Source organism: Methanoregula sp. (assembly GCF_028679125.1).
Taxonomy (GTDB): Archaea; Halobacteriota; Methanomicrobia; order Methanomicrobiales; family Methanospirillaceae; genus Methanoregula.
On record NZ_JAJRCG010000001.1, the window covers coordinates 1 to 111,866 of the forward strand.

Consider the following 111,866-nt stretch of genomic DNA (forward strand, 5'->3'; position numbering starts at 1 on the left):
AAACCAAACCACTAATTCTTGATTGTTAGTTCTCGCGCTGGATCCTCGGGCGTTTCCTTAGCTTGCTGCATCCTCAATTTCTATCCTGTAGCCATAGGTAGGCTGACTTATCCATAGCAGCGTTTGAACTCTGCTGATTTTCAATAAAGGCATCAATATTGTTTCCTACCAGTGCCAATCCGCACCGAATTGCCTGAATCTTACTTTTATCCATGCATTTGCCCCGGATTAACACCCCTGGAATTATCCGTTATATCCCCGCTGCCAATGCTGTAATGTCAAAGGGCGCCCCGAGACATAAGGAAAACCAGAACAGCAAAGGAGGAATTGAGAAATGGCAGATTTCGCACAGAACACCAATGTGAAGAGCGCGGTTCGCAAACTGGCGAACCCGATTGCAGGCGTGGACGCATTCAACACGATCGTCCAGAACGTCATCACCAGCAACCCGTTCGGGTGTGTATCGTATATGAGCTCGGGCGCAAACCACCCGCCCGTAGAGAAGACCAGGGAGTCCTACACGGCACGGTTCGTGTACCAGGACACCGATGCAAAGACCGTGGGAAAAGGTGCCGAGAGTTACAACACGATGGCCGGCTTCACTGCCGGGATCTCCGCTGTACTCGCCAACACCGCCAACAACACGGCCCATGCCGGCACACCGGTCCACGATGCTGCATCGGACAGCTTCTCGGCAACCCTGAAGTGCCATGATCCCAACGGGGAGATCTATCTCGTGAACTTCTCCCGGCAGCAGGTGACGATCTCGTCCTACGAGGACGACTCGATCCGGACGAAGCTTGAGACCTGGGCCGACGGGGTAACCGCCCTGGCATAAGCCCGCAGGGATGATGGCCCGGGGGAGGATCCCCCGGATCTCTCCCTCATCCGGCCATCCCCTGGTGGAGGATGGTTATGGAAACAACCCTCAGGTACCCGCTCCGCACCTTCTGCTGGGGTGTGCTCCACGCGATCGGCATGTTCGATCCCGTGGAACTGACGAACCCTGAAAAGGACGAAGACCCTGCAGAGTACCGGACCTGGTTCGGGCTCGGCGAGGTCGTGATGGCCGGTCTCCTTGCGGGGATCATCGCAATCCCCGCCGGAGTCTGGTTTGCCGGGCGGACGGAACTGTCGCTTGCCGTTATCGGCACAGCGATCCTGTTCCTGCCGCTCTTCGTCTTCGTGCCCCGGCTCATCCGCTATGCCATGAAAGCGGACACCGATGCGGTGCTGGAGGCATTCGGCAAGAACGATCAGACAAAGAAGGTCTTCTGGACCCTCTTCATCGCCACCGTCGGCCTCGTGCTGGCGCAGGTGGTGGACCCGGCAACGGCACAGAAGATGGCAGAGATGCTTGTGGGACTTATCCCATAAACGTACAGGCAGGGGCTTACCACCCCTGCTATTTCTTTATGCTATCCGCCGGAACATTCCCGTGTGCATTTGCCCGTTGAAATTGCAGACCCTATTTTATGAGGATTACTCTTACGTTCACTCTGTGTATGAATCATTCTTATAGAAATACCGGGTGATAGTAGGGTGGATACCCATGAACATTCAATACCCGGAAATAGCCATCTGCGGTCTCTCCTGCAGGCTTTGCCCTCATTACCACACGGATGGTCCAAGCAGGTGCGGCGGTTGTAAAACCGAATCCAGAACCTGTGCCGGGTGCCCTTTTATTACCTGTGCCCTGAAGAAAAAAGGAGTTGAATTCTGCTGGGATTGCGAAGACCATAAAACCTGCGTAACATGGGCGAAACACCGTAAAGCCGGGGAGAAAGCCGATTCATTCAAGTGTTACCAGACACTTGAGGCTGATATCGCATTCATCCAGAACCATGGGATAAAGGAATTTGAAAAGACGCAAAAAACAAGAGAACGCCTCTTACAAGAGATGCTGGGGGAGTTTAATGAAGGGCGTTCAAAAAGGTACTATTGCATTGCCGCGACCGTTATGGAAATACCTGAATTGGAAGAAACTCTGACGGAAGCGAAAAAGAGATCCGAGGGGTTGGATAGTAAAGGGAAATCACGGGTTCTTCATGCACTGCTGGATGAAGTTGCCCAGCAAAGGAACTACTACCTGAAGTTGAGAAAATAACAAGAACGTTTTTTTTATCACATTTCCTCTCATCAGGGTCAAATGGTCTTCTCGCAATCGAAACATTTTGGGAAGAACCGGCAGGTAAAAGTCTTCTGGCCCCTCTTCATCGTCACGGCCGGTCTCATGCTTACGCAGGGGGTGGACCCGGCAACGGCTGAACAGATCATCAGGATGATGGCCATGATCGATCCATGAATAACCGGCAGGGGATGCCTCCTGCCGTTGTTTTTCGGTTATTTCCCGCAGCCCTTTATAGCCGGTTTCGATCCGCATCCCCCGGCACAACCCCCGTTTTTCTCCGGTGAACCGCTTCCGGTGGTGTTTACATAATCCCTGACTACCTGCTCGGCGACCTTGTACGCGTACACCGTGAACATCTCATCCGGCACCTCATCGATCCCGAATGGCAGGTCGAGATTGTAGATCAGGTCCGCCCGCACGATCACCGGCTTCAGGTCCGGGATCACGCCTTCCATCATCCGCGACGAGCAGTTGATAAAACAGCCCTCGATTGCGATCACCTTCTCTGCCCGGCGTACGAGGTTCCGCTGGCCGGTGTCCTTCGTGAACGCACCGCCAAGACAGATCCGCACCGTCTCATCGCGGGCCAGCCGGTGGGCGACCAGGTTCGCTGCCCGGCGGGCAACCTCTCCCCGGGCACATGCACCCTCGCAGGCCATCACCGCGATCTTCGGCGGTGTGGTGGAATTTGTATCCGCATAGTCCTCGCAGGCCGGGCATTTCCCGGTCACTTTGGTAATCTGTATCGTTTCGTAATCCATGGTTTCTCACCCGGCAAGCCCTCATGCTGGGAGGAAGAGAAGAATGCGTTGTGCGTTCTTCGATCTCCTGCATACTGCATGGGAAGCGTCGCAATATATATCCCGGAACCGGATTTCAAAAAAGCTTGAAATCCGACCGTCTTTTCGCGGGTTTACCTATCAGGAGGCGTGGAACGTGAAGATTCCCCGGTGCCTGCCGGTGATCACAATGAAGATACTCCAGATGAGCATGATGGCGAGCGGGTACAGGACCGCCCACCCGACAAAGAGGAAAACCGCGCTGGTAAGGATGAGGGAGATGACGCTGAAAAGGACGCCCCACCGGCTGCCCTTCAGGAGAACGATCCCGGCAGCACAACCGCCGATATAGGTCAGGATGAAAGTCCCGCTCGGGATCTGGATCAGCGTGGAAATGGAAACAATACGGGTACTGAACACGAAAAGCAGGATAAAAAAACATCCCGCGAGGAACAGGAGACCCCCGAGAGGGGTGTGGAACTTTTTTGACTTTCTGGCCATCTGGCGTGGCGCAAATCCGCTGGTGGCCAGCGAACATGCGAGACGGGAGGCGGCACCGATGTAAGCAAGAGCCGGCGCTATGCAGATGAAGAGGGCTGCGATACCGGCAACGACCGCGCCCGCCGGACCAAACGATGTCCTGATGATGTGGACCAGAGACACATCGGAAAGTGACGGACCATAACTGTGGGTTCCGACCACAACGAACGCGGTGAGGAAGTAGAGGAGACTGATGATCAGAGAAGCGATCAGGGTGCCCCGGATCGCGTCCCGCTGCGGGTTTTCGAATTCCCCGGAGATATGCGATATGGCTTCCCACCCGATAAAGCACCAGAACAACAGAGCAGATGCGTGACCGATACTCTCCCAGCCGGAGGGCATGAAAGGGGTGAAGTTCGAGGGTTCAATGGAAGAAATACTTCCCATAACCGTGACAATGATGACGATGATGATGGTCAAAACGACTGCCACCTGGACCTGGCCGGTAATTTTCATGCCGGTATAATTCAGGAGAATGCCGGCAGACAGGATTGCCAGTGCGATCAGGAGCCGGAACGTGTCCCCGAGACCGGCTGCTGCGCAGATATACCCTGCTCCCGTAAGGGCGAGGACCGGTGCCCCGACAACCACCGAGAGAAGAAAGAACCATCCGATCAATGAACCGATTTGGGGATTGAAGGCTTTTGAAACAAATGAGGAGACTCCCCCGGCATCGGGATACTTAGCAGACAGCAGCCCCATGGTCAGGGCCATGGGTACTACGAGGAGTGCCATCAGGCCCCATGCAACAAGGGACGCCGGCCCCGCGAGTTCGGCTGCCAGACCGGGGAGGATCAGGATGCCCGAGCCAAGGACTGCTCCGGTATAGAGGGCTACAACCTGCGGCAGCCTGAGGACACCTCTGGTTTTCAGGGAGTCCTGCATGTCCCACTTCCCAGAACAGGAAAAAAAATCTGCATTGTCCAGTGCTCACGTTCCCTGTTTTCATGTTAAAAACAGCGTCTTTCCCTATATATCCTGAAACCGGATTTCAATAAAAATGGAAACCGGACGCTTCTCTCTTCATTTGAGGACGGCCCGGCACATACTTGTGGGATCGTATTATGTCCCGCAATGTCCATGGTGTACGCATGGCAACTGCCCGCTGCTGTCCCGCCGACTGCGCTCTCCGGAGCGACTGGGAAGATGAACTGCGTGCCGAAAAGGCGATGCTCTCTGAAGAGCCGGTGAGAGAATTCCACCGGCTCCTCAAACTGCTTGGCCACCCGCTCCGGCTCAATATCATCCTGATGCTCCTGAAACGGGATCACTGCGTCTGCGAATTCTTCTATGTCTTTGAAGAGCCGCAGAATCTCATCTCCTATAACCTGAAAAAACTCAAGGACGGCGGGCTTATCGAATCGTACTACCGGTCGAACCACAAGATCTACACCCTGAACGGGACGATGATGCCGGTGCTCCGGCGGATCATGGGGGCCGCGATCAGCTGATTCCGGGAACTGATCCTCTCACCTTAAGTCCGTTGTAGCGGGCACAATTCTTATCTCTCTCAATCATATTATTCTGCATTTTTTGCCGCTAAATTATGCCTTATATGCATACAAGGAGACTCTTATACACAATCATGCAGGCAACAGCAGAGCGGGAAAAACGCCGGGAATACCGGCAGAAGATTCTCGCAAACCTATCCGAAATCGTCACCGCAATCGACGATCTTGACAGGGTGGCTGCGGAAGCACGGGACCATCTGCACAAGCACGATCGGTTCTTCTTCCAGCAGGGAACCAGCCTTCAGGAGGATGAAACGTACGGCACAGAGAACGATCTGGTGGAGTTCTACCTGGACACCGCCCAGATGTTAAGCCGGCTCGCACGGGCCCGGAGCCACATGAACACTGCCTGCACCCTCATGCACTACTATGATTATGCATCGAACCCCGTATTCGCGGAATACGCACGGGTGGAGGCGGAGAACCTGTGACCTACGGAACCGTGGGATTCGGATTCTTCCAGGACTCTGAAGATTTCAGGAGGAAAGTCCACTACTGGCACATCATACCGGCATGCTCGGAACTGGGAATCCCCAGCCCCTCCCTGCCATTGCAGGAATCGATGGCCTCCTTTGCACAAGGACTCGATATCCAGAACCAGATCGCTCTCGTGAGTTCGGCAGCGCTGACGGTGCAGGACAAGTCCTCGTAACCCCCCGGCGTTACGACAATGCCGGGGAGATCCGTACAGGATTGCGGCAATAGTTGCCGCAATTACCCGGAATTTGAGCAAATATGACCAAAATTTCCGCAATCTGAACGTATTTATGAATACGGGCAGAACATAGTAATCACCCTTACATCAGGTAATAACAGCACAGGAAATTCACTCACAAGGAAGGATGAAAAATGAACCAGGTTTCCAGGAACACGAATGCATGGCCTATGCGGCAGTTCGCAGGCGTACGCCAGCAGTCGTTACTCAGCCTTCCCTATTTTGATATGATCTTCTTCCCGTGTTGTCGCTGATGCGCATACGATAGCGCCTTTGTGACGGTCCCCGTTTGCGGGGCCATCCACACCAGTTTCCGTCCTGCCATGAGAATACGCCCCGCGTGGCATCGATCTCCCACAGGAATACTCCATGAAATATTACAACAACATCACCGAATTCATCGGCAACACCCCCCTCGTGCGGCTCGACCGCACTCTCCATCCCGGGACAGCACCGCTCGTGCTCGCCAAGATGGAGAGCCTCAATCCCGGCGGGAGCATCAAGGACCGGACGGCAAAGTCCATGCTTGTCCGGGCCGAACAGGCCGGAAAGATCGCCGCAGGAGGCACGGTTGTCGAGCCAACGTCCGGCAACACCGGCGCAGGGATTGCCCAGTTCGCGGCTTCACGGGGGTACAAGACGGTCTTCACCCTACCGGAGAAGATGAGCAGAGAGAAGGAGATCCTCCTTCGGGCCTATGGCGCGGATGTGATCCGGACCCCCACCAACGTGCCGCCGGAAGATGAGCGGAGCTACTACAAAGTGGCCGACCGGGTGGCACGCGAGACGCCCGGATCGTTTGTCCCCAACCAGTTCAAGAACCCCGACAACCCGGCTGCCCACTACACGACAACCGGCCCGGAGATCTGGCGCGATACCGATGGCAGAGTCACGCACTTTGTCGCAGGTATCGGGACCGGGGGAACGATCTCGGGCACCGGGCGGTACCTCAAGGAGAAGAATCCCGATATCAAAATCATCGGGGTCGATCCGGAGGGCTCGATCTACCACCACACATTCTATGGTACGGAGCCCGAGACCGGGCCGTACAAAGTCGAAGGGACCGGTGAGGATTTCATCCCGGATACCGTGGACCTCAGCGTTGTGGACGATATCATCGTTGTCGGAGATGCGGATGCGTTCCGGATGACCCGCAGGCTTGCACGGGAAGAGGGTCTTCTCGTTGGCGGGACCGCGGGGGCGTCAGCCTTCGCGGCAGTCGGCCTGGCCCGCACGCTGAAAAAGGACGACGTTGTCGTCGTCCTCTTCCCGGATACGGGCAGGAATTACCTCTCCACGATCTTCAATGACGAGTGGATGAAGACGAACGGATTCGGGGACGTGATCTGAGATGGCCTTTGCAACCAATGCAGTACACGCGGGTGAGGAACCGGTCTACACCGGGGGAGCAAGCGGCGACGTTGTCGTCCCCATCCACCTTTCGTCAACGTTCGCCCGGAAGGAGGTCGATGCACCCACCGGCGGGTTCGAGTACTCCCGGAGCGGGAACCCGACACGGTTCGCGCTGGAGAAGAAACTCGCGGCTATCGAAGGTGCGGCCCACGGGCTTGCTTTCTCATCGGGGCTTGCAGCGGAGACAACCGTCGGCCTGTCCCTCTTGAAGAAGGACGATCATGTCGTAGCCTTCGATGACCTCTACGGGGGAACGCGCCGGCTCTTCAACCATGTCTTTCACGATAGTTTCGGGATCGGGTTCTCCTACGTGGATGCCCGGAACCCTGAGAACGTCAAGGCGGCGATACAGAAGAACACCCGGTTCATCTGGCTCGAATCCCCGACCAACCCCCTGATCCGGCTCTGCGATATCCGGGAGATCGCGGGTATCGCCCACGACGCGGGGGTCAGGGTTATCGTTGACAACACCTTCGCGAGCCCGTACTTCCAGCAGCCGATCGCCCTCGGTGCAGACATCGTTGTCCACAGCACCACCAAGTACATCAACGGGCATTCCGATTCGGTGGGCGGGGCGGTCGTGCTCTCGGACGAGGAGCTGTTCCAGAAGATCCGGTACAACCAGAACGCTGCGGGAGCGATCCTCTCGCCCTTCGACAGTTTCCTCATTGCCCGGGGCATCAAGACGCTTGCGTTGAGAATGGAGCGCCACGAGAAGAATGCGCTGGAGATTGCACGGTACCTTGCCGGCCACGAAAAGGTCCGGGAGGTCTACTACCCGGGACTCCCCTCCCATCCGCAGCATGCCCTGGCAAAGAAGCAGATGAGCGGTTTCTCCGGCATGCTCTCGTTCGAACTGAAGGGAGGGGAGGCTGAGGCACGGCGTTTCCTCGCGAACCTGCATCTCTTTGCCCTTGCCGAGAGCCTCGGGGGGGTCGAGTCCCTCATCGAGCACCCGGCAACGATGACCCATGCCTCGATCCCGAAGAAGGATCGCGAGAAGGTCGGCGTGAAGGACTCGCTCGTCCGTGTATCAGTGGGTATTGAGAATGCCGAAGACCTTGTTCAGGATCTCGGGCAGGCCCTTGACGCGATCTGAATTCAGGAGATGTGAATGAAGGTGTGATTAATATGCAAGTACCGTGGAAGTTCAATCATACCCGGGAAGGGTATTCCTGAACTTCCGGAACCGTGATATGAACAATGCATCGGTCCTGAACCGGTAATCCGGAACAGGGCGGTTGAAACAGACACATGGAGCCGGTGTGGCAGAACGGTTAATGCCTTCGCCTGCAAAGCGGATGTTTGGGGGTCCGACTCCCTCCGCCGGCGTCATACAAAGGAGAACAGAAGAATGGATCTGTACAGTACGCTCACACGAACCGTTGAACCGCTTGTGACCCTTCATCCGGATAAGGTTTACCTGTTTGTCTGCGGTCCCACGGTGTACGATTACTCCCACCTCGGGCATGCCCGGACCTATACGGTCTTCGACGTACTGGCGAGATACCTCCGGTGGACCGGCAAGGAGGTCTTCTATCTCCAGAATATCACGGACGTGGATGACAAGATCATCAACCGGGCAAAAGAAGAGAACGTCTCCCAGCCGGCGCTCGCCCGGAAGTTCGAGCGCGAGTACCTGCGGGACATGCACACCCTCGGGATCAACGCAGTCAGTTACTATGCCCGCGCCACCACCCATATCCCCGAGATCATCGACCAGGTGGAGCGCCTGATAGCAAAGAACGTGGCCTATGTCACGGAGAACGGCGTGTATTTCGATCTGGACACGTTCGATGGCAACGGGGAACTCTCCGGCCAGGAACGGGCAAAACGGGTGAGCCGTGTGACGGATGCCTCGAAACACAACCCGAACGACTTTGCGCTCTGGAAAACCGGCGAGTACGGCGAGTATACCTGGGACTCCCCGTGGGGCCGGGGCCGGCCCGGCTGGCACATCGAGGATACTGCCATCTCGGAGAAGTACTTCGGCCAGCAGTACGATATCCACGGCGGGGGCCTGGACCTGATCTTCCCCCACCACGAGGCGGAGATCGCCCAGATGGAGTCGCTCGAAGGCAGGCACCCGATGGTGAAGTACTGGATGCATACGGGATTTTTAACCGTCAAGGGCGAGAAGATGTCCAAGTCGCTCGGGAACTTCATCACCATCCGCGACGCCCTGAAGACCTGGAACCCGGATGTCCTGCGGTACTTCATCCTCCTCTCCCACTACCGCTCGCCTCTCCAGGCAACCGACGAGGGGCTGGCCAATGCGGCAAAGGGGCTCGATCACATCCGCGCCGTGGCAAAGAAGGACAACGGGGCGAACCCGGAGGGAAGAAAAGCCTTCACCGATGCGATGGATGCCGACCTCAACACGCCGATGGCACTTGCAGCGATCCAGAGCCTTGCCGCGAGCGGGGATATCGAGGCCCTGCGGGAGTACGGGGCAATCCTCGGGATCAACTTCCTCCGCGAGACGAGTGCTCCGTTGAGCGTCCTGCATGAGATCCGGAACGAGCTCCGGGCAAGGAAGCAGTTCGAGGTCGCGGACCTGATCCGCGAACGTATGGTGGCAGCCGGTATCAGTATCACCGATGCACCGCTCTGATCGTTCCCATAATGTCCTTGTCGGATATCCCGGCAGGACCGGTCCGATACCATGACCAGACCTTCACAACCCCCCCGCGGGATCCGCACGGACGCGATCCATGCCGGGGAATCCCCCGATCCCGTGACCGGCGCGTCCGCACCATCGATTGTCATGTCGACTACGTTCATCGCCGACGCGGAGGCTTCGTTCTCCGCGGAAGATTTCGGCGAGAACACCCCGTACCTCTACACCCGGTGGAAGAACCCCACGGTCGACCAGCTGGAGCAGAAGCTTGCCGCTCTCGAGGGCGCGGAGGCAGCCATTGCATTCGCGAGCGGGATGGCAGCAGTCACCGCCACGCTCCTGTACACCCTTTCTGCGGGAGACCATCTCGTCATCAGCGATGTCTCCTACGCGGCAACGGCCGAGATGACCAATGAGCTTCTCCCCCGGCTCGGCATTGCGGTGACAAAGGTTGACATGTCCGACCCGGAGAATGTCCGGGTTGCCCTGCGGCCCAACACCCGCCTCATCTATGCCGAGACCCCTGCGAACCCGATCCTCCGCCTCACCGATATCGCAGCACTTGCGGCAATCGCCCGGGAGCACGGTGCACGTCTCGCGGTAGATGCGACCTTCTCCTCACCCATCGGTATCCGGCCGCTCGGGCTCGGGGCGGATTTCGTGATCCACTCCCTGAGCAAGTACATCTGCGGCCACGGGGATGCAATCGGCGGGGCCGTGCTGGGGCAGAAGGAGGACATAACAAGGATCAGAAAAGAGGTCGCTATCCGGACCGGCGGGATTATCAGCCCGTTCAATGCCTGGCTGATCCAGCGCGGTGCGGCAACACTCCCCCTCCGTATGAAGGCCCACGAGGAGGGAGCCCTTGCTGTTGCCCGCTTCCTTGAAGCCCACCCGAAGGTGATACGGGTCATCTATCCCGGGCTCCCATCCCACCCGCAGCACGAGCTTGCAAAGAGGCAGCTTTCAAATTTCTCCGGCATGGTCACGTTCCAGGTCCGGGACGGTGCCCGTGCAGCAACGATCCTTGCGGACCGGCTCTCCGTCATTCACTATGCAGTCTCGCTCGGCCACCACCGGAGCCTCATCTTCTATCTCCCTACATCGGAAATGCTCCGGACCTCCTTCCGGATGACCCCGGCACAGGAGCAGTCCTACCGGGCCTTTGCAGGGGATGGAATATTCCGTCTCTCGGTGGGCCTTGAAGACCCGGCCGACCTCATCGCGGACCTCGCGTACGCCCTTGACGGCATCTGATCGTGCAGGTCTCCCTCTTTTTAATAATCCGTAACAGGCATCTGCTGTCAGTCAAAAAAATCGTTCCCGTAGTCTCCTGACTAGTGCAAAACGAAAGAAGAGTTGTCCGGGTAACCGGGAAAGACTGGCCCGGGACGGGAATGTACCATCTCTCTTGCCCGCCCGGGGCCGGTTCGCGGATCTGCTGTTCTTAGTTTGCCGGCATCTTCTTTACGGAGCATCCGGCGTTCGTGCACTGGGACATGCACTGGGGGAGCATCATCTGGATCTCGCAGAGTGCTTTCTTCATGCGGGACTCCGAGCATTTGGACGCCATAGCCGGCATCTTCATGCATTCAGTTTCCATGCACTGGGACATGCACTTCGTGATCATCATCTGCATCCCGCTCATGGATTTCATCAGGGAGGAGCCCATGCACATCGAGTCCATGCGCTTGGCATCCATGCATCCTGCATCCATGCACATGGCGTCCATATGACGGGAGATCATCATCTGCATCTCGCTCATGCACGCCATGGTGGGGGCGTCCATGCACCTGTTGTCCATGCACGTCTTCATCATCATGGTGAGGCCCTTCATGGACTTCATCATGGATGCGTCCATGCTCGCGGTGTTCATGCAGTCTGTCATCATCATGGAAAGATCCTTCATGGACTTCATCATGGTGGCGTTCATCTGCATAGGTTCCATTGATCGGGCGGTCATGCACTGCGCCATGCACTGGGACATGACAGCCTGGAAATCACAGACCGCCTTCTCCATACGCATGTCCATACACTTTGCTGCAGTCATCATGGCCGTCTCGCTACAACCATCGCTGTGTTTAGCACCTGCTGACTTCATCATGGTCAATCGTATCCTGCGGGCAGGAACTCCTGCCGCAACAGGCATATTCACGATATAATTGCTAAATAGGTCTCATTTCAGCAATTTTTGTCGGGATGATCACAATCCGGGGAAATAGCGGAAAGAATCATGCACTATTGTACTGTCTTCCGTCAGGGTAACGGAATGGTTTTAGGGATTTTCCCCAAAAAAGAGATCAGATGAGCGGATCCGGCTGGCTGGCATCGAGGGATGGGAGACGGGCAGGCTTGATGAGCACCTGCTCATTGCTCTGCCGGATCTTCTCGATGATGATCTCTTTGCCCCGGTTCGTGAGGGCGAATATGGGCACTGAGACCCCGGCCTGGACAAGGGCTTTAGCACCGGCGACTTCCCGCACGGTCTTCGAGGCGCACGCGGTCATCAGGTCGGCTGTCGCAACCATCTCTTCTGCCTCCCCGCGGGTGAGCCCGGTTACGTGGACCCCGAAGATGAGTGTGTCCGGGTAAGCATCCCGGATTTTACGGGCAACCTCAGGCCGGGCAACGCTGACCGCAACCTTCCGGTATCCCGCCTCGTGCGCACGTTTCACCCCGCTGAACTGGTCGAGCGAGACATGAACCTTGTCCACGACAATGCCCCCGTTTTCTTCGATACGCCGGATAACGTCCGGGATCGGGCTGGTCGAGAAGAGCCCCGACATCCTGCCGCCAACCCCCTGTATCAGGGCAGGCTTCTTCACGATGACCGTCCCGGCACCGTCGCATGCCAGCACCGCGGCATCGATCAATCCCACCTGGGATGCAAAACCGAGCAGTTCGGTTGCACCGAATCCCACGAACTCCTTCGTGTCGAGCACGTCCCGGCGGGGCGTGCACATGCCAAAGGCCTTCATCCGGTGCTCGATGTTGGCCCGGACCGCGTCTTTGGTGATTATGGGGACCGGGTGGGCGAACCGCTTTGCCAGCGGGCACTCCTTTATCCGGGCATCCCCGATCTCTACGATGACCCCATCCCGGATCACGATCCGGGACCTGCCGATTGCCTCGATGATATGCTCATCCGGTTGCGATGGCGTCATGATCCTTCACTCCTTTCAGCATCAGGCCGGAGAAGCCCGGCTCTATCAGAAGTGATCAGTATGTCTGCCTGCGCCAGTATCCATGTGGGGATTGCGGCAATTGTTGCCTCTTGTTCGGGGGTGAGGGAGATTCAGTCTGCATTCTTGATCTGCGACGTACGGTCATCGTCTTCTGGGTAACTCTTACCGTTTTCTGCTCCTTTTTATGGGTACGGGAACAAGTGATCCTGTATGACAACTCAAAACTGCTGGGAATTCAAGAACTGCGGCCGCCAGCCCGGAGGGGCAAAAGCAGCAGAACTGGGGATCTGCCCGGCATCAACAGAGGCACGGACGGATGGTGTCAACCATGGAACAAACGGTGGCCGGGCCTGCTGGGCCATCAGCGGCACCATGTGCGGCGGCAGGGTCCAGGGAACCTATGCTGCAAAGATCGGCAACTGTCTTAACTGCGAGTTTTACCAGCGGGTACAGCGTGAGGAGAAACCACGGTTCGAGACATCGGCAAAGATCCTGGAACGGCTCGGGAAGGACCAGTTTCCCCTTGAATAACGGTCTCGCCCGTGACGGATCGCATCAGAATCCGGTTCATGTGCAGGGTTTTTTTAATATTTTTTATTATGGTATCGCAAGTTCAATCGCAACCCTGAGATCCTGGTCGTCAAACGGTTTCACCAGGTAGCCTTTCGGGCCGGTTGCTTTGGCACGTGCAATCGTCTCCTTGTCCATGTTGGCGGTCATGAAGATGACGGGAATATCAAACTGCGTCCTGATAAGTTCCGCTACTTCGATCCCGTCCAGTTCCCCGCGGATGTTGATATCCATCAGGATAACATCCGGGTGTTCTCTCATAATGAGTCCGATTGCCTCTTTCCCGCTCGCAGCCCGGCCGGAGAACCCGTATCCCAGTTTCCGTACCCTCCACTCCGTGGTTTTTGCCAGTATATCATCATCTTCAACGATAACTATCCGTGGTTGTCCCATTCTGTATCACCTCATGATCACTGCATGGTCCGATCCTGTTCCTGTGGGGAGGGCTACCTCCTCGTTGCTGCGGATGGTCATCCGGCTCCCGTTCCGGGGGACGACCATCTCGAATCGTGCTCCTTTTCCCGGAGAACCGTTCTCAGAAATGGAGATGCCGGTGATGGAAAGGATCTCCCGCACGAGGAACAGGCCCTGCCCGGTGTGCTTTCCATACCCCTGCTCGAAGATCCGCTCCTTCAGGTGATCCGCCACACCAATCCCGTCATCCTCGCAGATGAGGATATGGCCATCAGGAATATCCTGCGTGTGGAACCGGATCGTGCTGATGGTTTCCCCGTACCGTATCGCATTGTCGAGAAGGTTATACACGGCCTTCTCAAACAGGGGATCGGCATAGATCTCCGTATCCGGGACATTTATGACGATGGCGATATCCCGGTGATCAACCTGTGCACCGGCACGCTCCACGACTTCCACGACATTCTGCCACTGGGGTGACTGAACCCCTATGGTCTGGTATTCCCGGGTAAAGGTGATCTGCTCCTGGATCTTCCGGGTCGAACCCTTGATCTCGCTGAGCAGCTCCCTTGCCTCCCGGTTGTCTATGATGTCGAGTGCCATGTCCTCCAGACCGAGCAGCCCGGCTACGGTGTTGAGAATGTCGTGCCGGATGATATTGTTCAGCAGGTTCAGTTTGTTGTTCGCCGAGCGGAGTGCATTACCCATCTGTTTGAGTTCAGTGATATCCTGCTCCCGCTCCATGAGTTCGAGTGCAATAGAAATATTGTCGGTCAGCTCAAGGAGCAGCTGCACCTCTTCCTCATCGAAGAACCGAGGTTCCCTGGCATAAAACGTCATGGCGCCGATCACCCGTTCCCCGACGCGGAGCGGAAACGCTGCGCTCGACCGGAACCCGGATACCGACACCCGGTCCTTCCAGGGTGCGAACTGCGGATCTTCGCGGGTATCCGCGATGACATTATACCGTCCCTCGGTTATGGCAACACGGGTGGGTGGGGCATCCAGCGGCAATATCTCGCCCGGTTCCGAAGGTGGCAGGGAAGGATCGCCCACGCTGCTGCAATGGGCAACAGCCTCGAACGAATCCGGCTCAGACCCGATCAGTCCCGCCCAGACCATGAGAAATCCCCCGTCCCTGACAGCAATCTGGCAGACTTCCGCGAGCAGGGCAGTCCGGTCACGGATATATGCCGCAGCCTCGTTGGTCCGGGAGAGGACCGCATAAAGGCGGGCGAGGTGCTTGATCTGTTCAGCGGACTGCCGGCGCTGGACTGCAGCCCGGAGTTTGTGGGAGAGTTCGGCAAACTGGGATTTGGGCTCCCCGCCTTTCTGGAGGTAAAAGTCCACGCCGTTGTTCAGGGCCTCGACGACGACATCCTCCCGGCCCCTGCCGGTAAAGATGATAAACGGGAGGGTCGGGTAGCGTGAACGCACTTCCTTGAGGAACTGGATGCCGTTCATCTCCGGCATGTCATAATCCGAGAGGACTGCGTGGTACGATACCTGTTCAAGGCGCTCCAGCGCCTCCGGGCCCGAGTTGCAGGTCTCAACGGAGAAATTCCCTATCTTTTCCAGAAAGATCTTCCCGAGATCCCGCAGGGCAGGATCGTCGTCAACGTAAAGGACGGATATCATGGTGGTCACGTGTGGTGGTGGTATGTCTGGTGTGTGCTGGTCGTGCTGGTGGATGACGCGCTGACGGGAGCGGGGCCATCTGTACGGATTGTTACGTCCCCGGGACCCCCGGAAGATGAATTGATGGATGAAACCGGGTGATCATAAGATCCCCTGCTGGAAAGGAACCCTGAATTTTTCGTTTGGTATGATGATCTCGAATCGTGCACCGGTCCCGGATATCCCGGTCTCCCGGATAAGAATCCCGGTTATTGCGAGGATCTCGCGGGAGAGGAAGAGGCCAAAACCGGTATTTTTGAAGAATTTCCGGTTGAAAATATTCTCTTTTTCTGCATCCGGTATCCCGCCCCCGTTATCCTCGCAGGTGATGATGAGCCCGCTGTCTGATTCCCGTGCAGAGAAGTGGATCCGGGAGACATTCATCCCGTGGTTCCTGGCGTTCTCGAGCAGGTTGAAGAATACCTTTTCCAGCAGGGGATCGGCAAATATCTCGATGGATTGCAGATCCGACCGGATCTTCACCTGTCCCATGCTGGCCGTGCGAGAAGCCCGTTCAACAATATCCTGAACATTCTGCCAGAGGGGGGCATGGACGCCGATATTCTGGTATTCCCGGGTGAAACTGATCTGCTGGCGGATGCTCTCAAGAGCCCTTTCTTCTTTCTGGATATATTCGAGTACGTCCGGGTCGGTTGTCTGCATCCGTGCGAGTTCGATATATCCCCCGAGGGCCGTGAGCTGGTTCAGGGTGTCGTGCCTTGTTATGTTGGAGAGCAGGTTGAGTTTCTTGTTTGCCAGCTGGAGAGCATCGCTCAGCTGGATCAGCTTGGTGATCAGGTACTCTTTTTCCATCAGTTCCAGGGCGAGCGACAGGGTGTCGGTCAGTTCAACGAGCAGCTGTACCTCCTCCTCGCTGAAGAATCCGGTTTCCTGGGCGTTGAATATCATCACCCCGATCACCTGGTCGCCGACCCGGAGGGGGAATGCTGCGCTGGATCCGATGCCATGCGCAGCGAGACTTCCCGCCCAGGGTGCCAGGAGCGGATCGTGGCGGTTGTCGGTGCTGGCGTAATAAATGCCCTTGCCGATGACAATCTCCTTGAGGGCAGATCCAAGCGCCAGAAGGTCCTCTGCGCTGACGGGAGGGTACCCGGTATCATCGGTCCTGCAGTACCAGGCCTCCGGTTCAAAGCAGCCGTTGTCATAGCGGAAAAGCCCGATCCATGCACTCAGGAAACTCCCGTCAGCAACGACAATGCGGCAGACCTCTTCAAGCAGCGCCTTCCTGTTACGGAGACTGGCTGATGCCGCATTGGTCTGCGAAATGATCCGGTAGAGGCGTGCGAGATGTGCGGTCCTGCGGGCAGACATGCGGCGTTCGACAGCGGCCCGTATCTGGTGTGCCAGTTCCCCGTACTGTGTTGTTGGATCCCTGCCTTTTTGCCGGTAATGATCCGCCCCGCCGTTCAGTGCATCGATGACGGCATCCCCCGAATACGTCCTGGCAAAGAACAGGACCGGAAGCAGGGGCGATATTCTCCTGACCTCCCGGAGAAGCCGGGAACCGTCAATGTCCGGCGGGCAGTTCTCAGACAGTATTGCATCATAGGTTGTATGCCGGAGCCGTTCGCGTGCTTCTGTATCCGAGCGGCAGGTCTCTACCGAGAGAAACCCGGATTCTTCGAGCAGGGTTCTGCCTGCCTGGAGAAGTTCCGGGTCATCGTCGATATAGAGTACTGATATCATGTTTTTTCCTCCTGTGAATGGTAATCAGAGGGAAAACTCTGCCGGAACAACAACCCTTGCGGGTATCCGGGTCAGGCCCGGGGGATTCTCTTGAAAAAAGGGGAATGGATCCGGGATATTATTCCCAGACATTCGCCCGTTTGTCAATGATCCTCTTCGCCTTGTGAGTCTCCCGTGGCAGGGTTCCCGGCGGGTGCACGATCACCTGTGCCGTCACGCCGAGCCGTGCCTTAATTGCAGTTGCAAGCTGAGCCTGTACTTCTGCCGGTTTCTTCTTCGTGTTCTCCACCTCGATGGTCAGTACGTCGAGATGTTTTGCCCGGTCCACGATGAGACGGTACTCGCCGGTCAGGTAATCCGCACCGCGGACCACGGCTTCGACGTCGCTCGGGAAGACGTTGACACCCTTGACAATGAGCATGTCGTCTGTCCTCCCGTGGATGCCGTGCAGGCGCTTGTGCGTCCGGCCGCAGTCGCATTTCTCGTCGGTGTAGGTGACGATATCCCCGGTCCGGAAGCGGATGAGGGGGCGTGCACGCTTCTTTAAGGTGGTCAGGACCATCTCCCCGCGTTCACCCTCGCCGACCGGCTCCCCGGTCTTGGGGTCGAGGACTTCCACGATCATGTGGTCCTCCTCGATGTGGATGCCCGACTTCTCGGTACAGGACCCTGCACAGGCCCCGAAGATGTCGGAGAGTCCGTAATATTCGTACAGGTTCGCGTTCCAGAGGTCCTCGATGTTCTCCCGGGTCTCCTTGATCGCCCCGCCGGGTTCCCCCGAGCAGATGATATTCCGGATACTGAGGTCTTTTGCCGGATCGATCCCCAGTTTCTTTGCGGTCTCGCCCAGGTACCAGGCAAAGGACGGTGTGGTCCAGGTCCAGCCGGGCTGGAACTGTTTGACGAAGTTCAGCAGCCGTTCGGAGGGGATGGACCCGGCATGGATGCTGAGCGCCCCGAGTTTCTGGGCGCCCAGGACACAGGGACCCCCGATGAAGAGCGAGAAGTTCAGCGCATGGATATACCGGTCGGTATTCCGCATACCGCTCCGCCAGAAGAGGCGGGCCTGGCAGTCGATGAAGTCCTCGAAATCCTGTGCCGTGAAGGGCGATGCTGTCGGGACTCCCGTGGAACCGCTCGATGCGGAGATGTACACGATCTCGTTCTCGGGCACGGCCACGAGATCCCCGAACGGTTCGCTGGCCTGCTGGCGTTCCCGGATGGTCTGCTTGGTGAGGAACGGCAGGTTCCGGATATCGTCAACGGAACTGAGTTTCTTTGCTGGGAGTATCTTCTTGTAATACGGGGACCCCTTGCGGGCGAACGCGATCTCGTTGTTTAAGAGTTTCAGCTGGTATTTCTCCAGATCCTTCCGTGGCATGGTCTCGATGGTCTTGTCCCAGTATTTCTTATCGGTCATGGTACACCTTATTCATGGTATCGGGCACGGCACGGGAAGTCTGCCCGGCAAGTACCTGTTATCTCACATCAAATTGTCCCGAATCGAAATATACCCGGATATAGGAGACATTTTTGCCGCAATTCTCACTTTGCGGATACAGGTGTAATGCCGTTTGGGACTCTGCATGAAAAACGAAGACCGGACGAACCGGAAGTAAATGATGGATAGTGAACCCCTTTACGGGGCTGCATGAGTGAAAAGGATGGTATACATGGGGGGCCGCATCATACAGCGCTCACCTCGGATGTTGGCTTGTTCAGCCCATAGAGGCTCTGGCGGGCGTCAATGAAATAATGGCGCTCGATGAGGAACTGCTCTTCCTTAAGCCTGTTCAATGCGTACCGGACAGTCCTTGACGGGAGAGAGGTCTCGCGGATGAGATCCTTCTGGGTAAGCTGTCCGCCCGATTCCAGCACTTTGAATACGAGCTTTGCCGATGGCGGCAGGTGCCCGATCTGTGCGATTCTGCTGTTATTGGTGTTGGTGTTTACAACAAAAACGATCCCTCATAGTGGATCACCATAACAACTTCTGGGTTCACAATTGTTAAGTATTTCGGTTTCGCGGGACCGGGAATTCTGGTAAATTCTCATGATGAAAAGGTTGAATATCGTTCTGTTTTAAAAATAAACGCCTATCCTCGTGATATTCCCTCTCCATGACATGCATGATAAATATGCTTGTGGTGCATATGGCATACAAGCTCCATTCCTGCCGCGCATTTTTGGATACGGTCCGGGCGGATGGTTCCCGGTTCAGTAACCCTCTGAATCACGGCGGGGCCCAGCGTTCGTACTCCCGAATAGTGAACCCGTGCTGTTCAGGGAGTAGATGACGGGAGGCTGGCGTTCATCGAATCGCAGGTGGAGACGATCCCGTCGACGATACCTGCGGGAAATGGATCTCAGTGACATAGAAATACCTGCGCCGCGGGCTGCTATATAGTCCGGTACAGAGGCAAAAATCTCCTGTTCCTCTGAAATACGGTATCCGTTGGCAGGATCAGCCGGTGCTTCACGCTCCGGTATATCCTGCTGTCTGGTCCCTGTAGCCTGACATGCCAGAGTATCCGCTGAGGGATCTGTTGGTATGCTGAGACGAGACCTGTCTATCCCTCTGCGGATCCCGGATGTCGGTAGTACCCTGGAGATCGGGTATCAGAAAAAATGCGAAAAATAGGGTTTGGATAGCCCTTATTCATTCAGGGTTACGTAGACCGTCTGCTGGTCCTTGTAGAACTGATCGTTCGGGTTTGCCTGGGTGAGTTCATCCAGCGCCTGTTTGTAGACAGTCCTGTCAATATGATCGTCGATATTGACCGTGGTATTGATGTAGTTCATGTTCTTCATCATCGTGTAGATCTTGTCAATACCCTTGGTATTCGGATCCGGGGAATTGTAGGTCTTCCCGTTGGTCATCGCCTCTTTCAGGACGCTCTTGTCGACACTCACATATTTTCCCACAACATCCACGGACGCATCAGGATTTTCTGACAGCCACTTGTAGGACTCGATTAACGCTTTATCGAAGCGGACGTAGGTATCACGGTTCGCGGTGAGTTCATCGGTCAGGACTGCAATCCTGCAGCAGGGGTGTCTGGGATAGAAATCACCGGTATAGAGCACGACACGAAGGCCCTGACTCTCTGCCAGTTCCATGTAGGGCGTCCAGACCAGTCCGGCATCGACCTTGCCGGCCTTGACCGCTTCAAGTACCGCTGAAGGAGACGCGAGTTCCTGGATCGTAATATCCTTCTTTAAGTCAAGGCCTGCCTTGGTGAGAGCATCACGGAAGTGAATATCCCCGGTAGATGCCCTGACCGTGGCGATGGTCTTTCCCTTGAAGATCACCAGATCGGCAGTGGTGTTCAGGTTCTTGTACTGGTCCGCCTTGTCAGCCGTGACAACGAGACCGGCAGCATCCCCGTCAAGGCCTCCGATGATGGTCTCATTGGCGCCTTTCGAGATGAAGACCAGCGGGGTTAAGCCAAAACCACCGACATCGACTTTCTTTGCGAGGATGGCATTGGTGCCTTCGGCACTGTTCTGGAACTGGAAGAGCGTGACGTCCAGGCCCTCTTTCTCAAAGTATCCCTGCTCCTTTGCAATAAAGATGAGCGCATGCCCGTTGTTGGGGAGATACCCGACATTCAGGGGGGTTAACTGTGCTGCGGATGGTGTGGCTGGTACCTGCGTTGAAGAGGATGTGGTTGTTGCGGGTTTATTCGATCCCGTGCATCCAGCAATGACTGCCATGCCAATGACGAGAAGGGCCAGTACGATGAGTAAGTACGAACTGCTTTTTTTCATGAATTTTGCTCCTGTTAACGGCGTATCACGCATGCATCCCGGGAATCCCCGGAGGGGGTGGAGGGTGTATTCTGGATCCGTGTTAACGCACGATCCGGCAAAAACAACCAACCGGGATAGGAGATCCTGACTGCGGATTGCCTGTATACCATGTGGAAAAATAAATTAAATACGTGGACTTGTGAGCAAAAAAGCGTTGGAAATCCAGTAATCCGGGAAAAAGCGGCAAAAACTGCATGAAAAATTATTCGACGATCCGCAGCTCGAATGTGCCTTCAAGGCAGGAACCCGTAAAATCAAGAAAATTCGTGAGATTATCTGACATCTCTGTCGAGAGCGACCTGGAGAGGTAAATGATGATATGGGGTTTTGTAGCAGGATTTTTCTTCAGTTCTAAATAGACTTCCTTGAAGACAAGGAGGAGGGTCCGGAAATTGACCCGCCGGATGATCCTGATGTGGCTGGTGCCGTCAGGATCGATCAGGACCCGGTAACTCGCGGTCTTTCTGAAACAGGGATTGGCAGGCTCCATACTCTATCCGGGTGGGTGTGTTCATGTCCTGTCAGTGATCAGGATCGCCACATCTGTTATCCAATCCGTTTGGCCTGTCAGGTATATGTATTCTTATTTACTGGCAGGAACTGCCTCTACTCTGCCTGCTGCCACCGCAGGCAATGGCGCTGGATCCGGTCAAAGATGAACATGACCCCGATAACGACAAGGGCGATCAGGATCATCCCGGCGATGACCTTGTCATAGTTGGCGAACTGGTGGTTATACTCGATATACCATCCAAGGCCCGAGGTGGCGGCGATCATCTCGGCCACGGTGATACTGATAAAGGCCATGATCAGGGAGATCATTGCCCCGGAGAAGATCGATGGCATGGCGCCGGGCAGGAGGATGCGGCGGACCATCTGGTGATCGGAAAGCCCGAGGGTCCGGGCGGAGTTGATGATCCGGTGGTCCACGGCAAACACCCCGTAAATGGTCCCCACCAGGATCGGCCAGAATGCCCCGATGAAGATCAGGAAGACCGATGAGGCCGCAAAGGTCGGGAGGAGAACGATCGCGTAGGGCAGGTACACGGTGGGCGGGATGGGGGATACCGCTTTTGCGATCGGGTACGCGACATCATAGAGACGACGCCTCCACCCGATGTAGAGGCCCAGGGGAATCGCAAGGGCAAGAGCAAGAATATACCCCGTGGCCATGATGCCCAGCGATCCCACTGCACCGTACAGCATCAGCTGCCAGTCGGATACAAATACCTGGAAGACCTGTGCCGGGCCGGGAAAGAGGAGCGGGTCGAGCAGGGATAACTTCCCCAGGAGAATTTCCCAGAGTACCAGGATTACGGCGATGACGGTAACAATATCCGTTACTGCACGGGCATCCTTTTTCTGAAAAACCAGTCCCGCTGTGAAGAGGATCGCGAGCAAAACCAGTACGCCGAGGAATGCGCCGGCATCCGCTGCTGCCTGCCGCTGGGCATCGGGAACCAGGACCTGCACTGCCAGTGCCAGTGCAAGGAGCAGATATACCGCTATGGCCGCCCGCGGGATCTTTTCCGTCATGCCAGTCCCCGGAAATTCTGCGCCTGCTGTTCGATCTCACCCAGCATCTCGCAGTAGAGGACCGAGAGAAGATGCGATTTGAGGGTGAGATATTCCGCCGTTGCACCAAGGCTCTTGCGGCACCGGGGGCGCGAGAACGGTACATCGATCACTTCCTTGATCTTACCCGGTGACGGGGTCATGACTGCTATCTTGTCCGACAGCAGGAGCGCTTCATCCACATCGTGGGTCACAAAAAGGACGGTTTTGTGCCGCTCCCCCTCGGTCCAGAGATTCAGCAGGAGGTCCTGCATGTAAATCCGGTTGAGGGAGTCCAGTGCGCCAAAGGGTTCGTCCATCAAGAATACTTTCGGGTTCATGGAGAACATGCGGGCAATGGAGACCCGCTGCCTCATCCCGCCCGAGAGTGTGTTGGGATAGGCGTTTCGGAATTTTTTCAGGCCAACCAGGTTGAGATACTCCTCAGCCTGTTTCTCGATCTCCGTCTTTGTATGGCTGCCACCGGTATGCTCGATGGCAAAGCAGATGTTCTCAAATGCCGTCATCCAGGGAAAGAGGGAGTAATCCTGGAATACCGTTCCGCGGTCTGTCCCGGGTCCGGATACCGGTTCCTTATCGATAAGGACGGAACCGGTGGTCGGGGTTTTCAGTCCCGAAACAATATCGATGATCGTACTCTTGCCGCACCCGGACGGGCCGATGAGGGAGATGAAATTCCCCTCGCTGATAGTAAGATTCACGTTTGACAGTGCGGTGTACCGGGAGCCGTTGTTGCCGTACTGCATGCTCAGGTTGTCGAGTGTTATGGTTGCCAGAATGGTCACCTCCCGGAAAGGGAGCTCCGGGCATATCGCCCGGATATAGTTTGGTGATTGTAATTGGGGGAAAATTGACTTATAGTGTAATAATTGAGCAATTCTTGACAACAGTGTCCCGGAATCATCCATTTTGCGGCAAAACACGCTTGAAAATTATCCTTGAAATATCTCCGTGGTTTACAGGAATAGTGCACCACAGAGAGTGCGCCTGCCAAGGTGGCGGAGTGGCCACGCGGCTGACTGCAGATCAGCTACATCCCGGTTCAAATCCGGGCCTTGGCTTTTGAAAAAGAACTATCAACATACACCCGGAAGGGAGTCATTTTTGGAGGCACAGATGGATCACGGCCTGACTGCGGAAACAAAAGCTCTCCTGATCAATATCGGCAGTGCAGAGATTGATCCATCGCTGCTTCCGCCACACTTCAGGACAACCGCAACCGCGGGTCCAGGAGCCGGGGGATCATCATTCTTTATCCGGTCCGGCGATCATCGCGTACGTCTTTCGATCAAACCGGATTCAATGCTGAAAGTGATCCCGTGGAACGAGTGTGTTGCGGTCCAGAAAGAGGGCCATATCATCGCGTACGGCCAGCTCGAACTGCCGCTGTGCCATTGCCCGGAGCAGGCGTATATCACGGTGAGCGAGCGTTGCACATTTGACTGCAAATTCTGCCCGGTACCCCGCCTGCATGGCAGGGTGAAGACGATTGAGGAGATCACATCCCTCGTTGAAGCAGCACAGAACCAGGGGAATGTCCGTGCCATTTCCCTGACGAGCGGGGTGGCAGAATCCCCGGAGAAGGAGGCGGAATACCTGGTCCGCATTGTCCGGCACCTTGCTTCCCGGTTCGATGTGCCGATCGGTGTCTCGATCTATCCCACGAAAACCTCTTCGCAGGATCTTCGTGCCGCTGGTGCCAGTGAGATCAAATACAATGTGGAGACCATGGACAAGGAGATCTTCCAGCGCGTCTGTCCGGGACTCTCGCTGGATGCGATCCTTGTGTCCCTTGAGGAGGCCGTCGGGATCTATGGAAAAAATCACGTGTCATCCAATTTCATTCTTGGGCTTGGTGAGACGGATGCCTGTGTGGAAGAAGGGGTAGAAACGCTCGCGTCCATGGGTGTGATCCCCAACCTGCGCCCGATCTCGCCACACCCGCTCCGGAAAGGGGAGATCGTGGTGGAACGCCCGTCAGCATACCGGCTCCTGATCCTGGCCCGGATCAACAAAGCGGCCATCGAGCGCCACGGGCTTGATGTGCGGGCTGTAAAGACCATGTGCCTGCCCTGTACCGGTTGTGACCTGACCCCGCAGCGGGATCTCTGAAGAATTTTCCCTGTCCCTTTGACATGGGTATCCGCTTTTTGTAAGCAAGGTCCGGTCACTGTTTTTCCAACAGGTCTCACTAAAAAATTCCTTTTTAACCCCGGCCCGGCACGTTGTACCCATGCGACCCCCCCTCAACCAAAATGCCTGCACGATCCCCATCTTATGACGTGAAATGAACCATTTTTTTGGCAAAATCCGGAACGGGCAAGGGGGGGTCGCGTGGGTACAGTTTTTATTTTTTGGCCCGAACTGCAAGGCCGGCACCGGATAATTATGACGGAGAACTCCGATATCCTCACGGATCCGCAGGGAAGGTTTGTACCCATGCGACCCCCCCTTTCATCCCAACAAATCCGGCGCGTGGACTCAGGCAACCTCCCGGGCCCCTTGCGCATCAGAATGTTATTTTTCCTCGCGGATCATGGCAATGGCTTTCTTCGGGCACTCATGTGCGCAGATACCACAACCCTTGCAGTACGCGAGATCGATGATACGATCACGGCTGATAACGGCATCCGGGCAATAGAGCGAGCATATCCCGCACCGGTTGCACTTCTCGTTGTCAACGACCGGCACAAAGACCCTCCAGGAGCCGGTCAGGCCGGCAGAACCCTCGACCGGCCTGCTCATGGCAGCCTGGTCGTGTTTTTGGATCCCGGTCATGCACCCGCCTCCGCATATGCAGCCTCGGCAGCCCGGATATTGCGTTCATCCGCGAACATGCCCCGGATCGCGGATTTAGCCGAATCTGCCGAGATGATGCCGGTTTTCGCAAGTGCCCCGATTACCGGGGTATTGAGGATCGGGCTGCCGGCAACCACGAGATTTTCCCGAAGGGCAATACCGGTGAGATCGACATTGTTTGTAATATACCCGGCAAACTCTTTTTTATGGGTGCTGTTGATGAGGATCCGCCCTCCTGTCTTAAGGCCGTGCACTACATCGACGGTCAGCATGACACTCTTGTCAAGGACAATGATCATATCCGGGCTCCGGATCTGGCTGTAGATCCTGATGGGGCGATCATCGATCCGGACAAAGGAGACGACCGGAGCCCCCCGGCGTTCAGCGCCATAGAACGGGCAGGCTGTTGCATAGTTCCCGTCATGGAGCGCTGCCATGGCAAGGAGCCGGGCTGCGGTAACGCCACCCTGTCCTCCCCGGGAGTGAATGCGAATCTCATACATGATCGTTCACCCCGAACCAGGACTCCCCGCCGATCCGCCGGTTTCGTATGAAGCCGGCAATATCGTCATAGGTTACTTCCTGCCCGCCAAGGCCGGCAATCACGCTGTAGACCTTCACCAGGTTCTTTGACCGGATAGAGTGCGCAAGCACGCCTCCGAAACCGAACGAGTAGTCGCGGTCGATCACGACCACTTCCTTTCCCGCCAGGTCGAGTTCCGGGAACGGGCGGAACCAGCGCAGGCGCAGCGATCCCGCTTTAATACCCTCATCCCGCAGGATATCGATAGCGACTTCCGCCTCTTTTCCCAGCGTGCCCAGCGAGACGACAACCACATCCGCATCGCTGCACCGGTATTCTTCGGTCAGGCCGTACGTACGGCCAAACCGCTTTGCGAACTCCGATTGGGTCTCTTCAATCACGCTCACGGATTCACGCATCGAGTGTGCGAGTTCCCACCGGAACCGGAAATAATCGCCTGGTCCCGTAATCGTTCCATATCCCTTTGGATTTTTGGGATCGACACTATCCGGCAGGTGAATTGGCGGGATGAAATCCCCGGGTTCGATCGTATCAACGGGTTGCATGATGTGGGAGAGGGTGAATCCGTCCAGGTTTACCATCACCGGTAACAGTACCTTGTTATGTTCGGCTATCCGGAATGCCATGAAGATGGTATCGTAAGCCTCCTGGACCGTTGAGACAAAGACCTGGAGCCAGCCGGTATCGCGTTCCTGCATTGCATCGGTATGTTCCGCCCAGATATTCCAGCCGGGAGCCAGTGTCCGGTTCACGTTTGCCATCACGATGGGAAGGCGGGCCCCTGCTGCCCAGTTGGTCATCTCGTGCATGTAGAGAAGGCCCTGGGAACTGGTTGCAGTGAATGTCCGGCCGCCGGCGGTGCTTGCCCCGATGCAGGCCGCCATCGCGGAATGCTCGCTTTCAACCGCTATGTACTGGCTGGCCAGCTGGCCGCTTGATACGTACTCCGCAAGGGTCTCCACGATCTCGGTCTGCGGGGTAATCGGATAGGCGGCAACCACATCGGGTTTTGCATCCCGGACTGCTTCGGCAATTGCCTTGTTGCCGGTCACGATCTTTTTCATGGCCGGTCCTCCTCTTCCCTAAACCTGTGGAACGTTTCCCGGATCTGTTCTTTGAGCTGCTCCACGGTTGTTCCATCAATACCCTTAAACCGGCCCTGTACCGAAAGGTACTCTTCAAGCGGAACCGGTTTTTTCATCGCCGCTTTTGTGGGGGCACTTATCGCCAGGTTTCCGTGCTCGCGCTCCCAGAGCGCCCACATCCCGGACTTCACTGCAAGCCTGCCGACTTCGATGGTTTTTTCAGATGAATATCGCCACCCGGGCGGACAGGGTGAGAGTACGTGGATAAATGTCGGGCCGCGGAACGTGAGAGCCTTCCGGACTTTCCGGAACAGGTCCTGGGGATACGAAGCGCACGCGGTTGCCTGGTAGGGAGGGTTGTGGGCGGCGATGATCGCATCGATGTCTTTCTTTACCTCGGCTTTCCCGGCAGGGGTCGTGGTGGTCTTTGCACCCAGCGGTGTTGCGCCGGATCTCTGCATGCCGGTATTGCCATACGCCTCGTTGTCGTAGCAGATGTACAGGAAATCAGTTCGCCGTTCAAAAGCCCCGGACAGTGCCTGCAGGCCGATATCGAGGGTTCCCCCGTCGCCGGCATAGACAATCACCTTTGTCGTTCTGCCGGTTGCGAGAAACATCCTGCTGATGCCCGATGCACATGCGGCTGCTGCACCAAAGGCGATGTTGACCACGGGCACCGTGAATGCGGTTTTCGGGTAGATGCCCTGGAAGGCTGCCGTGCACCCGGCGGGCATGACCAGCACGATATCCGGACCCGCGGCCTTGAGCACGTATCGCAGGGTAAGCGAGTCCCCGCACCCGGCACATGCCGAGGTGCATTTCAGGATATATTCATCATCCGGAATTTCAGTGATGGTATCCATCTCCATTCGGGACGAAACGTGTACCAACGAACGGGATGGCCGGTTGCGAGATGATCCCTGTCATATCAGATGTGGTTGCCCTGACATGATATAATCCAGAAGATTGGAGTGATTTTTGCCGACAGATTATTGTATAAATAATCCCTGGACAAAGAACAGTATAACAAGGTCACAATGGTGAACCCTGTGCCAATGTGGCGGAGTGGTTACGCGGCTGATTGCAGATCAGCTCAATCCCGGTTCGATTCCGGGCGTTGGCTTTTCCCTTCGTTTCTCGTGTTTTTACCTCCTTAAGGAGGATCAGGATCCGGTTTGTCAGGATCCAGGACAGCGACCTGCCGATCGCACGGCAGATCTATGATTATCACTCGCTCCATTCAACCGCGACATTCCGCCAGGAACCGGTTCCGCCGGAAGAATTCCGGCAATCCCTCGACACAACCTCTTCAAGATACCCTTCGTTTCTCATCAGGGAAGACGCGGATAGTATGGGGTATTGTGGTCTCAACCGGTACCATTATCGTAATGCCTGTGACCGGAGTGCGAAAGTCACCGTGTACCTGAAACCGGAATATACCGGGAAGGCCATCGGGAAGATTGCGCTCGGTTATCTGGAAGCGCAGGCACGACAATCCGGTATTCGTGTCCTCATTGCGATTATTACCGGTGAAAATGTCGTAAGCAGGAAGTAGTCTGAGAGCCAGGTGTATGTCCGGTGCGGGCAGATCAGGAACGCTGGTGAGTTGTCCGAACGGCTCATGGATGTGGTTTTTTACCAGAAAGAACTGTGAGCGATTCGCCCCCATGGGTGAGATTTCCGACAGAATGCAGCAATAATTGTCCGGATTGCGGCATTGATATAATAATGCGCCATAAAATGGGTGTTCACACCAGTGAACAAGAAATACCGTATGGCACAAAAGCACAAGAACCTTGCAGCCTTCACCGCAATCATCGGGGTACTGACACTGATACTGTCGGTATCCGCATTAGCGGAGAAAGCGCATGGCGACCACCTGCCGGAACGAAACGGGCGGGGCACCTGCGAGGCGGTCATCCCGCTGGGTGTCCCTGTGGGAATCCTCATCCTCGTATCTGCCGTTTCAGGTTTCGTCAGAAGACAGAACCGATACCAGAATAGCACCGGCAATGCAGCAGGCATTGCCCAATCAGGCTGTATGACAACGGCCGATCCGCTCCCGATGGAATGGCCGATGCGATTGTCGTACTTCCCCCTGCCGGCACATTCCTGACCGGTAGTGCGGCAAGTACGCCTGTTTTACAAAGGAGTGCTCTCCATCTCTCATGATGGACAGTGATTCAGCCTGGGATACAGCATCCTCATGAACCATTCCCGGTACATGGGGGTGCACCTCCTTTTGTTATACCATCAGAACGGGTGCCGGTGTGTTATCCAGTCCGTATCATTACCTGCGCGGATTTTTCCCGCGCGTGCAATATATCCATGAATCATACAAATATCATGGAAAAATTGCCTGTTCCGACGGAGACCAGGATCAGGAAAATCCTGCCGATGACCGAATCTATAAATATTCACAATTGTTATTTAGTATAGTCAGATTCACAATCGTGAATCGCATGCCAGTGTGGCGGAGTGGTCACGCGGCTGATTGCAGATCAGCTACATCCCGGTTCGATTCCGGGCGCTGGCTTTCAGAGGAAAGTACATATATCCTGACTGAAATGGGAGAATTACCATGAGTATCAGAATCCAGAAGACATTCGAAGCACTCTTCACGCTCGAAGAGATCCGGGGACTCTTCCGGGAGTCGTTACCCACCGGCTTCGATCCCGCGGAGGAGGCAGCATTCCGGCAGAAGATTGCTGATGTGCGGGCAATCCTTGCGGACCTCGAAGCGGGCACCGGCACACCGAAGGTGACAAAGATCGCCGGTTCCATCGACCTGCGGACCCGGGAAGAGGAGGCCATCAACATCCAGCCGATCCAGGCAGCAGGAAGGCTGACAACCGAGGCGAGGAAGGCCCTCATCTCCTATGGTGACGGGTACTCAACGTGCGACGCCTGCCGGAAACCGTTCCGGCTCGACAAGATCTCGAAGCCCGGCATCGCGGAGTTCCATGCTGATCTCGCAAAGTTCGTGAACATGGACCATGCCCGGGTTGTCCCAGGGGCACGCCGCGGGTTCCAGGCAGTCACCGGAACGCTCGTCAACAAGGGCGACTCCGTGATCGTCTCTGCTCTCGCCCACTACACCGAGTTCCTGTCCGTGGAAAATGCAGGCGGGGTTGTCAGGGAAGTGCCGCTCAACGACAAGAACATCGTTACCGGCGAAGCAACGGCAACGAAGATCGAGGAGGTCAAGGCAGAGACCGGAAAACTCCCCGTGCTCGTGATGATCGACCACTACGATTACCAGTTCGCCAACGAGCACGAGATCAAGGAGATCGGGAAGGTCGCCCACCAGTACGACATCCCGTTCCTCTACAACGGGGCCTACACGGTCGGCGTGATGCCGGTCGACGGCAAGGCAATCGGGGCTGACTTCGTTGTCGGCTCCGGACACAAGAGTATGGCATCGGTCGCGCCGTCCGGGGTACTTGCGATGACCGATGAATGGTTACCAAAAGCCCTCCGCACCACGTCGATGGTCGGAGATCTCACCAAACGTAAATTCGGTATCAAGGAAGTCGAGATGCTCGGCTGCACGCTGATGGGCGGGACGCTGCTGTCCATGATGGCATCGTTCCCCACGGTCAAAGCCCGGACCCTGAAGTGGGAGGATGAAGTGAAGAGATCCAATTACTTCATCGGCCGGCTCCTGAAGATCAACGGCAGCAACGTGCTGTCCGAGTACCCGAGGAAACACACGCTCACGAAAGTCGACACCACGGGAAGCTTCGACACGATCGCCCAGACGCACAAGCGCCGCGGGTTCTACCTCAGTGACGAACTCTCGTCCCGGGGGATCGTCGGCGAATTCGCCGGTGCAACCCGGACCTGGAAACTGAACACCTACGGCCTCTCGGACAAGAAAGTCCGCTATCTTGCGGATGCCTTTACCGAGGTTGCAGAAAAATACGAACTGAAGGTTTCCCCATGAGCGCACCTGGTAACCGGGATTACGATAATTACCATCTCTCGGATGATACGAATCATGACCCGAAATGTCTTCGGTTTCCTTGTAAGGGCGAATCCCTTTGCACGTAACCCTGTAAAAACCGCTGAACAAAAAACAGAATTTAAAACCAACGAGGAATCAATCATGACTGACAAGAAATTCCACCTGGGAACCACCTCCCTCCATGCAGGGCAGGTACCCGACCCGACCACCGGGTCAAGAACTGTACCGCTTTACCAGACCTCATCGTACGTGTTCAAGAACACGGAGCACGCGGCCAACCTCTTCGGCCTCCGCGAGTTGGGGAACATCTATACCCGGCTCATGAACCCGACCACGGACGTCTTCGAGAAGCGGGTCGCCGCAATCGAGGGCGGTACCGGCGCCATCGCCACCGCATCGGGAGCGGCCGCCATCACGTACGCGATCCTGAACATCACCCGTCCCGGTGACGAGATCGTATCTGCGGACAACCTGTACGGGGGCACGTACGAGTTCTTCCACTACACTCTCCCGAAGTTCGGGCGGCATGTCGTGTTCGTGGACTCCACAAATCCCGAGGCGTTCAGGAAAGCGATCACGCCAAAGACCCGTGCGCTCTATGCGGAGACCGTCGGAAACCCGAAACTGGACACCCCCGACTTCGAAGCGATCGCAAAGATCGCCCACGACAACGGCATTCCGGTCATCGTCGACAACACCACCGGTGTCGGCCTCGTCCGCCCGATCGACTATGGTGTCGATATCGTGGTTCATTCTGCAACCAAGTACATCGGCGGCCACGGAAACTCCATTGGCGGCGTTATCGTTGATTCCGGCAAGTTCGCCTGGAACAACGGCAAGTTCCCCGAGTTCACCGAACCCGACCCGGGCTACCACGGCCTGAAGTACTGGGACACGTTCGGGAACTTCCCGGGACTCGGGAATGTCGCGTTCGTCTTCAAGATCCGTGTCTCACTCATGAGAGATACCGGCGCCGTTATCAGCCCGTTCAATTCCTGGCTCTTCCTCATCGGCCTCGAGACCCTCCACCTGCGGGTTCCCCGCCACTCGGAGAATGCCCTGGCGGTAGCACAGTTCCTCAAAGGGCACCCGAAGGTAGCGTGGGTGAACTATCCCGGTCTTCCCGAGCACCAGAGCCACAACCTCACTAAGAAATACCTCCACGGTGGCTTTGGGCCACTCGTAGGTGTCGGCATCAAGGGCGGGGAAGTGGCATCCAGGAAGTTCATCGACAGCCTCAAGCTCTTCAGCAACCTCGCGAACATCGGTGACTCCAAGAGCCTGGTCATCCACCCGGCATCCACGACCCACCAGCAACTCACTGTTGAAGAACAGGCAAAGACCGGTGTGACCCCGGATGGTGTCCGTCTCTCTGTCGGGACCGAGGATATCGAGGATATCATCGCTGACCTGAAGCAGGCCCTGGACGCGACACCGTGAAGAATTCGGAACCTGCCGATATCCTCATGTTCATTGAGGATATTCAGGATATAATAGCAGAACTCTCCCAGATCCGTAAAGGCGCTTGTCGATGATCAAAGGATCCGCTGGAATTACAGAAACACAATATTATCGCCATCCCTCCCCGCTCGTACTGGAAAGCGGGGAGTCCCTCCCTTCTATCACTCTTGCTTTCGAGACCTATGGCCGGCTCAACCGCGAGAAGAGCAATGCCATTCTTGTCTGCCACGCCCTCTCCGGCGACGCCCATGTGGCAGGATTCCACGAGGGCGATGACAAACCCGGCTGGTGGGATGCGGTCATCGGCCCCGGCAAGGCGCTGGATACCGACCGCTACTTCGTGATCTGCTCGAACGTGATCGGGGGATGCAAGGGCTCCACCGGCCCGGCGTCCACCAACCCGGCTACCGGGAAACCCTATGGGGCAAAGTTCCCGGTCATCACGATCCGCGACATGGTGAACGCCCAGAAACTGCTCATCGACCACCTGAGTATCAGCCAGCTCTATGCGGTTGTTGGCGGATCCATGGGCGGCATGCAGGTGCTGCAGTGGTCAGTCGATTTCCCCGACCTCATGAAGAAGGTCGTGGTGATAGCGGCAACCGGCTATTCGACCCCCCAGCAGATCGCGTTCAACGAGGTCGGCAGGAAGGCGATCATCTCCGACCCCGACTGGAACAGTGGCGATTACTATGGGAAGGAGCTCCCGATCCACGGTCTCGCGCTCGCCCGGATGGTGGGACATATCACCTACCTCTCGAACGAGTCCATGCACGAGAAGTTCGGCAGGGCATTGCAGGGAAAGGACAGGATCGGGTTTGACTTCTCCACCGATTTCAAAGTAGAGAGTTACCTCCACCACCAGGGCGACACCTTCACCAAACGGTTCGATGCGAACTCCTACCTGTACATCACCAAGGCGATCGACTACTTCGACCTGACCCGTGATGGTTCGCTCACTACCGGACTCTCCGGTGTGAAAGCGGCATTCCTCGTCATCTCGGTCTCGTCCGACTGGCTCTACCCGCCCTACCAGTCGCAGGAGATCGTATCAGCCCTGACTGCGAACGAAGCAGAGATCCATTACTGCGAGATCCGTTCCAATTACGGCCACGATGCCTTCCTCCTCGAATCCGGCCAGCTGAACTATATTGTGGGGAAGTTCCTTTCCCATACCGTTGTCGGCGATGTTATGGTACGGGACGTCGAGACCATCGAGGAGGGAACGACCATTGCCGTGACCGCACGGAGGATGATCAAGGCCGGTGTCAATCACCTGCCGGTCCTCTCCACCGGGGGGCAGCTCGTGGGCATCGTCACCTCGTGGGACATAGCGAAGGCAGTGGCATCCAACTTCCTCTGGCTGGACGAGATCATGTCCCGGGATGTGGTCACGACCACGCCCGATGAGCCGATCGAGTCTGCGGCAAAGAAGATGGAGGAGCACCAGATCTCTGCCCTGCCGGTCATCGACGGGGAGCAGCACGTGACAGGTCTCATCACGGTGGATGCGATCAGCGTCCTTGTCGGGAGAGGTAACCCATGACACCATCCTCCCCGGTTCCCGCAAAAGCCCTGATCGTTCTCGGCTGTCCGGAAGTTCCATCGCAGCAGGCGCTTGCTCTCTTTATCGCATGGAATCTGCGGTTACAGGGAACATCAGTCCATGCTGCCGGTAACCCGGCGGTCCTGAACCTGCTGAAGGTATCAGACCCGGAAAAACGGTACCTCCCGGAGATGCAGGTTCTTGAAAAATGCATTGAAGAGATTGTGGAGAAGAAACGGGATGCCGATCTCTGCATTGTCTTTGCCCACAACGATGCCGGGATCTCGTATGCTGCAACCATGCGCCACCTCCTGCCGGCATCCCGGCTTGTAGTTATCATCTTCGGGAAGGAGCCGGAAGCACTGGCTGCACTGGTTGATTTTCCCTGCGAGACGATCGTCGAAAAAGCAGTGCACAATCCGATGCAGCTGAAACGGAAGATCAACGGGGTGTTCGGATGGGCTGCATAGAGAACCTGGCGTATGAGAAGATCCTGCCGCTCGGTGCTTCGTTCAAGGAGTGCCGGGAGTACGTGGAGAAGAATTTTCAAGAGTTCTGGTACGTTGATCCCGGCTACAAGCTCTTTGACGAATATATCATCGGGCTGCCCCCGATTGCGCTCGGTATCGATGACGCACGGGTGATCTTCCCGTACACCAAGCCCTGCCACGGGACGTATCTCCTCGCGGTGGAAGATGCGGATGAAGCCGCACGTGTCCGGAAAACCGCGCGAAAGAAGAAGTGAACGGAGATATGGCGATATGAAACAACAATGGCTTATACGATATTCGGAGATATTCCTCAAATCCGACCCGGTGCGGCGCCAGTGGGAGAATACCCTGATCGCCAATATCCTTGAAGTGATGCAGGGCGTCCATGTCCGGAACGAGCGGGGCCGTATCTGGCTGGACGGGGACGTGAAACCCGACCGGTTGAAGACCATCTTCGGGATCGTCTCGTTCTCGGAAGTCGAACACATAAAACTTGACGAGATCGAGACCGCCCTCCCCGACTACTGCCGCCGCCATGGGATCGATAAGGCAAAAACCTTTGCCATCAGGATGAAGCGGGTCGGGAAACACGAATTCACCTCGAATGACAAGGCAATCGAGTACGGCACTCTCCTGCGGAGTGAGTTCCCGCACCTCAAGGTGAACCTCGCAACGCCGGACAAGGAGATCCATATCGAGATCCGTGCAGACGAGGTCTATCTCTACGACAGCGTGATAAAAGGGGTCGGGGGGCTCCCGCTCGGGGTAGAAGGCACCCTTGTGGCACTGGTCTCGGGAGGCATCGACTCCCCGGTCGCCGCGTGGATGATGATGAAGCGGGGCTGCCGAATCCTGCCGGTCTTTGTTGCGCTGGACTCGTTCCTTGACGAGACCACGATCGCCCGGGCAGAGCGGGTGGTGGAGACCCTCGCCCGGTACCAGCCCGGTATCCGGCTGACCGTGATCAACGATGCCTATCTCGCTGCGGCAAAGAAGGAACTCCTCAGTAAACACCTTGAGAAATATACCTGCATCTTCTGCAAACGCCGGATGTACCGCGTGGCAACCGCGTTTGCCCATGCGTCCGGTGCAAAGGGTATTGTCACCGGCGAGTCGCTCGGGCAGGTGGCGAGCCAGACCCTTGACAACCTCGTTGTCCTCACCGATGCCGCGTCCGATATGCCGATCCACCGGCCGCTGATCGGGTTCGACAAGGAGGAGACGATACGCATTGCACGCGAGATTGGAACGTTCCCGGAGTCCATATCCCCGGCGTCCGGCTGCAAGGCAGTACCCTCAGGGCCATCCACCCGGGCAAAGCTCGAAACAATCCATGAGATCGAAGAGGATCTCGAAGCAACAAAGATGCCGCTGCCGGTCTGATCTGCGTCCCTCACGTCTCTTTTATCCTGAATGGGAACGTGGAGACCCGTGACAACGCTTTTTCGTGCCCCGGTTTACCGATAACGATCCCGGTATTTACCAAAAAAGAGGGACTCTTCATTCCCCGGTTGCATTGACCGGGAAGAAGAGTATTGTCTGGTTCTCCGGGGAATGCGGAACCTTGAAGAAATCAACCGGGAGGCGGGCGCTGTCGATGAAGAGCATGGCCCGGCCAAAGTGTTCGGCAACACCCGGGTCGGCAAACCCCTCGTATGCCTTCAGCCCCTCGCCCTGGTAATCCGGAACAACGCTTGCGGTATATACGAGCGTGGCATTCTTCCGGTCGTACCGGGGATCGGAGAGCGTGACGATCACGGTGTCATTTGCCGGCGGTTCATCCGGGAGCATGAGCGCGGCATTCGGGTTATTTCCCTCATTCCACATCGAGCCTTCTTCAAAGAGTCCGGTATCGACTGCCCCGGAGACCCGTGCCGGCCGGTCGGAGAAGTATACCGTATCTGCCCGTGTCCCCTGCAGCGTGAGGGTCAGCGTACCGTTCTTTCCTTTCACCAGCGAACCCTGTTGTGCTTCCTGCACAAAGAGGAAACTGATAAAATCGGATGTGGGTGCGACCTGCGTCTCCGCTGCGATTGCCGGCAGTGCCGTGGAATTCCCGCCCGCATTGGCCTGCCCATCCTGCGGCCGGAAAATGCAGTATACCCCGGTGATACTGCCCAGGAGAAAGCCGATGACAAGGGCTGCTGCGATGATGAAGATCGTGTTGCGCTCTATAGAAAATCCCCCATGTGACTACCGGAACCACTTGTCCGGGAAATGCAATAAATGAGTAGTATGTATCCGGCAGCGCCAGCTGTCCTGAACATGAACGGGTATCCTGTATTCACCGATTAACGGCTCATAAGAACTCTCTAAAAGTATAAACAGGGGCCAGAACAACATTTTGGAGCTGACCCCCCATGGATGTCGTTCCCGTCCTCGTCTCGATCCTCACCCTCTTTCTCATGATCGGGGCAGGCTTCCTTGCCCGGAAGCGGGGGCATCTGAAGGAACCGGTGGTCCATACAATCTCGCATATCCTTGTCAATATCGCGCTGCCGGCACTCACGATCAGCAGCATGCAGGTTGCGCACAGCGAGCACTCGTTTGATCTTGTCAGTACCACGCTCTTCATAGCATGTGCCTATTATCTCGGGGCATTCATCATCAGCATCCTTGTCTGCCGTTTCCTGTTCGCAACTCCGACGGAGAAGGGCGTCTTCCAGTTCATGCTGGTCTTCCCCAACGTGGGTTTCATGGGAATCCCGATCTCGGAAGCGATCCTCGGGCCGGATGCCCTCATCTATGTCATCCTCTTCAACCTGCCTTTCAACCTGCTGGTCTTCACCATGGGCATCTGGCTCCTTGCCCACGAGCGGCGGGGAAGCCTCGACCCGCTCCTGCTGCTCACGCCCGGCTTTGTCGCCTCGCTCGTGGGCCTGGCCCTCTTCCTTACCGGGTATGACATCCCGTTCCCGGTAGATGCGGCGCTTCACTGGATTGGGATGGCAACCACGCCGCTGGCCATGATCGTTGTCGGTGCCCTGCTCGCGACCCTGCCGTTCTCCCGGCTTGCCGGTGACTGGCGGATCCTCGTGATCACGGCACTGCGCCTGATCATCTTCCCGGTGCTGGCATACCTCCTGCTTGCCCCCATCCTCTCCGACCGGCTCCTCCTGGCAAGCACGGTGCTTCTCATTGCTATGCCGGTAGCTGCCAACACCGTGCTTCTCTCTGAAGAGTATGATGTGGATGCAACGCTTGCCTCCCAAGGTGTGTTCCTCTCAACCCTGCTCAGTTGTGCAACGATCCCGCTGATAGACTTCATTCTCTTCTGAACAGCGGAACGTTGGTGCGGGAGAGACGCCGTAGGATGATTTCCTGTGTATCCCGGTTCATCGGGAATAAAAAAGGGAGATTATTCAGTTATCGCTGCGCTGACTGCCGGTGTGGCACTGTCGTAAACCCGTGTCCAGAACCGGCCCTGGAATGCCATGAAGAGCGGGATAAGGACCAGGAGAAGCAGCACGAAGACTGCGATAACGCCAAGGATCGCAGGTACACTGAAACTCGTGATGGCAGCAATGCCGATGCCCAGGACCACAAAGACAAAGATCAGGACCATAATCGGCACCGCAACGATAATGGCGACAAGGAAGATCGCGATAACATAGTTGATCCACCCGATCTTTGCGATATGATCGCAGATTGCCCGGAAATTGAACGCCTCAGAAAAAGTTCCCATCCGTGCAAACCGGATCGAGACAACCGGGAGCACGAGGGCAACGGCGAACTCTATGATGTACATAAGCACGACAAGGACGAGGTTCGGTTGCCATGCAGCTATTGCAGCAGCGTCTGCCTTTCCGGAAATGACCTGGATCATCCAGGCACCATAGGTTGCAATCCAGACCAGCCAGATGGGAATCGAGTACACGAACGAAACAACTATCAGTTTCAGGCCGTCGATGAAAAGCGTTCCCCACTGGTCAACATCCGGCGCGGACTCTGCACCCCGGTAGATCCGCATCATATACCCGTTCAGCGGGATCGTGAGAAGGATGGTTGCAAGGACCAGCTTTATCCATCGTCCTGCGTTCCCAAGAACACCCTGCCGCATAAATGCGAAGGCGTCGCTTAACATCTCTGTATAATCCATGTGTTCACCAAAAATTGTATCCGGGGAATATTTCCCCGTTCGCGTATGCGCACATGTATATGAGATAGTGGGGAAAAAAATGTATCTGCCTCAGCCTGTTATCCGGGAAGAATAAATCCCCGGAATGCCCGATCCGCGGCAGATCCCTGCCCGGTCCGGGTCATCACGATCGCGAATGAAACGGTGCCATATCACTATGTTTATGTGGTGGGCACGATATGGTGTAACTACCGATATTCGTCGGGATGGATGGTGTTCATGAGTATGACATCTGGTGTGAAGATCCCAGTCAACTATACAGAAGCCGCAGAGAACCTGAAGAAACTCCTGAAACTCTCGGGTTCCCCGGTTGCATTCCGGTTTGCAACAAAGAAAGAGGAGATCCCTGAAGGTATGCAGAAACTCGACAAGACGATCCGCCACTGTACGATGATCGGACTTGCCAGGAAAGAAGGAAAGATCTTTTACTCCCTTTCTGATAACCACGAGTGCAACGGGGGTGCCTGGTCGCTGGGCCTGAGGGAGATCACCGAGACGCTGAAGAACGGCGACTTCTACTTCAAGCTCGGCAAGTTTGACAGTTCCGCAGCATGTAAGCGGACCATCGACCGGGTTGCCCATCTCAACCCCGGCGAGACCTATGCGACCCTGTATGCCCCGCTCGAAAAGGCCCCCTTCGACCCGCAGGTCGTGGTCATTGTCGCAAGCCCCTGGGCGATGCTCAAACTTTCCCAGAGCACCCTCTTCCGTGTCGGCGGGCGAATCAACGCGGAGTTCTCCGGCATCCAGTCCGTCTGCGCCGATGCCTGCGCCCAGACCTACCTCAACGGCAAGGTCAACTTCTCGCTCGGGTGCGACGGCTCACGGAAGTTCTCCGGCATCGAGGATGGCGAGATGGTCATGGGGATCCCTGCTGAGATCCTGCCGGAACTTATCGCGGCACTGAATGTTGTAGCGGCAGCACCAGGGTCCAAACCCGGGGCGAAATAACCTCCCTGAATCCTGCAGGGAGGTTCTCCCTTTTTTTATTGTGGTATCCGTTGCCGGCTGCACTGGTACTGGTCAGTCACCGCTGCCCGTATACTTGTGTGATCCCAAAGGCATAAAGTAAAAAGGCAGCCGGGAGATTTGCGAGGAAAATAGCGAGAAATAAAAATGAGCTTCCCTGTGAGTGGCGGGGAAAAAGATCCGGTCTCTGAATAAAAAGTTATATGAGTTTCATACCGGCAGTCGGTCCGGGTTTGCACTCGAAGACTTCCGTGATCTTCACGATGATGAGCGACCGTGCGGGGAGTTCCGGCCTCTTCCTGTTGACCGCTGCCTTCATCTCCTCGTATTCCGTGCCGCTGTTCTTGATCGATGTCACGCCCTTGATCTGGAAGCAGCCCTTGATCTCCGGGCCCCAGATGTAGATCGCAATCTTCGGGTTTGTCCGGAGGTTGGAGATGGTCTTGTTCATGAAATTATCCGTGATCCAGATCGTCTCGTCATTGTGGAGTTCGACCATCCCGAGAGGGATCACGTTCGGAGTCCCATCCTTGGATGCCGTGGCAACCGGGAAGATCTTCATCTTCGCGAAGGCTTCCTTCATGTCTGCATTCAGCTTCACCATGGTAACATCACCAATTCTCCCCATGGATTCCTTAACACCATATACTTTATGCAATAAAAGTGGCCGATAGTCAGGTTCACCCGCCTCGCCACAGGTTCATATAATGGAGGGAAGAACCGGTTGGTGGTTATCATGCACACAAATCCCATGGAAGTGTTCCAGCACGAAGCGCCCGAAGTTGCAGAAGCGTTCAACGGCCTGATCCAGTCGCTTGTCAAATCGAAGGGGCTCGACCCGAAGACCAAGCAGCTGATCTATATCGCGATGAAGGCATCGATGGGAGACCCAATGGCCGTGAAGGCCCATGTGCCGATGGCGAAGGCTGCGGGGGCGACAAAAGAGGAAGTCGTGGATGCCATCCTCATGACCCTCACCGTTTCCGGTATCCGAGGGGTTGTGACGTGTCTCCCCGATGCGATCCAGCAGTTTGAATAATCATTTTTTCTGATGGCAGGCATACGCCCTGCATCGCTTCTCTTATCTCCTGAAGCGTTCCATCTGTCAGTATGATGCGCGAACCGCCGGTCAAGAAGGTACTGTACTGGTGCGATGAGTGCAACGTGCCGCTGCTCGCGAAGAGCTGCGCGTGCGGCCGTGAAGGAAGGGTGATCGAACTCCTCCAGCCCTACGAGCTCCGCCCCGCCCTGTCTGCCGACCGGGCACTGATCCGGCGGCTCATCCAGGAGCGGTACGGCGATGTCCCCCTTGCGCAGATCCTCCTCCTGAACAAGACCGGGGGTGTCGACCGTGCGGATCTCGTGATCATGAACGGCGAGCGTTTCGGCTGGCTCACCTTCGACCCGGTCAACCGGAAGTTCGCGCTCGATATAACCCCCGAAGCCCTGCCGTTCATCGTCCGCCATGCAACAAAAGGGGTGGTGGACCTTGACACCCACACGAATGCCCGCAGCGAACAGGGGCGGATCGGCGGGAAACGGCTTCTTCTTACGCAACCCGTCCCTGACGGCACCGTGATCGTGAAATACAAGGCCCGGTACGGGACGGGTGCGGTAAAGGACGGGTCGATCAAGGTAAAGGAACTCATCGCGGTGGAACCCCGCACCCTTCCTGATCCCGGCTGGGATGTGGCAATCGAAAAGAACCGGTACCACCTGAAGAACCTGGAGCGGCATGCGATCCGGGCGATCAAGCACCACATGTCCGACCGGCCGACCGCAAACGTCTCGTTCTCCGGGGGAAAGGACAGCACGGTGGTGCTCCATCTTGCCCGGAAGGCCGGTGTCACGAAGGCCTTCTTCATCGACACCGGGCTTGAATTCCCTGAAACCATTGCGTTTGTCAAATCGCAGGGCGTCGAGATGTTCGGCGGTGCCGGGGATTTCTGGCAGGCCGTGGAGAAGGCAGGGCCGCCGGGCAAGGACAACCGCTGGTGCTGCAAGTTCCAGAAACTGCGTCCCCTCAAGCTCTTCCTGGCGCAGGAGGGCCCCTGCGTCACGATCCAGGGCAACCGGTGGTACGAGTCCTGGAACCGGGCGAGCCTCGACGAGACGAGCCAGAACCCCGACAACCCGCTCCAGCTCAATGTCTCGCCCATCAGGAACTGGCGGGCACTCGAAGTATTCCTCTATCTCTGGTGGCAGAAAGCCGCAATGAACCCGCTCTACGAGCAGGGCATCGAGCGGATCGGGTGCTACCTCTGCCCGGCAATGCTGGAGAGCGAGTACGAGCAGATTCGCATAACCCACCCGGAATATACCCGGCGCTGGGACGAATTCGTGGAGCGCTGGGCCCAGAAGAAAGGCCTGCCGGATGCCTATTGCCGCTGGGGACTCTGGCGTTGGAAGGCGCTGCCGAAGAAGATGCAGGAGATCTGCCGGGCAAAAGGGATTGCCGTTAACGAGGATTTCACGCTGAAGGCAACTCCCCCGGCAAAACCCCCGGCTGAAAAGAGCCATGAAACAGTTGATGATGCGGGAGGAAAAACCATGAAGACAGAAATGTTGGAACCGGCTGGCGAAAGGTTTGACGTGACGGGAATCCGGAAGGATTTCCCGCTCCTTGCTGAAGTTGTCTACTTCGACAATGCAGCAACGAGCCTCTCTCCCGAACCAGTCATCCAGTCGATGGTGGAGTTCGAGCGCAATTACCGTGCCAATGTCGGGCGGGGTGTCCACCGGCTCACCCAGATCGCATCCCAGCGCTACTGGCACGCCCACGAGAAGGTGGCAGGCTTCATTGGTGCAAAGGAGGGTCTCACGGTCTTCACGAAGAGCACCACGGAATCGATCAACATGGTGGCGCAGGGCTTCCCGTGGAAGACCGGCGACCGCGTGCTGACAACTATCCTCGAGCACCACTCCAACCTCCTGCCTTGGTACCACCTGAAGAACCGTGGCGTATCGGTCGATGTTGCCGGTATCCGCGATGATTATTCCTTTGATCTGGCCGCATTCGAATCCGCGATCACCGACCATACGCGCCTTGTCGCGGTCACCCATGCCTCCAATGTGCTGGGCGTGATCACTCCGGTGAGAGAGATCGCGAAGATCTGCCACGATCACGGCGCCCTCCTGCTGGTGGACATGGCCCAGACCGCTCCCCACCTGCCCGTTGATGTTGCAGCCCTTGGCTGCGATTTCTGTGCGTTCTCCGGCCACAAGATGCTCGGTCCCACCGGTACCGGGGTGCTCTGGATGAAGGAGCCGGTCATCGAGCCGCTCCTGCTGGGAGGGGGTGCTGTCGAATCTGTGAAGGGATCCGACTATGTCCTGTCAGAAGGATACCAGCGCTATGAAGCCGGGACCGGCAATATTGCCGGAGGAATCGGCCTTGGTGTTGCCGTGGATTACCTCGCCCGGATCGGGATGGACACGGTCCGCCGGCACGAACAGGCTCTCACCACCCGGATCATTGACGGGCTCCGGAAGAACCCCCGTGTAACCCTCTATGTCCCGGAGACTCCCGAGCGGCGGGTGGGCGTGGTCTCGTTTACTGTCGAGGGCCTGCACCCGCACGAGGTTGCCCAGCGCCTCGACGAGATGGCAGACATCATGGTCAGGTCCGGCCACCACTGCTGCATGCCGCTCATGGACCGGCTGGGACTGCCCGATGGGACGGTGCGTGCAAGTCTCGGGCTGTACAATACGCAGGACGAAGTGGATATCTTCCTTGCAACAATGGAAGAGATCACCCGGTAACATCGGTCTTGTGCTTCCTGATGTGGCTTACCGATTTATCACGATTTATTATGTAAGAATCCATAACTATTGATCACACAACCGGGCTACCTGCCCTGCTCTCGAGTGATCTTTCATGAAGAAACAACCGATCTCTGACCTGTTCTCCCGTGTCCGGGAGAAACGCCCGCTCGTCCACCATATCACGAATTACGTCACGGTCAATGACTGCGCCAACATCACGATCTGCGCCGGTGGTGCACCCGTGATGGCCGATGCGGCCGAGGAAGTCGCGGAAATGGCTGCCATTGCCAGCGCCCTGGTCCTCAATATCGGGACCCTCAACCGGGTCCAGATCGAGTCCATGATACTGGCCGGAACGATGGCAAACGACCGGAAGATCCCGGTGATTCTCGACCCGGTGGGTGTCGGCGCAACGCAGTACCGGACGAAGACCGCCCAGCGACTGCTGGATACCCTCGATATCGCGATCATCAAGGGGAATGCGGGCGAGATCGGGGTGCTTGCCGGGGCAGAAGCGGAAGTGCGGGGGGTTGACTCCCACGGGCTTGCCGGCAACCCCGTCACGATAGCACAGGACTTTGCCCAGGTGGCCGGCCTGACCGTTGTCGTCAGCGGGGCCACCGATATCATCACGGACGGGAAGACCACGAACCTTGTCGAGAATGGCCACCCGATGATGGGCAGTATCTCTGGCACCGGGTGCATGGCAGCATCCGTGACCGGCGTCTTTGCGGCAGAATCAAAGGACCGGGTTCAGGCAGCGACCGCCGCGTTCGCCGCATTCGGTATTGCCGGTGAACGTGCCGCTGCCTCTGCCCGGGGACCGTTCAGTTTCAAGACCGCGTTGTTTGACGAGATGGCTTCCCTCAAACCTGACGACCTTGCACGCGAAGCCCGTATCCGGACCGGATGAGTCCCGCCACTCCTATGGACCTGAGCCTGTACATTGTCACGGATGAGGTGCTCTCGGGAGGTCTCCCCCATTCCGTTATCGCACGGCGGGCAGTGGACGGGGGCGCAACGGCGATCCAGCTCCGGGACAAGACTCTCTCCTCCCGAGAACTTGTCCGGACAGGAAAAGAGATCTGTTCCATTACCCGGAGAGCGGGGATCACATTCATCGTGAACGACCGGCTGGATGTTGCGCTTGCCTGTGGGGCTGATGGCGTGCATCTCGGGCAGGGCGACCTGCGGTGCGACACGGCCCGCCAGCTTGCGCCGCCGGGATTTGTTATCGGTGTCTCGACAGGCACCCTGGAGGAGGCCGTGGAGGCCGAACATGCCGGGGCAGATTATGTCGCGGTCAGCCCGGTCTTCTCAACGGGTTCCAAGAGCAATGCCGGGCCAGGCCAGGGCCTTGCCCTTGTGACGAAGATCCGCTTCGCTGTCCGCATTCCTGTCATCGCCATTGGCGGGATCGGGCCAGGGAATGCCGGGCAGGTGATCGATGCAGGGGCAGATGGCATATCCGTGATCTCGGCGGTAGTCTCGCAGCCGGATATCGCGGCAGCAGCCCGGCGCCTTGCAGGGATCGTGGCAGTCCGGAAATCTGCCCGGGGAGATCGTTCATGAGCCCGGAGGGAAAACCACGCTTCGTAGTGCACGAACACTTTTCCAAACACCATCACTTCGACTTCCGACTTGAACATGACGGAGTGCTCGCAAGCTGGGCAGTACCGAAAGGACTTCCCAAAAAAGCAGGCGAACGAAGGCTCGCAATTGCGGTGGAGGATCACCGTCCTGACTATATCAGCTTTGAAGGGACGATCCCCGAAGGGGAATATGGTGCAGGGGAGGTGAAGATTGTCGATACCGGCACCTACGAACCGGTTGCCTGGAAAGAGGATAGTATCGAGGTGCGACTCACCGGTACACAGTTCATCGGCACGTATCACCTCATCCGGTTCAAAAAGGCCGGAGAAAAGGAATGGCTGGTATTTCGGTCAGATGACTGATCCCTGCATCCGGCAACAGACTGGTGCCTGATCAGGGTGCATGGGGTGGAATTCTTCCAGATGGTAATAACAACTTATAAGAAAGACCTAAAACCATGTTCAACCTGGTACATTGTGCAGGTCTGATCGCGACATGAGAACCATTTCACCACAAAATACGCTCTGGCTTTCGATCACGGGACTGCTCACCGTCGGGATTGTTCTTGTCTCTATCTATTCCCTGAAAAACAATTACTATGACATCTTCCCGTATTTCTATATCCTGCCCATCCTCCTGGTTGCGTACGTTTCTCCCCGGTATGCGGTTTATTTCACGGTAATCCTCGGGTGGATATTCCTCGGGCTTGTGTACCTGTACGGTCCGGCCAGTATCCAGCTGTATGCATCGAGCATGGCCTTTTTCTACATCTTCGTCTCGCTTGGCATCATTCTCTCGGCATTCTCCGGCCAGGCTTCCCAGGAGCGCAAATACCGCGAGATCTTTGAGACCTCGCAGGCCGGGTTTATCACGTTCGATCTTGAGACCCGGCGGATCCAGACCATCAACCGCCAGGGTGAAGAAATTCTCGGGTATGCTCCCGGGGAACTTGCAAGCCAGGACTTCGCTGAACTCTGGTTTGACATCCAGCATGAGATCAGTTTTGTAAAGAAGCTCCGGCTGGATGAGAAGATTACCGGGATGGAGATCGCCCTGCGGAAGAAGGATCGCACCGTGATCTGGGTACATGCTACAGCGGCTCTTACGAAAGAGGGTCTGATTGTCTGCTCGATCATGGACATCACTGAAGGCAAGCGCATGAAGGACGAACTCATCGAGTCCGAACTCCGTTACCGGACGCTCTTTGACGGTGCAAGCGACGCCATCATCCTCCACGATATTGACGGGAAGATCTATGAGTCCAATGTCATTGCGAGCCGGTATCTTGGCTATACCAAGAAGGAACTCATGAACATGACGCTGTTCGATCTCGCCGTCTCCCCGGATCGGATGTTCCCTTCGGATCAGGTAAAGGAGTTCACTGCCCGGGGGCACCTCCTGTTCGAGAGCGAGTTAAAGAAGAAGGAGGGAGGTACCCTGCCCGTTGAGATCAGCAGCCGGCTCACGGAATATTTCGGTATGCCCGCGGTGATGAGCACCATACGCGACACCTCTGAGCGAGTGAACTCGTAATTCCTTTCTCTGGATGGTGGAATATCTCATTCCAGCATTTACCCACACAGTAATTGCAGAGAATCTTGCCGTGGATGCGATGCCATAGTGTTACCCTTCCCCATATAATCCCGGCGTGTCACTTCCAACCCGCTGACACCGTATCTAAAAAAGATTAATGTCCGGCTGCAACTTTCTGGGATACGGTCACCGATGCATAGTTCACGACAGGCATGGACCGGTGGCGGATATGGGTAACGATCTCATCCCCCAGTGTGAGGACCGCCACCTTATGGGCGTTCTTGTCCTTGTGGATATGGACCGGGGAAATTTCCAGGGAATTGTAGCGTTCTGTTCTGATCTCTTCGCCGGTGGCGCACTCATAGTACTTCTTGATGTGGATCATCAGCATGTGCAGATGTAACAGTTCTTCTTTTTGCAGAGTATCACCTTCCCAGACTGATCCTTCCTTTATGGTACCCTAAATCTTACTGGTGAACTTTATTAGAGGAACAATGCGGCACGCGGGACCGCAGTTCCGGCTCACCATTGGAGATGATTGGATGCGCTTCCGGAAGGATCCTGCCACCCGGCAGGGGGAAAAGAAACGATCTAGACTCCGGGCTCCGGGAAATGAGAACGGCAGAGAATCCACGTTTAAGAGTATTACCCGGGTGGTGAGAATTGTTTTATGGTACTTATGCCGTCGGAGTGACGTGAAGTCCAGAGTTCAATGAACGCAAACTTGGTTTTCCTTAAAACAGATTTTTTCAAAAATGAATTGAACGTTACCTGCTTAAGCCGCCGGAGGGACTTGAACCCTCGACCTGCTGATTACGAATCAGCCGCTATACCGCTAAGCCACGGCGGCGTAATACCTCACAATATCGGCTTATGCAGTTATAAAATATGTGGCTGCGGGCTTACGAGTACCCGCTGAGCGCAGTTACATTCCCTTTATCCTGGTTCTCCTTGGGTGCGATCGTCCCGAACTTGGCCTCGTAGTCCGCAACGGTCTTGGTCAGTACTCCGAGAAGGTTCTTTGCGTGCGACGGGGTGATAGAGACGATAGCCTTGGCCCGCGCCTGGTTCACCTGCGGGAGCTGGTGGAGGAACATGAAGGTGAACTCATCATCCTTGTAGGCGATCTGGATCATGTTGCTGTATACGGGGTCAAGGGTGGGGGGGATATTGACCGAGATTTCCTGTGATGACATATTGAACAGGTACTCCCTGCTGGTATGAATAGGTTTCAGGGTTCAGGATTATGACCGCAATTCAATACCTTTAATCTGCTTGATCTCCCACCTTTTCCTGAGGAGCACCCTGGTGACGCCTGTGAAATATGTGACAATCTCTGAGCTGGTACGGGTGCATGCCTGCCCGGTCCGCTTTTTCTATGAGAAGAACGAACCCGTCACCGAGTCCCACCGGTATACAGTCTGCAAGCAGCTCTCCTACCATCTCGGGAAACCGCTTGATGCTGAAGCGATCTGGGATGAGATTACCGCAGTCCACCCGTTGGTTGACCCCGCGCACAAGGAGTTCCTGGGTATCTGTATCACCGCATGCAACAAGACCTCGTGGAAGCCTGCAGCCCAGACGGATGTGCGGGTCGCATCGGACAAATATGGCATGGCGGGCATGATCGATCGCGTCGATGCTGATGGTGCATTTTCCCTTGTCCGGGCATCGGGTGCGATGCCGTTTGGGACCTATGTGGCCGACAGGATCAGGATTGCAGCTATCGTGTTCTGCCTGGAGGAGATGACCGGCAGGGAGGTGACCGGCGGGACAGTGGAGTATATCCCGGATGGGGTTTCGCGGTATCACGAGGTTCAGCCCCGAGACCGCAGGCAGGTAATTGCCGCACTGCACAGACTCCGTGAGATCCGTGATGGAGCAATGCCCCAGCACCCCCTCAATGCGCCCTGCCACCGGTGCAAGTACCGGGAGAAATGCGAGAGCAGTGTCGGCAGGAGGCTCTCCGAGCTGCTCTGATCGGAGTTGCCAGCGCGATGATCCCCCCTCGTTTTTTCCTGATCTGATCCCGCTCTCCGGGTTAGTACGCGATAAAGAGCACGTTCGGGCAGATCCATCTTTCCTGCATGCGGGAATCCGTATCCCGGAATTTTTTGTACCCATGCGACCCCCCCAACCGAAAAAAACCCAGTTGCCCTGTTTCACGTCGTAAAAACAGGGAAAATTGTGATAAAATGCAAAAGAGGGTGGGGGGGTCGCATGGGTACAATATATTTTGCAGGCTGTGATCCCTTGCGGGACATTTTGTTCCCGTAATGTCCATGTCCCGTCAGAACAATGAGGAGTTGATCCCGAGATCAGGGATCTTTTTTCAGGGTTCATTGAGCTCCCGGAACCCCTTTTGTACCCGTGCGACCCCCCCTCTCCCCCGTATACGTACGCAGGGATGGGTGAGATTATCACTTTCACCCCGCCCAATCTCCTCCCTTTTATCCCTCCATCCGCAACCGTCATGATATCCAATCAAAAGGAAGTGACCCATGATGGCAGCAACACGTATCGAGACCGGAACGCCCGAAGGCAATGCACTGGGATTTTCTGAAGATCTCTTCTCAGGCTGGCTGGAGAGGGAGGCCGGCAACCGTCTCATCCTCCATTACATCATATCCCGGCACAAGAACGAGGGCAATACCCAGGCCCTGATCCGGCAATGGCTCATTGAAGGCTACGATGTCAGGGTTGTGATGCCCCGCCCCGTGATGCAGCACATCCTGAAAAAATTCCGGTTTGTCCCGGGAAGCGGAGTGTTCCCGGACCAGTACGCGGACCAGGTGGAGGTCTGGTATGGGCCGGAACACGCGTATGATCACGCACATGTCCCGTATCCGGATCACGCTGGTGCAACAACCTGATCCATGTTTAATTATCGGACTTCGTAAGCCCGGGTATATTCAGCGGCTTTATGTGATACTGCGGATAAATGTACGTACTGTCTGTTTACAAAACGGAGTAAATTTTCAGATCAATTCGTGGTGGCGTCATGGTTCAGATCGATTTTAAGGATTATCAGAAGTACCTCATAGCGGTTCTTGTCGGGCTGTTTGCACTCTATGCCTTCTGGATTCGTATTATTCCCATGCTCATGATGGGACAACAGACCGACATCCTCAGTATGGTGGCGATGGATGATCCGCTCTATAACCTCCGCCAGGTCGAGGTGATGCTCTCACAGTTCCCCGGCTATGCCTGGTTTGACCCGATGACCCTCTACCCCGGCGGGAGCACGATCTACTGGGGCCCGGTCATGCCCACCATTATTGCGATCTGCTGTCTTCTCGCAGGAGCCACCACCCGTCCTGAGATCATCTCTGTTGCACTCCTCGTCCCGCCGCTCCTGGCCGCTGCCACGGTGGTTGCAATGTATTATGCCGGCAGGGTCTTTGGCAACTGGAAGACCGGGCTCCTTGCTTCCGGGTTTACCGCGGTCGTATTCGGCCAGTTTTTCACGGTATCGTATTACGGGTACATCGATCACCATATTGCAGAAGTGCTCTTTTCCACTATTTTCTGCCTTACGTACGGTTATGCCCTCGTCGTGGGAAAGAACAGCCCGGTTGATCTGAGCGATCGCAGCAGTTACCGGAATCTTCTCATAGTCTCTGTTTTTTCTGGCATTGCCTACCTCCTCGGCCTGTTTGTCATGCCGACAATGATCCTGTTTGCGATGATCGTTGCCCTCTTTACGCTTATCCAGTTCATTATCGATTTTTACCGGCGCCGGTCCAGCGACTACCTCGTCCTCATCAACGGCGTCACCTTCGGCATAGCGATCCCCGGTCTCCTTTTGTTTGGTTTGAAAAGCCCAGGCATTGACCTGTCCACGTATTCCATCGGCCATATCATCGCGTACCTGGGGCTCATAGCCGGGACCTGCCTGCTCTGGTACCTTGCCCGATTCCTCCGGGAAAAACCGCGTTATACTTATCCCGGTATCTTGGCCGGGTGTGCGATTCTTTCTACCTCCCTCCTCTACATTTTTATCCCGGCGCTCTACGGGCTCTTCATTTCGAGCCTCTTCTCGTTCTTCGGACAGTACGCAGTAACCAACACCGTGCTGGAGGCCATGGGATGGTCATACGATCATGCGTGGGGCTCCTTCAACTATGGACTCCTTCTGTTCGCTGGCGGAGTACTGGTCATTCTCTACCGCAATATCCGGAACGAACACCCCCATCATATCTTTTCCCTTGTCTGGTCGCTGGTTATCCTCCTGTCAACATGCCAGCATATCCGGTACGAGTACTATCTTGCCATTAACATCGCGCTCCTCTCTGCAATTTGTGTAACGTTTGTCGTGGAGGTATCCGGGCACGACCTTTCCCGAATTGCCTCCCGTATCTCAGAAACCTCGCATAACCCCGGATCCGCGGAACCGGCAAAGGAGGATTCGCTCAAGAAGAAGCCGGGTAAACAAGGAAAGAAACCAGTGGATCTCTCCCATAGCCCGGATTACCTACGGCTGGCCCTCCTGCTCATTGTCTCTCTGGTTGCCCTGCTCTTTGTGTATACCTCGGCTACCCTTGCCTATACCATGGTTTCGGCTGCCGGGACCAACATGAATTCTGACTGGAAGGAATCCCTCGAATGGCTGGGGAACAACACGCCAGAGACCGGAGTAGATTACCTGGCGATCTATGACCAGAAGACCTACCAGTCTCCCAATTCAGCATATGGGGTCATGTCGTGGTGGGATTATGGCCACATGATCTCGTTCATAGCAAAACGCATCCCGAATGCCAACCCGTTCCAGCAGGGAGTTGCCGGCCCCAATGGTTCGGCCACCTATTTTGTGGCAACTTCGGAAGAGGAAGCGAACCGGATCCTTGATAATGACGGCACCCGGTACGTGATCACGGACATCATGATGGACGATGTCATCAATGGGAAATTTCACGCTATGGCCACCTGGCACAACAGCACTGCAGGCCTTTCTCCCTTTATCCAGGTATTCCTCATGCCGAATCAGGAGAATACCTCGCAGTTGGATCCCACCGGATTCGTTCAGCCGGCATATTACCACACGATGATATCGCGGCTGCATACGTTCGACGGTTCTATGACCAATGCATCAGCCGCTTATTACATCGAATATGCCGATCCATCGGTAACCGGCCTGTCACAACCGGTGATTGTCAGTGGCGGGCTGCTGAACGCGACTGAAGCAGAACGGATGCTAACCCAGTTCAATACCAGCGGTGCTGTCGGGTACCGTGCAGGATTGTACAGCTACAACATCCTGAAACCGGCAGACACGGTTCCCGCGCTGCGTCATTACCGGCTGATCCACGAATCGCCGACAAATGTCTATGACTCGGAGTCTGTTGATGTCAGGTTTGTCAAGGTCTTCGAATATGTCCCCGGGGCGCACATCCGGGGAGAGGGGATCATCAGCGTGCCGGTGGTAACCAATACCGGCCGCACCTTCACCTACCGGCAGGAGAGCATCAACGGGGAATTTGTTGTCCCGTATGCGACAAGTGGCAATTCCGGGGACGTGAAAACGAATGGTGTATACACCATCGAAGGGACAGGGAAGACATATACTGTTCCTGAATCCGCCGTGACGGGCGGCCTGTATATAACCTGATCTGTTCTCTCTTTTTTTGGTTTTCCTGCAGGGTTACTGCCCGAGCAATGTCTTTGAGATGATGTATTCTCCGCGGGCTTCGCGGGTAGTCCCGACGATCAGCCACTGCTCGCTGCCATGCTGTTCCAGCACCCCGCAGGCTTCGATGTTCTCTCCTGCAAGTGCCTGCCCGCTGTAGGTATGGGTGAAGGAGAGCACCCGGCATACCTCCTCGTGTTCCACTTCGTATACAGCGGGGTTGTCGAACGCGAGCGAGGCATTCGTCACCTTCGCCTCGATTGTCTGTTTTCCGAGCACCGTGCCCCTGCCGGATGGTGCGCTCCGGATCCCTTCATAGGACCGCGTGTACAGGATATCGAAGTACGTTCCCTCGATCTGCCCCCGGTTCCACTTCCGCTGCTCGTGGAGTACAAAGGAGTCATACGAGATTTCCGGTTTGCGCTTCTCGTACACCTTCCGCCACATTGCGTCCGAGAGCCCCTCGATCTTCCCGTCATGGATGCTCTGCCGGACAAGTGCCTGTGCGGTAAACCAGTGCTTCCCGTACACCACCATGTCGATGTCAGAACCCCCGTTCTCCAGCCCACAGAGAAGCGAACCGGTACAGCCCACGGCCCCGTCCGGGAGAGAAAAGAGGTTCACCAGTTTTTCCACTCGCGGGTGGGTAGCGGCGATATGGCCGATCTCAAGATCCGGTTTCAGCACCCGTTTCACGTCTTCTTTCGGGATGCGGTGGAGAAGGCCGGCATACTGCGGCTTGTACCGGGCAATATGGGCATATGCCTCCTCGAAATCGTACTTGGTAAAGCGTTGGCCGGATGCATTGGCCCGTGTCCCGTTCTCGTCGGGCACGTACCGGAGCACGCAGCCAATCCTGTCGTCATTGTCATATGTGGAGACGGCATAGAGCCAGCCATCGTTATCCTCAATGAAATCACGCAGGCGAAGAGGGGGCATCATGGTAAGGGAACCTCAGAGGGTGAGCAGGAACCGTGCGATCCGGTCAATATCGGCGCCGCTCCGGATGATCTGCTTTCCCTGCAGGTCAACCACCGTGCTCGGGATGCCGGACAGCCGTCCACCGTCAATGATCAGTTCGCGCGGAACCGTGCACTCCTCCGGTGTCTGCGGATCCTTTGATCCATGGAGGTTGGCACTTGTTGCCGTTATGGGAGCATCGAACCGGGTGATGAGTCTGATTGCGAGCGGATGGGATGGCATCCGGATGCCAATCATTCCGGTACCCCCGGTAAGGATTGCCGGAACGCACTTCCGGGCAGGGAGAATAACCGTCACCGGCCCGGGAAGGAATGTGTCTAAGAATTTCTGCATCCAGGTCTCGGTCCGGGCAACCGCGTTGAGCATATCCATATCGGATACCGCAATGGAGATGGGCATGGAGAGCGGGCGGCTCTTTGCCTCGTAGACTTTCGCGATCGCCTCATCTGAGAATGCATCCGCACCAAGGCCATAGACGGTCTCGGTCGGGTAGACGACCGTGCCATCGTGCATCAGTACCGAGACAGCCTTTTCGATGATATCCATGTCAGAATTCCCGCCCGCGGACGCGGTTGATATCGAAGACCGCCTTGCTGCTGACATGCATGACGGCAAAGACCCCGGCCTGGATCGGGTCGGTGACCACGAGATCGGCATGCTGGGGGACCGTGCCTGCCATGTTGAGGGCAATGACCGGGATCCCTGCATCCCTCACGCGGTCCACTGCTTTCGATATGTCGCCGCCCATGATCGAACCGGCCAGCACGAGAATGGATGCCCGGGGCAGCCGGGCAACCGCATCCACTGCAAGGGCCAGCGAACGCTCGCCGACAAGCGGGATCGTATCAACGGAGATCCGTTCGCCACGGATATTGTGCCGGTCCGCCTCGTTCACCGCGCCGAGAGCAACCTGCGCAACCTGTGCCCCGCCCCCGATGATGATCACACGCGACCCGAATATGTTGCCGAACGGCTGGTAGGCCTTCACTTCCTTTACGGAAGGAATGTCATTGAGATCCTTGACAAGGCTGTCGTGATCGCTCGCATCTGCGCAGTCATACTCAAAATAGAGTTCGGCCATACCGCAGTACGGGCCGGAATCAAAGACCTCCTGGTTGATCATGACAATGTTAGCGTCATGGTTGGCAACCACCGTTGCTATGTCCCGCAGGACTCCCCTGCGGTTCTCGGCGATAATCCGGATTGCCAGGTGTTCAGGTTCAGACTCCATAGAACTGATGCGATAACCGGGGATCGAACCCGGGTTAGAAGCTTGGGAAGCTCCTGTCCTACCGCTAGACTATTATCGCACGCATGCGTTGCTGCTCTCAAATATTACGCGAGTTTAACATAAATATATCCCGGTTCACCCGATTGTTTCGATATCATTAAGAATCGGGGACAAAGTAAGTATACGATAATAAACTTTAATATATGGCATATTCCCTGTACAGATCCTGTCCGGGAAATCCCCTTCAATAAAATCCAGGAAGTTATCTCATGAAATTGCGAACCCTCACGTTCTCTCTCGTTATTACAGCCCTCCTGCTGGTAGTGGTCTGTCCCACGGTCACCGCGGTAACATCGGGCAAAGCATTATACCAGAATTCGTTCTCAAGCGATCCCAAATGGGTGACGAATTGTGGCAGTTATTTTTACTGGGATCCCGGCCTCCAGATGTATCATTTTTCGATTGAACCGGCTACCGGGTGTTATGCCTATACACCGGTGGACAATTATGATGGTGAAGCGTTCACGTTAGAATACGATCTGGTCCTCAACCATGTTGACGAAGGAACCACCTTCCGTCTCGGGTTTTCCGGAGATGCAATGAATCCCGAGATGGGGCCGAATGTGCTGACGGAATTTACCAATGCCAAGTTCGGGCAGATCATGTGGCTTCACCTGGTCACTCCCGGGAACAAGATGACTGAAGTCAACAGCCAGAAAGGAGATACCGTGTCCAGCGGCACTTCGGCATATGATGGTTCGACCGTGAAGTACGAACTCAACAAGACATATCATATTACCGTTGATTATAACAAGGCCCAGCGTGTGGTAAGCATGAAGGTCAACGAGAAGACCAGTGGCGGCGAGATCTGGGGGTATTATATAACCTCCGCTGAGGATCTCCATGGAATGAAACGTATTTACATGGGATCTATCGGGGACTACAGCATGACAAACCGGTATGCCACGGGAACCATTGATAACGTCCGTCTCACTATCCCTGCAGTGGATACGGTGACAACGGCTGTTACCGTCAGCACGACTGCAGCGGCAACAACGAGGCCCACTGCCAAGCCCACTGCCAAAACCACCGTAGAGGTAACAACAGCAGTTCTCCCGGCAGCCACGCCGGAATCGCCACTATCGGGTATGACGGCGGTTGCAGCACTCGGTATCACCGGTCTCTGCTGCGGACTGTTCCTGAAGAGAAAGAACTAGGAATCAAATAAGAATCCTTTTTCGGTGCCTGGTGATGCACAGTTCCGTTCATTAGCCTGCTCGCGCTTTTCCTGACTGCGTGACCTACGTACATATCCTCATGCAGATCGCGCCGTGCCAAAGGTCGGTGCGGGATTTATGAGATGTCCAAACGTGAAACGTAAACGGATGCGCTGCCGGGAAAAAAAGAGATAGGGAATGATGTATGATCCCGGGGGCATGGCAGCCTCCGGGTCTCTGGAGACTAAGTATGAAGATTCACCGACAGGTCTGACGGTGATATGGGGCGTGTTCTTGCATATAAGGGCATATTCCCGATCCGTGTGCGGCGAATCCGGAATATACGTGGTTATCCGGGTGTTCATCATCGGTGCGTGGCATGAGGGAGGAATTCGCATGAAGTCCGGCAACACGTGTCATGGTTGAGCGATCTGACTGGTTGCAGCACGGACGGGAGTGGCGGTCTCTTCAGCATGTAGTCCTATACCGGCTACTCCCCCTGGTGTGCTGGTATCCTGAAAGATGTCTGTGCACCCGCAGATGGTGCTGCAGGGTATGTCCGCGACGTTCGCGGCGGACGGGGTTACCATCAGTCCGACCGAGAGCAGGACAAGTGCAAATCCAATCATCACGATACCGCTGTTCATAGTGCGTTTTCTCCTCATATTGATGGGTCGGGTGACACGCCGAATCTGTCTGGTGTATCACCTTGTATCATACTATACCCGCAACAGTTCTTAAATAAGGAGAATTGCCCTGGTTGATGTGTGTAACCCCGGAGTTCAACAGGCAAACCTGGCGGGTGTATTTATGCGTGAATGTATAAGGAGAAAATATAAACCGTCATGCCCTTATCTTCCAGTAACCAATATATTCTGTATATATCCCGTGGTGGAGCGCTATGGATCCTGCTGATAAATCTCCTACAATCATTGTTCACGATGAATCCGATTCCCTGGAGGAACTATCGGAGTATCTCGATGTCCTTTCGAGCAGCGCACGGCTCCGGATACTGAAGTTCCTGGAGAAGAAACCGCGTGATGCCCGTGCGATCTCAAAGGAGATCGAGACCAGTTACGAGAATACAAAAAAACATCTCGACCGGCTCCTGAGTATCGGTGTCATCAAGAAAGAGGCCGGGCTTGGCGCTCCCACCTCCAAGGGTATTCATCCGGTATGGGAATATTCTCTTGTCCCCGGGGGACTCGAAGCGATCATCCGGAATCTCGGGCTCTTTTCCAATACCCGGGTGCAGGTTCTTGGCAGCGAGATCTCGCGCAGACTTGATGAAGTGAAAGGTACGCTCTCCAAAGAAGTGCTGGGCAATATCCCTGCTGCGATTGCGCTTGGCGGCCCGGATGACGGCAAGGTCTTCCTGCTCAAGCATGACACGGTGGCAATTGGCAGGAATGATCCGGAGAATCCCGGATCCTTCCGGGTGGAGGGCGACCTCGTGCTTTCTGACGGGTATACTGCGGTGACCCGGGTCTCCCGCCCTCACGGGAAATTCACCCTTGATAAGGGAATCTGGTATATCGAGGATTCCGGGAGTACCGGCGGTACCCAGCTGAACAATCACAAACTGGAGAAGAATACCCCGGCTCCCCTGCATGATGGCGACCTGATTGAACTCGCAAAAGGAATATCCGGTGTGAAACTGCTCGTTATCCTTCCCGGGAACACATGAGGCAGACTGATCGTTTGGTGAAGACGAACATATGCCTATTAATCATCCAAACTCATTACCGGATCATACGAATTTATCCAAAGGACATATCATGAACCCGCAGTACCGCAGTATACGCGTACTTGCCATTATCGCACTCGCCTGTCTCCTCATCTGCCTGCCCGTAGCGGCAGGTGACCATACGGTCGCGCCGACCGGTGCAGAATTCAGCAGTATCAAGGATGCCATTGACTGGTCAATCGGTGGCGATACGATCCGGGTGGAGAGCGGGACCTATACGGAAAATCTCCGACTTGATAAGAAACTGACCCTGATCGGTGTTGATACCGGCAGCGGTGCACCGGTCATAGCGCCCTCAAAGGCCGGGAATGTCGTCGAGATCCTGGCGGACGGATGCTCGATCCAGGGCTTTACCATCCAGAACAGCGTATCAGGGAGCGGCGTAAAGCTCACCTCGGGCAGTAATTCCCTCCGGCATAATACCATCCGGAACAATGCTGAAGGGATCACGATTGTGTCCTCGGATAAGAATACTGTTCTCAACAACGTGATTACAGGCAACAACCGGGTCGGTATCAGCCTTGAATCAGCCAGCGGTAACCAGATCGACGAAAACACCGTCAAGGATAATGCGATTGGGATCACGCTGGATGAAACCTCGCGCTCCAACATAATCTCGCGCAACCAGTTCTCCAACACGCAGAACGTAGTCTCAAAAAGCCCGAGTACCACCTGGAGCACGGCGCTCACGTACGCTTACACCTATCTCGGGAAAACGGGACAGAACCGGATGGGTAATTACTGGAACGATTACCGCGGAAAGGATAAAAATGGCGATGGTATCGGGGATTCGGCGTACGTGACCGGCATCGACAGCGGAAAGATCGCTGACGGCACCAACCCCTTCACGAGCGATGCCTTTCCCCTGATGGACCCGCTGGAGTACTACTCCGGGATCAGTGCAGTCAGTTCCGTGGAGACCGTAAGCCCGGCCGGTTCGCAGGTGCCGGTTGCATCATCCACGGAAAAACCCGCGGATTCGTTAAGTCCGTTCCCGACCAGGACGCCCCAGCTCGTTTCCACCTCCCCCCTGGGGCCGGCCTCCGAGCCTCCCGGCAGCGCTGCCCCGATTTCACGGTTCTGGCAGGATATTCCCCTGACCGGTGTTGCACTGATCGTTATCGGTGTTGCGCTTGCGGGTATTGGCGGCTGGCTCTTCCTCTCGCGGGATAAGGACGGGCTGGCGATCCCCTCACCGGTACCTGCGGTCTCCAAAGCGGCTCTTGTCCTGAAGACTGCGGTTGAACGGACCTGGGCACTCGTCACGATGCCATCCGGCGGAACCTCACGGGGATCCGCAGAAGCGACGATGGCCAGCCCCATGCCATCAGCGACCGACCAGAAGAACTATTTCCCCCGCGAACTGGAGAACAAGTACCGCGAGATCAACTTCATTGGCCGGGGAGGTATCGCGTGGGTCTTCTCCGCGTACCGCAAGACCGACGGTATGTTTGTTGCGGTCAAGATCCCGATCAGTTTTGACGAGGTTACCGGAAAGTGTTTCCTCAATGAGATCGCCGCGTGGGAGACGCTGCGCCACCCCAATATCGTCGAGGTCTGTGCGGTCAATATCCTGCCGGTTCCCTACGTGGAGATGGAGTTTGTCCCAAGCTCCCTCGAAGCCCTTGAAAAACCCATGCCGGTCTGGAAAGCCGTCCGTCTTATATCCGGGGTTGCAGAAGGTCTCCGGTATGCCCATGAGCATGGGTTCATCCACCGGGATATAAAACCCCACAACATCCTGCTGACAAAGGATCTCGTGCCGAAGATCACGGACTGGGGGATGAGCAAGGTGCTTGCTGCCGATGTGAAAAAGTCGAGCGTAGCAGGATTCTCTCTTTCATATGCGGCACCGGAACAGGTCTCTCCCTCGGAGTTCGGGAGGACGGACGAACGGACGGATATCTACCAGCTCGGGGTGGTCTTCTACGAACTTGTGACCGGATCAATTCCGTTCGGCGGCGAGAGCATCGTCGAGGTGGGCAATGCGATCCTACGGGAGCAGCCGGTTGCACCCTCGGAGTACAACCCGGATGCGGAAGCTGTGGAGAAGATCATCATGAAATGCATGGAGAAGGATCCGGCGCAGCGCTACCAGTCAGCCACCGAACTTATCGATGCCCTGCAGGGATATCTTGATGAGGATGAGGACTGATTTTTTTAAAGAATGGTGTGTGAAATGACTGAACCTGCCAAGACGTTTGAACCCGCGACCTGCCAGCACTGTGAGGGTATCGGTTGCACGTATTGCAACAAGACCGGGACGGTGCTTGTAACGGCTCCGAAGACCCTCTGCAAACATTGCGAGGGTGTCGGCTGTATCTACTGCGGGTTCACCGGCTGGACCGGGCCAAAGTCAAAATGCGATTAGCCCCGTCTGGATTCATCTGAATTTTCCCTCAACCCGACGGGGGATGACGCACTCCTCGTACTGTTTTGCAAAATAGCGATCGGTCATACCGGCAATAAAGTCCCGGACCTGTTCCTCCGGGGTTGCAGTGTCCAGGTAACGCTGGTTGGTCCATCCGGTTCTGATGAAGTCTGTATAGATCTTTGATGTCGTATCCTCTTTTTCAAGGGCTGCGAGGTAGGAGGAGAAGAGGGTGGCATACATCTGTTCGATCTTCCCGCGCTCCGAGGTCAGTTTCGGATTATTATAGATATTCTGCCGCGAAAAGGTGCGCAGGCAGATCAGTGCGTCTTCGACCGTGGGACTGTACGAGATGAACCCGTCATCTTCGGTATCGCTGTTCTCCAGCAGGTCGTAGATAAGGGTATTGATGATCTCCCGGTTCGTGCTCCCGAGAACCTCCCGGGATTTTACCGGGATCTGTGTGGTATCGCTGATGAGCCCCACGTCCCGGGCATCCTGCAGATCCCTGCCGATATAGGCGATGGTGTCGGCGAACTTGACCACGCACCCTTCGAGGGTCATGGGTGAATGGGAACGCCTGCCGTCGGCATTGTCCTGGACTTTCTTGTCAAACACAGTCCAGCCCGCGAGCGGTTCAGGAGCAATCCGGACATCATCCCCCTCCCCATTGTGGCAGAGAATACCGTCCAGTACCTGCATGGTCAGGTCGCAGTCCTCGATCTGGTCAAGGAACCGCACGCTCTGGACATTGTGGGAGAACGTGCCGATCCCGTGCTGTTCGCAGAGGGTGGAAAGGCAGGTCTCACCGAAGTGGCCGTAAGGGATATGGCCGATATCGTGCCCAAGGGCGATTGCCTCGATCAGATCCTCGTTGAGCCGGAGACAGCGCCCGATTGTCCGGGCGATCTTCGAGACCAGCTGGACATGAATGACACGGTGGGTGATATGATCGTTCTCGACAAGGTAGAATACCTGGGTCTTGTCGATGTAACGCGTGTATGCCCGGGTGTGGATGATCCGGTCGGCATCGCGGGAGTAGGGCGTCCGGATATCTTCCGGGACCCGGTCAAGACGCCGCACGGCATCGGCGCTGGTGGTGGCGAGGGGTGACAAGAGCGCCTCGCGCTTTCCGGTCATTGCGCGGATAGCGGACGAAAGTCCTGCGCCAGGATCCGGGTTTCCCGCCGGTTTCTTCATGGAAGGTCGGTTGGAGCCCGAAGATGTTAAGCATGACGAATGAACGGATCACCCTGCGGGGGCTGCCGGCCTCAGGGGTTGTATGTCTTGCCATATTGGGCCGTGTGCATTGCGGCCTCCTCTGGTTTTCAGGAATTCCACCGGTTACCGGGAGCAGATCGCGACCGTCTCGCCATACTGGAGAACATGTCCTTTCATCGCTGCAATGAGGGCATGCTTGTCTGCGCCGGCCGGAAGCCCGAGCATGGCATCCAGTCCGTACACCCGGAACTGGTACCGGATCATCGCACCGGGCGGTGGGCAGGGTCCGGTATACCCGGTCGTACCGTAATCTGTGATTCCCTGGATCGCGGGCACCGGTTCCATGACCGTACCTTTTTTGGGGATGCCGGGCGGGATGACCGGGATCGGAGGGAGGTTCCAGCATATCCACGGGGTAAAAGAACAGCAGGACTTTTCAAACGGGTTGAAGACCATCACCGCTACCGACTTCGCGGCAAGGCCCTTCAGCCGGATTCGTGGCGAGATGTTTTCGCCATCGCAGGTATGAGCCGGGGGGAACTCGAGGAAGTCGAGAGAGATTATTAGGGGTTCCATACAAGGGACTGGGTGCGTGACTGGTTTGAATGTTTTTGTGGCGTGGATTTCGGCACGCATTTAATACCGGAAGCACGATGCATCAGTGCATGGATATGATGCACGAGTCCGGCAATTCCCTGGATCTGAAGCCCATTGGCGTGATCCATTCCCCGTATCTCAAACGCGAAGACGCCCCCCGCCAGGGCCGGCTCTCGGACCGGGAATCGGTGATCGAGATCTTTTTCGAATATGCAGATGGATTGCAGGACATCGAGCATCACCCCCACCTGATTGTGCTGTACTGGCTTGACCGGTCATCCCGGATGACCCTGAAAGCCACCCCGCCCGGCTCCGGGACAGAGCATGGGGTTTTTGCCACCCGTTCTCCTGACCGGCCAAACCCGATCGGGTTTGCCGTTGCAGACCTTATCAGGCGGGATGGTTCACGACTCGTGGTCCGGGGACTCGATGCGCTGGACAGTACACCCCTGCTCGACCTCAAACCGTATTCTTCCGGTACTGACTGTATAAAGGAATGACGGGCTGTCCTCATCATGATACGCGCCCTGTCACAAACTCACCATCTTTATTGTCTTGTGCGCATAATGGATACGATTACATACTGATTACAGGAGTCATTTCATGGTGAAGAAAAATATCCCGAAGACCCCGGAGAAACCGGCAGATGAAGAGTGCAAGAACGAGTGCGGGAGCTGCCCGACCGCAAGCACCTGCGCATCGGCAAAAGGCGGTGCCAAAGGCCTTCCCCCCAAGGCAGACATGGATGTCAAGCACGTGATCCTTGTTCTCTCCGGCAAGGGCGGCGTAGGCAAGTCCACGGTCTCAGTCAACCTTGCGTACGCCCTTTCCAACCACGGCAAGAGGGTCGGTCTCCTCGACCTCGATATGCACGGTCCCAACATTCCCAAGATGCTCGGGATCGAACAGCACAAGCTCGCGATGATGGACGACAAGATCGAGCCCGTCCATGTCACCGGCATGCTCTCAGTCATCTCAATGGCCTTCCTGCTTCCCGACACGAGCACGCCGATCATCTGGCGCGGCCCCATGAAGATGGCAGCAATCCAGCAGTTCCTCTCCGAGGTTAACTGGGGATCGCTTGACTACCTTGTCGTTGACCTCCCCCCGGGCACCGGTGACGAAGCGCTGACGATTGCCCAGCTTGCCCCCAATGTCCGCGGTGCCGTGATCGTCACCACACCCCAGGATGTCGCAACCCTGGATGCCATGAAGTCCGCGAAGTTCATAGAAAAGCTCAGCCTGCCCGTTATCGGCATTGTTGAGAACATGAGCGGCATGATCTGCCCCCACTGCGGAGAAGAGATCGATCTCTTCGGCAAGGGTGGAGGAAAGAAGATCGCAGAGGAGCTGAAGGTTCCCTTCCTCGGGTCCATCCCGCTCGACATCGAGATGCGCAAGGCCGGTGACGAGGGCCGCCCGTTCATCATCCGCCGTGCCGACAGCCCCACGTGGAAGAGCGTGGACGCGGTCATGGAATCGCTCATCAAAGTCGTTGAGGGATAAGCAATGGACTACCTGCGGATTCTCTCCGGTAAGGAAACCCCCCTCCCGATCTACACGGCAATTGTTGCCGCCCTTGAGAATCCGCGTGCATTTCCCGACCTGCTGGAACCGATCTACCGGGAGGCCATGCAGCTCGATGACGAAACACTCGACCGGTTCCGGTTCTCCTTGATGCGACTCCAGCTCTATGCCGATATCCATCGCAATGAGGATCTGGAACAGGCCATGCAGATCAAGTACGTGGCGCAGGTGCTGGAAAAAGTGGTGTACGGCTCACTGGTCATGGAGCCGGCCGAGCCCTCTGCGGACTGATATTTTTTCATCCCTTTTTCCCCGACCACTATGTTTTTATCGGAGTAAACATGCACTGGTGATACCCTTATGTGCAGACCCGGTAAATACTAAGTAATCAAAAATCTGCACAAGCCCCATCCCGGGCATCGCACGAATACCCAATACCCAGACACCATATATGGAGAAATAATGACATCACGCATGCAGTCCCCGCACACCACCTGTCCGGGGTGCCAGGAAGAGGTCTTCCTCGATGAACTCGTCGGCGGCAAATGCCCCTTGTGCGGCTGCACGCTCGAGGACTTCGAGGAGTCGTTTGGGGAGTATGAGGGAATCCTCGACCGCTCCGATCTCTCTTGGCTGATCTTCAACTACTTCGTGTTCAAGAAGTTCGTTGACCTCGGCGTGCCCCCGCACCAGATCATGGACCTTGTGGCTGCGTACGGACAGAACTCAGAGAAGCCGCCTGAAGAATGGGACCGGACCACCTTTGTCCTTGAGATCCCGATGAGAGTCTTGGACCGGATCCGGCCGAAATACTGTGCAAAATGCCACCACTGGTTCTTCCGCGGCGGGAAGAAGCAGATCCGTGGCGATATGCGCAAGACCGATCTCCTGATTGAGTTCGTCTGCGACCGGTGTTAATTCCCCTTTTTTCCAACACCCATTTTTTAGTGACGGTAATGCATTTCCGTTACGTTCCCCATCTGGATATCGACCCATCCAGTCCCGATCGGGAGCGAAGAATCCGCCCGGATTACTGCATCGTCGAACACGATCTTCCATTCCAGCGGGACGGTGCCCGACAGCTGGCTGGTGGCAGGATCATGGTTGTTGTTCCAGCGCAGTTCTGCTGACAGGACCCGGATACTCTCGACGGAGTCGGGATACCGCTTCTTTGCCTCCTGCATCACGGCAAATGTTGCATCCCGCTGGATTATTGTCTGGTCCACGGACCGGGAGAACGCGAAATCCGGCGTTGACCATTGTTTGTCATACCCGATTACCTCGCCGGACTCCGCGTCTACTGTAACAGATATCCCATCGGTGTCAACTGGGTGATCGAGGTAGAGGCGCTCCCAGGAAAAGAGATACTGGCCAGCGGAGGGAGCCGATGGTGTCCCCCATGCTTCATAGCGGGATGAGGTCAGGTTGAGCGGGAGAGTTCCCCCATTCTTCTCGCTGATATAATGGCTGGCGGTTGCCTGTGCTTTTTCCAGGGTTGTTGTTGGTTCTTCCCTGCGGCCGGAAGAGGGAATCTTCTTCCTGAACGAGACCAGTTCGCCTGTTGTGGCATCAAGGCTGCCGGTGATAAGTGTGGTATTGCCGGAGGCAAGGATGAACATCCAGATTCCTCCCTTGTCGGGACTGTTGTAATACCAGGTCCTGATGGTACTGGCACCCGCGTCAGGAAATGCGGAGGTGGCGATTCCTTTTACCTTATCTTCAGAGATGGTGGTGGTTTCCTGCCCGAAAGCATAGGGTTTCCCGGTTGCGGCATCGATGAAGATTGTGGATTCAGATCCCCCGGTTGTGGATGTAATGGTAAACCCGAAGAGGCTGCCGACGGAAGTTGTGGTATAATTCACTTTTGTGATCGTATAGTCCTCTTCGGAATAATAATTTCTGAGTACATCGACTGCGCCCGAAAGGGAGAGAGCACTTCCGGTGGAATCGACCGGTACCCCGGGAGCGATGATATATCCTGTTGCAGAGGAAGCGGTCTCATCAGGAACCGGCGTTGTGATAACAGAAGCCGTTGTTATTGCGGGTACTGCTGCTGGAACAGGAGTGCTTTGTTCGACAGGGACGGGAGTGGTCGTAACTGCGGGCACCGGCGTTGTTGCGGGAACCGGGGATGTAACCGCTGGTGCCAGGGATACCGTTTGGAAAAATCCGGCAAGGATCCAGATAACTGCAATGACAACGGCAATGATAATGCCGGCAATGAGGATCTTCTTTTGTCGTCTCCGCTGTTGTTTCTCCCGCACTTTCTGACGGTACCGTGCGGGGAGGTACGGTTCGTTGAATTCGTCGTCTCCATTCACTCCCGGCTCACCTGATGTACTATCATTGTCCTGCATCAGGTAAAAAAGCCGGGGGACCGGTCACTCGTATGCACGGCGAAAAAAGGAATCTTGCCGTTATGGCATCTCACTCATTCTTTCCGCCCTTTTCACGGAAGCAGACAAACCAGAGCACAAGGCCTATCAGTATGACAGCGAAGATCACGGCCAGCACCCGCGGGTCGATGGAGAGCCCGATAACGCTTGGTCCGTATCCCATGTCACGCGGACCGGGCAGCGTGCTCTGGTTCAGTTCAGCCCGGAAGATCGTGATGGGTGTTGGTTCAGCCCGGTACCCGTTGTCCACCAGATCACCAACAGAGCCGTTGTACGTGATATTGAGATCTGTTTCCGACAGGGTCATCAGTGATGCATTGCCCGGGCCTGCGGCAGGAACCGCAGGAACTGCAATCAGGCATGCCAGCAGCAGAACAAAAAAAAGTCTTACAGCAATCCCCGATTTCACGTTGGTAATTGACATATAATACCCTTAGAAGTTTTGGGATAGGGGGTAAACAGGTTTGTGGTCAAAAACCGTGTGGAAATATAATGACATGCAGACTGGTCGTAATAGAGCCTTTTTTTATCCCGCACGATTACCATTCTACCCGGAAACCATGGTATTCCCCGGTTGCCTGTCCCGGGGTGACGGCAATATGCTCCACCTGGATCACCTCATCGTCACGGGCATGGGCGAGCCGGACAAAATCTGCAAGGGACGCCGGGGAACTTTCAGCAACCATCTCCACGGACCCGTCCTGCAGGTTCTTCACGTACCCGTGCACACCAGTGGCATGGGCACATGTTTCAACAAAGTGCCGGTATCCCACACCCTGCACCCGTCCCCGGACAATGGCCGTGATCCGTTCCATGCGGTACTTTTGTGGAAATGCGGTATCATATACTTTGGCAAATTATTCCCGCCCTTCCGGAATCCGGTTTCCTGCCGGTTGTTGTGGTGCCGGCAGGATACTATGCCGGGCTCTTCTTTTTGTGAAATCCCCTGTCGGACCAGGATCTTCTGAAGATAACCTGCCCGGGGTGTTCGCTGACTACCGACCAGTTGGACTGTCCGTGGGCGAGGTCAGAATAGCGATCTTCCCGAAGGGGAATCCATGTCCGCGTTCTCATGAAAACCGTTCCGGTTCTTCCGGTGATTGCCGGATATATCCGGCCGGAATTGCGATGCAGATGTTTTTTATAAATGTCCCACTCATCTTATCCGCAACACATAGGCCGGGGTTACAGGGAGTGAGGTGGCAGGTATTTCTCTTGATGGGCATGCTGGCAGCCGTGATACTGTGTGCCGGTTGTCTGGATGAAGAGCCCGATATGCCGGTCCTCCCGCCATCCGATGTCGTGCAGCCGGGCCAGGTGATTACCACTACCGGTGATGTAACCGGTGATGGCATAGCCGGGGGTACAATCGATACCCTCACGTTTACGGTGAAACTTCTGCCCGGTGAAAAACCGGTTGACATGGAACGGATCTCCATTATCTATGCCGACACCATCAAGACCGAGACCCTGATCCCGGTAGAGGGCTACATCGGTGATCCCCCGACCAGTACCTGGGGAATCATCAATGTGGCAAATCAGGCGGGTGCACCCAATAACCGGCTTGAAGCCCAGGAAGAATTTACGATCCGAATCAACCCGAAAGCATACCTTCCTGCAAACCGCATGATCACGATTGTCGTCAGGACTCCCTCCGGAACACCGCTGACGATCCGCCGGATCGCTCCTCCCGCAGTTCTCAAGGAAAACAACGTGTTCATCCCCTTGTAATACCGGCCTGCGGCAGACGTATGGATTCGGATCCTGCTCCCTTTTAAGGTCGGGCGTCGGAATACCAGTACCAGTGAACCGGAGACACTCCCATGGATGACGGGACGGGAACAAACCTTGACATGCAGGATATGAAGGATCCCGGCTACGAGATCTTCATCATCCTCGTCTCTGTCCTTTCCGTCATCAACCTCTTCATCACCTGGATACCCGGGATCGATGGCGATGCCCTCAATGTCCTGGTGGTCATCAATTTCTTCCTGACGATCATCTTCCTGGCGGATTTCCTCTACCGCCTGTTTTCTGCAGGATCAAAGACGCACTATTTCTTCCGTGACTGGGGGTGGGCGGATCTCCTTGCCAGTATCCCGGCCCTGCGCATCCTCCGGCTGTTCCGGATCTTCAAGGCGTACCGGCTTCTTCACAAATACGGAACCCGGTATATTATCTGCCAGCTGAAGAAACACCGGGCCGAGAGCGTTCTCTTCATTGTGATCTTCTGTGTCATGCTCGTGATCGAGAGCGGGGCGTTCCTTGTCCTGATGGCCGAACGGTCAGCCCCTGATGCCAACATCACGACTGCCTCCGATGCCATGTGGTGGGTCTATGTCACCATCACAACCGTTGGATATGGTGATCATTACCCGGTGACCTCTGCAGGACGGATGATTGGTATTGGTGTGATGACCATGGGTGTCGGCCTCTTTGGCACCCTGGCTGGTTTTATTGCAAATAAACTACTCTCCCCGGTGTCCTCCGATGACGGATCGGATAAACCGACCGGTGCCAGAGATACAGATCTGGCTGAAATAAAGGAAGTCCTGCGGGAGCAGAACCGGCAGAATGAGCAGCTCCAGGCCAGACTGGATCGTATAGAACAGCACCTTGACCGCCGACCACCCCAATGAAGATGAGGTCTCAGTAGTCTGTTTTACCCAGGTCCCCGGTTTTATTATGCATGAAATACTTTCCGGCTGTATTACGGGAGTGGCAACATATCCGGATCTTCGCCGGTGCAGATGTTTTTATAAGAGCCCTGCCCAGATTATCCGCAGCATAAGCAGGTGTTTCTGGCAGTGAACTGGCAATCATATCTTGTGGTCGGTATTCTGATTGCGGCGGTACTTATAGCCGGCTGCACGGATGAGGACTCCTCAGTCCCGGTTCCGCCTCCAACGGATGTTGTGCAACCCGGCCAGGTACTGACCGTTGTCGGGGATGTCACCGGTGATGGCATTCCCGGGGGTACGATCGATACCATCACGATAACCGTGGCACTTGCCCCCGGACAAAAGCCGGTAGATATGGAGAAGATCTCCATATTCTATGCGGATACGATCCGGACCGAAACCATTCTCCCGGTGGAGGGCTACCGGGGAGATCCCCCTACGGGATACTGGGGGATACTGGATGTGAAAAACCAGGTGGGCAATACCAACAACCGGCTGGAAGATCAGGAGCAGTTCACGATTCGTATCAATCCCAAGGCATACCTTCCCGCCAACCGGATGATGACCCTCGTTGTCAGAACCTCTGACGGAGCAGTACCCCTGACGATACGGAGGTTCGCTCCCCCGACCATCATCAAGGAGAACAATATTCTCACTCCCCTGTGATACCCGTACGGCCTGTACCCTTTTTTCAGGTGATATAAGACGATCAGGGATCGTGAAAGTAGCGTGAAAACCAGCGCATACCTGGGTGAATATGAATGCCCGGCGATCTGTCCATTCACGCAAAGGATCAGGCGCAGAAAAAAGGATGATGGATCGTTTGTTTGTCTCGTGGAATCGTGCGGTCTGAGGCGCCTTTTTAGTAGGTCCGTCCGACCAGTGTTGCCTTGCCGGGCTTCCCGCAGATAATGCACTTCCCGTCCGTTGATGCAACGTAGGGAGAACGGACTTCAGTGCCGAGGATACTTGAGGTTGCTTTCTCTTCGATAGCATCACCGCAGCCCCGCTCCCGGCACCAGTGGATGACGGCGACTTTTCCATCGTTCAGCGCGGCATTGAGCGCATCCATCGTGTCTACTGAGCAGAGGTGCGATTTCGTATGTTCCTCGGCCTTTGTACGGATAGATCCGGTGATCTCGGCGAGCACCTTTGTCACGCCGTCCGCAACGGTTGCGAGCTCGATCTGGCTCTTCTCGCCCGTCCGCTTCACGGCCATCACTTTCCCGCCGTCGAGATCTCTCGGGCCCAGTTCAAGCCGGAGCGGCACGCCCCGGAGTTCCCACCAGTAGTATTTCGCACCGGGGCGCATGTCGCGGGTATCCATCTTCACCCGGAAGCCGGCTGCCTTTAAGTCCGCTTCCAGTTTCGTTGCTGCTGCCAGTACGTCGTCGTGCCGCTTCCCGATCGTGATCGGGACAATGACGGCCTGGATCGGTGCAACAGCTGGCGGGAGGATGAGGCCCTTGTCGTCGCCATGCATGCTGATGAGGGCCGCAATGCTCCGCTCCGAGATCCCGTAGCAGGTCTGGTTGGCCAGCTGCTGCTCCCCGTTTATATCCTCGTAGTTGATGGAGAATGTCTTCGAGAAGTGCGTGCCCAGGTGGTGGACCGTGCCGATCTGGAGGGTTTTACCGCCAGGCATGATTGCATCCACAGCGATCGTGTAATCGGCGCCCGGGAACTTGTCCCAGTCCGGGCGCTTCGAGATGGTGATCGGTATACAGAGCCCGTCATAAAACTCTTTTGTCAGGGCAAGTTCGTACTCCACCTGCGCCTCGGCCTCGTCCCATGTGGCGTGGACCGTGTGCGATTCCATGAACGAGGTGATCTCGCGGAGTCGGATCAGGGGCCGGGTCTGCTTTGTCTCGTACCGGAACGTGTTGACGATCTGGTAATATTTCATCGGCAGGTCCGCGTGAGAGCGGAGCCAGAGCGCGTACATCGGGTAGATCGCGGTCTCGCTCGTGGGCCTGAGGGCGAGCTTGACATCGAGCGGGGTTCTGCCCCCATGGGTCACCCAGTACACCTCGTCCTCGAAGCCCTTGATGTGCTCGGCTTCTTTCATGAATTCCTGCTCGGGAATGAGCAGGGGAAAGAGCGTCTCCTGGTGGTCGCGATCCAGCAGTTCGCGGAGCCGGTTGTACACGTATTTGCGGATTGCAAACCCGTACGGGTACCATACATACAGCCCTTTGACCGGGTAGCGGACATCCATGATCTCTGCCCGCCAGAGAATATCGTTATACCATCCGGAAAAGTCCTGCTTTGGCGGCAGGGTGCCTGCTTCGTCGTCCATGAAAGTCCTCTTAAGCTACTAAATGTATGACCACCGGCGTAATAAAAGCCTCGACACACGCAGCGATGGCTATCAGCGGGAGAACCCAGAGGAGGAAGATCCGGGCATACTGTTTTGCATCGGTACCGGTATCCCCGTCACCATACCACTCCGCGATCAGGGACTGGGCCAGCAGGATCCCCAGGGCGCCCGATATGATGAATGCCGGGATCTCGAAGATGCCGTGCGGGACGAGCGCAGCGGCTACGTAGATGGCCGGGTGTTCCAGGTGGACGATCTCCATGATCGCCCCGATCACGATGCCGTTTAAACTCATGATGAAGATTGTGAGGATACCAAACGAGGCGCCGCCAAGGAAGAGGAGGATGCATGCCCCGAGATTGTTGGCAAAGAGTTTTGCGCACATATCAGCGGGATTCTCTATTGACATCGATCCTGCAACCTCTTTCTCAAACAGTTTCATGAGGTTCTCGCCCACCGCAGGGTCCTGCGCTGATCCAATCCACCCGACACACAGGGTTGTAAAAAAGAGAAGGAGGATAATGATCAGCGCATTCGCCAGCGGGGAATCAGACATACAGGACCATCCGCAGCATGTCCCGGATGCCCGGTGCGAACCCGACCACGATCATCGCGAGCAGGACCAGGTGCCAGAATGCCGTGTTCGCTTCCTTGCGATACAACTGCATGATATAGATGGCCGGGAAGAGGACCACGAGTTTTAAGGGATACATCACGAATGCCGTGCCCGTGAGATTAATAAGGCCGGATCCCACGACATGCTGCTCGGTATACTGAAGGGCCGGGTGGAGTTCAATCCCGAAACTCGTGGCGCTGGCATCGAGGAGCTGGCCGAAGAGCAGGGTGATGTAGAGCGGATCGGTGACATACTCCCACTTGCAGACATAGCGCATGAACGCCCAGACGAGACTGGCTGCGACTGTCCCCATCGCGAGTATCGCGAAGAGGACGTAGAGGTCGATGCCGTTATGGTTCATGCCCCATGCCACGAGAACGAGCGAGGCGACAACAACGGTCATCACACCTGCCCAGAAGTAGAACGTGAGGAAGCTCTTCGTCAGCCCCTTGAGCGTCAGGTAGCGGGAGAAGAAGAGCATACCGACGGTATAGAAGAAGAGGACGAAGTAGATGAGCGGGGTGATGAGGAGATACTTGAAATCTCCCGTGATCATGCCGGTATCCTCGATCACCCGCATGACCCCGCCCAGGACCACGTAGGGAAGGGTGGACAGGATGAACGTTGCATCGATCTTGAAGCCGATATCGGCAAGCCAGGTCGATGTCGTCAGCCAGCGGTAGAGGAGGTAGACGGCCGCAACCAGGATAATGGCGTAGGTGAGCGTGTCAACTACGTTATAGGGCTGCCCGAGGCGTATGGGATCGATGTAGTATTTGTATATGAAATCACTAATCATCCATGATCACAATGAGCGCAGATGCAATAAAATTACTCAAAGAGAGGGTCTTTGACAAGTCACGGTGGATGCAGATGCCCCGCGATGTTGTGATCGGCCACGACGTCCTCACCCAGATCCCCGCGGTCTGCGATGACTTGAAACTCGGGAAGACTGCGCTCATCATATCAGGAAAGAGCACCATGAAACTCGCCGGCAACCGGGTCCGGGAGATCCTTTCCGGGAATCATACGGTAACACCGTTCTTTGCAGAGGAGATCAGCCTGCCGGTGATCAAGGCAGCCGAAGCGGCGGCAGCGAATGCCGATTTCCTCATCGGGGTTGGTGGCGGCCGGGTGATCGATACCGCTAAGATTGTCTCCTATAACCTTGACCGGCCCTTCCTCTCTATTCCTACTGCGGCATCGCACGACGGGATTGCCTCGGCCCGGGCCTCGGTCTCCCTTGAAAGCGGGCATTCCTCGCTGGAAGCGCAGCCGCCGATTGCCATCATTGCCGATACCGCCATTATCGCACAAGCCCCCCACCGGCTTCTCGCAGCGGGATGCGCTGATGTGATATCGAATTATACCGCGATCCTTGACTGGGAGCTTGCCCACCGGGTGAAAGGCGAAGAGGTGAGCGAGTATGCGATTGCTCTCTCGAAGATGACCGCGGAGATCCTGGTGAAGAACGCCGGCCTGATCAAGCCTCACCAGGAACAGTCGGCCTGGATCGTGACCAAGGCGCTCGTCTCCAGCGGGGTAGCGATGAGCATTGCCGGCTCGTCCCGCCCGGCAAGCGGCGGGGAGCACAAATTCTCCCATGCCCTGGACCGGCTGGCGCCGGGCAAGGCATTGCACGGGGAGAGTTGCGGGATCGGCACCATAATCTCCATGTACCTGCACGGAGGGGACTGGAGAGGGATCCGTGCCTCGCTGAAGAGCATCGGTGCACCGGTGACCCCGGCTGAAGTGGGCATTGACGATGCGATCGCGGTGGAGGCGCTCCTGATGGCAAAGGATATCCGTCCCGAGCGCTTTACCATATTCGATATGGGGCTCACACGGGAATCGGCAGAGAAACTCGTTCAGATGCTCTACCGGGAGTGAGGTGGCGCACATGACAGACACGAAGACAAAGGTGACGCTGGTCGGGACGGTGCTCGCAAAGCCGGGCACGGAGTTCATCTACGAAGGTGAAGTACCCGGCTGCGGAACCTGCAAGGTAAAGAAGGCCTGCAACAATCTCCAGAAGGGCAGGAAGTACCGGATCGTGACCGTCAGAAGCACCCACCACGAGTGCGAGGTCCACTTCAACGGGGCAACCGCCGTCGAAGTGACGGAAGCCCCGATCACGCTCCTGATCAGCCCCGAGATGGCGATCATCAACTCCAAGATCAAGCCGGAACTCTCCTGCAACAAGCACAATTGCCGGAGTTACGATCTCTGCCGGCCCGATGGCGTGGTTGAAGGCGAGAAGTATATCGTTGTCGATGTGCTCGGGAATGCATCGGATATCTGCGAGAAGGGCAAATCGCTGAAGCTGGTGGAGATTAAGCCGGCGTAATGTCACGGATACATCCTTCTTTGTTCCCCTATGATCTCCGAATCGCTGAACCGGACAAAACATATACGGGATGATGGCTGGCTTGCCGAGATAATCTCGATGAACTATCCGGATCACCCGTTTTGCGGTGTTCACACCTATATTGTATCCATATCTCCCGGGAGATCACGGGCAAACCACTATCATCTGAAAAAAGAGGAGTGGATTGCGCTTGCTGCCGGGAGGATTCTTATCTCTCTTGAAGATACGAGAACAAAAGAGAAGGAAAAAATAGTGCTGGACACTGCAGAAAAAGACTATCGCATTGTGCATATCCCCCCATCCATCGCCCATTCGATAACAAATCTGGGAACCGGTGAGGCGAGTATCATTGTTTTTAGTAAAACACCGGAAGATCGTTCTGACACGTTCGGTTATATGATTGATGCATGATCGGTTCATCCGGTACCTGCTGAACGACACTGTCCAAGCAAATTTTTTCAAGCAGAGTCTGCTGAAAATTTTTCAATCATGATCATGAGGTGTTGGTTGATGAGGCTACAATCGGGTAATTATGCTACAAAATGCATGTACATGCTACAAAATTTTTGATTTGCCGACGTGAGGTAATTTGCCGATCAACCAGACCCTGCCTGAAAAATTTTGAGCAGGGGGTGAGGGGGTGGTTGAAATTTTTTTACACTGTAGAAAACCGTTTTTGAAATAACATTCCTCATTCCCCCTGTTTGTACACCATGCGACCCCCCCTCCCCCATGATGCCTGGACAATCCCTTCATTCATCCTGTAAAACTGCACGAATCCGACACTGAAATGGGAGGGCCTTGGGGGGGTCTGGCGGTGTACTTTGATACTTTGTCGTCCGTGACCAACAGATCCGGGGGAAAATTCCCGATAATACTTACCTTAATTACATCGGTTTGTTCGCACTGGAAGTACACCGCCCGACCCCCGCCAATATATGCAACGTAAGCCCGGGAGCGTTAGCATTTCGAAATGATTTCTGCAGAGCAAATTTTTTTGCCGGAGATCGATTGCGATGCTCATAATGGTGTAACTATCCATTCAGGTTTTTGGCAGGTTGTATACACTGTCAGGATTCACTGTGCCAGGATTCACTGAGGAATAATAAGAGACGTACTGAGACCTTGTTGTGAAAATTTTTGGGTGATTGTGTAACATCCACCAAAAGTGCGATAAACCTGAAACAAAATTTTCATTACCGCTCCTGGGGGCTCCGGCAAGCCTCCGCCCCCGCCGCTCGGGCATCCCCCGGTTGCGATAGTGCCGTATTACCTGTACCTGTGTGTCCCCAATTAAGGTAATGCCGAGGTATCGCTAATAGCGCCCCGTCCCCCTCGGGGGACTGGCGGCGCAAGAGGGGGGCTGTATTTTTGTGTTCTCTGGAGCGTAAATCTAAAAAAAACCTGAATTGGCTCAATACTAACCATGGGTTAGTGGTGGACTTTACCCAATCACCAATTTTTATCGCGATCATGATCCCGATCGAAAATGTGTTCCGGATCAATCAAACCCTGATTGAAAAATTGTAGCCGGACCTTGCCTGAAATGAAAATCCGGCACCCATCAGGAAAAATCTCATTTTCATGTCACGCGATCAACCCGTGCATTCCACACCCGCCCGGCCAGCTGCACCAGCTGCTCATACCCTTCAAGATCCCGGTACCACCGCTCCGGCACAGCCCCAAGTCCCCAATACGCCCCCGCCAGTGCCCCGGTGCATGCACCCACCGTGTCGGTGTCCCCGCCAAGGTTGATGGCAGAGAGGATAGCATGTCCGAACGTCCGTGACTCCATGAAGCAGGAAAGTGCCGCGTGAGAGCACTGCACCGCATCAAGTCCCGGGACAATTTCATATTCCTGGTAATTCCCGAGCATGGTGTGTACCTCCGGATCCATGCAGAGCGAGCGGGCGTGCCGGAATGCTTTCCCGCGGGAAGCCCCCCGCACCATGTCGCTCACCATCACGTTCAGGAACGCGGAGCAGTGGCCCCCTACCGGGTCATAGTGGGTGATAGCAGAACACCGGAGGCTCATGTCACAGACCTGTGGTGACGGACAGAAGATCCCGAGCGGGAACCCCCTCATGACACTCCCGTTGCTCCGGCTGCCATGGTTTCTCCTATGCACGAGCCGTGCAGCCTGGTGCGGCACGGTCCCGGATCTGACAAGATCAAAGAACAACGTTGATGTAGGACCAAACCATTCAGGCCGTACTATATAAGAATCGGATAATCTCCCGGTTATGTCAGTTTCAGAAAATCCCCTGCATGCAACCAACGATTCCGCGATTGCAACTGCCTGCATGGTGTCATCGGTCACTTCCCCCTTCTTCCGGAAATGGCGCCCACCGGGCAGCATTTGAGCCACCCACGCTTCAGGTTTTCGAGATCCTTCCAAAGGCGCACCCATCGCGTCCCCAATTGCGAGCCCAACCAAAGATCCCACGTGCCGCATACTTTGTCATATAAACCTCACCAATAAAATATATCTGCACCACAAATGAGGATCTTCTTGGAAAAGGTGATAGTGTGCAAAAGGAAGAGTTGCTGCATTTACACATGCTGATGATACACATCAAGAAGTACTATGAAGGCGTCACCAACGAGGAGATCGAAACCGACCGTTACAATTCCATGGAGATCTCTCCGGTTCATATTCACAAGGATAAGAAAGCCCATAAGGATGCTCTTCTTACGCTCGGTGATGAGATCGTCACCCATATCCACCACCGCCCCGTGCATGTGGCGAACTATTCTCCTGAGACTGCAACCCAGAAAGCTGCGGCCAAACATTAACCGTTATGGATGAGGAACCAGCACTCCGGGAGATTATCTCCCGCATCCTCACCCTGGATAAGGATGTCATTGACGATGCGGCCATTGTTGCCGCCAAGATAGATACCTGCCGGAGATACCGCCTGCATGCGGTGCCGAAGAACTCTGCAATTCTGGCCGCTGCACGACCGGAGGAACATGAGATCCTCAGGAAGATCCTGATGGTCAAACCCTCCCGTACCCTGTCCGGTGTTGCACCGGTTGCGGTGATGACGTCACCGTATCCCTGCCCCCACGGCAAGTGCCTGCCCTGCCCGGGCGGGCCGGATCACCCGTTTCATTCTCCGCAGAGTTACACGGGCGAAGAACCCGCGGCAAAGCGGGCACGCGAGCACGGGTACGATCCGTTCCGGCAGGTGCAGGCACGGCTGGAGCAGTTCGAGATCCTCGGCCACCGGGTGGACAAGGTGGAACTGATCGTAATGGGCGGGACGATGACTGCCCGGCCGGAGGAGTACCAGGAGGAGTTCGTCTCCCGGTGCATCGAAGCCATGAATACCTACCCGGGTGGAACCCCCGCGCCGCAGTCACTCCCTGTATCTGATGTAGAAACGGCAAACGAGCACTCATCAGCCCGTTGTGTTGCCATCACCTTCGAGACCCGGCCGGACTGGTGCCGGAGGGAGCACATCGACCGGATGCTCGACCTTGGCGTCACGAAGGTGGAACTCGGTGTCCAGCACACGGACGACGCGATCCTCGCCCTCAACCGTCGCGGGTGCACGGTGGCGGACTCGGTGGAGGCCAACACCCTCCTCCGCGATGCAGGGCTCAAGGTCGGGTTCCACATGATGCCCAACCTCCCCTCGTCCTCGATGGAGGCCGACCGGCGGATGTTCGAGACGATCTTTTCGGATCCCCGGTTCAAACCCGATTTCCTGAAGATCTACCCCACGCTCGTCACCCCGGGCTCGGAGATCGAGGATCTCTGGAAACGGGGAGGCTATTTTCCGTACGGGGAAGATGAGCTCGTTGACCTGATCGCGTACGGGAAGTCGATCATCCCGGAGTTCGTCCGGCTCCAGCGGATCCAGCGCGATATCCCGGCCAAGCTGATCGTGGCCGGCTCCAAGCACTCCAACTTCCGGCAGCTTGCCCAGAACCGGCTCAAGGCACAGGGCAAGCATTGCAGGTGCATCCGCTGCCGGGAGATCGGCCGGCTCCCATCCCTCGCTGAAGCGGAGATGCAGGTCCTCCGGTACGATGCGTGCGGCGGCACAGAGCACTTCATTTCAGCCGTCTCTGACGACTCCCTCATCGGCTTTGCCCGGCTCCGTTTCCCGTCGCAGGTATACCGGTCCGAGCTCGAAGGTGCGGCGGTCATGCGGGAACTCCACGTGTATGGCAGCCTCGTCCCGGTGGGAAAAGATGCAGAATCCGAGGAATGGCAGCACCGGAACTATGGAAAGGCGCTCCTTGCCAGGGCAGAGGAGATTTCCACAGAAAAAGGATACCGTTATCTTGCCATCATGAGCGGCATAGGAGTCCGCCCCTATTACCGCAGGCAGGGCTATGAACGTAGAGGTCCTTATATGATCAAGGGGTTATCGTGAACCCGGCCACAACCGAATTCATCCGCCAGCGTTTTACCGAATATTACAAGAAGACGGTTATTGTCTCGCCTCCGTCGATTGAGCAGCGCGAATGGGGTTTCATCCTCTTCAACCCGGGCGCTGCCGAGACCCGGATGCGCAGGCATATAGCGTTTGCCGGGAGCGGCGACCTCACCTCCTATATCCAGAATCTCATCCCCCAGCATGCCTATTTCTCGACCGCGTATTACGAGAAGCCCGATGCGGGCACCATGGCCGACAAGGGGTGGTGCGGGGCCGACCTGATCTTCGATCTTGATGCCGATCATATCGTGCGGGGTGCATATGACCAGATGCTTGCCCGGGTCAAGGAAGAGACGGAGAAACTTCTGGTTATGCTGACGAGCGAGTTCGGTATGGACCCAAAGACGATATCGCTCGTTTTCTCGGGGGGCCGCGGGTACCATGTCCATATCAGGGACATCGCGTTCCGTGGGTGGGGCAGTGCCGAGCGCCGGGAGCTGATCGATTATATCTGCGGGATCGGGATCGACCCGGCTGCCATGCTGAATGGAAAACTCACAGGTTCCCCGGGATGGCAGAAGCGGTACCGCGAGGCGCTCCTCGAATATCTTGGCTGGGTAGGGACACTTCCGGAGCCCGAGGCCCTGGCCCACCTCACCGCTATCGAAGGCATTGGCAAGGATTCAGCCACCACGCTCCTGAAGAAGCGGGAAGAGATCATGGGAGAGATCGTGCGTAATCCATCCGGCATGATCCTGAAGAACAAGGCGCTCGGCATCATTGTTTCGCAGCAGGAAGGAGAGTTTAAGAAGCGGCTCCTTAACCGGGCAGCGCTTGCCGACGAACCGGTAACGACCGATACCAAACGGCTGATCCGTCTGCCGACATCGCTCCATGGGGGGAGCGGGATGCGGGTCCAGCCGCTTGAGTTCCGGGAACTCCACGATTTCGATCCCCTCACCGAAGCGGTGGTATTCGGCATGCGGGATGTGAGGGTTGATGCAAAATTCCCCCTCAGGATGCCGATGCTCGGAAGCACTTATGAGATCCAAAAGGGCATCACTACAGTACCGGAAGCGGTGGCAGTCTTTCTCTGCTGCCGCGGCATAGCGGAAATTGCATAAATATATAAAGCAATATAAAAAATACCGGGACTGACCATGAATCTCGATGACCTGCGCAGCATCCTCCTCTCCGAGCGGGAGACCGGGAGGCTCACGTCCGTTGCCCCTGATATCTTCGACAAGGGGCACGCCGAGCTCGCGGCAATCACTAAAAAGGTCTATGCTTTCGAGGACCCGTTCTCGGACGAGGCACGCTCCCTGATCGACGAGACGCTCGCCATCCGGGAGACCCTGCAGGACATCTTCTCCATCAGGACCCGGAAGATTATTGCCCTGACGATGATGCATGCCGAGGGCAACTACTATGACCGCGAGGAGGTGAAGCGGATGATCCCGGCCGAGCGGGAGATGTTCGAGCAGAGCACGGCAGCAGTCGAACAGTGCCAGGGCATCCTCCTCCAGAACCTGCCCCATGCACCCATTACAACTGCGGCCTGTCCCCCGCCCGTTGCCAGGGTCGTGCCGGTTACCGGTGTTCCTGACCCTGCTGATGAGGACGGGGAGCCCGAAACGGTTTCCCATGCAGATGAGCCTGCTGCGCCGGGCCCGCAGGCGCTCCCTGTTGTCGCGCAGAAGGGTCCCGGCCCTATCACTCATCCCTGTACCCTTGTCCGGGTGCTTGAGGATATGGAATCGTTCCTGGGTGTGGATGGGAGGATTTATACCCTCTCAAAAGGAGATATAGTGACGCTTCCTGAGCGGAACGCTGCGGTCCTGAGTGATCGCAACATAGTCTTAAATATCAATCTCTGTAAATAATATAGGTATTCGATTTCAGGATTATCGGTGAAAATTTCATGAAGATGCCAGCAAAATTTACGACCTATTGTCCGTTCTGCAGAACCCACCAGATACACGAGGTCGAGAAAGTAAAGAAGGGCAAGACAACCGGCCTCCACTGGATTGACCGGCAGAAAGCCCGGAGAGGCAAAGTCGGCAACATGGGTAAGTTCTCGAAAGTGCCCGGTGGCGACAAGCCCACGAAGAAGATCAATGTCCGGTACCGCTGTGTCACCTGCGGAAAGGCGCACCTGCGCAAGGGTTACCGTGTAGCAAAATTCGAGCTGACGGAGTGAGTTAAACATGGTAAGCCAGATACGGGAAAACCGGAGCAAATTCTTAAAAGTGAAGTGCCCGGACTGCGAGAACGAGCAGGTTATCTTTGAGAAGGCCAGCACGGTTGTCAAGTGCGTTGTCTGTGGCAGCGACCTTGCCACCCCTGCCGGTGGACGTGCGAACATCAAGGCTGAAATCGTCCAAGAGCTCCAGTGAGTCACCTCATGGCGGACAGGGAATGGCCCCAGGAAGCGGAACTGGTTGTCTGCACGGTCGAGAATGTCAAGGACTTCGTTGCCTTCGTCTCGCTCGATGAATATGGCGGCCGACAGGGGCTCATCCCTATTTCAGAAATCGCCACAGGCTGGATCAAGTATATCCGTGACCACATTCGCGAGGGCCAGAAGATCGTCTGCAAGGTCCTCAACGTTGACCGGACGCGTGGTCACATTGATCTTTCCTTAAAGGATGTCAACGAGCACCAGCGCCGCGAGAAGATCCGCGAGTGGAAGAACGAGTCCAAGGCACAGAAGTGGCTTGGTTTTGTCGCGGAGCAGACCGGGGAATCCCTGGCCGAGATCGAGGATGTCATCTACAAGAAGTACGGGGCATTTTACCCGGTTTTCGAGGATATCGTTATCGACCCCGAGCCCACGCTGAAGAAACTAGGTTTCTCAAAGAAGGTTACCGAGGTTCTCCTTCACGTGGCGCAGGAGAGCGTGAAGGTGCCCCATGTCGAAGTGACCGGGCATCTCATTCTCGAATCGACCCGGCCCGATGGCGTTGAGGTGATCCGGAAGGCGCTTGAAAAGGCGAGCACGGCAAAGACCGCCGGTGCCGAGATCGACTTGTTATATCTCGGTGCGCCCACGTACCGGATCAAGGTGAAGGCACCTGATTACAAGGCGGCGGAGAAAGCGATCGAGAAGTCAGCCAATGCAGCTATCGCTGTTCTGGAAAAAGCCGGTGGCGAGGGCAAGCTCATCAAGAAACCGAAGTCCGGGAAGTAACGCGAATGAGCGGTCGTATCCGGCAGTGCCCGGCAGATCATATCTATACCCTTTCTTTAACCTGTCCCGCATGCGGCAGGCCTACGGGTGTCGCCCACCCGGCAAAGTTTTCTCCTGAAGACAAGTATGGCAGATACCGCAGGCTGGCAAACCATGATTGAGGACATCACTGTCCGGTATCTCGATTCGTTCAAGGATAAGAACCTGGCTGACCCGATCCTCATCGAGGGCCTGCCCGGCATCGGCCAGGTGGGGAAACTCGTTGCCGAGTACATGATCCACGTGCTCTCGGCAGAGAAGATCGGCGAGATACACTCGATCTATTTCCCCCCCCAGGTGATCCTTGAGGAGAACGGGCTCGCGAGGCTGGCACGCAACGAGCTCTTCCTGTACCAGTCCGAAGGCAGGAATATCATCTTCCTGGTCGGCGACCACCAGAGCACATCGAACGAGGGGCATTACCTCCTCTCTGACTGCTACTGTGATATTGCCGTGGAACTCAAGGTGAAGCGGATCTACACGCTCGGCGGCTTCGGTGTAGGCCATCTCGTGAACGGGCCCCGGGTGCTCGGTGCAATGAACCGCACAGAACTCCGCGCAGAGGTCGAAGCCGCGGGTGTCACCTTCGACCGCGACGAGCCGGGTGGTGGTATCATCGGTGCCGCCGGTCTCATCCTCGGCCTTTCCGCAGAACGGGGCATCGACGCGATCTGCCTTATGGGGGAGACGAGCGGGTATCTCGTGGACCCGATGGCAGCGGCGAACGTGCTCGCTGTGTTATCGAAGCTCATCAATGTCCCGGTCGATCCCACGAACCTGAACGATCGTGCCGCCGAGATGGAAAAGGCGATCGAGAGCATGGTCGAGGGCGAGAAAGGGAAAGACGAGGAACTGAGTTATATCGGGTGAATCGGGGCGGAATAGGCGTCCCCCATCAAAAGATCTCTTTTCGTAAATTCAGGCATGGGTCTGTACGAACTTCAGAATCTCCCCAATATCCGGTACCGAGTGCACCGGGTAAATCTTCACGAACACAACCTGTTGCTTCTCGTCAACGATGATATTCGCCCGCTCTGAGAACCCGTTCTCGTCCCGGAAGATCCCGTACTTCTGCGCAACGGCTCCGTGCGGCCAGAAGTCGCAGAGAAGCGGGGTGTTTGTTATCCCGATGCTCTGTGCCCAGGCCTGCTTGCAGGGACGGGAGTCGACGCTGATGCCCACGGGGATGCAGTTGTTCGCAAGGAGCACATCCCGCGTGTCCTCCAGGGATCTCATCTGGGCAGCGCAGAACTCCGTCCATGCAAGCGGGTGGAAGGAGAGAAGCACGCGTTTCCCCGCATGTTCGTAGAGATCGAAGGTCTTGTCGTTCTGGTCTTTTAATGAGAAGTTCCGGGCAGCATCGCCAACCTGCACCATACCGGCCTGTGTCATTGTACTGGTGTTCTGGTGGCCGGAGGGGATGAGGGTTTGGATGGAGGCAGATGTTCTGTGTCGGGCAGTGGGAAACCTATTTTTGTGCCCGACCCCCTTCACCATTATGTTCCTGCTATCATTTTTTTACGTCGTGTTTTTTGGAAAAAAAGGTACTAAATGAAAATCTTGTGTAGGGGGTCGGACCACTTTTTTCAATCCGGTTGTAAACCAAACAATAGTAAAATGTCCTGTTGTTCTGACCTGATCCTTATCCGATCTCCCGGTTTTCGGCAATGACTAATAAGGTGTCCGACCCCCTCCCCCCCATCTGCTGCCTGCGAACTGTGTGGGATCCCGTGTGCAGACCCGCATCAGACCCCCTTACCGATACCCTCATATCGCCCGGTACGAAACATGCCTGTGTACCCATGACCGAAGAATTTGCTGATATACCCCTCTTCATGGAACAGATGGCAGAGTCGATCAGGAAGACCACTGCGCTGCTCGACAAGGCTGAGACCTCCTCGTTCTTCCAGCAGATATTGACCGCCAACCGGGTCTACGTTGCCGGTGCAGGCCGGTCCGGGCTCATTGCACGGGCGTTTGCCATGCGGATGCTCCACCTTGGCTTTGACGTCTATGTGGTCGGGGAGACGATCACGCCCGCCCTCAAGCCTGGTGATACCCTCGTCGTGTTCTCGGGATCGGGCGAGACGCACTCCATGGTGACCTATGCCAACACGGTCAAGGGACTGGGGGGCAACGTCTGTCTCATCACTGCATCGTCGGAATCGAGCATGAGCAGGCTCGCGGACTGCGTGGTGAATCTCGGCGACCTTACCGGGTATTACCGGGGCGATACGTCAACGTTTGAAAAGCGTCAGGTAACCGGGCAATACCGTTCGGCCTCCGCGGCCTTCGCCCCCCTCGGTACGCACTTCGAGACCATGGCCCTGATCTTCTCCGATGCGGTCATCTCGGCGCTGATGGAGGCAAAGAAAGAGGGGGCCAGGGAACTGAAAGGGCGGCTCCTGAACGTGGACTAACGGGAGTATCCCCGTTCCAGGCTCATTTTATTTCCGGCACCGCTAGCCGGTCACTTCCCCCGGATGAATTATTAAATCCCGCGAAACGCAATCTTCTTACTATCCATGCCCGTTACTGCGGATCTCCACATCCACTCCCCGTACTCGATTGCGGTCTCCCGGTTCATGCAGCCGGAGCAGCTGCTGAACGGCTGCGTGACCAAGGGCATCCAGGTGATCGGGACGGGCGATGCCCTCCAGCCGGACTGGCTGAAGGGATGGGAGCCGTTCCTTGCAAATAATGCCGGCATCGTGGTTGTGCCGCAGGGAGAGATTGAGGACAAGAACCGTGTCCACCACGTGATCCTTGCCGAAGACTTTGCCCAGTTCGACCAGCTCCGCGACCTGCTGGAAGGAACGTGCAAGAGTTTTGTGACTGCCGGTCGTCCCCACGTCTACCTGACCGGGGAGGAGATAGCACATGCAGCCCACGATGTGGGGGCACTTGTCGGCCCCGCCCACGCGTTCACCCCGTGGACAGCGATGTACGCGTACTTCGATTCCGTCCCTGCCTGTTATGGAGCGGCAAAGATCGATTTCCTCGAACTCGGCCTCTCCGCGGACAGTTCCTATGGCGCGGCGATTCCCGACCTGTACGATATTCCCTTCCTTACGAATTCGGATGCCCACAGCCCGTATCCCGACAAGCTCGGGCGGGAGTTCAACCGGATTCACGTTGATCAGCGCACGGCCAAAGGCGTGCTCGCGAGCATCAGGAAAGGAGCGATCGAGATGAACGCCGGGTTCTTCCCTGAAGAAGGGAAGTACAACCGCACGGCGTGCACGCGGTGCTACACGCAGTATTCCCTTGAAGACGCACTAGAGTACCAGTGGAAGTGCCCGGCCGATGGCGGGATCATCAAGAAAGGAGTGTCCGACCGGGCAAAGGAACTCTCGCGCGGTGGCGAGGCAAGGCCCCGCCCTCCCTATCTCCGCGTCATCCCGCTCGCGCAGATCATCCAGACCATGGAAGGGGCGTCATCGCCGAACACGAAGAAGTGCAAGGTGATCTATGCCTCGTTCATCAGCACGTTCGGCAACGAGATCGCGGTACTGATCGATATCCCGGTTGCAGAGATCCGATCCGTCCACCCGAAGGTTGCGGATGCAATCGAAGCCCTGCGGAACGGGACGGTTGTCCTGCACCCGGGTGGCGGCGGGAAGTACGGCACGTTCTCATTGTAGGTGATGGGGAGGGATCCGTTTCCTGCCCTTCATTCTGAAGCGGTCCCGGAATGCCTGATGGAAACGGGTTAGTCCCGCAACTCCTGGATCCGTCGGCAGTCCCCGCATTCACGGCATTCGAACTCCAGCGTCGAATGTCCGATGCGGTACTTCTCCAGCCGGTGTTTTATCTCCGCTTTGATCGCTTCGAGCTGCCGTGCATCGGTCTCGCAGCACCAGATATGGGCATCGAGCACGTTGATGTTCGAGCAGAGGCTCCAGAGATGGACGTTGTGAACCCCGCTAACACCGTCCACGGATTCGATATCCCGGATCACCTCTTCCGTATTGACATCCCTTGGCGAGAACTGGAGGAGGATCGAGAATGCCTCCCGCAGAAGCGAGAGGGACGAGAAGAGGATCAGGATGGCGATGGCGATACTGAGGATGGGATCGACAATGGTCTGGCCGGTGAACGCGATCCAGAGTGCAGCGACAATCACCGCAACTGACGAGAGGGTGTCGCCCAGCACATGCAGGAACGCGCTCTTTACGTTCAGGTCATGGCTCCCGTGAAGGACATGCATTGCGGCGAGGTTGGCAGCCAGGCCGACAACGGCAACCGCAAACATCATCGTGCTGTTGATCGGCTGCGGATGGGAGAACCGGGCCACGGCTTCATAGACAATGACACCGCTGATAACGATCAGGAAGAGCCCGTTTGCGACTGCCGCCCCGATCTCCACGCGGTGATAGCCGAATGTCCGCGAGGGTGTTGGCAGTCGTGCGGCAATGATGATTGCGCCAAGGGAGAGCAGGAGCGCGACAACGTCCTGCAGCATATGCGCTGCATCGCCCAGCAGAGAGAGGGATCCGGATACGATCCCTCCCGCAAGTTCCGCAAGGAAGATGACGGCAGTGAGTGCGATGGCGATCTTCAGGGACGTTCCGGACGGGCGGCTGCCAGGTTCTTCACTGGCAGGATGGGCGTGGTTATGCATCGATAGGTAGTATTTTTTTAATAGTTAAAAAGCCGAAACGTTCCATTACGGATAGGTAGTATTCATGAAGAAACCTGCACCTCGGGAGACGAGCATCTGCTTCTGTCCCCTCACCGGCCTGCTCGATGTCGTGGCCAAGAAGTGGGCGCTTTTGATCATCGCCATCCTCGGCAACGAAGGGGAGAAAGGCTTCAACGAACTCAAGCGCGAACTGGGTTGCATCAGCCCCAAACCGCTCTCGGACACGCTGAAGAACCTTGAACGGATCGGCCTTGTGGATAAACGGGTGCAGGACACTTCGCCGCCAACGGTCCGGTACTCGCTGACCCCGGATGGCAGGGAGTTGCGGGAGCACCTGGTTCCCCTCCTTGTCTGGGTCTCGAAGCACGGGGGGCACGAGATGCCCGGCTGCCCGATCCACTTCGGCGGAAAAGAGAGCGGAGTACCGAAAGGGAAGTAGTGGCTATCCTGACGGATCTGAGCGGTGTTTTTAAAGAACCGCAATCCCTGAGTTACGGTCCCTGCCCGGGATACCGGGAAAATACTTATCCTTGCCTGGTTTCCTATACGTACTCAGGAGGAGATACCCGTGGAACTTGGCCTGATCGCAAACATCCTGATCGTCTTTGCTATCGCCCTTCTCGTGGGGATGATCTTCAACCGGATCCGGGTGCCCCCGCTTGTTGCGTTCATCCTGACCGGGGCAATTGTCGGTCCCTACGGGCTCTCCATCATCAAGGGGCAGGAACAGGTTGCAAGCCTCGCGGAGATCGGTATCATCCTGCTGCTCTTCACCATCGGCCTCGAGTTTTCCTTCAAGGATCTCTGGAAGATCCGGTCCATCGCGATTGTGGGCGGCGCACTCCAGGTCGCCCTCTCGTTCCTGTTCTTCTTTTGCCTGGCCGTGATCATGGGCCTTTCTGTGAACATCGCGATCCTGATGGGATTTCTCTTCTCCCTCTCCAGTACCGCCATCGTCCTCAAGATCCTCCACCAGCGGGGGGAGATGGACTCCCCGCACGGCAGTATCGCGCTCGGCATCCTGATCTTCCAGGATCTCATGGCAATCCCCATGATCATGGCGATCCCGTTCCTCGCTAGCATTCCCCAGTTTGATTCCACGCCCCTGCTCTCCCCGGACGCCCTCATCACCCTTGTCATCAACGATCTCATCATCGTTCTTATCCTCATTGCCCTGGCGAAATGGGTCATCCCCCGCCTCATGCACGAGATCGCCCGGACCAAAAACCAGGAACTCTTCCTCCTTGTCATCATCCTGACCTGTTTCGGCGTTGCATGGATGGTCTCGTTCACCGGCATATCCCTTGCAATCGGCGCCCTGCTTGCCGGCCTGATCATCTCGGGCTCGGAGTACAGCCACCAGGCAACCAGTATTGTCCTGCCGTTTCGCGATATCTTCACCAGTTTCTTTTTCATCTCTGTCGGAATGCTTGTGGACGTCAAATTCCTTGCAGCAAACCTCTGGATTGTTCTCTTCCTGATAGTCATTGCCATTGTCGCAAAGGCGCTGCTTGCAACTGCTGCCCCGCTTGCTCTCGGTTATCCCCTCAGGACCGCCGTGATGACCGGGCTGTCTCTTGCGCAGGTAGGGGAGTTCTCGTTCATCATTGCCCAGAGCGGGTTCGATGCCGGTATCCTGCCGGCAGAGACCTACCAGTTGTTCCTCATCGTTGCCCTGATGACCATGGCGGCCACACCGTTTGTGCTTGGTCTTGGCCAGCCACTTACCGGGTGGCTCTGCAACGTTCCCTCGCTCTCCCGTGTGGTACATGGCACGTGCATAGCTGAAGAGAACGGAAAGATCCTGCCGAAGACCGATCACCTTGTCATCATCGGGCACGGGGTCACCGGCAGGAACCTTGCCCGGGCCGCGTCCCGTTCCGGTATTGGGTATACGATCATCGAACTCAATCCCGATCTTGTCAGGGCCGCCCGGGACGACGGTGAATCCGTGATTTTCGGCGACGCAACATCCGGCGAGGTACTGGTCCATGCCGGTATCCCCAGGGCCCGGATTGCCGTGGTTGCGATCAATGATCCTGTGGCCACCCGGAAGATCGTTGACTTCTGCCGGAAGCTCAGCCCGGCACTCACGATCATCGTGCGGACGCGGTACGTGAGCGAGGCAAATGACCTGCATGCCCTCGGCGCCAACGAGGTGATTGCCGAGGAATTCGAGACCTCGATCGAGATCTTCACGGTCGTGCTGCACAAGTATTTTGTTCCCCGGGACCAGATCGAGTCCTTCATCAGCGATGTCCGTGCTGACGGGTACCAGATGCTCCGGAGCAGGAATCCCCTCAAAGATACACTTCCTGATCTCGTGCGGCATATCCCCAATATGACGATCGCCTCATTCACGGTCGAACCCGGTTCGCTGCTCGCCGGTACCACGCTGGGGGACTACAACCTGCGGAAACGAACCGGCCTGCTCGTCCTTGCCCTCCGGCGGGAAGGGGAGATGATCACCGCTCTGAGTGGGGAGTCCCGGCTCCTGGCAGGAGACATTGCCATCGTCTACGCGACACCGGACGATATCGCAAAGGGTGTCGACCACTTCACCCACCCGGATCGGTCCTGATCTCCTGTACTTCTTTTCCCGTCCTCGTTCCCGTTGCACCCTGCGTTTACTCCTCACGCATTGTATGCCCGTGGCTGGCAGTGTCCCGGTAAAACCATGTTTTGACAAACTCAACCACAACGATATACCCGGTCACGAGCAGACCTATCGCCAGGAAATACGGGAGAGTAAGCGGGACGAAACCAAAGAGATCCCCTATGGGAGTGAAGGTGATTGCAATCCCGGCCATGACAACGAGTATGCTGCTGATGACAAGATACCTGCTGGGCCGGCTCTTATAGAACGGTACCTTCGTGGTCCTGATGGCGAAGATGATGATGGTCTGGGTGCAGAGCGATTCGAGGAACCATGCCGTCCGGAATAACTCCATGGGTGCATGAAATACAAACAGGAGCGTGATAAAGGTCAGGATATCGAAGAGCGAACTGACCGGCCCGAAGACGAGCAGGAATTTTTTGATGAACCCGATATCCCACCGTTTTGGTGCCAGCACATACTCCCCGTCAATCGTATCGGTCGGGATGGTGGACTGAGACATATCATAGAGAAGGTTATTGAGCAGTATCTGAACCGGCAGAAGCGGGAGGAACGGCAGGAAGAGTGAAGCTGCGGCAACACTGATCATGTTCCCGAAATTCGAACTGGTCCCCATCATGATGTACTTCATCGTGTTCCCGAACGTCTTCCTCCCTTCAAGGATGCCGTCCCGGAGCACGCGGAGATCTTTTTTCAGCAGTACGATATCTGCAGATTCCTTTGCAATGTCGACCGCGTTGTCCACCGTGATCCCGATGTCGGCTGCGCGGATCGAAGGGGCATCATTGATCCCGTCCCCCAGGTAGCCGACCACGTGGTTGTTCTTCATCAATGCCCTGATGATCCGTTCTTTCTGCGGCGGCGAGACGCGGGTGAATATATTCGCCTGCTCGACGGCGCTTGCAAGGGTGTCGCCATCCATGCCGGCGATCTCATTTCCCTCAATAATCCGGGTGACCGGGAAATCGAGCGTGGCACAGATATGGCGGGTGACACGTTCGTTATCTCCGGTGATGATCTTTACATCGATGCCGGTTTCGTGCAGCATCAGGAGTGACTCGTGGGCCGTCTCTTTGGGAGGATCGATGAAGGCAACAAACCCGTGGAAGGTAAGGTCGGTCTCATCCTCCACGCTGTACGTTGTTCTTGTATCCGTGATCTTCCGGGAGGCGACCGCAAGGATCCTGAACCCCTCCCCGCTGAACGAGTCGTAGAGTGCAACAGCCTGTCTCTGCCAGTCACCGGTAAACGGCTCTTCCCCGTTCCCCCGTGAAATCCGTGTACATAATTTCAGGATCTCCTCGGGCGCACCCTTGGCGATCAGGAGCCGGTCGCCATTCTTTTCCACCACGACCGAGATCCGTTTCCGGATAAAATCAAACGGGATCTCATCGATCTTCCGGTACTGCCCGATCTCCACACCGCTCTTTTTGAGAATTGCCTCATCAAGAGGGCTTTTCAGGCCGGTCTGGTGGAAACTGTTCAGGTACGAGTACAGAAGTACCTGTTCACTGTTGTTCCTCTCGGCATCCACATGATATATCAGGGTGATCCGGTTCTCGGTCAGCGTCCCGGTCTTATCGGTGCAGAGCACGTCCATGCTCCCGAAGTTCTGGATCGAGGCCAGGTGCTTGACGATCACTCCTTTTTCTGACATTGCGAGTGCACCTTTCGCGAGGTTGACTGTCAGGATCATGGGGAGAAGTTCCGGTGTAAGGCCGACGGCAAGCGCAATCGCGAACAGGAGCGAATCGAGCACCCCGTGGTTAAGGAAGGCATTGGTGAAAAAAACGAATATGACCAGGATGAAGATGATCTGGGTGACAAGGAAGGAAAACTGCTTCAGTCCCCGCTCAAATTCAGTCTCCGGCGGCCGGGCAGTCAGGCGTTCTGCAATCTTCCCGTATTCGGTTGCCATCCCGGTTTTTACGACGACCGCTGTTGCACTGCCGGAAATAACCGGGGAACTCATGAACAGGTACTGTTCTCTGCCCGAGGGATCGGGTTCCATCCCCTGCCGTTCCTGTGCTGTTTTCTCTACCGGGAACGATTCACCGGTGAGTGCCGACTGGTCCACGAAAAAATCCCGGGCAAGGATGACACGGGCATCTGCGGGCACGATATCCCCCGCGGACAGGACAATGATATCCCCGGGTATCAGTTCTGACAGGTGCACATTCTGCCGGACCCCGCCCCTGATCACGGTGGCCATGGTAGAGATCTTTTCTTTTAAGAGTTCTACAGCCCGTTCCGCCCGGTATTCCTGGAAAAAGTCGATGAAGAGACTCAGGAACACGATGACGATGATGATCAGGGCATCAACAAGCTCCGCGAGAAATATCGAGAGGATCGCGGCAAGAAGAAGGATGATGATGAGCGGGTTTTTCAGCTGGCGTGCAAACTGGCGAATGGCTGCCAGTTTTTTCTGCTTCACCACCGTGTTGGGGCCGAAGGATGATCGCCGGGATTCAACCTCCCCGGAAGAGAGACCCTGCCATGAGGTATGGAGCGTTTCCATCAGGTCATCAACAGGAATAAACCGGGGCTCTTCACCTGCCATAACGATACAGCCAGAGATCCTATTTCAGCAGGGAGTAAAGAAGGTTATGGGGAGCAGGCCGGTCTATCAGGGTATGTGGCAACAGGTATTCCGCCCGGCCCGGGGCAGGTTACCGGACATTTCAGCGCGCGAGATTGGTTATCTGAATGAACTGACAGGTTCTCCGGAATTGTATCCCGTGCATGAGTGGTTCCCTCCACTCGCGGTAATCGTAAATATTAATGGAAGATGACGCCAACATGATCTCTCAATGCTCAAAGTACATCGGGATATCTGTGGATACTGCGGATGCTGCGTATCGGTCTGTCCAGAGGGTGCCCTCGAACTGATCGATGCGTATCTTTCCGTTGAAGAGAACTGCACCAGTTGTGGTGTCTGCGCAAAGGTCTGCCCGCTTGGGGCCCTGGAGGTTGTGCATGAAAACCAGGTATGACGTCCTTATCATCGGCGGCGGACCTGCCGGTGCTCTCGCAGCAAAGACTGCTGTCGAGAAAGGCCTCTCTGCCTGTATCGTAGAGAAGCGCCCGGCAATCGGTGCCCCGGTCCGCTGTGCGGAGGGACTGGGCAAGGAAGCCCTCCTGGAGTTCATGGAACCGGATCCCCGCTGGATCTCTGCCGAAATGACCGGTGCAACGGTCGTTGCCCCGGACGGCTACAAGATGCAACTCTCATCGAAGATGGCGGGCAGCAAGGTAGGCTATATCCTCGACCGGAAGTTCTTCGACCGTGAGCTGGTCTGGAAAGCGGCCGAGGCAGGAGCGGATGTTGCGGTGAAGTCTCGTGCAGCAGCTCCGATTATGGAAGACGGTATTGTCAAGGGCGCCAAGATCGAACACGGCGGCAAGATCACGAATGTCAGGGCAGAAGTTGTGATCGCTGCCGATGGCGTTGAATCGAAATTCTCGAAATGGTGCGGGATCGACACGACCGTCCCGGTTCGCGAGATCATGAGTTCGGTCCAGTACGTAATGACCGGCATCGAGATCGACCCGTTCTCCACTGTCTTCTACCTCGGAAACGAGGTTGCACCGGAAGGCTACCTCTGGGTCTTCCCCAAGGGTAAGAATACAGCCAACGTCGGGATCGGTATCTCCGGCAAGAAGAGCGGGGAGGGACACCGCGCCAAGGACTACCTCGACCGGTTCGTCAAGAAGACCTTCCCCCACGGCAGGACCATCGAGTTCATCCCCGGTGGTGTCTCGGTCTGCCGCCCGCTTGAATGCACGGTTGCAGACGGGCTCCTGATCGCCGGTGATGCAGCCCGAGTCGTGGACCCCCTCACGGGTGGCGGCATCTACAATGCAATGTTCACCGGCAAGCTTGCGGCACAGACTGCTGCGGACTGTATCGGCAGGGGCGATGTCTCCAAGAAGGCGCTCATGGCTTACGACAAGGCATGGCGTGCATCCAAGATGGGTAAGGGCATTGAGCGTAATTACCACATCAAGGAATACTTGATAAAACAGCCCGATACCAAACTCAACGAGATCATCCACTCGGTCTCGAAGATCGATCTTACAGAGTTTTCCACTCTTACGCTGGTAAAAGAGATTATCCGGGTAAACCCGAAACTGATGCTGGACCTGGGCGCCCTTGCGGCCTCACTCCGTTGATTTTTTCAGTTGTTTGTTGAGGAGACGCAGGCAGTCATCCTCGGCCTCTTTTTTCGTGAATACCGTAAACGTATCGCCAGCCTGGATCTTCACGCTGCCGCTGGGAATGATCAGTTCCCCGCCCATCCTGCGGATCGCGATGAAGACGAAATCCTTTACCTTGAGTTCCCGGATCTCATGGTTGACGATGGGGGCCCCTGCCTCTGCTACGATCTCGAAGATCGTACCGCCGGGGATCGAGGCGAGCTGCTGGAGCTGGGGGTTCTGTGTCCAGTAATAGAGTCGGGCTGCCACGAGTTCATCAGGGTTCTCGCTGATCCGGACACCGACCTCCTTGAAAAAGTCGGAGTGGGAGGGCTGGTTGACGATGGCGACAACATTGGGCACCCGGAACTTCTTGGCCAGCCAGCAGGTCATCAGGTTGACCGAGTCGTCGTTCGTTGTTGAGATGAGGGCATCGGAGCGGTCGATCCCCGCTTCCTCAAGAACGGTTTTATCCGTGGCATTGCCGGTCACGGCCATGACATCGTAGTGTTCGAGCAGCTCGCTGCACCGCGCCTCATCCTGGTCGATGACAACGACGGTATGTGCATGTTCGACTGCCATCTTGGCGAGGTTCCTGCCAATCCCGCCAAGCCCTACGATGATGATGTACATACCTACCGGTTACCATCATTGCCATTGAAATATTTTGCGCATCAACCGGTTCATGTGATCTGCGGGGTTGATGAGGCAGGGAAGGGTTCGGTCCTGGGCCCGATGGTGGTAGCGGCCGTTGGCGTGTCTTCTGAAGATGCGCTGGATGACCTTGGAGTGAAGGACTCAAAACTCCTCTCGCCAAAAGAGCGTGAACGCCTCTATGCCCTGATCAAAAAGCGGTGCAGGGTTGCAGCCGTCAGGCTCGATGCACCGGATATCGATGCGGTGCGGGAAGAGATGACCCTGAATGCGGCAGTAGCCCGGGCCCACGCCCAGGTGATAAATATCCTGTCACCCTCTCTTGCCTATGTTGACGCGTGCGACGTCAACTGTTTCCGGTATGCCGAGATGGTGAAGAGCCATCTCGATCGGGAATGCGAGATCGTCTCGGAACACCATGCGGATGTAAAGTTCCCGGTGGTATCGGCAGCCAGTATTATCGCGAAGGTGACCCGGGACCGGGCCATCGTCACCCTCTCAAAGAAATATGGTGATATCGGCAGCGGGTATCCTTCGGACCCGATCACGATTCGGTTCCTCAATGACTGGATCGATGAACATAAAGTACCCCCGCCCATTGCCCGGAAGAGCTGGAAGACGGTAAGCGCGATCCTTGCAAAAAAAACCCAGAAGAGCCTGCTTGATTTCTGATATTGCGGATATACGTTCCTGCAATGTATCCTCAAGTGTCTGTTTTAATATAAACAAACGGCCATAAATAGTAATGGACTGGCTCATAGTTGCGGTCGTGATCATTGCGGCGTATGCTGCACTGGCGTATTATATCAAATCCCGGCACCTGTGGGAGAAGAATATCACGTTTTACGGTCCCATTATGGCGATCCGGACAGACCGTGTAGGTTTTTTCGACTGGTTCGCCCGGTATCCCCGGTTCTTCCGGTTTTATGGCACGATGGGGGCGGTCATGGTGATCGTTGTCTCGGTGATCATGACCGCGATGCTCTTCCTCTCGCTCCAGGTTACCGTTACCCAGCAACCGGAACCTACTGCGGCAAATGAGTTGCGCAATGTCCTTGCAATTCCCGGCGTGAACGAGTTCATCCCGCTCACCCTTGCTGTCCTCCTTGGCCTGATCCTCACCATGGTGGTCCACGAGTTCGGGCATGCAATCCTCTGCAGGGTTGAAGGCATCCGCGTCAGGACCATGGGCATCCTCATGCCGGTCATCCCTATCGGCGCCTTTGTTGAACCGGATGAAGAGGACCAGGAGAAGACAAAAGGCCTTCCCAAGATCCGGATGTTCGGTGCAGGGATCACCAACAACATCGTTCTGGGCGTTGCCTGTTTCGTGGTTCTGATTGCCCTGCTCGGTCTTGCAGTTCCGCTCGCCACCCCGCTCATCAACGGCGTGTACGTGGATTCCCCGGCCTATGCTGCCGGTGTACCGGCAAACTCGGTGATCAAGGAAGTCAACGGCATCAGTGTCTCAAGCCGGGATGAGGTGGCAGCAATCCTTGATGCTTCAAAGCCCGGTGACACCGCCACGCTCGTTGTCGATCACAATGGCGTTCCGGGAACCTACAGTTTTACCCTTGCTGCATGGCCTGCTGATGTCAGCAACAAGACCAGCGGGTTCATGGGCGTCTCGTATTACGATGCCAGCCGGATCAAGGAGATCTTCAATACCCTGATGAGTCCCATCGGGTTCCTCGTCCTCCTTGCCATCCCGATCTGGGTGATCCTCGATCCCAGCCAGTACGGGGCGTTCCTGATCCTGATGAACGATACAGCCAGCTCGGTGATGTGGAACGTGCCGTTCCCATACTTCTGGCTCGTTATCCAGATTCTCTTCTGGTGCGGCTGGTGGAACCTCGTGGTCGGGACATTCAACGCGCTTCCCCTTGTCCCGCTCGATGGCGGGTATATCATGAAAGAGGGGATCGATCGCATTCTCGATAAGAAAGGGCTGATCCGGTATTCCGGGTACGTGGTTGCCGGTGTAAGCTACGTGATGCTGGTGGTTATCCTCGCGATCTTCCTCCTGCCTAAATTCTTCCACATGTGAAGGAACTGAAATTCTGCAACCTTTTTTTGGATTTATAACACCGGTGTAATCGTTCTGCAGTTCACCGGACAAACCGTAACCGGATAACGGGGAAGTGTTTTGGAGACCTTTGGAGAACAACGTTTTAACTGGGCGAATTCCCCCTCTTGCACCACCGGTCACATGAGTGGGGGGCGCATCCCGATTACCCCGGAACAGGAACTGTTGTGACACCGCAACGGGAGGGATGCATCAGGTGTGGTGCATACGTACATGCCCCCCGGGAGCGAAAGACCTATTCAGGGATTTTTCCGGGGCAGATGAACTAAAAAAAGGAATTTGTTCCCCGGTCGGGAACTTATACTATGGGCTCTTTTTCCAGCGGTGCGACTTTCCGCTTGCTGGTGTCCTTGAGCTCATCTTCGGAAACTTTCGGGACCGCGTCCTGTATATCCTTGAGGATCGCATCGATGGTATCCTGTTTTGGAATAACACCGAGGATGTTGTCATCCATGACCGGCCGTCCTGCTACTTCTTCAACTGATTCGTCTTTTGCACCGAGGAACTTAGCACCCTGACGGATCAGCTCGGAAATTTCGAACGGGAAGATAATCTTGGTTGCCTGCCCGTTTGCCATGGACTTGAGCGCGTCCAGCGAGAGCACGGTGATTGCCTTCCTGTCCAGCGGTGCAGCCCCTACGGAGAGAATGCGTAGTCCCTGCGCTTCTCCCTGAGCCTGGAGGATCCTGGAGAGCCGCTCCCCTTCTGCCCTGAGGACCTTGCTCTGCCGTTCGCCTTCTGCTTCAAGAATCATGCTCTGGCGGAGACCTTCTGCCTTGAGGATGGCGGAGCGCTTCTCCCCATCTGCCCTGAGGATGGCAGCACGCCGTGCACGCTCGGCAGCGGTCTGCTCGGTCATTGCGTTCTTGACCGCTTCGACCGGGTCCACTTCCTTGATCTCCACCCGCTCGACCTTGACACCCCACTGGTCGGTCTCCTGGTCAAGGATGTCGCGGAGTTTCGTATTGATGACGTCCCGGTTGTAGAGGACTTCGTCGAGCTCCATGTCACCGATGATGCCACGGAGGCTTGTCTGGGCGAGCGCTACGGTTGCAAGCCGGTAGTTGGAGACCTCGAAGTATGCCTTCTCGGGGTCGATCACCCGGATATAGATGATTGCATCGACGTTGGTCGGGGAGTTGTCCTTCGTGATCACTTCCTGGCTCGGCACGTCGATGACCTGCGTGCGCAGGTCGAGCTTGGTGACATCGGAGACGAACGGGACGATCCAGCGGAAACCGGGATTCATGCGTCCTACGTACTGCCCAAGCCGTACCTGGAGCCCCTGCTCGTACGGCTGGACGATAACGACACCTTTTGCGAATATTACGACAATAACGAGAATCAAAAATATGACAATGAGCGTATCAATGAACGGCATGTTATGCAACCTCTTCTACAACAATATGGACCCCTTCGGAGTCCACGACTTTTACCTTCTTCCCTTCGGGGATCGATGAACCGGTTGAATGGGCGCTCCATTCTGTTGTCCCGATAATGACTTTCCCGGAAATGGTGTTTGGATCAACGGATTTTATCACGCGCCCCTCCATTCCCACGAGCGAGTCGCGGCTGATGGTCGTGGGGCTCTCGTCCGATGTGATCCGGCTGTACATCCAGACGGTGAAACCGGCGGCAGCGATTGCAACCGTAACACCGATAACGACGCCCCATCCGTTATTGAAGATATCCATCCCGAGAAGGAGCAGGATACCGAAGATGATCAGGACTGTTGCCGGTACGGTGGCAAAAAAACCCGGGCTGTGAACCTCCACGAGGAGGAGGGCAGCACCGATGACGATCAGCAGCCAGCCGAGGGCAATTCCTTCGAGAAGTACCATGATAACTCTTCGACTGCCGGAGAATAAAAGTATAGTATAAATTCCCGGGTTTTTATTAACCGTGTGGTCGAAACCAGGTGGCCCCTGCTTCGGCGCGGCAGGATCGCTGCTGAACGCTGACCCGCAAAGTGCGGGAGATCATGAAAACCCGGTACGCTAATCTCGGCGCAGTTTTGCTACCTTGACACCCACCGGTACGCCAAGTTCATCGGCCACCGGCTTGCATTTTGCGGCAAGGAGATATGCTACGGGAGGAAGGTTCTCCATCTCCGAGATGGATTCAAAGTTTGCCATCCCTTTGGCGAGGATGATCGTACAGTTGTCGATCGCAAGCCGCAGGTTGTCAGGGATGAGGTCCATATTAATACCGATCTCCGCTTCTGCACCACCCCCGGTTGTTGTCAGGAGATCGACCATGCGGTCCATCCCAAGGGAACGTGCATCCTCCATCGTTGCATCGTTCAGGATCGGGGATTCCTTTACCGCGAGGGTTACCTGCGAGCCATGGGATTTGAGGTACTGGATTAATAATTTGTCAAAGACGATCTCCCCGCAGTTATCGCATAAGTACACGACGCGGGAGCAGAGCGGCAGGATCTTGTCCGTATCATCGATATACAGGTCCTTTTCAATCTCCTCGTTGAAGAACGAAAGAAAGTCCCTGGTAACGGCATGACCCTTGACGCCGTAATCAAAGATATTGGCAATCACTGCTGCGTGCACATAATCCCTGAATGTGTGAAGACGGCCCCGTACCTGCATACACACCTCTGCAGCCTGGCGATTGCCGGAACGCTTGAGTTCATCGAACGGGTCGGGGTTCTCCAGCAGGGCATATGCCCTACGGTGGATGCGGCTGGCGACCTGCGGGTGGCTGAGCGGGAGATCCCGGAGTTCATCGATCACCTGTCGGCACTCTTTTTCCGTTTCAGCCGCAAGAGCGGCATCCGCTCCGCAGAGTGAACATTCGAGATTGATACGGGAGAGAAGACAGTCAACACAGGTATCAGTAATTTTCATACCGGTGCACCAAAAAACAACACAAATGGGGCCACTGAGATTTGAACTCAGGTCAGAAGACCCCCAGTCTCCTAGGATGGCCAGGCTACCCTATGGCCCCGCTCTCTTACTATTAGTCGATCTCACTTATGTATCTTATCGTGCGCAGATCGTTACTGTGAGGGGAATTCCCTGTATGGATCAGATAAGGATCAGATCTTTCCGCGCTTGAATTCTTCAACACGGCTTATGAGGTTCTCCAGTTCCGTGTCCGTGACCCGGATCCTGCCGGCAACGGATTCGACCTCCTGTAATAACTGTCGGATCCTGACATACATCAGGTAAATGATAAAGAGCTGGGCAACGATGACCCCCCCGAACAATACCAGCATGTAGCCTTCGTATGCCATGATCACTCCCCCCGCCCGTTACCGGAACACTGCCCGCGCGAGTCGATCAACGAACCCCTCTTCCTTTGTGCCGGCGTCTTCCTCCTCATATTCGACACCTGAAATCTGGGCTGCAATCCGTCGGAACGCTTTGGTTGCGGGGGATGTCGGGTACTTCAGAACACAGGGTGATTTGTACGCTGCTGCCCGTCGCACGTTTGCGTCCTCGGGGACAACATCGATCACACGGACGCCCAGGACATCTTCTACACTGTGGGACCGTATCTCGGTATGCTCGATGCCGGCCCGGTTGAGGATAGCGCCATAGACCTTCCCCCCCATTACCTCGCAGAGGATCTTTGTCTTAAGGGCATCAGCCATTGATGCAAGTTCCGGGTTGGCTACCAGGATGACCTGGTCAGCGACAGAGAGCGGGACCACACCCTCCTTGGAGATGCCGCTGGGTGCATCGATCAGGAGAAATTCGCAGCGGTCCACCAGTTTGTGCATCACGTCCCGGAGCTTATCCGGGTCTGCCTGCTGAAATCCCTGGAGCGAGATCCCGCTCGGTACGACTTTGAGGCCGGCGGGACCTTCATAAATTGCATCCTCGATATCGGCTTTTCCTGCCAGCACCTCATGGAGAGTGACCGGGACATCGTCCATCCCCAGGATCAGGGCCATGTTTGCCATACCGATGTCCGCATCGAGAATATAGGTCTCACGTTCGAGAAGGGATAACGAAATTCCGAGATTAACCGTAAGGGTGGTTTTGCCTACCCCGCCTTTGCCAGAAGTGATGGTATATGCCCGGATCATCAGGATTCCCGAAGCGTCTGGTTGGATAAAATGATATATATCCTTATGGATATGATTTGGGCTGGTTTTTCCTTTTCACGCCAATGTATGACAGGAACGTGAAAACCGTCTGGAATAATGGCCGATATCCTGTGATTTGTATTCCTATCTTCATGGAACCGGTGACGGCAGCCGTGAATCCCCCGTAAACCGGGAACTTCTGTAACGGGGATCTCCCAATAACCAGAAATGACGGGTTTTTTACCGAAACGGGGATATCTGGGCATGACAAAAAAGAATATGTATTTATGGTTCTACCGGGTATTATCAAATACACAGGGTAATGCAGCGGGAGCAGCAGCATGTTGAAACAAAAAATTACTGCATTTATTGAAACGATTCGATCTATTGACGGGGTTGCAGCGTGTGCGATGGTATCCCGGGACGGGATCATAGCTGGTAAAAGTTTTGATCGCGATCTCAATGAACCCTGGTTCGGGGCCCTCTCTGCAACAATCCTTGCATCCGCAGAATCCGTTGGCAGCATCATCAAGATGAAATCGATGACGTCTGTCAGTGTCAGGGGCCAGGACTCCACGGTTCTTGTCATGGGTGCCGGGGAGAATTTTCTGATTGCCATGATCCTTACGGATTCCGCAGATCAGGAATCCGTCCATGCTGCACTGCTCCCGGTTGTACAGAAGATCGCGGAGGCTATGTAATGTATACAATTCTTGTTGTCGACGACAGCCCATTCATTGTAGATGTGTTTGTGACCATGCTGGAACGCGGAGGTTACAGGACTGTTGCCGCGTACGGCGGGGAGGAATGCATCGAGATATTAAAGACCGTCACTCCGGATCTCATCCTGCTGGATATCATGATGGAACCCGTTGATGGGTGGCAGACCCTTGAACGGATCAAGGAGAGCCCGGAGACAAAGGAGATCCCGGTCCTGATGCTGACCGCAAAACAACTGACTCCCTCCGAGGCGCAGGAATACGGGATCTACATTGAGGATTATGTATTAAAGCCCATCACCCACCGCGAACTTTACGATGCCATTGAGCATGTACTCAGCCGCCGCCATGCCATAAAATCGGATATGGAGATGGCAAAGCAGTCGGGATTCGATAACGAGATCATCACAGAATACGCCCGTCTCAGCAAGAGCATCGATGTCAACAAGCGTCTCATGAAGATCCTGGAGACTACGTACAATTACAATGATTCAAAAGTCCGGGTCAGTGACGAGATCTCCCGCGCAATAAAGAGCATGGAAATGAACATCAAGTTCCAGGAAACCCGTCTCCAGCAGATCAAAGGAGAACTCTCCGGCACCCCGTCAATCACGACACCGGTCTAATCTTTCATACACAATTTATACTGTGCAGGCATATATTAACCCAAATCGGGATCGGATGGGATATGCCTGTCCGTCTGGCCATCTGCGCACACCATCCTTGTGGCAAGGAAGAGAGATCGTGGAAGATACAATCCTTATTGTTGACGATAGTCCTTATATCGTGGACGGGCTCGTTGCCCTGCTGAAACGCAAAGGCTTCAATCCCCTTGCTACGCATGGTGGCGATGAAGCTCTTGCTCTCCTTGCCACGGTCAAACCCGATCTCATCCTGCTCGATATTATGATGGAGCCGATGGACGGGTGGGAGACGCTTGACCGGCTCAAGGCAAACCCGGAAACGAAGGATCTGCCTGTGCTGATGTTCTCGGCAAAGAAGATCACGCCAGAGGAAGCCCAACAGCACTGTCTCAATATTGAGGATTTCGTATCAAAACCGGTCAATCCGACCCAGCTCCTCGAGGCGATAAAACAGATCTTTGCACGGCGACGCGATGTGAAAGCGGAGTCTCAGGTGGCTAAAGATGCCGGTGTGGATTCGGCACTAATTGAGGAATACGCAGCCCTCCGGAAGAGTATTGACGTGGACACAAACCTCCTTTGCGTCCTGAAAAAGGCATGCGGGATGAACAATGTCGGGCGCGCTGCCCCGGCGGAAGACCTCGCCGCCATCGAAAAACTGGAATCTAAGATACGTACGGATGAACAGCGTCTCAAAGAGATCAATGAGAAACATCATGTCAGGACGGAGGAGTCATGAGATTGGTGCAATGTATGCTGGAAAAAGTGGCATCTGAGCCTGGATAATATTTAAATAGTTTTTTGTCATTGTTATAATGCTGTACATCTTGGTCTGTAGAGCACAGAGTGGGTTCGTAGCTCAGTTCGGTAGAGCGCCTGGCTTTTAACCAGGTGGTCGGGGGTTCAAATCCCTCCGGGCCCGTTGCCACGAGTATTTCGTGGGTTTTTTGCGGTGATGCATCTGAGAGGAAATCTGTTCATTTGTGAGGGGGTTATTCATTGAGCACCAAACTGAATGTGTTGGACCACGTGATGGTGCCGGATCATAAAATCATGAGCGAGGAGGAGGTTTCCGAACTCCTGACGCGCTACAACATTACAACCGAACAATTACCGAAAATCTATCACGACGATCCTGCAGTAAAGACGATCAGCGCGGAAGCTGACGATGTAATCCGAATTATCAGGGCAAGCCATACGGCTGGCAGGGCCGAGGCATATCGTCTCGTGGTCAAGAGACCAAAGAAATAAATTCCGGGGTGGTCAGTCTGATTGACAGAAGTATTTTATCGAGGGCATATTTTTCACGGGAGCATGTTGCGCGCCACCAGCTTGACTCCTTCAACTATTTCCTTAAGCATAATCTTCAGAAAGTGGTCAACGAGCAGCGGGTCATTGAGACCGACATCGAGAACCGGGGCAGGAACAATGACCCGGTCTGGGTGGAACTCGGTACGATTGAAGTGAAAAAGCCGCTGGTGCGGGAGGCTGACGGTTCGCAGGGAGAGTTATACCCGAGCGAGGCACGGCTTCGCAACCTGACCTACGCGGCCCCGATCCAGTTGGGACTCACGCTCGTGCACGGTGAAGACCGGCAGGAGCCTATCGTCACGACCATCGGGCAGCTCCCGATCATGGTTGGATCGCTCGCCTGTAACCTCTATGGCATGGATGACGCCCAGCGCGTCTCCCATGGCGAGGATGCGTTTGATGCCGGTGGCTATTTCATCGTCAACGGCACCGAGCGCGTGCTCATGACGTTAGAGGATCTCGCATCCAACAAGATCATGACCGAGTTCACCGAGCGCTACAATGAGCGCATCTACGTGGCAAAGGTTTTCTCCCAGTTCCGCGGGTACCGCGCACTGGTGGTTGTCGAGCGGAACAAGAAGAACCTCCTCGAGGTCTCCTTCCCGTCCGTTGCCGGCCACTTGAAGTTCGTGGACCTGATGCGGGCACTGGGCATGACAAACGACCAGGAGGTCGTGAACGCAGTCTCGAGCGACGAGGATATCCTGACGTTCATGATGCAGAACCTGGAAGAGAGCGAGTGCGATTCGGTTGACGGCGGTGTCATGTATGTTGGTAAGAAACTGGCGCCGAACCAGACCAAGGACTACCAGCGCAAGCGCGCGGAGTTCGTCCTGGATAACTACCTCCTCCCGCATCTCAACTACTCGATGCCAGCGAACCTCAAGGAAGGCGACGAGGGTTACCAGGAAGCAGTCCTCTCGGTCCGGCTTGCAAAGGCCCATTTCCTCGGGCGTATGGCAGAGGCCTGTTTCGACCTTGTGCTGAACAAGCGCAGGATCGATGACAAGGACCACTACTCGAACAAGCGCCTGAAACTCGCGGGCGACCTGATGGAGGACCTGTTCCGTATCTCCCTCAACCGTCTCACCCGTGATATCAAGTACCAGCTCGAACGCGCCAGCATGCGTCACCGCGACCTCTCGATTGCGACCGCAGTCCGCGCTGACGTGCTGACCGAGCGTCTCCTCCACCCGCTTGCCACCGGTAACTGGGTGGGCGGGAGGACGGGTGTGTCCCAGCTTCTCGACCGCGTTGACCATATGGCCGTGCTCTCGCACCTCCGCCGTGTGATCTCGCCGCTCTCCCGGTCACAGCCCCACTTCGAGGCCCGTGACCTGCACCCGACCCAGTGGGGCCGGATCTGCCCGAGCGAGACCCCTGAAGGACCGAATTGTGGTCTGGTGAAAAACTTCGCCCAGATGGTGGAGATCAGCAAGGGTGTCGATGACGAGGAAGAAATCACGCGCATCCTGCACAACCTTGGTGTCGAGCACATCCGGGGGGAATCATGAGCAAGAAATCACGCGTATTTGTTGACGGGGCACTGATCGGTCTCGTGGACGACCCGAAGAACCTGGTTGCCAATATCCGTACCATGCGCCGCCAGGGTGCGATCTCGCCTGAAGTGAACGTCTCCCACAAGGAGTACAACGGCGATGTCGTGATCCTGACCGACCGCGGCCGCGCCCGCCGCCCGCTCATCGTCTTAAAGAACGGTGAGCCGCTCATCAACGATGAGGATCTTGCCCGGCTTGCAAAGAAGGAGATCGACATGAGCTTCTTCGTCCAGCGGGGCATGATCGAGTTCATCGATGCAGAAGAGGAAGAAGACCTCCTCATTGCCATGGACTTCACGAAAGTGACGCCCGAGCACACCCACCTTGAGATCGACCCCTCTCTGATCCTCGGTATCGGTGCAGCCCACGTCCCCTTCCCGGAACACAATGCCAGCCCGCGTGTCACGATGGGTGCAGGAATGGTCAAGCAGGCGCTCGGTTTTGGCGCTGCCAACATGAAGCTCCGCCCGGACACCCGTGGCCACCTGCTCCACTATTGCCAGAAACCGCTGACCCACACCCAGACTTCGGAACTGATTGGATCGGACGACCGGCCGGCAGGCCAGAACTTCGTGGTTGCCATCCTCTCGTACGAAGGGTACAATATTGAAGATGCGCTCATCTTCAACAAGGCCTCGATTGAGCGCGGCCTTGGCCGGTCCCACTTCTTCAGGACCTATGAAGGTGAAGAGCGCCGGTATCCCGGTGGCCAGATCGACCGCATCGAAGTCCCCGAAGAGGACGTTGCCGGTGCCCATGGTGCCGACTCGTACAAGAACCTCGACGAGGATGGTGTGATCAACCCCGAGACCGTTGTTGCCGAGAAGGATGTCCTGATCGGCAAGACCTCCCCGCCCCGGTTCCTCGAAGAACCCTCCGGGGAACTCATTGCTGTCGAGAAGCGCCGCGACACCTCTGTCACGATGCGCAGCAACGAACATGGTATCGTCGACACGGTCATCATCACCGAAGGCGAGAACAGTTCCCGGCTCGTGAAAGTCAGGACCCGTGACCTCCGTGTGCCGGAAGTAGGCGACAAGTTCGCATCCCGTCACGGGCAGAAGGGTGTCGTTGGTCTCATCACTCCCCAGGAGAACATGCCCTTCACAGAAGGAGGTCTCTCACCCGACCTCGTTATCAACCCCCATGCAATCCCGAGTCGTATGACCATCGGGCACATGCTTGAGATGATAGGCGGCAAGGTTGGCTCTCTGGAAGGCCGGCGCATCAATGCCACCGCCTTCGGTGGCGAGAGTGAGGCAGACATCCGTGCCTCGCTCAAGAAACTCGGTTTCTCGCACAATGGCCGCGAGCTTATGTATGATGGCCTCACCGGTAAGGCCTTCAAGGCCGATGTCTATATCGGTGTCATCTACTACCAGAAACTGTACCACATGGTATCGTCCAAGATGCACGCCCGCTCCCGTGGACCGGTGCAGGTCTTGACCCGCCAGCCGACTGAAGGCCGTGCGCGTGAAGGCGGTCTCCGGTTCGGTGAGATGGAGCGTGATGTCATGATCGGCCACGGCGCCGCCATGGCCTTGAAGGAACGCCTGCTCGATGAGTCGGATAAGGTTAACGAATATGTCTGTGCGCACTGCGGTATGGTTGCGATGCTCGACCGCAAGCGTAACATGACCCGCTGCCTTGCCTGCGGTAACGAGACCGATATCTACTCGGTCGAGATGAGTTACGCGTTCAAGCTCCTGTTGGACGAGATGAAGAGCATGGGTATAGCACCCAGACTGAGATTACAGGACGTGGTGTAACATGCCATCCCCAAAACGAATCGGCCAGATTGAATTTGGCCTCCTCTCCCCCAAGGAGATCCGTGAGATGAGCGTCCGGAAGATCATCTGGGCGGACACCTACGATGATGACGGGTTCCCCTATCCCCAGGGTCTCATGGACTTAAACCTCGGGGTTATCGACCCCGGTCTCCGGTGCAAGACCTGCGACCAGAAGGCAAGCGAGTGCCCCGGCCACTTCGGGCACATCGAGCTCGCAAAGCCCGTCATCCACGTCGGGTATACACGGCTCATCAGGAAACTCCTGCGTGTCACCTGCCGTGCCTGCGGCCGCGTGCTGCTCAGCCCTGAGGAAGTCGAGAAGGTAGTAGGTACCGAAGACGACCAGACGGGAGACCTCCTTTCAGAAAAGGATGTCAAGAAGGAGCGCGTCTGCCCGCACTGCGGTGAACAGCAGCTCAAGATCAACTTCGAGAAACCGACCACCTTCTCCGAGGTCATGGTGGAAGACGGCAAGAAAGTAGAGCACAAGCTCACTCCCGCCGACATCCGCGCCCGGATGGAGAAGATCCCGAACGAGGACCTGATCCCCCTCGGTATCAATCCCGACGTCGCGCGTCCCGAGTGGACCATCCTCACCGTGCTCCCGGTTCCTCCGGTCACGATGCGCCCCTCGATTATCCTTGAGAACGGCCAGCGGTCGGAAGACGATCTCACCCATAAGCTCGTTGATATCATCCGTATCAACCAGCGGTTCAAGGAGAACCAGGATGCAGGTGCGCCCCAGCTGATCATCGAGGATCTCTGGGAACTCCTGCAGTACCACGTCACCACCTACCTCGACAACGAAGTCGCAGGCTGTCCCCCGGCCCGCCACCGCAGCGGCCGGCCCTTGAAGACGCTCTCGCAGCGTCTGAAAGGTAAGGACGGGCGGTTCCGAGGTTCCCTCTCAGGTAAGCGTGTGAACTTCTCCAGCCGTACGGTTATCTCGCCCGACCCGAACCTTTCCGTTGCACAGGTCGGTGTCCCGCGCGCTGTAGCCAACGAGATGACAATCCCTGTCCGGGTTACCGCTTACAATATCGAGGAACTCCGGCAGATCGTCAGGACCGGCCCGGAACGCCCGGATGTCAATGCCCCGTGCGGTGCGAACTACGTCATCCGCCCGGACAACCGCAGGCTCCGGCTTGGTGCCGACAATCTCGACACCGTCGCCGACATGATCGAGCCCGGCTACACGGTCGAACGCCACCTCCGCGACAACGATGTCGTGCTCTTCAACCGTCAGCCATCGCTGCACCGGATGAGCATCATGGCGCACCGCGTCAAGGTGATGGAAGGCAGGACCTTCCGGCTCAACCCCGCAGTCTGCCCGCCGTATAACGCCGACTTCGATGGCGATGAAATGAACATGCACGTCCCGCAGACCGAAGAGGCGCGGGCCGAGGCAACCATTCTCATTGCCGTGCAGGAAAATATCCTGTCACCCCGTTTCGGCGGTCCGATCATCGGTGGTATCCACGACCACGTCTCGGGTATCTTCATGCTGACGCATGAGCTGCGCTGGTTCAAGAAGGAAGATGCGCTCTACCTCCTCCGCTATACCGGCATCGAGCACATGCCCCCGCCCGGCAAGGTGGAGAACGGCATTGAATACTGGAGCAACAAGCAGGTCTTCTCGGTCATCCTTCCGGAAAGCCTCAACATGGTCTTCAAGGCCACGTCATGCCAGAACTGCGATGTCTGTCAAAAGGAAAAGTGCGATCGTGATGCATACGTGCGCATCATCGACGGCCAGCTCCAGATGGGGACCATCGATAAGAAAGCAATCGGTGCATTCGACGGCCAGATCGTCAACCGTATCATCCGCCAGCAGGGCATGAAGCGGGCCACGAAGTTCATCGATGACTTCACCAAACTCTCGATCCGCGGTATCATGCTCGACGGGTTCTCGTTCGGTATCGATGACGAAGACCTCTCCAAGACCGAGTACGGCCAGATCGACGAGGTCTTAAAGAATGCGGCGCTCGATGTCGATCGCCGTATCAAGATCTACGAAGACGGCCAGCTCGAACCTATGCCAGGGCGTACCATTGAGGAAACTCTCGAGATGCAGATCATGCAGGTGCTGGGGAAGGCCCGAGACCTGACCGGTCAGATTGCAGGCCGCCACCTCGGTCTTGGGAACAGCGCTGTCGTGATGGCAGTCTCCGGTGCCCGTGGTTCGATGCTGAACCTGACCCAGATGGCCGGTTGTATCGGCCAACAGTCCGTTCGTGGTGAGCGTATCGTCAGAGGTTACGACGACCGGACGCTTCCGCACTTCAAGAAGGGCGACCGCGGCTCGGATGCCCACGGGTTCATCCAGCACAGTTACAAGGGCGGGCTCAACCCGACCGAGTTCTTCTTCCACGCCATCGGTGGCCGTGAAGGTCTCGTCGACACGGCAGTTCGTACATCCCAGAGCGGTTACCTCCAGCGCAGGATGATCAACGCGCTGCAGGACCTCAAGGTCGCATACGACGGCACCGTGCGGTCGACCGGTGGCAGGATCATCCAGTTCGAATATGGCGAGGACGGGACCGACCCGACCAAGAGTGCGTTCGGTGACCCGGTCGATGTGAAGGGTATCGTTGAAGCTATCCTCAAGGAGGAGGTATAAGATGCCGCTCGCAGAAAAGTTTGACAAGAAAGTCGAGGCAGCAGCCCTCCCCCCCAAGACAAAAGAACAGCTCCGGAAGTTTCTTGCCGAAAAGGAACTCACCGACGCGCAGTTCACGCAAATCCTTGATCGTGTCAACGCCGAGTACCTGAGCACCAGGATCGAGCCCTGCGAGGCAGTCGGTATCATTGCGGCACAATCCATCGGTGAACCCGGCACGCAGATGACAATGCGTACATTCCACTACGCTGGTGTGGCCGAGATCAACGTTACTCTCGGTCTCCCGCGTCTCATCGAAATCATGGATGCGAGGAAAGAGCCCAGTACGCCGACCATGACAGTCTTCTTAGAGCCCGAGTTCGGCATCGACCGTGACAAGGCACGAGAAGTCAGCTGGCAGATCGAGGCAGCCCCGCTCCACGAGTTCGGTGACATCACCACGGATATGGAGAACATGCACGTGGTCGTCCACCTGAACACCAAGGTCTGCGACAAGCGCAAGATCTCGCCCGCGGAGATCATGGAAGTCGCGCCCAAGAAGATCCGCGATCGCCGTCACTATCGTGACTTCGAGCACGACATCGACGAAGCAACTGCGACGATCATCTTCTCGCCCAAGGACAAGGAGAGTTACCAGAACCTCTTCCAGCTCGCCGAGCACGTCAGGAACGTGATCGTGCAGGGCATTGATGACATCCTCCGGGTCGTCGTCAGGAAAGAGACCGGGGAGTATATACTTTATACTGAAGGATCCAACCTTAAAGACGTATTTGATGTCGTTGGCGTGGACACCACACGGACCCGCACCAATAACATCAGCGAGATTGCGCAGGTTCTCGGTATCGAGGCTGCGCGAAACGCCGTCATCCACGAAGCGGTTTCCACGCTCAACGAGCAGGGTATCGCCGTTGATGTCCGGCATATCATGCTCATCTCGGACATGATGTGCATGGAAGGCGAAGTCAAGCAGATCGGCCGTCACGGTATCGCCGGCGAGAAGGAGAGTGTTCTCTCCCGTGCAGCGTTCGAAGTGACCGTCAACCACCTGCTTGACGCGGCCGTCGCAAATGAAGTTGATGAACTGAGCGGCGTGACCGAGAACGTCATTGTCGGCCAGCCGATCCAGCTCGGCACCGGCGATGTAAAACTGATCGCAGTCAGACAACACGACAATTAACTTTAGGAAACTTACGAGGAATTGTATATGGATTTTAATGCTTCACTCAGAAGAGCAATCAAGACAGGAAATGTAATTCTTGGCCAGAACAACACTGAAAAGTGCATCAAGGAAGGCAAAGCCCAGATGATAGTCGTTGCCGGCAACTGCCCGGCCGACTTCAAATCAAAACTTTCCACCTATGAGAATCTCTTCATCCACACGTTCGAGGGCTCCAGCGTGGCACTCGGAAAAGCCTGCGGTAAGCCGTTCATGGTCAGCACCCTTGCCATCGTGACTCCCGGCGAGTCAGATATTCTCTCTCTCAAGAGGGCGTAAGAAGGGGGCCTGCTATGGTCGAAGTGAAACTGACCGAAGACTGTATGCGCATGATCTCCCAGTTCGAGAGCCTGACCGGTGCGGGGAGCCGCGACTGCGTTGTGGATGACCGCAACGGGAGACTTATCTTCGTCATCAACCCCGGCGACATGGGGCTTGCAATCGGCAAGAAGGGTGCCTCGATCAAGAAAGCCTCGGAAGTCATGGGCAAGAAGATCGAGGTTGTGGAATACAACAGCAACGTGGAACAGTTCTTAAAGAACTGCTTCCTGCCGGCCCAGGTCACCTCCATTCTTTTCGAGGGCGAGGAAGACCAGAAGACCGCAACCGTGGAAGTCCGTGACGAGGACCGCGGGATTGCGATCGGTAAGGAAGGCAAAAATATCTTCAAGGCAAAGAAACTGGCGCTGCGCCAGCACAATGTCGCAGATGTCCAGATCCTGCAAAAACCGATAGATGGCCAGCCCGAAGGCGGGCAGGACCAGATGTAATTTTTCTTTTTTTATTTCCGTTGTAACGGACGGACGATATGATGCAAAACGGGTTGTTGTTTTTCCTGTTCCAATGAACATTCGCAGGTAATTTTTCATTACATAAAAAGGGTTGTTATGTTTGTCTTCGCCCATGCATTTCTCGGTGCCCTTATTGGCCTTGGGTTCTGGCACCTGTCTCATGACCGTCGGGCACTTCCCCTTTGCATCGTGAGTGCAATTCTGCCCGATCTTCTCGACAAGCCGCTTGCCCTGCTGTTCCCCGGCATCCTGGGAGCCGGCAGGACAATCGGGCATACCCTGTTCTTTTTTGGTATCGCGATGGTACTGGGATTCCTCCTCTGGCGATACCGGCATACCCTCCTTGGCGTGGCATGTGCGTGTGCGATCTTCTCCCACCAGATTCTCGACGAGATGTGGAATGGTCCCGCTGCCTGGTACTATCCCCTTATGGGGCCGTTCCCGAATGAGCTTCATCCGGACTATGTCATGTATTCGTTCTGGCGTGAAGTCTCCACACTATCGGAGTGGGTATTTGCGTATGCACTGGTGGTAGTAATCGCGGCGTGGTACCTGGGTCTTCCGAGACATCGTCAGGTTTTTCCGGCCGAACGAGGGATCACACCTGCCCGATTCATTGCGTTTCTCCTTCTTGCGGTAACAGGTATTGTCCTGCTCATTGCAGGGACAGGGTTTATTGCTGCCAGCTGTTTTGCCCCGACCTATGCTCCGGTTACGGGCGTGATGGCAGGGCTTCTGGCACTGGGGGGCGCGGCGATCCTTCTCCCCCGAAATGGAGTGTCCCCGTTTTCAGGAAATTAATGTCAGTATACCCGTGCCCTGAGAACCCGACGAATTTCCGGTATCATGATCAATTTCTCATGTGCAGGGGATACCATCTGCAAGACCTGGAAGGAATGGTGGTAAAACAGAAGACGGGCCTGGGGGGATTTGAACCCCCGGCATCCGGGTTAGAAGCCCGGCGCTATGTCCAGGCTAAGCCACAGGCCCACGGCTGTGTGCCTATAACGTTCGCGCTTTGGGATAATTAATCTGTTTCACTAAATCCGGGAAAACCCCCGGGTTGGAATGGCAAATAAATTTGGTAAAATATATTTGATCTAAGGGCGCATGTTCTTCACTAAAAAAAAAGAGGATTGTACCTATGAAATCTCTCAAAATTCTCTTGTGCCTGATGGTTCTGCTTCTCGTGGCAGTGCCCGTTACTGCCGACTCGTCAACTATCTCGTCTGTCAGTCCGACAGTAGTCTATAAGGGATCTCCCAATACGCTGACAATCACCGGTAATTTCAATACAAGTTCTGCGAAGGTGCTCCTCATGGAGTCCGGAGAGGATTCGAATGTTTCTGTAACCAGTTCCTCCATCAGCACTTCAGAGATTGTCTGCACGTTCAGCAGTTCCAAATTAAATGATGTTGATACAGGGACCCGGAAGCTTGTTATTATTAATGATGATGAATCTGAATCGAGTAATACCGTGTCTATCTCCATCCGGTCCCCAATCACCCTGACCTCCATCTCCCCAAAGACCGGACGGGCCAACAACGATAGTGTCAAGGTTACCATTGTAGGTACCGGTCTGTCAGATATCTCCAGTTTTTATCTCTATAATGATGAATACAGCAATATTTCTGCTTCGAGTGTTGATCCCGTATCCTCCACAAAAGTAACCGGGACCTTCGATCTGACGGACAAGGATGAAGCAACGTATGATGTGTGTGTCAAGGACGATTTTAAGACTACGGTATGCGATCTCTCATTCTCGATCACATCCGACGCTGTCGGCAGCATCGACGTTTCGTCATCCCCCAAAGGTGCCACACTTTATGTAGATGGTTCAAGCATAGGATCAACCCCCATCACCGTTGATGATCTTGATGTTGGGAAGCATCAGATCATTATCAAGAAA

Annotated in this window: 119 protein-coding genes and 9 tRNA genes (1 of these 128 running past the window's edge); 80 read left to right on the plus strand and 48 right to left on the minus strand. The window is 55.9% G+C overall.

Annotated features, from left to right (window positions below):
• The first annotated feature begins 334 nt into the window (after positions 1 to 334).
• The 4 genes from LUQ43_RS00005 (at position 335) to LUQ43_RS00020 (ending at position 2,305) form a co-directional block, all read left to right on the plus strand.
• The gene (locus LUQ43_RS00005; RefSeq protein ID WP_299962491.1) at positions 335 to 838 is read left to right on the plus strand and encodes a hypothetical protein; all 504 of its coding nucleotides are present in this window, start codon (positions 335 to 337) and stop codon (positions 836 to 838) included.
• 77 nt (positions 839 to 915) lie between these two features.
• The gene (locus LUQ43_RS00010; protein ID WP_299962493.1) at positions 916 to 1,377 is read left to right on the plus strand and encodes a hypothetical protein; all 462 of its coding nucleotides are present in this window, start codon (positions 916 to 918) and stop codon (positions 1,375 to 1,377) included.
• A gap of 175 nt (positions 1,378 to 1,552) precedes the next feature.
• Entirely contained in the window at positions 1,553 to 2,107 is a 555-nt protein-coding gene (locus LUQ43_RS00015) for a DUF3795 domain-containing protein (RefSeq protein WP_299962496.1), read from the plus strand.
• A 42-nt stretch (positions 2,108 to 2,149) separates the two neighbouring features.
• A complete protein-coding gene (locus tag LUQ43_RS00020) occupies positions 2,150 to 2,305 on the plus strand; it encodes a hypothetical protein (RefSeq protein ID WP_299962499.1) in 156 nt (51 codons plus the stop codon).
• A gap of 38 nt (positions 2,306 to 2,343) precedes the next feature.
• Here the strand turns inward: LUQ43_RS00020 and LUQ43_RS00025 are convergent, their stop codons facing one another.
• Together LUQ43_RS00025 and LUQ43_RS00030 are read right to left on the minus strand one after the other, a co-directional pair.
• Positions 2,344 to 2,892, minus strand: a complete 549-nt coding sequence (locus LUQ43_RS00025) for a putative zinc-binding protein (RefSeq protein WP_299962501.1) — start codon at positions 2,890 to 2,892, stop codon at positions 2,344 to 2,346.
• A 159-nt stretch (positions 2,893 to 3,051) separates the two neighbouring features.
• Positions 3,052 to 4,335: an amino acid permease gene (locus tag LUQ43_RS00030; RefSeq protein WP_299962503.1), complete on the minus strand. Its 1,284-nt coding sequence runs from the start codon at positions 4,333 to 4,335 to the stop codon at positions 3,052 to 3,054.
• Positions 4,336 to 4,541: 206 nt separating this feature from the next.
• On the opposite strand from LUQ43_RS00030, the gene LUQ43_RS00035 reads away from it, so the two are divergent.
• From LUQ43_RS00035 to LUQ43_RS00070, 8 genes are all read left to right on the plus strand, one after another.
• A complete protein-coding gene (locus LUQ43_RS00035; protein WP_299962505.1) occupies positions 4,542 to 4,901 on the plus strand; it encodes a metalloregulator ArsR/SmtB family transcription factor in 360 nt (119 codons plus the stop codon).
• Between the two features lie 134 nt (positions 4,902 to 5,035).
• Positions 5,036 to 5,392, plus strand: coding sequence for a hypothetical protein (locus tag LUQ43_RS00040; RefSeq protein ID WP_299962507.1), 357 nt, complete (start codon positions 5,036 to 5,038; stop codon positions 5,390 to 5,392).
• The gene (locus tag LUQ43_RS00045) at positions 5,389 to 5,613 is read left to right on the plus strand and encodes a hypothetical protein (RefSeq protein WP_299962509.1); all 225 of its coding nucleotides are present in this window, start codon (positions 5,389 to 5,391) and stop codon (positions 5,611 to 5,613) included. The genes LUQ43_RS00040 and LUQ43_RS00045 overlap by 4 nt, the downstream gene beginning before the upstream one ends.
• 432 nt (positions 5,614 to 6,045) lie before the next feature.
• Complete coding sequence (locus LUQ43_RS00050; protein WP_299962511.1) at positions 6,046 to 7,026, plus strand: cysteine synthase; 981 nt, start codon at positions 6,046 to 6,048, stop codon at positions 7,024 to 7,026.
• Between the two features lies 1 nt (position 7,027).
• Positions 7,028 to 8,188: a cystathionine gamma-synthase gene (locus LUQ43_RS00055; RefSeq protein WP_299962513.1), complete on the plus strand. Its 1,161-nt coding sequence runs from the start codon at positions 7,028 to 7,030 to the stop codon at positions 8,186 to 8,188.
• Between the two features lie 160 nt (positions 8,189 to 8,348).
• Positions 8,349 to 8,421, plus strand: a tRNA-Cys gene (locus tag LUQ43_RS00060).
• 22 nt (positions 8,422 to 8,443) lie between these two features.
• Complete coding sequence (gene cysS / locus LUQ43_RS00065; protein ID WP_299962515.1) at positions 8,444 to 9,703, plus strand: cysteine--tRNA ligase; 1,260 nt, start codon at positions 8,444 to 8,446, stop codon at positions 9,701 to 9,703.
• Positions 9,704 to 9,754: 51 nt separating this feature from the next.
• Positions 9,755 to 10,966, plus strand: coding sequence for a PLP-dependent aspartate aminotransferase family protein (locus LUQ43_RS00070; RefSeq protein ID WP_299962517.1), 1,212 nt, complete (start codon positions 9,755 to 9,757; stop codon positions 10,964 to 10,966).
• A 190-nt stretch (positions 10,967 to 11,156) separates the two neighbouring features.
• On the opposite strand, the gene LUQ43_RS00075 is transcribed toward LUQ43_RS00070, so the two are convergent.
• Positions 11,157 to 11,864: a hypothetical protein gene (locus LUQ43_RS00075; RefSeq protein WP_299962519.1), complete on the minus strand. Its 708-nt coding sequence runs from the start codon at positions 11,862 to 11,864 to the stop codon at positions 11,157 to 11,159.
• Positions 11,865 to 12,009: 145 nt separating this feature from the next.
• Positions 12,010 to 12,873 (minus strand): methanogenesis marker 8 protein, encoded by an 864-nt coding sequence (locus LUQ43_RS00080; protein WP_299962520.1) that lies wholly within the window; start codon positions 12,871 to 12,873, stop codon positions 12,010 to 12,012.
• A gap of 231 nt (positions 12,874 to 13,104) precedes the next feature.
• Between LUQ43_RS00080 and LUQ43_RS00085 the strand changes: the two genes are divergently transcribed.
• On the plus strand, positions 13,105 to 13,425 hold the full coding sequence (locus LUQ43_RS00085) for a two-CW domain-containing protein (RefSeq protein WP_299962522.1): 321 nt from the start codon (positions 13,105 to 13,107) through the stop codon (positions 13,423 to 13,425).
• A gap of 66 nt (positions 13,426 to 13,491) precedes the next feature.
• Here the strand turns inward: LUQ43_RS00085 and LUQ43_RS00090 are convergent, their stop codons facing one another.
• From LUQ43_RS00090 to LUQ43_RS00130, 9 genes are all read right to left on the minus strand, one after another.
• Positions 13,492 to 13,857, minus strand: coding sequence for a response regulator (locus LUQ43_RS00090; RefSeq protein WP_299962524.1), 366 nt, complete (start codon positions 13,855 to 13,857; stop codon positions 13,492 to 13,494).
• 6 nt (positions 13,858 to 13,863) lie between these two features.
• Entirely contained in the window at positions 13,864 to 15,516 is a 1,653-nt protein-coding gene (locus LUQ43_RS00095; RefSeq protein WP_299962526.1) for a response regulator, read from the minus strand.
• 141 nt (positions 15,517 to 15,657) lie between these two features.
• Complete coding sequence (locus LUQ43_RS00100; protein WP_299962528.1) at positions 15,658 to 17,262, minus strand: response regulator; 1,605 nt, start codon at positions 17,260 to 17,262, stop codon at positions 15,658 to 15,660.
• Between the two features lie 118 nt (positions 17,263 to 17,380).
• The gene (locus tag LUQ43_RS00105; protein ID WP_299962530.1) at positions 17,381 to 18,682 is read right to left on the minus strand and encodes a phenylacetate--CoA ligase; all 1,302 of its coding nucleotides are present in this window, start codon (positions 18,680 to 18,682) and stop codon (positions 17,381 to 17,383) included.
• 266 nt (positions 18,683 to 18,948) lie between these two features.
• A complete protein-coding gene (locus LUQ43_RS00110; RefSeq protein ID WP_299962532.1) occupies positions 18,949 to 19,140 on the minus strand; it encodes a winged helix-turn-helix transcriptional regulator in 192 nt (63 codons plus the stop codon).
• Between the two features lie 777 nt (positions 19,141 to 19,917).
• Entirely contained in the window at positions 19,918 to 21,033 is a 1,116-nt protein-coding gene (locus LUQ43_RS00115) for an ABC transporter substrate-binding protein (protein WP_299962534.1), read from the minus strand.
• A gap of 244 nt (positions 21,034 to 21,277) precedes the next feature.
• Positions 21,278 to 21,565 (minus strand): hypothetical protein, encoded by a 288-nt coding sequence (locus LUQ43_RS00120; RefSeq protein ID WP_299962536.1) that lies wholly within the window; start codon positions 21,563 to 21,565, stop codon positions 21,278 to 21,280.
• A gap of 116 nt (positions 21,566 to 21,681) precedes the next feature.
• Complete coding sequence (locus LUQ43_RS00125; RefSeq protein WP_299962538.1) at positions 21,682 to 22,611, minus strand: ABC transporter permease; 930 nt, start codon at positions 22,609 to 22,611, stop codon at positions 21,682 to 21,684.
• Positions 22,608 to 23,435 (minus strand): ABC transporter ATP-binding protein, encoded by an 828-nt coding sequence (locus LUQ43_RS00130; RefSeq protein ID WP_299962540.1) that lies wholly within the window; start codon positions 23,433 to 23,435, stop codon positions 22,608 to 22,610. Before LUQ43_RS00130 ends, LUQ43_RS00125 begins: the two co-directional genes overlap by 4 nt.
• A gap of 204 nt (positions 23,436 to 23,639) precedes the next feature.
• On the opposite strand from LUQ43_RS00130, the gene LUQ43_RS00135 reads away from it, so the two are divergent.
• Both LUQ43_RS00135 and LUQ43_RS00140 read left to right on the plus strand, forming a co-directional pair.
• Positions 23,640 to 23,711 (plus strand) — tRNA-Cys (locus tag LUQ43_RS00135).
• Between the two features lie 43 nt (positions 23,712 to 23,754).
• Entirely contained in the window at positions 23,755 to 24,762 is a 1,008-nt protein-coding gene (locus tag LUQ43_RS00140) for a radical SAM protein (protein WP_299962542.1), read from the plus strand.
• 405 nt (positions 24,763 to 25,167) lie between these two features.
• Here LUQ43_RS00140 and LUQ43_RS00145 read toward each other — a convergent pair whose 3' ends face one another.
• Genes LUQ43_RS00145 through LUQ43_RS00160 form a run of 4 tightly spaced genes read right to left on the minus strand, consistent with a single transcriptional unit; the run spans position 25,168 to position 27,941 of the window.
• Positions 25,168 to 25,428, minus strand: coding sequence for a 4Fe-4S binding protein (locus LUQ43_RS00145; RefSeq protein ID WP_299962544.1), 261 nt, complete (start codon positions 25,426 to 25,428; stop codon positions 25,168 to 25,170).
• Positions 25,425 to 25,952 carry a 2-oxoacid:acceptor oxidoreductase family protein gene (locus LUQ43_RS00150; RefSeq protein ID WP_299962546.1) on the minus strand — a complete coding sequence of 176 codons (528 nt, stop codon included), beginning with the start codon at positions 25,950 to 25,952 and terminating at the stop codon, positions 25,425 to 25,427. The genes LUQ43_RS00145 and LUQ43_RS00150 overlap by 4 nt, the downstream gene beginning before the upstream one ends.
• Positions 25,945 to 27,057 carry a transketolase C-terminal domain-containing protein gene (locus LUQ43_RS00155; protein WP_299962548.1) on the minus strand — a complete coding sequence of 371 codons (1,113 nt, stop codon included), beginning with the start codon at positions 27,055 to 27,057 and terminating at the stop codon, positions 25,945 to 25,947. The genes LUQ43_RS00150 and LUQ43_RS00155 overlap by 8 nt, the downstream gene beginning before the upstream one ends.
• Complete coding sequence (locus LUQ43_RS00160) at positions 27,054 to 27,941, minus strand: thiamine pyrophosphate-dependent enzyme (protein WP_299962550.1); 888 nt, start codon at positions 27,939 to 27,941, stop codon at positions 27,054 to 27,056. Before LUQ43_RS00160 ends, LUQ43_RS00155 begins: the two co-directional genes overlap by 4 nt.
• Positions 27,942 to 28,129: 188 nt before the next feature.
• Between LUQ43_RS00160 and LUQ43_RS00165 the strand changes: the two genes are divergently transcribed.
• The 10 genes from LUQ43_RS00165 (at position 28,130) to thiI (ending at position 35,926) form a co-directional block, all read left to right on the plus strand.
• A tRNA-Cys gene (locus tag LUQ43_RS00165) sits at positions 28,130 to 28,201 on the plus strand.
• Entirely contained in the window at positions 28,196 to 28,633 is a 438-nt protein-coding gene (locus LUQ43_RS00170; RefSeq protein ID WP_299962552.1) for a GNAT family N-acetyltransferase, read from the plus strand. Before LUQ43_RS00165 ends, LUQ43_RS00170 begins: the two co-directional genes overlap by 6 nt.
• A 219-nt stretch (positions 28,634 to 28,852) precedes the next feature.
• Positions 28,853 to 29,194, plus strand: coding sequence for a hypothetical protein (locus LUQ43_RS00175; RefSeq protein WP_299962554.1), 342 nt, complete (start codon positions 28,853 to 28,855; stop codon positions 29,192 to 29,194).
• 348 nt (positions 29,195 to 29,542) lie between these two features.
• Positions 29,543 to 29,614: transfer RNA gene (locus LUQ43_RS00180), tRNA-Cys, on the plus strand.
• Positions 29,615 to 29,659: 45 nt separating this feature from the next.
• Positions 29,660 to 31,024 (plus strand): O-phospho-L-seryl-tRNA:Cys-tRNA synthase, encoded by a 1,365-nt coding sequence (gene pscS / locus LUQ43_RS00185; RefSeq protein ID WP_299962556.1) that lies wholly within the window; start codon positions 29,660 to 29,662, stop codon positions 31,022 to 31,024.
• Between the two features lie 162 nt (positions 31,025 to 31,186).
• A complete protein-coding gene (locus LUQ43_RS00190; RefSeq protein ID WP_299962559.1) occupies positions 31,187 to 32,485 on the plus strand; it encodes an O-acetylhomoserine aminocarboxypropyltransferase/cysteine synthase family protein in 1,299 nt (432 codons plus the stop codon).
• A gap of 91 nt (positions 32,486 to 32,576) precedes the next feature.
• On the plus strand, positions 32,577 to 34,052 hold the full coding sequence (locus LUQ43_RS00195) for a homoserine O-acetyltransferase (RefSeq protein ID WP_299962561.1): 1,476 nt from the start codon (positions 32,577 to 32,579) through the stop codon (positions 34,050 to 34,052).
• Entirely contained in the window at positions 34,049 to 34,522 is a 474-nt protein-coding gene (locus LUQ43_RS00200) for a DUF1890 domain-containing protein (protein ID WP_299962563.1), read from the plus strand. Before LUQ43_RS00195 ends, LUQ43_RS00200 begins: the two co-directional genes overlap by 4 nt.
• A complete protein-coding gene (locus tag LUQ43_RS00205; protein ID WP_299962565.1) occupies positions 34,510 to 34,797 on the plus strand; it encodes a DUF1894 domain-containing protein in 288 nt (95 codons plus the stop codon). The genes LUQ43_RS00200 and LUQ43_RS00205 overlap by 13 nt, the downstream gene beginning before the upstream one ends.
• A 16-nt stretch (positions 34,798 to 34,813) precedes the next feature.
• Positions 34,814 to 35,926 carry a tRNA uracil 4-sulfurtransferase ThiI gene (thiI, locus tag LUQ43_RS00210; protein WP_299962567.1) on the plus strand — a complete coding sequence of 371 codons (1,113 nt, stop codon included), beginning with the start codon at positions 34,814 to 34,816 and terminating at the stop codon, positions 35,924 to 35,926.
• Positions 35,927 to 36,043: 117 nt separating this feature from the next.
• Here the strand turns inward: thiI and LUQ43_RS00215 are convergent, their stop codons facing one another.
• On the minus strand, positions 36,044 to 36,523 hold the full coding sequence (locus LUQ43_RS00215) for a hypothetical protein (protein WP_299962569.1): 480 nt from the start codon (positions 36,521 to 36,523) through the stop codon (positions 36,044 to 36,046).
• Between the two features lie 380 nt (positions 36,524 to 36,903).
• On the opposite strand from LUQ43_RS00215, the gene LUQ43_RS00220 reads away from it, so the two are divergent.
• Positions 36,904 to 37,821 (plus strand): AEC family transporter, encoded by a 918-nt coding sequence (locus tag LUQ43_RS00220; protein WP_299962571.1) that lies wholly within the window; start codon positions 36,904 to 36,906, stop codon positions 37,819 to 37,821.
• Positions 37,822 to 37,901: 80 nt separating this feature from the next.
• On the opposite strand, the gene LUQ43_RS00225 is transcribed toward LUQ43_RS00220, so the two are convergent.
• Entirely contained in the window at positions 37,902 to 38,642 is a 741-nt protein-coding gene (locus LUQ43_RS00225; RefSeq protein WP_299962572.1) for a DUF4013 domain-containing protein, read from the minus strand.
• 264 nt (positions 38,643 to 38,906) lie between these two features.
• Between LUQ43_RS00225 and LUQ43_RS00230 the strand changes: the two genes are divergently transcribed.
• Positions 38,907 to 39,632, plus strand: coding sequence for a DUF169 domain-containing protein (locus LUQ43_RS00230; RefSeq protein WP_299963120.1), 726 nt, complete (start codon positions 38,907 to 38,909; stop codon positions 39,630 to 39,632).
• A 217-nt stretch (positions 39,633 to 39,849) separates the two neighbouring features.
• Here LUQ43_RS00230 and LUQ43_RS00235 read toward each other — a convergent pair whose 3' ends face one another.
• Positions 39,850 to 40,254, minus strand: a complete 405-nt coding sequence (locus LUQ43_RS00235) for a pyridoxamine 5'-phosphate oxidase family protein (protein ID WP_299963122.1) — start codon at positions 40,252 to 40,254, stop codon at positions 39,850 to 39,852.
• A 132-nt stretch (positions 40,255 to 40,386) separates the two neighbouring features.
• Here LUQ43_RS00235 and LUQ43_RS00240 point away from each other — a divergent pair, with 132 nt between their 5' ends.
• From LUQ43_RS00240 to LUQ43_RS00265, 6 genes are all read left to right on the plus strand, one after another.
• Positions 40,387 to 40,689 (plus strand): carboxymuconolactone decarboxylase family protein, encoded by a 303-nt coding sequence (locus tag LUQ43_RS00240; RefSeq protein WP_299962574.1) that lies wholly within the window; start codon positions 40,387 to 40,389, stop codon positions 40,687 to 40,689.
• A 71-nt stretch (positions 40,690 to 40,760) separates the two neighbouring features.
• Positions 40,761 to 43,412, plus strand: a complete 2,652-nt coding sequence (locus LUQ43_RS00245) for an aminotransferase class V-fold PLP-dependent enzyme (RefSeq protein ID WP_299962577.1) — start codon at positions 40,761 to 40,763, stop codon at positions 43,410 to 43,412.
• Between the two features lie 115 nt (positions 43,413 to 43,527).
• Positions 43,528 to 44,328 (plus strand): hydroxyethylthiazole kinase, encoded by an 801-nt coding sequence (thiM, locus tag LUQ43_RS00250; protein WP_299962579.1) that lies wholly within the window; start codon positions 43,528 to 43,530, stop codon positions 44,326 to 44,328.
• Between the two features lie 14 nt (positions 44,329 to 44,342).
• A complete protein-coding gene (gene thiE / locus LUQ43_RS00255; RefSeq protein WP_299962581.1) occupies positions 44,343 to 44,987 on the plus strand; it encodes a thiamine phosphate synthase in 645 nt (214 codons plus the stop codon).
• The gene (locus tag LUQ43_RS00260; RefSeq protein ID WP_299962583.1) at positions 44,984 to 45,370 is read left to right on the plus strand and encodes a DNA polymerase ligase N-terminal domain-containing protein; all 387 of its coding nucleotides are present in this window, start codon (positions 44,984 to 44,986) and stop codon (positions 45,368 to 45,370) included. Before thiE ends, LUQ43_RS00260 begins: the two co-directional genes overlap by 4 nt.
• 133 nt (positions 45,371 to 45,503) lie before the next feature.
• On the plus strand, positions 45,504 to 46,541 hold the full coding sequence (locus LUQ43_RS00265) for a PAS domain S-box protein (RefSeq protein WP_299962585.1): 1,038 nt from the start codon (positions 45,504 to 45,506) through the stop codon (positions 46,539 to 46,541).
• A 154-nt stretch (positions 46,542 to 46,695) separates the two neighbouring features.
• Here LUQ43_RS00265 and LUQ43_RS00270 read toward each other — a convergent pair whose 3' ends face one another.
• From LUQ43_RS00270 to LUQ43_RS00280, 3 genes are all read right to left on the minus strand, one after another.
• Entirely contained in the window at positions 46,696 to 46,995 is a 300-nt protein-coding gene (locus LUQ43_RS00270) for a UPF0058 family protein (protein WP_363318469.1), read from the minus strand.
• Between the two features lie 324 nt (positions 46,996 to 47,319).
• Positions 47,320 to 47,391: transfer RNA gene (locus tag LUQ43_RS00275), tRNA-Thr, on the minus strand.
• A 52-nt stretch (positions 47,392 to 47,443) separates the two neighbouring features.
• Positions 47,444 to 47,737 (minus strand): DUF3467 domain-containing protein, encoded by a 294-nt coding sequence (locus tag LUQ43_RS00280; RefSeq protein ID WP_299962587.1) that lies wholly within the window; start codon positions 47,735 to 47,737, stop codon positions 47,444 to 47,446.
• Positions 47,738 to 47,849: 112 nt separating this feature from the next.
• Between LUQ43_RS00280 and LUQ43_RS00285 the strand changes: the two genes are divergently transcribed.
• The 3 genes from LUQ43_RS00285 to LUQ43_RS00295 all read left to right on the plus strand — a co-directional run bounded on the left by LUQ43_RS00285 (position 47,850) and on the right by LUQ43_RS00295 (position 52,149).
• Positions 47,850 to 48,521: a Dna2/Cas4 domain-containing protein gene (locus LUQ43_RS00285; RefSeq protein WP_299962589.1), complete on the plus strand. Its 672-nt coding sequence runs from the start codon at positions 47,850 to 47,852 to the stop codon at positions 48,519 to 48,521.
• 521 nt (positions 48,522 to 49,042) lie between these two features.
• Positions 49,043 to 49,414, plus strand: coding sequence for a hypothetical protein (locus LUQ43_RS00290; RefSeq protein ID WP_299962591.1), 372 nt, complete (start codon positions 49,043 to 49,045; stop codon positions 49,412 to 49,414).
• Positions 49,415 to 49,542: 128 nt separating this feature from the next.
• Complete coding sequence (locus LUQ43_RS00295; protein ID WP_299962593.1) at positions 49,543 to 52,149, plus strand: oligosaccharyl transferase, archaeosortase A system-associated; 2,607 nt, start codon at positions 49,543 to 49,545, stop codon at positions 52,147 to 52,149.
• Between the two features lie 33 nt (positions 52,150 to 52,182).
• Here the strand turns inward: LUQ43_RS00295 and LUQ43_RS00300 are convergent, their stop codons facing one another.
• The 4 genes from LUQ43_RS00300 to LUQ43_RS00315 form a co-directional block, all read right to left on the minus strand.
• A complete protein-coding gene (locus tag LUQ43_RS00300; protein ID WP_299963126.1) occupies positions 52,183 to 53,106 on the minus strand; it encodes a DNA polymerase subunit beta in 924 nt (307 codons plus the stop codon).
• Positions 53,107 to 53,121: 15 nt separating this feature from the next.
• A complete protein-coding gene (locus LUQ43_RS00305; RefSeq protein ID WP_299962595.1) occupies positions 53,122 to 53,694 on the minus strand; it encodes an L-threonylcarbamoyladenylate synthase in 573 nt (190 codons plus the stop codon).
• A gap of 1 nt (position 53,695) precedes the next feature.
• Complete coding sequence (locus LUQ43_RS00310; RefSeq protein ID WP_299962597.1) at positions 53,696 to 54,379, minus strand: DUF5612 domain-containing protein; 684 nt, start codon at positions 54,377 to 54,379, stop codon at positions 53,696 to 53,698.
• Positions 54,380 to 54,387: 8 nt separating this feature from the next.
• Positions 54,388 to 54,458 (minus strand) — tRNA-Gly (locus LUQ43_RS00315).
• A gap of 190 nt (positions 54,459 to 54,648) precedes the next feature.
• On the opposite strand from LUQ43_RS00315, the gene LUQ43_RS00320 reads away from it, so the two are divergent.
• Positions 54,649 to 55,596 carry a hypothetical protein gene (locus tag LUQ43_RS00320; protein WP_299962599.1) on the plus strand — a complete coding sequence of 316 codons (948 nt, stop codon included), beginning with the start codon at positions 54,649 to 54,651 and terminating at the stop codon, positions 55,594 to 55,596.
• A 416-nt stretch (positions 55,597 to 56,012) separates the two neighbouring features.
• Here the strand turns inward: LUQ43_RS00320 and LUQ43_RS00325 are convergent, their stop codons facing one another.
• A complete protein-coding gene (locus LUQ43_RS00325; RefSeq protein ID WP_299962602.1) occupies positions 56,013 to 56,243 on the minus strand; it encodes a hypothetical protein in 231 nt (76 codons plus the stop codon).
• A 254-nt stretch (positions 56,244 to 56,497) separates the two neighbouring features.
• Here LUQ43_RS00325 and LUQ43_RS00330 point away from each other — a divergent pair, with 254 nt between their 5' ends.
• From LUQ43_RS00330 to LUQ43_RS00340, 3 genes are all read left to right on the plus strand, one after another.
• Positions 56,498 to 57,283, plus strand: a complete 786-nt coding sequence (locus LUQ43_RS00330; RefSeq protein ID WP_299962603.1) for an FHA domain-containing protein — start codon at positions 56,498 to 56,500, stop codon at positions 57,281 to 57,283.
• A 91-nt stretch (positions 57,284 to 57,374) separates the two neighbouring features.
• Positions 57,375 to 59,498, plus strand: coding sequence for a protein kinase (locus LUQ43_RS00335; RefSeq protein ID WP_299962605.1), 2,124 nt, complete (start codon positions 57,375 to 57,377; stop codon positions 59,496 to 59,498).
• Between the two features lie 24 nt (positions 59,499 to 59,522).
• Positions 59,523 to 59,714, plus strand: a complete 192-nt coding sequence (locus tag LUQ43_RS00340; RefSeq protein ID WP_299962608.1) for a hypothetical protein — start codon at positions 59,523 to 59,525, stop codon at positions 59,712 to 59,714.
• Between the two features lie 12 nt (positions 59,715 to 59,726).
• Here LUQ43_RS00340 and LUQ43_RS00345 read toward each other — a convergent pair whose 3' ends face one another.
• The gene (locus LUQ43_RS00345; protein WP_299962610.1) at positions 59,727 to 60,914 is read right to left on the minus strand and encodes an HD domain-containing protein; all 1,188 of its coding nucleotides are present in this window, start codon (positions 60,912 to 60,914) and stop codon (positions 59,727 to 59,729) included.
• 144 nt (positions 60,915 to 61,058) lie between these two features.
• Entirely contained in the window at positions 61,059 to 61,511 is a 453-nt protein-coding gene (locus tag LUQ43_RS00350; RefSeq protein ID WP_299962612.1) for a YbhB/YbcL family Raf kinase inhibitor-like protein, read from the minus strand.
• Positions 61,512 to 61,600: 89 nt separating this feature from the next.
• On the opposite strand from LUQ43_RS00350, the gene tsaA reads away from it, so the two are divergent.
• The 4 genes from tsaA (at position 61,601) to LUQ43_RS00370 (ending at position 63,977) form a co-directional block, all read left to right on the plus strand.
• A complete protein-coding gene (gene tsaA, locus LUQ43_RS00355) occupies positions 61,601 to 62,032 on the plus strand; it encodes a tRNA (N6-threonylcarbamoyladenosine(37)-N6)-methyltransferase TrmO (protein ID WP_299962614.1) in 432 nt (143 codons plus the stop codon).
• 103 nt (positions 62,033 to 62,135) lie between these two features.
• Complete coding sequence (locus tag LUQ43_RS00360; protein ID WP_299962616.1) at positions 62,136 to 63,038, plus strand: Mrp/NBP35 family ATP-binding protein; 903 nt, start codon at positions 62,136 to 62,138, stop codon at positions 63,036 to 63,038.
• Positions 63,039 to 63,041: 3 nt separating this feature from the next.
• Positions 63,042 to 63,350 carry a hypothetical protein gene (locus tag LUQ43_RS00365; protein ID WP_299962618.1) on the plus strand — a complete coding sequence of 103 codons (309 nt, stop codon included), beginning with the start codon at positions 63,042 to 63,044 and terminating at the stop codon, positions 63,348 to 63,350.
• A 171-nt stretch (positions 63,351 to 63,521) separates the two neighbouring features.
• Positions 63,522 to 63,977 (plus strand): hypothetical protein, encoded by a 456-nt coding sequence (locus tag LUQ43_RS00370; RefSeq protein ID WP_299962620.1) that lies wholly within the window; start codon positions 63,522 to 63,524, stop codon positions 63,975 to 63,977.
• Positions 63,978 to 64,003: 26 nt separating this feature from the next.
• Here LUQ43_RS00370 and LUQ43_RS00375 read toward each other — a convergent pair whose 3' ends face one another.
• The 3 genes from LUQ43_RS00375 to LUQ43_RS00385 all read right to left on the minus strand — a co-directional run bounded on the left by LUQ43_RS00375 (position 64,004) and on the right by LUQ43_RS00385 (position 66,270).
• Positions 64,004 to 65,380, minus strand: a complete 1,377-nt coding sequence (locus LUQ43_RS00375; protein WP_299962621.1) for a YcdB/YcdC domain-containing protein — start codon at positions 65,378 to 65,380, stop codon at positions 64,004 to 64,006.
• 106 nt (positions 65,381 to 65,486) lie between these two features.
• Positions 65,487 to 65,879, minus strand: coding sequence for a hypothetical protein (locus tag LUQ43_RS00380; RefSeq protein ID WP_299962623.1), 393 nt, complete (start codon positions 65,877 to 65,879; stop codon positions 65,487 to 65,489).
• Positions 65,880 to 65,994: 115 nt separating this feature from the next.
• Positions 65,995 to 66,270, minus strand: a complete 276-nt coding sequence (locus LUQ43_RS00385) for an acylphosphatase (protein ID WP_299962624.1) — start codon at positions 66,268 to 66,270, stop codon at positions 65,995 to 65,997.
• A gap of 403 nt (positions 66,271 to 66,673) precedes the next feature.
• On the opposite strand from LUQ43_RS00385, the gene LUQ43_RS00390 reads away from it, so the two are divergent.
• From LUQ43_RS00390 to LUQ43_RS00400, 3 genes are all read left to right on the plus strand, one after another.
• A complete protein-coding gene (locus LUQ43_RS00390; protein ID WP_299962626.1) occupies positions 66,674 to 67,186 on the plus strand; it encodes a hypothetical protein in 513 nt (170 codons plus the stop codon).
• A gap of 92 nt (positions 67,187 to 67,278) precedes the next feature.
• Entirely contained in the window at positions 67,279 to 68,094 is an 816-nt protein-coding gene (locus LUQ43_RS00395) for an ion transporter (RefSeq protein WP_299962628.1), read from the plus strand.
• 168 nt (positions 68,095 to 68,262) lie between these two features.
• Positions 68,263 to 68,802: a hypothetical protein gene (locus tag LUQ43_RS00400; RefSeq protein WP_299962630.1), complete on the plus strand. Its 540-nt coding sequence runs from the start codon at positions 68,263 to 68,265 to the stop codon at positions 68,800 to 68,802.
• Between the two features lie 196 nt (positions 68,803 to 68,998).
• Here the strand turns inward: LUQ43_RS00400 and proS are convergent, their stop codons facing one another.
• Genes proS through LUQ43_RS00415 form a run of 3 tightly spaced genes read right to left on the minus strand, consistent with a single transcriptional unit; the run spans position 68,999 to position 71,871 of the window.
• Entirely contained in the window at positions 68,999 to 70,435 is a 1,437-nt protein-coding gene (gene proS / locus LUQ43_RS00405; RefSeq protein WP_299962632.1) for a proline--tRNA ligase, read from the minus strand.
• A gap of 10 nt (positions 70,436 to 70,445) precedes the next feature.
• Positions 70,446 to 71,012: a stage II sporulation protein M gene (locus tag LUQ43_RS00410; RefSeq protein WP_299962634.1), complete on the minus strand. Its 567-nt coding sequence runs from the start codon at positions 71,010 to 71,012 to the stop codon at positions 70,446 to 70,448.
• Positions 71,005 to 71,871 (minus strand): DUF63 family protein, encoded by an 867-nt coding sequence (locus LUQ43_RS00415; RefSeq protein ID WP_299962636.1) that lies wholly within the window; start codon positions 71,869 to 71,871, stop codon positions 71,005 to 71,007. Before LUQ43_RS00415 ends, LUQ43_RS00410 begins: the two co-directional genes overlap by 8 nt.
• A gap of 11 nt (positions 71,872 to 71,882) precedes the next feature.
• On the opposite strand from LUQ43_RS00415, the gene LUQ43_RS00420 reads away from it, so the two are divergent.
• The 3 genes from LUQ43_RS00420 to LUQ43_RS00430 are packed head-to-tail and all read left to right on the plus strand — an operon-like array spanning position 71,883 to position 73,851.
• Complete coding sequence (locus LUQ43_RS00420; RefSeq protein WP_299963129.1) at positions 71,883 to 72,962, plus strand: NAD(P)-dependent glycerol-1-phosphate dehydrogenase; 1,080 nt, start codon at positions 71,883 to 71,885, stop codon at positions 72,960 to 72,962.
• A 10-nt stretch (positions 72,963 to 72,972) separates the two neighbouring features.
• Positions 72,973 to 73,419: a UPF0179 family protein gene (locus tag LUQ43_RS00425; RefSeq protein WP_299962638.1), complete on the plus strand. Its 447-nt coding sequence runs from the start codon at positions 72,973 to 72,975 to the stop codon at positions 73,417 to 73,419.
• A gap of 30 nt (positions 73,420 to 73,449) precedes the next feature.
• The gene (locus LUQ43_RS00430; RefSeq protein WP_299962640.1) at positions 73,450 to 73,851 is read left to right on the plus strand and encodes a WxcM-like domain-containing protein; all 402 of its coding nucleotides are present in this window, start codon (positions 73,450 to 73,452) and stop codon (positions 73,849 to 73,851) included.
• Positions 73,852 to 75,022: 1,171 nt separating this feature from the next.
• On the opposite strand, the gene LUQ43_RS00435 is transcribed toward LUQ43_RS00430, so the two are convergent.
• Positions 75,023 to 75,895, minus strand: a complete 873-nt coding sequence (locus LUQ43_RS00435) for an ADP-ribosylglycohydrolase family protein (RefSeq protein WP_299962642.1) — start codon at positions 75,893 to 75,895, stop codon at positions 75,023 to 75,025.
• A 74-nt stretch (positions 75,896 to 75,969) separates the two neighbouring features.
• Between LUQ43_RS00435 and LUQ43_RS00440 the strand changes: the two genes are divergently transcribed.
• Genes LUQ43_RS00440 through LUQ43_RS00480 form a run of 9 tightly spaced genes read left to right on the plus strand, consistent with a single transcriptional unit; the run spans position 75,970 to position 81,930 of the window.
• On the plus strand, positions 75,970 to 76,236 hold the full coding sequence (locus LUQ43_RS00440; protein WP_299962644.1) for a UPF0058 family protein: 267 nt from the start codon (positions 75,970 to 75,972) through the stop codon (positions 76,234 to 76,236).
• A 5-nt stretch (positions 76,237 to 76,241) separates the two neighbouring features.
• Positions 76,242 to 77,828, plus strand: a complete 1,587-nt coding sequence (locus LUQ43_RS00445; protein ID WP_299962646.1) for a tRNA uridine(34) 5-carboxymethylaminomethyl modification radical SAM/GNAT enzyme Elp3 — start codon at positions 76,242 to 76,244, stop codon at positions 77,826 to 77,828.
• A complete protein-coding gene (gene priS / locus LUQ43_RS00450; protein WP_299962648.1) occupies positions 77,825 to 78,955 on the plus strand; it encodes a DNA primase catalytic subunit PriS in 1,131 nt (376 codons plus the stop codon). Before LUQ43_RS00445 ends, priS begins: the two co-directional genes overlap by 4 nt.
• Before the next feature lie 36 nt (positions 78,956 to 78,991).
• Positions 78,992 to 79,714, plus strand: coding sequence for a hypothetical protein (locus LUQ43_RS00455; RefSeq protein WP_299962650.1), 723 nt, complete (start codon positions 78,992 to 78,994; stop codon positions 79,712 to 79,714).
• Between the two features lie 38 nt (positions 79,715 to 79,752).
• Positions 79,753 to 80,031, plus strand: a complete 279-nt coding sequence (locus LUQ43_RS00460) for a 50S ribosomal protein L44e (RefSeq protein WP_299962652.1) — start codon at positions 79,753 to 79,755, stop codon at positions 80,029 to 80,031.
• 7 nt (positions 80,032 to 80,038) lie between these two features.
• A complete protein-coding gene (locus tag LUQ43_RS00465; protein WP_299962654.1) occupies positions 80,039 to 80,227 on the plus strand; it encodes a 30S ribosomal protein S27e in 189 nt (62 codons plus the stop codon).
• 8 nt (positions 80,228 to 80,235) lie between these two features.
• The gene (locus LUQ43_RS00470; RefSeq protein WP_299962656.1) at positions 80,236 to 81,021 is read left to right on the plus strand and encodes a translation initiation factor IF-2 subunit alpha; all 786 of its coding nucleotides are present in this window, start codon (positions 80,236 to 80,238) and stop codon (positions 81,019 to 81,021) included.
• A 5-nt stretch (positions 81,022 to 81,026) separates the two neighbouring features.
• Positions 81,027 to 81,182 carry an RNA-protein complex protein Nop10 gene (locus LUQ43_RS00475; protein ID WP_299962658.1) on the plus strand — a complete coding sequence of 52 codons (156 nt, stop codon included), beginning with the start codon at positions 81,027 to 81,029 and terminating at the stop codon, positions 81,180 to 81,182.
• Positions 81,175 to 81,930: a proteasome assembly chaperone family protein gene (locus LUQ43_RS00480; protein ID WP_299963131.1), complete on the plus strand. Its 756-nt coding sequence runs from the start codon at positions 81,175 to 81,177 to the stop codon at positions 81,928 to 81,930. Before LUQ43_RS00475 ends, LUQ43_RS00480 begins: the two co-directional genes overlap by 8 nt.
• 48 nt (positions 81,931 to 81,978) lie before the next feature.
• On the opposite strand, the gene LUQ43_RS00485 is transcribed toward LUQ43_RS00480, so the two are convergent.
• Complete coding sequence (locus LUQ43_RS00485) at positions 81,979 to 82,452, minus strand: redoxin domain-containing protein (RefSeq protein ID WP_299962660.1); 474 nt, start codon at positions 82,450 to 82,452, stop codon at positions 81,979 to 81,981.
• A 410-nt stretch (positions 82,453 to 82,862) separates the two neighbouring features.
• On the opposite strand from LUQ43_RS00485, the gene hxlB reads away from it, so the two are divergent.
• The gene (hxlB, locus tag LUQ43_RS00490; protein ID WP_299962662.1) at positions 82,863 to 83,480 is read left to right on the plus strand and encodes a 6-phospho-3-hexuloisomerase; all 618 of its coding nucleotides are present in this window, start codon (positions 82,863 to 82,865) and stop codon (positions 83,478 to 83,480) included.
• Positions 83,481 to 83,585: 105 nt separating this feature from the next.
• Complete coding sequence (locus LUQ43_RS00495; protein WP_299962664.1) at positions 83,586 to 84,704, plus strand: endonuclease Q family protein; 1,119 nt, start codon at positions 83,586 to 83,588, stop codon at positions 84,702 to 84,704.
• Between the two features lie 68 nt (positions 84,705 to 84,772).
• Here the strand turns inward: LUQ43_RS00495 and LUQ43_RS00500 are convergent, their stop codons facing one another.
• Positions 84,773 to 85,684, minus strand: coding sequence for a cation diffusion facilitator family transporter (locus LUQ43_RS00500; protein ID WP_299962666.1), 912 nt, complete (start codon positions 85,682 to 85,684; stop codon positions 84,773 to 84,775).
• A gap of 64 nt (positions 85,685 to 85,748) precedes the next feature.
• On the opposite strand from LUQ43_RS00500, the gene LUQ43_RS00505 reads away from it, so the two are divergent.
• On the plus strand, positions 85,749 to 86,144 hold the full coding sequence (locus LUQ43_RS00505; RefSeq protein WP_299962668.1) for a helix-turn-helix domain-containing protein: 396 nt from the start codon (positions 85,749 to 85,751) through the stop codon (positions 86,142 to 86,144).
• Between the two features lie 129 nt (positions 86,145 to 86,273).
• On the plus strand, positions 86,274 to 88,286 hold the full coding sequence (locus tag LUQ43_RS00510) for a monovalent cation:proton antiporter family protein (protein ID WP_299962670.1): 2,013 nt from the start codon (positions 86,274 to 86,276) through the stop codon (positions 88,284 to 88,286).
• Between the two features lie 46 nt (positions 88,287 to 88,332).
• On the opposite strand, the gene mgtA is transcribed toward LUQ43_RS00510, so the two are convergent.
• Positions 88,333 to 90,882: a magnesium-translocating P-type ATPase gene (mgtA, locus tag LUQ43_RS00515; RefSeq protein ID WP_299962672.1), complete on the minus strand. Its 2,550-nt coding sequence runs from the start codon at positions 90,880 to 90,882 to the stop codon at positions 88,333 to 88,335.
• Positions 90,883 to 91,132: 250 nt separating this feature from the next.
• Here mgtA and LUQ43_RS00520 point away from each other — a divergent pair, with 250 nt between their 5' ends.
• Both LUQ43_RS00520 and LUQ43_RS00525 read left to right on the plus strand, forming a co-directional pair.
• Positions 91,133 to 91,315: a 4Fe-4S binding protein gene (locus LUQ43_RS00520; protein WP_299962674.1), complete on the plus strand. Its 183-nt coding sequence runs from the start codon at positions 91,133 to 91,135 to the stop codon at positions 91,313 to 91,315.
• Positions 91,299 to 92,495, plus strand: a complete 1,197-nt coding sequence (locus LUQ43_RS00525) for an NAD(P)/FAD-dependent oxidoreductase (RefSeq protein WP_299962676.1) — start codon at positions 91,299 to 91,301, stop codon at positions 92,493 to 92,495. Before LUQ43_RS00520 ends, LUQ43_RS00525 begins: the two co-directional genes overlap by 17 nt.
• On the opposite strand, the gene LUQ43_RS00530 is transcribed toward LUQ43_RS00525, so the two are convergent.
• Positions 92,484 to 93,152 (minus strand): TrkA family potassium uptake protein, encoded by a 669-nt coding sequence (locus LUQ43_RS00530; protein WP_299962678.1) that lies wholly within the window; start codon positions 93,150 to 93,152, stop codon positions 92,484 to 92,486. The two genes, LUQ43_RS00525 and LUQ43_RS00530, sit on opposite strands and share 12 nt — an antisense overlap.
• A gap of 54 nt (positions 93,153 to 93,206) precedes the next feature.
• Here LUQ43_RS00530 and rnhB point away from each other — a divergent pair, with 54 nt between their 5' ends.
• Both rnhB and LUQ43_RS00540 read left to right on the plus strand, forming a co-directional pair.
• Complete coding sequence (gene rnhB, locus LUQ43_RS00535; RefSeq protein ID WP_299962680.1) at positions 93,207 to 93,845, plus strand: ribonuclease HII; 639 nt, start codon at positions 93,207 to 93,209, stop codon at positions 93,843 to 93,845.
• Between the two features lie 73 nt (positions 93,846 to 93,918).
• Positions 93,919 to 95,220, plus strand: a complete 1,302-nt coding sequence (locus tag LUQ43_RS00540; protein WP_299962682.1) for a site-2 protease family protein — start codon at positions 93,919 to 93,921, stop codon at positions 95,218 to 95,220.
• 337 nt (positions 95,221 to 95,557) lie between these two features.
• Here the strand turns inward: LUQ43_RS00540 and LUQ43_RS00545 are convergent, their stop codons facing one another.
• The 6 genes from LUQ43_RS00545 to minD all read right to left on the minus strand — a co-directional run bounded on the left by LUQ43_RS00545 (position 95,558) and on the right by minD (position 99,307).
• Positions 95,558 to 96,640 carry a stomatin-like protein gene (locus LUQ43_RS00545; RefSeq protein ID WP_299962684.1) on the minus strand — a complete coding sequence of 361 codons (1,083 nt, stop codon included), beginning with the start codon at positions 96,638 to 96,640 and terminating at the stop codon, positions 95,558 to 95,560.
• Between the two features lies 1 nt (position 96,641).
• Positions 96,642 to 97,100 (minus strand): NfeD family protein, encoded by a 459-nt coding sequence (locus tag LUQ43_RS00550; protein WP_299962686.1) that lies wholly within the window; start codon positions 97,098 to 97,100, stop codon positions 96,642 to 96,644.
• 156 nt (positions 97,101 to 97,256) lie between these two features.
• Positions 97,257 to 98,120, minus strand: coding sequence for an ARMT1-like domain-containing protein (locus LUQ43_RS00555; protein WP_299962688.1), 864 nt, complete (start codon positions 98,118 to 98,120; stop codon positions 97,257 to 97,259).
• A gap of 26 nt (positions 98,121 to 98,146) precedes the next feature.
• A tRNA-Pro gene (locus LUQ43_RS00560) sits at positions 98,147 to 98,220 on the minus strand.
• 91 nt (positions 98,221 to 98,311) lie between these two features.
• A complete protein-coding gene (locus LUQ43_RS00565) occupies positions 98,312 to 98,509 on the minus strand; it encodes a hypothetical protein (protein WP_299962690.1) in 198 nt (65 codons plus the stop codon).
• An 18-nt stretch (positions 98,510 to 98,527) separates the two neighbouring features.
• Positions 98,528 to 99,307, minus strand: coding sequence for a cell division ATPase MinD (gene minD / locus LUQ43_RS00570; protein WP_299962692.1), 780 nt, complete (start codon positions 99,305 to 99,307; stop codon positions 98,528 to 98,530).
• Between the two features lie 341 nt (positions 99,308 to 99,648).
• Between minD and LUQ43_RS00575 the strand changes: the two genes are divergently transcribed.
• The 12 genes from LUQ43_RS00575 to LUQ43_RS00630 all read left to right on the plus strand — a co-directional run bounded on the left by LUQ43_RS00575 (position 99,649) and on the right by LUQ43_RS00630 (position 110,758).
• Complete coding sequence (locus LUQ43_RS00575) at positions 99,649 to 100,008, plus strand: roadblock/LC7 domain-containing protein (RefSeq protein WP_299962694.1); 360 nt, start codon at positions 99,649 to 99,651, stop codon at positions 100,006 to 100,008.
• Complete coding sequence (locus LUQ43_RS00580) at positions 100,008 to 100,652, plus strand: response regulator (protein WP_299962696.1); 645 nt, start codon at positions 100,008 to 100,010, stop codon at positions 100,650 to 100,652. The genes LUQ43_RS00575 and LUQ43_RS00580 overlap by 1 nt, the downstream gene beginning before the upstream one ends.
• Before the next feature lie 118 nt (positions 100,653 to 100,770).
• Positions 100,771 to 101,409, plus strand: a complete 639-nt coding sequence (locus LUQ43_RS00585; protein ID WP_299962698.1) for a response regulator — start codon at positions 100,771 to 100,773, stop codon at positions 101,407 to 101,409.
• 109 nt (positions 101,410 to 101,518) lie between these two features.
• Positions 101,519 to 101,592, plus strand: a tRNA-Lys gene (locus LUQ43_RS00590).
• Between the two features lie 77 nt (positions 101,593 to 101,669).
• A complete protein-coding gene (locus LUQ43_RS00595) occupies positions 101,670 to 101,921 on the plus strand; it encodes a DNA-directed RNA polymerase subunit H (RefSeq protein WP_299962700.1) in 252 nt (83 codons plus the stop codon).
• 8 nt (positions 101,922 to 101,929) lie between these two features.
• A complete protein-coding gene (locus LUQ43_RS00600) occupies positions 101,930 to 103,495 on the plus strand; it encodes a DNA-directed RNA polymerase subunit B'' (protein WP_299962702.1) in 1,566 nt (521 codons plus the stop codon).
• Positions 103,492 to 105,309: a DNA-directed RNA polymerase subunit B gene (gene rpoB, locus LUQ43_RS00605; protein WP_299962704.1), complete on the plus strand. Its 1,818-nt coding sequence runs from the start codon at positions 103,492 to 103,494 to the stop codon at positions 105,307 to 105,309. The genes LUQ43_RS00600 and rpoB overlap by 4 nt, the downstream gene beginning before the upstream one ends.
• Position 105,310: 1 nt before the next feature.
• Positions 105,311 to 107,950 (plus strand): DNA-directed RNA polymerase subunit A', encoded by a 2,640-nt coding sequence (locus tag LUQ43_RS00610; protein WP_299962706.1) that lies wholly within the window; start codon positions 105,311 to 105,313, stop codon positions 107,948 to 107,950.
• 1 nt (position 107,951) lies between these two features.
• Positions 107,952 to 109,127 (plus strand): DNA-directed RNA polymerase subunit A'', encoded by a 1,176-nt coding sequence (gene rpoA2, locus LUQ43_RS00615; RefSeq protein WP_299962708.1) that lies wholly within the window; start codon positions 107,952 to 107,954, stop codon positions 109,125 to 109,127.
• A gap of 27 nt (positions 109,128 to 109,154) precedes the next feature.
• Positions 109,155 to 109,445: a 50S ribosomal protein L30e gene (locus LUQ43_RS00620; protein WP_299962710.1), complete on the plus strand. Its 291-nt coding sequence runs from the start codon at positions 109,155 to 109,157 to the stop codon at positions 109,443 to 109,445.
• Between the two features lie 14 nt (positions 109,446 to 109,459).
• Positions 109,460 to 109,936 carry a NusA-like transcription termination signal-binding factor gene (locus tag LUQ43_RS00625; RefSeq protein ID WP_299962712.1) on the plus strand — a complete coding sequence of 159 codons (477 nt, stop codon included), beginning with the start codon at positions 109,460 to 109,462 and terminating at the stop codon, positions 109,934 to 109,936.
• A 117-nt stretch (positions 109,937 to 110,053) separates the two neighbouring features.
• The gene (locus LUQ43_RS00630) at positions 110,054 to 110,758 is read left to right on the plus strand and encodes a metal-dependent hydrolase (protein ID WP_299962714.1); all 705 of its coding nucleotides are present in this window, start codon (positions 110,054 to 110,056) and stop codon (positions 110,756 to 110,758) included.
• A 114-nt stretch (positions 110,759 to 110,872) separates the two neighbouring features.
• On the opposite strand, the gene LUQ43_RS00635 is transcribed toward LUQ43_RS00630, so the two are convergent.
• Positions 110,873 to 110,947: transfer RNA gene (locus tag LUQ43_RS00635), tRNA-Arg, on the minus strand.
• A gap of 154 nt (positions 110,948 to 111,101) precedes the next feature.
• Here LUQ43_RS00635 and LUQ43_RS00640 point away from each other — a divergent pair.
• Positions 111,102 to 111,866, plus strand: partial view of a PEGA domain-containing protein gene (locus LUQ43_RS00640; protein WP_299962716.1) — the 5' portion only. It continues 270 nt past the right edge of the window; the window shows 765 of its 1,035 coding nt (coding positions 1–765); it begins with the start codon at positions 111,102 to 111,104; the stop codon falls past the right edge of the window.

Excerpts from the sequence above, each read along its gene's own strand:
- LUQ43_RS00350 (WP_299962612.1), bottom strand. The coding sequence starts at position 61,511 with ATGGAACCCCTAATAATCTCTCTCGACTTCCTCGAGTTCCCCCCGGCT.
- LUQ43_RS00530 (WP_299962678.1), bottom strand. The coding sequence starts at position 93,152 with ATGTACATCATCATCGTAGGGCTTGGCGGGATTGGCAGGAACCTCGCC.
- LUQ43_RS00335 (WP_299962605.1), top strand. The coding sequence starts at position 57,375 with ATGAACCCGCAGTACCGCAGTATACGCGTACTTGCCATTATCGCACTC.
- cysS (WP_299962515.1), top strand. The coding sequence starts at position 8,444 with ATGGATCTGTACAGTACGCTCACACGAACCGTTGAACCGCTTGTGACC.
- minD (WP_299962692.1), bottom strand. The coding sequence starts at position 99,307 with ATGATCCGGGCATATACCATCACTTCTGGCAAAGGCGGGGTAGGCAAA.
- LUQ43_RS00030 (WP_299962503.1), bottom strand. The coding sequence starts at position 4,335 with ATGCAGGACTCCCTGAAAACCAGAGGTGTCCTCAGGCTGCCGCAGGTT.
- LUQ43_RS00320 (WP_299962599.1), top strand. The coding sequence starts at position 54,649 with ATGAAATTGCGAACCCTCACGTTCTCTCTCGTTATTACAGCCCTCCTG.
- LUQ43_RS00205 (WP_299962565.1), top strand. The coding sequence starts at position 34,510 with ATGGGCTGCATAGAGAACCTGGCGTATGAGAAGATCCTGCCGCTCGGT.
- LUQ43_RS00115 (WP_299962534.1), bottom strand. The coding sequence starts at position 21,033 with ATGAAAAAAAGCAGTTCGTACTTACTCATCGTACTGGCCCTTCTCGTC.
- LUQ43_RS00520 (WP_299962674.1), top strand. The coding sequence starts at position 91,133 with ATGCTCAAAGTACATCGGGATATCTGTGGATACTGCGGATGCTGCGTA.
- LUQ43_RS00080 (WP_299962520.1), bottom strand. The coding sequence starts at position 12,873 with ATGACGCCATCGCAACCGGATGAGCATATCATCGAGGCAATCGGCAGG.
- LUQ43_RS00625 (WP_299962712.1), top strand. The coding sequence starts at position 109,460 with ATGGTCGAAGTGAAACTGACCGAAGACTGTATGCGCATGATCTCCCAG.
- LUQ43_RS00195 (WP_299962561.1), top strand. The coding sequence starts at position 32,577 with ATGATCAAAGGATCCGCTGGAATTACAGAAACACAATATTATCGCCAT.
- LUQ43_RS00630 (WP_299962714.1), top strand. The coding sequence starts at position 110,054 with ATGTTTGTCTTCGCCCATGCATTTCTCGGTGCCCTTATTGGCCTTGGG.
- LUQ43_RS00580 (WP_299962696.1), top strand. The coding sequence starts at position 100,008 with ATGTATACAATTCTTGTTGTCGACGACAGCCCATTCATTGTAGATGTG.
- pscS (WP_299962556.1), top strand. The coding sequence starts at position 29,660 with ATGAGTATCAGAATCCAGAAGACATTCGAAGCACTCTTCACGCTCGAA.
- LUQ43_RS00525 (WP_299962676.1), top strand. The coding sequence starts at position 91,299 with ATGAAAACCAGGTATGACGTCCTTATCATCGGCGGCGGACCTGCCGGT.
- LUQ43_RS00200 (WP_299962563.1), top strand. The coding sequence starts at position 34,049 with ATGACACCATCCTCCCCGGTTCCCGCAAAAGCCCTGATCGTTCTCGGC.
- LUQ43_RS00505 (WP_299962668.1), top strand. The coding sequence starts at position 85,749 with ATGAAGAAACCTGCACCTCGGGAGACGAGCATCTGCTTCTGTCCCCTC.
- LUQ43_RS00620 (WP_299962710.1), top strand. The coding sequence starts at position 109,155 with ATGGATTTTAATGCTTCACTCAGAAGAGCAATCAAGACAGGAAATGTA.
- LUQ43_RS00220 (WP_299962571.1), top strand. The coding sequence starts at position 36,904 with ATGGATGTCGTTCCCGTCCTCGTCTCGATCCTCACCCTCTTTCTCATG.
- LUQ43_RS00460 (WP_299962652.1), top strand. The coding sequence starts at position 79,753 with ATGAAGATGCCAGCAAAATTTACGACCTATTGTCCGTTCTGCAGAACC.
- LUQ43_RS00435 (WP_299962642.1), bottom strand. The coding sequence starts at position 75,895 with ATGCGGCACGTGGGATCTTTGGTTGGGCTCGCAATTGGGGACGCGATG.
- LUQ43_RS00010 (WP_299962493.1), top strand. The coding sequence starts at position 916 with ATGGAAACAACCCTCAGGTACCCGCTCCGCACCTTCTGCTGGGGTGTG.
- LUQ43_RS00260 (WP_299962583.1), top strand. The coding sequence starts at position 44,984 with ATGAGCCCGGAGGGAAAACCACGCTTCGTAGTGCACGAACACTTTTCC.
- LUQ43_RS00555 (WP_299962688.1), bottom strand. The coding sequence starts at position 98,120 with ATGAAAATTACTGATACCTGTGTTGACTGTCTTCTCTCCCGTATCAAT.
- LUQ43_RS00455 (WP_299962650.1), top strand. The coding sequence starts at position 78,992 with ATGAATCTCGATGACCTGCGCAGCATCCTCCTCTCCGAGCGGGAGACC.
- LUQ43_RS00545 (WP_299962684.1), bottom strand. The coding sequence starts at position 96,640 with ATGCCGTTCATTGATACGCTCATTGTCATATTTTTGATTCTCGTTATT.
- LUQ43_RS00145 (WP_299962544.1), bottom strand. The coding sequence starts at position 25,428 with ATGACCGGGATCCAAAAACACGACCAGGCTGCCATGAGCAGGCCGGTC.
- LUQ43_RS00310 (WP_299962597.1), bottom strand. The coding sequence starts at position 54,379 with ATGGAGTCTGAACCTGAACACCTGGCAATCCGGATTATCGCCGAGAAC.
- thiI (WP_299962567.1), top strand. The coding sequence starts at position 34,814 with ATGAAACAACAATGGCTTATACGATATTCGGAGATATTCCTCAAATCC.
- LUQ43_RS00025 (WP_299962501.1), bottom strand. The coding sequence starts at position 2,892 with ATGGATTACGAAACGATACAGATTACCAAAGTGACCGGGAAATGCCCG.
- LUQ43_RS00280 (WP_299962587.1), bottom strand. The coding sequence starts at position 47,737 with ATGTCATCACAGGAAATCTCGGTCAATATCCCCCCCACCCTTGACCCC.
- LUQ43_RS00330 (WP_299962603.1), top strand. The coding sequence starts at position 56,498 with ATGGATCCTGCTGATAAATCTCCTACAATCATTGTTCACGATGAATCC.
- LUQ43_RS00105 (WP_299962530.1), bottom strand. The coding sequence starts at position 18,682 with ATGACCGATAAGAAATACTGGGACAAGACCATCGAGACCATGCCACGG.
- LUQ43_RS00050 (WP_299962511.1), top strand. The coding sequence starts at position 6,046 with ATGAAATATTACAACAACATCACCGAATTCATCGGCAACACCCCCCTC.
- LUQ43_RS00420 (WP_299963129.1), top strand. The coding sequence starts at position 71,883 with ATGAGCGCAGATGCAATAAAATTACTCAAAGAGAGGGTCTTTGACAAG.
- LUQ43_RS00155 (WP_299962548.1), bottom strand. The coding sequence starts at position 27,057 with ATGAAAAAGATCGTGACCGGCAACAAGGCAATTGCCGAAGCAGTCCGG.
- LUQ43_RS00360 (WP_299962616.1), top strand. The coding sequence starts at position 62,136 with ATGGTGAAGAAAAATATCCCGAAGACCCCGGAGAAACCGGCAGATGAA.
- hxlB (WP_299962662.1), top strand. The coding sequence starts at position 82,863 with ATGACCGAAGAATTTGCTGATATACCCCTCTTCATGGAACAGATGGCA.
- LUQ43_RS00395 (WP_299962628.1), top strand. The coding sequence starts at position 67,279 with ATGGATGACGGGACGGGAACAAACCTTGACATGCAGGATATGAAGGAT.
- LUQ43_RS00390 (WP_299962626.1), top strand. The coding sequence starts at position 66,674 with ATGGGCATGCTGGCAGCCGTGATACTGTGTGCCGGTTGTCTGGATGAA.
- LUQ43_RS00150 (WP_299962546.1), bottom strand. The coding sequence starts at position 25,952 with ATGTATGAGATTCGCATTCACTCCCGGGGAGGACAGGGTGGCGTTACC.
- LUQ43_RS00100 (WP_299962528.1), bottom strand. The coding sequence starts at position 17,262 with ATGATATCAGTACTCTATATCGACGATGACCCGGAACTTCTCCAGGCA.
- LUQ43_RS00005 (WP_299962491.1), top strand. The coding sequence starts at position 335 with ATGGCAGATTTCGCACAGAACACCAATGTGAAGAGCGCGGTTCGCAAA.
- rpoA2 (WP_299962708.1), top strand. The coding sequence starts at position 107,952 with ATGCCGCTCGCAGAAAAGTTTGACAAGAAAGTCGAGGCAGCAGCCCTC.
- LUQ43_RS00190 (WP_299962559.1), top strand. The coding sequence starts at position 31,187 with ATGACTGACAAGAAATTCCACCTGGGAACCACCTCCCTCCATGCAGGG.
- LUQ43_RS00085 (WP_299962522.1), top strand. The coding sequence starts at position 13,105 with ATGACAACTCAAAACTGCTGGGAATTCAAGAACTGCGGCCGCCAGCCC.
- LUQ43_RS00300 (WP_299963126.1), bottom strand. The coding sequence starts at position 53,106 with ATGCCCCCTCTTCGCCTGCGTGATTTCATTGAGGATAACGATGGCTGG.
- mgtA (WP_299962672.1), bottom strand. The coding sequence starts at position 90,882 with ATGGCAGGTGAAGAGCCCCGGTTTATTCCTGTTGATGACCTGATGGAA.
- LUQ43_RS00365 (WP_299962618.1), top strand. The coding sequence starts at position 63,042 with ATGGACTACCTGCGGATTCTCTCCGGTAAGGAAACCCCCCTCCCGATC.
- LUQ43_RS00225 (WP_299962572.1), bottom strand. The coding sequence starts at position 38,642 with ATGGATTATACAGAGATGTTAAGCGACGCCTTCGCATTTATGCGGCAG.
- LUQ43_RS00020 (WP_299962499.1), top strand. The coding sequence starts at position 2,150 with ATGGTCTTCTCGCAATCGAAACATTTTGGGAAGAACCGGCAGGTAAAA.
- LUQ43_RS00235 (WP_299963122.1), bottom strand. The coding sequence starts at position 40,254 with ATGGTGAAGCTGAATGCAGACATGAAGGAAGCCTTCGCGAAGATGAAG.
- LUQ43_RS00565 (WP_299962690.1), bottom strand. The coding sequence starts at position 98,509 with ATGGCATACGAAGGCTACATGCTGGTATTGTTCGGGGGGGTCATCGTT.
- LUQ43_RS00245 (WP_299962577.1), top strand. The coding sequence starts at position 40,761 with ATGATGCGCGAACCGCCGGTCAAGAAGGTACTGTACTGGTGCGATGAG.
- LUQ43_RS00370 (WP_299962620.1), top strand. The coding sequence starts at position 63,522 with ATGACATCACGCATGCAGTCCCCGCACACCACCTGTCCGGGGTGCCAG.
- LUQ43_RS00445 (WP_299962646.1), top strand. The coding sequence starts at position 76,242 with ATGGATGAGGAACCAGCACTCCGGGAGATTATCTCCCGCATCCTCACC.
- LUQ43_RS00015 (WP_299962496.1), top strand. The coding sequence starts at position 1,553 with ATGAACATTCAATACCCGGAAATAGCCATCTGCGGTCTCTCCTGCAGG.
- LUQ43_RS00055 (WP_299962513.1), top strand. The coding sequence starts at position 7,028 with ATGGCCTTTGCAACCAATGCAGTACACGCGGGTGAGGAACCGGTCTAC.
- LUQ43_RS00610 (WP_299962706.1), top strand. The coding sequence starts at position 105,311 with ATGCCATCCCCAAAACGAATCGGCCAGATTGAATTTGGCCTCCTCTCC.
- tsaA (WP_299962614.1), top strand. The coding sequence starts at position 61,601 with ATGGATATGATGCACGAGTCCGGCAATTCCCTGGATCTGAAGCCCATT.
- LUQ43_RS00475 (WP_299962658.1), top strand. The coding sequence starts at position 81,027 with ATGAGCGGTCGTATCCGGCAGTGCCCGGCAGATCATATCTATACCCTT.
- thiM (WP_299962579.1), top strand. The coding sequence starts at position 43,528 with ATGAAGAAACAACCGATCTCTGACCTGTTCTCCCGTGTCCGGGAGAAA.
- LUQ43_RS00035 (WP_299962505.1), top strand. The coding sequence starts at position 4,542 with ATGGCAACTGCCCGCTGCTGTCCCGCCGACTGCGCTCTCCGGAGCGAC.
- LUQ43_RS00380 (WP_299962623.1), bottom strand. The coding sequence starts at position 65,879 with ATGTCAATTACCAACGTGAAATCGGGGATTGCTGTAAGACTTTTTTTT.
- LUQ43_RS00345 (WP_299962610.1), bottom strand. The coding sequence starts at position 60,914 with ATGAAGAAACCGGCGGGAAACCCGGATCCTGGCGCAGGACTTTCGTCC.
- LUQ43_RS00485 (WP_299962660.1), bottom strand. The coding sequence starts at position 82,452 with ATGACACAGGCCGGTATGGTGCAGGTTGGCGATGCTGCCCGGAACTTC.
- LUQ43_RS00415 (WP_299962636.1), bottom strand. The coding sequence starts at position 71,871 with ATGATTAGTGATTTCATATACAAATACTACATCGATCCCATACGCCTC.
- LUQ43_RS00575 (WP_299962694.1), top strand. The coding sequence starts at position 99,649 with ATGTTGAAACAAAAAATTACTGCATTTATTGAAACGATTCGATCTATT.
- LUQ43_RS00385 (WP_299962624.1), bottom strand. The coding sequence starts at position 66,270 with ATGGAACGGATCACGGCCATTGTCCGGGGACGGGTGCAGGGTGTGGGA.
- LUQ43_RS00340 (WP_299962608.1), top strand. The coding sequence starts at position 59,523 with ATGACTGAACCTGCCAAGACGTTTGAACCCGCGACCTGCCAGCACTGT.
- LUQ43_RS00470 (WP_299962656.1), top strand. The coding sequence starts at position 80,236 with ATGGCGGACAGGGAATGGCCCCAGGAAGCGGAACTGGTTGTCTGCACG.
- LUQ43_RS00265 (WP_299962585.1), top strand. The coding sequence starts at position 45,504 with ATGAGAACCATTTCACCACAAAATACGCTCTGGCTTTCGATCACGGGA.
- LUQ43_RS00540 (WP_299962682.1), top strand. The coding sequence starts at position 93,919 with ATGGACTGGCTCATAGTTGCGGTCGTGATCATTGCGGCGTATGCTGCA.
- LUQ43_RS00230 (WP_299963120.1), top strand. The coding sequence starts at position 38,907 with ATGACATCTGGTGTGAAGATCCCAGTCAACTATACAGAAGCCGCAGAG.
- thiE (WP_299962581.1), top strand. The coding sequence starts at position 44,343 with ATGGACCTGAGCCTGTACATTGTCACGGATGAGGTGCTCTCGGGAGGT.
- LUQ43_RS00090 (WP_299962524.1), bottom strand. The coding sequence starts at position 13,857 with ATGGGACAACCACGGATAGTTATCGTTGAAGATGATGATATACTGGCA.
- LUQ43_RS00160 (WP_299962550.1), bottom strand. The coding sequence starts at position 27,941 with ATGGATACCATCACTGAAATTCCGGATGATGAATATATCCTGAAATGC.
- LUQ43_RS00495 (WP_299962664.1), top strand. The coding sequence starts at position 83,586 with ATGCCCGTTACTGCGGATCTCCACATCCACTCCCCGTACTCGATTGCG.
- LUQ43_RS00240 (WP_299962574.1), top strand. The coding sequence starts at position 40,387 with ATGCACACAAATCCCATGGAAGTGTTCCAGCACGAAGCGCCCGAAGTT.
- LUQ43_RS00305 (WP_299962595.1), bottom strand. The coding sequence starts at position 53,694 with ATGGATATCATCGAAAAGGCTGTCTCGGTACTGATGCACGATGGCACG.
- LUQ43_RS00465 (WP_299962654.1), top strand. The coding sequence starts at position 80,039 with ATGGTAAGCCAGATACGGGAAAACCGGAGCAAATTCTTAAAAGTGAAG.
- LUQ43_RS00500 (WP_299962666.1), bottom strand. The coding sequence starts at position 85,684 with ATGCATAACCACGCCCATCCTGCCAGTGAAGAACCTGGCAGCCGCCCG.
- LUQ43_RS00410 (WP_299962634.1), bottom strand. The coding sequence starts at position 71,012 with ATGTCTGATTCCCCGCTGGCGAATGCGCTGATCATTATCCTCCTTCTC.
- LUQ43_RS00125 (WP_299962538.1), bottom strand. The coding sequence starts at position 22,611 with ATGACGGAAAAGATCCCGCGGGCGGCCATAGCGGTATATCTGCTCCTT.
- LUQ43_RS00040 (WP_299962507.1), top strand. The coding sequence starts at position 5,036 with ATGCAGGCAACAGCAGAGCGGGAAAAACGCCGGGAATACCGGCAGAAG.
- LUQ43_RS00095 (WP_299962526.1), bottom strand. The coding sequence starts at position 15,516 with ATGATATCCGTCCTTTACGTTGACGACGATCCTGCCCTGCGGGATCTC.
- LUQ43_RS00290 (WP_299962591.1), top strand. The coding sequence starts at position 49,043 with ATGATGGCAGCAACACGTATCGAGACCGGAACGCCCGAAGGCAATGCA.
- LUQ43_RS00120 (WP_299962536.1), bottom strand. The coding sequence starts at position 21,565 with ATGGAGCCTGCCAATCCCTGTTTCAGAAAGACCGCGAGTTACCGGGTC.
- LUQ43_RS00425 (WP_299962638.1), top strand. The coding sequence starts at position 72,973 with ATGACAGACACGAAGACAAAGGTGACGCTGGTCGGGACGGTGCTCGCA.
- LUQ43_RS00430 (WP_299962640.1), top strand. The coding sequence starts at position 73,450 with ATGATCTCCGAATCGCTGAACCGGACAAAACATATACGGGATGATGGC.
- rpoB (WP_299962704.1), top strand. The coding sequence starts at position 103,492 with ATGAGCAAGAAATCACGCGTATTTGTTGACGGGGCACTGATCGGTCTC.
- LUQ43_RS00070 (WP_299962517.1), top strand. The coding sequence starts at position 9,755 with ATGACCAGACCTTCACAACCCCCCCGCGGGATCCGCACGGACGCGATC.
- LUQ43_RS00325 (WP_299962602.1), bottom strand. The coding sequence starts at position 56,243 with ATGAACAGCGGTATCGTGATGATTGGATTTGCACTTGTCCTGCTCTCG.
- LUQ43_RS00550 (WP_299962686.1), bottom strand. The coding sequence starts at position 97,100 with ATGGTACTTCTCGAAGGAATTGCCCTCGGCTGGCTGCTGATCGTCATC.
- LUQ43_RS00295 (WP_299962593.1), top strand. The coding sequence starts at position 49,543 with ATGGTTCAGATCGATTTTAAGGATTATCAGAAGTACCTCATAGCGGTT.
- proS (WP_299962632.1), bottom strand. The coding sequence starts at position 70,435 with ATGGACGACGAAGCAGGCACCCTGCCGCCAAAGCAGGACTTTTCCGGA.
- LUQ43_RS00480 (WP_299963131.1), top strand. The coding sequence starts at position 81,175 with ATGATTGAGGACATCACTGTCCGGTATCTCGATTCGTTCAAGGATAAG.
- LUQ43_RS00175 (WP_299962554.1), top strand. The coding sequence starts at position 28,853 with ATGGCACAAAAGCACAAGAACCTTGCAGCCTTCACCGCAATCATCGGG.